The organism is Microbacterium sp. MYb54 (assembly GCF_002979515.1).
Classification (GTDB): domain Bacteria; phylum Actinomycetota; class Actinomycetes; order Actinomycetales; family Microbacteriaceae; genus Microbacterium.
Genome location: NZ_PCPA01000009.1, coordinates 1 through 112,936, shown reverse-complemented (window position 1 = coordinate 112,936; position 112,936 = coordinate 1). Strand labels below are relative to the sequence as shown.

103 protein-coding genes and 2 tRNA genes (1 of these 105 cut by a window edge) are annotated in these 112,936 nt (G+C 68.3%); 65 read left to right on the top strand and 40 right to left on the bottom strand.

The window, feature by feature from the left end:
* Both CQ040_RS11710 and CQ040_RS11705 read right to left on the bottom strand, forming a co-directional pair.
* Positions 1-1,906, bottom strand: partial view of a bifunctional aldolase/short-chain dehydrogenase gene (locus tag CQ040_RS11710; RefSeq protein WP_105526395.1) — the 5' portion only. The gene continues 131 nt to the left of window position 1, outside the view; 1,906 of the gene's 2,037 nt are visible here — the first part of the coding sequence; its start codon is at positions 1,904-1,906; its stop codon lies beyond the left edge, outside the window.
* 105 nt (positions 1,907-2,011) lie between these two features.
* Positions 2,012-2,773: a DeoR/GlpR family DNA-binding transcription regulator gene (locus CQ040_RS11705; protein WP_105526396.1), complete on the bottom strand. Its 762-nt coding sequence runs from the start codon at positions 2,771-2,773 to the stop codon at positions 2,012-2,014.
* A gap of 104 nt (positions 2,774-2,877) precedes the next feature.
* On the opposite strand from CQ040_RS11705, the gene CQ040_RS11700 reads away from it, so the two are divergent.
* From CQ040_RS11700 to CQ040_RS11665, 8 genes are all read left to right on the top strand, one after another.
* A complete protein-coding gene (locus CQ040_RS11700) occupies positions 2,878-3,627 on the top strand; it encodes a DeoR/GlpR family DNA-binding transcription regulator (protein WP_105526397.1) in 750 nt (249 codons plus the stop codon).
* 176 nt (positions 3,628-3,803) lie between these two features.
* A complete protein-coding gene (locus tag CQ040_RS11695; RefSeq protein ID WP_105526398.1) occupies positions 3,804-5,330 on the top strand; it encodes a sugar ABC transporter ATP-binding protein in 1,527 nt (508 codons plus the stop codon).
* Entirely contained in the window at positions 5,327-6,322 is a 996-nt protein-coding gene (locus CQ040_RS11690) for an ABC transporter permease (protein ID WP_219844690.1), read from the top strand. Before CQ040_RS11695 ends, CQ040_RS11690 begins: the two co-directional genes overlap by 4 nt.
* A gap of 46 nt (positions 6,323-6,368) precedes the next feature.
* Positions 6,369-7,358: a sugar ABC transporter substrate-binding protein gene (locus tag CQ040_RS11685; RefSeq protein ID WP_181156881.1), complete on the top strand. Its 990-nt coding sequence runs from the start codon at positions 6,369-6,371 to the stop codon at positions 7,356-7,358.
* Positions 7,359-7,454: 96 nt separating this feature from the next.
* Positions 7,455-8,510: a 2-hydroxyacid dehydrogenase gene (locus tag CQ040_RS11680; protein ID WP_105526400.1), complete on the top strand. Its 1,056-nt coding sequence runs from the start codon at positions 7,455-7,457 to the stop codon at positions 8,508-8,510.
* A gap of 13 nt (positions 8,511-8,523) precedes the next feature.
* Entirely contained in the window at positions 8,524-9,954 is a 1,431-nt protein-coding gene (locus CQ040_RS11675) for an FGGY-family carbohydrate kinase (RefSeq protein ID WP_181156880.1), read from the top strand.
* Positions 9,955-10,025: 71 nt separating this feature from the next.
* Complete coding sequence (locus CQ040_RS11670; protein WP_105526402.1) at positions 10,026-10,811, top strand: SDR family NAD(P)-dependent oxidoreductase; 786 nt, start codon at positions 10,026-10,028, stop codon at positions 10,809-10,811.
* A gap of 28 nt (positions 10,812-10,839) precedes the next feature.
* Positions 10,840-12,288, top strand: coding sequence for a rhamnulokinase family protein (locus CQ040_RS11665; RefSeq protein WP_105526403.1), 1,449 nt, complete (start codon positions 10,840-10,842; stop codon positions 12,286-12,288).
* 22 nt (positions 12,289-12,310) lie between these two features.
* Here CQ040_RS11665 and CQ040_RS11660 read toward each other — a convergent pair whose 3' ends face one another.
* The gene (locus CQ040_RS11660; RefSeq protein ID WP_105526404.1) at positions 12,311-13,243 is read right to left on the bottom strand and encodes a sugar-binding transcriptional regulator; all 933 of its coding nucleotides are present in this window, start codon (positions 13,241-13,243) and stop codon (positions 12,311-12,313) included.
* Between the two features lie 159 nt (positions 13,244-13,402).
* Here CQ040_RS11660 and CQ040_RS11655 point away from each other — a divergent pair, with 159 nt between their 5' ends.
* The 5 genes from CQ040_RS11655 to CQ040_RS11635 all read left to right on the top strand — a co-directional run bounded on the left by CQ040_RS11655 (position 13,403) and on the right by CQ040_RS11635 (position 19,651).
* Positions 13,403-14,449 carry an NAD(P)-dependent alcohol dehydrogenase gene (locus tag CQ040_RS11655; RefSeq protein WP_105526405.1) on the top strand — a complete coding sequence of 349 codons (1,047 nt, stop codon included), beginning with the start codon at positions 13,403-13,405 and terminating at the stop codon, positions 14,447-14,449.
* Positions 14,446-16,050 carry a sugar ABC transporter ATP-binding protein gene (locus CQ040_RS11650; protein ID WP_105526406.1) on the top strand — a complete coding sequence of 535 codons (1,605 nt, stop codon included), beginning with the start codon at positions 14,446-14,448 and terminating at the stop codon, positions 16,048-16,050. The genes CQ040_RS11655 and CQ040_RS11650 overlap by 4 nt, the downstream gene beginning before the upstream one ends.
* Positions 16,047-17,054, top strand: a complete 1,008-nt coding sequence (locus CQ040_RS11645; protein WP_028500967.1) for an ABC transporter permease — start codon at positions 16,047-16,049, stop codon at positions 17,052-17,054. Before CQ040_RS11650 ends, CQ040_RS11645 begins: the two co-directional genes overlap by 4 nt.
* A 109-nt stretch (positions 17,055-17,163) precedes the next feature.
* Positions 17,164-18,177 carry a substrate-binding domain-containing protein gene (locus CQ040_RS11640; protein ID WP_181156894.1) on the top strand — a complete coding sequence of 338 codons (1,014 nt, stop codon included), beginning with the start codon at positions 17,164-17,166 and terminating at the stop codon, positions 18,175-18,177.
* Positions 18,178-18,250: 73 nt separating this feature from the next.
* Positions 18,251-19,651, top strand: a complete 1,401-nt coding sequence (locus CQ040_RS11635) for a xylulokinase (protein WP_105526408.1) — start codon at positions 18,251-18,253, stop codon at positions 19,649-19,651.
* A 36-nt stretch (positions 19,652-19,687) separates the two neighbouring features.
* On the opposite strand, the gene rhaI is transcribed toward CQ040_RS11635, so the two are convergent.
* Entirely contained in the window at positions 19,688-20,854 is a 1,167-nt protein-coding gene (gene rhaI / locus CQ040_RS11630; protein WP_105526409.1) for an L-rhamnose isomerase, read from the bottom strand.
* 202 nt (positions 20,855-21,056) lie between these two features.
* Between rhaI and CQ040_RS11625 the strand changes: the two genes are divergently transcribed.
* Complete coding sequence (locus CQ040_RS11625; RefSeq protein ID WP_219844691.1) at positions 21,057-22,064, top strand: LacI family DNA-binding transcriptional regulator; 1,008 nt, start codon at positions 21,057-21,059, stop codon at positions 22,062-22,064.
* Between the two features lie 54 nt (positions 22,065-22,118).
* Here CQ040_RS11625 and CQ040_RS11620 read toward each other — a convergent pair whose 3' ends face one another.
* Both CQ040_RS11620 and CQ040_RS11615 read right to left on the bottom strand, forming a co-directional pair.
* A complete protein-coding gene (locus tag CQ040_RS11620; RefSeq protein WP_105526410.1) occupies positions 22,119-24,713 on the bottom strand; it encodes a glycoside hydrolase family 78 protein in 2,595 nt (864 codons plus the stop codon).
* Between the two features lie 23 nt (positions 24,714-24,736).
* The gene (locus CQ040_RS11615; RefSeq protein ID WP_105526411.1) at positions 24,737-25,447 is read right to left on the bottom strand and encodes a potassium channel family protein; all 711 of its coding nucleotides are present in this window, start codon (positions 25,445-25,447) and stop codon (positions 24,737-24,739) included.
* Between the two features lie 189 nt (positions 25,448-25,636).
* On the opposite strand from CQ040_RS11615, the gene CQ040_RS11610 reads away from it, so the two are divergent.
* Positions 25,637-25,725 (top strand) — tRNA-Ser (locus CQ040_RS11610).
* A 61-nt stretch (positions 25,726-25,786) separates the two neighbouring features.
* On the opposite strand, the gene CQ040_RS11605 is transcribed toward CQ040_RS11610, so the two are convergent.
* The gene (locus CQ040_RS11605) at positions 25,787-26,845 is read right to left on the bottom strand and encodes an LLM class flavin-dependent oxidoreductase (RefSeq protein WP_028502065.1); all 1,059 of its coding nucleotides are present in this window, start codon (positions 26,843-26,845) and stop codon (positions 25,787-25,789) included.
* A gap of 27 nt (positions 26,846-26,872) precedes the next feature.
* Positions 26,873-27,586 carry an NADPH-dependent F420 reductase gene (locus tag CQ040_RS11600; protein WP_105526412.1) on the bottom strand — a complete coding sequence of 238 codons (714 nt, stop codon included), beginning with the start codon at positions 27,584-27,586 and terminating at the stop codon, positions 26,873-26,875.
* Positions 27,587-27,654: 68 nt separating this feature from the next.
* On the opposite strand from CQ040_RS11600, the gene CQ040_RS11595 reads away from it, so the two are divergent.
* The 4 genes from CQ040_RS11595 to CQ040_RS11580 all read left to right on the top strand — a co-directional run bounded on the left by CQ040_RS11595 (position 27,655) and on the right by CQ040_RS11580 (position 30,786).
* On the top strand, positions 27,655-28,008 hold the full coding sequence (locus tag CQ040_RS11595) for a helix-turn-helix domain-containing protein (RefSeq protein WP_105526413.1): 354 nt from the start codon (positions 27,655-27,657) through the stop codon (positions 28,006-28,008).
* A 65-nt stretch (positions 28,009-28,073) separates the two neighbouring features.
* Complete coding sequence (locus CQ040_RS11590; protein WP_105526414.1) at positions 28,074-29,696, top strand: sodium-dependent transporter; 1,623 nt, start codon at positions 28,074-28,076, stop codon at positions 29,694-29,696.
* The gene (locus CQ040_RS11585) at positions 29,693-29,827 is read left to right on the top strand and encodes a methionine/alanine import family NSS transporter small subunit (protein WP_081663075.1); all 135 of its coding nucleotides are present in this window, start codon (positions 29,693-29,695) and stop codon (positions 29,825-29,827) included. The genes CQ040_RS11590 and CQ040_RS11585 overlap by 4 nt, the downstream gene beginning before the upstream one ends.
* A 92-nt stretch (positions 29,828-29,919) precedes the next feature.
* Positions 29,920-30,786, top strand: coding sequence for a GyrI-like domain-containing protein (locus CQ040_RS11580; protein ID WP_105526415.1), 867 nt, complete (start codon positions 29,920-29,922; stop codon positions 30,784-30,786).
* Between the two features lie 92 nt (positions 30,787-30,878).
* Here CQ040_RS11580 and CQ040_RS11575 read toward each other — a convergent pair whose 3' ends face one another.
* From CQ040_RS11575 to CQ040_RS11565, 3 genes are all read right to left on the bottom strand, one after another.
* Positions 30,879-32,042 carry an epoxide hydrolase family protein gene (locus tag CQ040_RS11575; RefSeq protein WP_105526416.1) on the bottom strand — a complete coding sequence of 388 codons (1,164 nt, stop codon included), beginning with the start codon at positions 32,040-32,042 and terminating at the stop codon, positions 30,879-30,881.
* 99 nt (positions 32,043-32,141) lie between these two features.
* Complete coding sequence (locus CQ040_RS11570) at positions 32,142-33,209, bottom strand: LLM class flavin-dependent oxidoreductase (RefSeq protein WP_105526417.1); 1,068 nt, start codon at positions 33,207-33,209, stop codon at positions 32,142-32,144.
* Position 33,210: 1 nt separating this feature from the next.
* Positions 33,211-34,515: an O-acetylhomoserine aminocarboxypropyltransferase/cysteine synthase family protein gene (locus tag CQ040_RS11565; protein ID WP_105526418.1), complete on the bottom strand. Its 1,305-nt coding sequence runs from the start codon at positions 34,513-34,515 to the stop codon at positions 33,211-33,213.
* A gap of 133 nt (positions 34,516-34,648) precedes the next feature.
* Here CQ040_RS11565 and CQ040_RS11560 point away from each other — a divergent pair, with 133 nt between their 5' ends.
* From CQ040_RS11560 to CQ040_RS11510, 11 genes are all read left to right on the top strand, one after another.
* Entirely contained in the window at positions 34,649-35,392 is a 744-nt protein-coding gene (locus CQ040_RS11560) for an alpha/beta hydrolase (RefSeq protein ID WP_105526419.1), read from the top strand.
* A 99-nt stretch (positions 35,393-35,491) separates the two neighbouring features.
* Entirely contained in the window at positions 35,492-36,850 is a 1,359-nt protein-coding gene (locus CQ040_RS11555; protein WP_105526420.1) for an aminotransferase class I/II-fold pyridoxal phosphate-dependent enzyme, read from the top strand.
* Between the two features lie 136 nt (positions 36,851-36,986).
* Positions 36,987-38,381, top strand: a complete 1,395-nt coding sequence (locus tag CQ040_RS11550; protein ID WP_105526421.1) for an LLM class flavin-dependent oxidoreductase — start codon at positions 36,987-36,989, stop codon at positions 38,379-38,381.
* 47 nt (positions 38,382-38,428) lie between these two features.
* The gene (locus CQ040_RS11545) at positions 38,429-39,988 is read left to right on the top strand and encodes an ABC transporter substrate-binding protein (protein ID WP_105526422.1); all 1,560 of its coding nucleotides are present in this window, start codon (positions 38,429-38,431) and stop codon (positions 39,986-39,988) included.
* A 36-nt stretch (positions 39,989-40,024) separates the two neighbouring features.
* Positions 40,025-41,047: an LLM class flavin-dependent oxidoreductase gene (locus tag CQ040_RS11540; protein WP_105526423.1), complete on the top strand. Its 1,023-nt coding sequence runs from the start codon at positions 40,025-40,027 to the stop codon at positions 41,045-41,047.
* 39 nt (positions 41,048-41,086) lie between these two features.
* Positions 41,087-42,160: an ABC transporter permease gene (locus CQ040_RS11535; protein ID WP_105526424.1), complete on the top strand. Its 1,074-nt coding sequence runs from the start codon at positions 41,087-41,089 to the stop codon at positions 42,158-42,160.
* Positions 42,160-43,059: an ABC transporter permease gene (locus CQ040_RS11530; protein ID WP_105526425.1), complete on the top strand. Its 900-nt coding sequence runs from the start codon at positions 42,160-42,162 to the stop codon at positions 43,057-43,059. The genes CQ040_RS11535 and CQ040_RS11530 overlap by 1 nt, the downstream gene beginning before the upstream one ends.
* On the top strand, positions 43,056-43,907 hold the full coding sequence (locus tag CQ040_RS11525) for an ABC transporter ATP-binding protein (protein WP_105526426.1): 852 nt from the start codon (positions 43,056-43,058) through the stop codon (positions 43,905-43,907). The genes CQ040_RS11530 and CQ040_RS11525 overlap by 4 nt, the downstream gene beginning before the upstream one ends.
* A complete protein-coding gene (locus tag CQ040_RS11520) occupies positions 43,897-44,745 on the top strand; it encodes an ABC transporter ATP-binding protein (RefSeq protein WP_105526427.1) in 849 nt (282 codons plus the stop codon). The genes CQ040_RS11525 and CQ040_RS11520 overlap by 11 nt, the downstream gene beginning before the upstream one ends.
* A 71-nt stretch (positions 44,746-44,816) precedes the next feature.
* Positions 44,817-45,452, top strand: a complete 636-nt coding sequence (locus CQ040_RS11515) for a GyrI-like domain-containing protein (RefSeq protein ID WP_105526428.1) — start codon at positions 44,817-44,819, stop codon at positions 45,450-45,452.
* Positions 45,453-45,518: 66 nt separating this feature from the next.
* Positions 45,519-46,319, top strand: a complete 801-nt coding sequence (locus CQ040_RS11510) for a DUF1206 domain-containing protein (protein ID WP_105526429.1) — start codon at positions 45,519-45,521, stop codon at positions 46,317-46,319.
* 16 nt (positions 46,320-46,335) lie between these two features.
* Here CQ040_RS11510 and CQ040_RS11505 read toward each other — a convergent pair whose 3' ends face one another.
* Entirely contained in the window at positions 46,336-46,983 is a 648-nt protein-coding gene (locus CQ040_RS11505) for a LysE family translocator (protein WP_105526430.1), read from the bottom strand.
* 62 nt (positions 46,984-47,045) lie between these two features.
* Positions 47,046-47,438, bottom strand: coding sequence for a nuclear transport factor 2 family protein (locus CQ040_RS11500; protein WP_105526431.1), 393 nt, complete (start codon positions 47,436-47,438; stop codon positions 47,046-47,048).
* Positions 47,439-47,525: 87 nt separating this feature from the next.
* Between CQ040_RS11500 and CQ040_RS11495 the strand changes: the two genes are divergently transcribed.
* The 8 genes from CQ040_RS11495 (at position 47,526) to CQ040_RS11460 (ending at position 53,363) form a co-directional block, all read left to right on the top strand.
* Positions 47,526-47,906, top strand: a complete 381-nt coding sequence (locus tag CQ040_RS11495; protein ID WP_105526432.1) for a helix-turn-helix domain-containing protein — start codon at positions 47,526-47,528, stop codon at positions 47,904-47,906.
* A gap of 48 nt (positions 47,907-47,954) precedes the next feature.
* Positions 47,955-49,262, top strand: a complete 1,308-nt coding sequence (locus CQ040_RS11490) for an aminotransferase class V-fold PLP-dependent enzyme (RefSeq protein WP_105526433.1) — start codon at positions 47,955-47,957, stop codon at positions 49,260-49,262.
* Positions 49,259-49,693, top strand: a complete 435-nt coding sequence (gene sufU, locus CQ040_RS11485; protein ID WP_105526434.1) for a Fe-S cluster assembly sulfur transfer protein SufU — start codon at positions 49,259-49,261, stop codon at positions 49,691-49,693. The genes CQ040_RS11490 and sufU overlap by 4 nt, the downstream gene beginning before the upstream one ends.
* Before the next feature lie 16 nt (positions 49,694-49,709).
* The gene (locus CQ040_RS11480) at positions 49,710-50,651 is read left to right on the top strand and encodes a GNAT family N-acetyltransferase (RefSeq protein ID WP_105526435.1); all 942 of its coding nucleotides are present in this window, start codon (positions 49,710-49,712) and stop codon (positions 50,649-50,651) included.
* Between the two features lie 59 nt (positions 50,652-50,710).
* Positions 50,711-51,352, top strand: a complete 642-nt coding sequence (locus CQ040_RS11475; protein WP_105526436.1) for an NADPH-dependent F420 reductase — start codon at positions 50,711-50,713, stop codon at positions 51,350-51,352.
* 167 nt (positions 51,353-51,519) lie between these two features.
* A complete protein-coding gene (locus tag CQ040_RS11470; protein WP_258131399.1) occupies positions 51,520-52,146 on the top strand; it encodes a GntR family transcriptional regulator in 627 nt (208 codons plus the stop codon).
* A 111-nt stretch (positions 52,147-52,257) separates the two neighbouring features.
* Positions 52,258-52,503: a hypothetical protein gene (locus CQ040_RS11465; RefSeq protein ID WP_028502085.1), complete on the top strand. Its 246-nt coding sequence runs from the start codon at positions 52,258-52,260 to the stop codon at positions 52,501-52,503.
* Complete coding sequence (locus tag CQ040_RS11460) at positions 52,500-53,363, top strand: hypothetical protein (RefSeq protein ID WP_105526438.1); 864 nt, start codon at positions 52,500-52,502, stop codon at positions 53,361-53,363. Before CQ040_RS11465 ends, CQ040_RS11460 begins: the two co-directional genes overlap by 4 nt.
* A gap of 24 nt (positions 53,364-53,387) precedes the next feature.
* Here CQ040_RS11460 and CQ040_RS11455 read toward each other — a convergent pair whose 3' ends face one another.
* The gene (locus CQ040_RS11455; protein WP_105526439.1) at positions 53,388-54,227 is read right to left on the bottom strand and encodes an SDR family oxidoreductase; all 840 of its coding nucleotides are present in this window, start codon (positions 54,225-54,227) and stop codon (positions 53,388-53,390) included.
* A gap of 130 nt (positions 54,228-54,357) precedes the next feature.
* Between CQ040_RS11455 and CQ040_RS11450 the strand changes: the two genes are divergently transcribed.
* From CQ040_RS11450 to CQ040_RS11415, 8 genes are all read left to right on the top strand, one after another.
* Entirely contained in the window at positions 54,358-54,942 is a 585-nt protein-coding gene (locus CQ040_RS11450; RefSeq protein WP_105526440.1) for an asparagine synthase, read from the top strand.
* Positions 54,943-55,006: 64 nt separating this feature from the next.
* Positions 55,007-55,079 (top strand) — tRNA-Arg (locus CQ040_RS11445).
* Positions 55,080-55,268: 189 nt separating this feature from the next.
* A complete protein-coding gene (locus CQ040_RS11440; RefSeq protein WP_105526441.1) occupies positions 55,269-56,732 on the top strand; it encodes a pyridoxal-dependent decarboxylase in 1,464 nt (487 codons plus the stop codon).
* Positions 56,729-58,054, top strand: a complete 1,326-nt coding sequence (locus CQ040_RS11435; protein ID WP_105526442.1) for a lysine N(6)-hydroxylase/L-ornithine N(5)-oxygenase family protein — start codon at positions 56,729-56,731, stop codon at positions 58,052-58,054. The genes CQ040_RS11440 and CQ040_RS11435 overlap by 4 nt, the downstream gene beginning before the upstream one ends.
* Positions 58,051-58,632 carry a GNAT family N-acetyltransferase gene (locus CQ040_RS11430; protein WP_105526443.1) on the top strand — a complete coding sequence of 194 codons (582 nt, stop codon included), beginning with the start codon at positions 58,051-58,053 and terminating at the stop codon, positions 58,630-58,632. Before CQ040_RS11435 ends, CQ040_RS11430 begins: the two co-directional genes overlap by 4 nt.
* Positions 58,629-60,419 carry an IucA/IucC family siderophore biosynthesis protein gene (locus CQ040_RS11425; protein ID WP_105526444.1) on the top strand — a complete coding sequence of 597 codons (1,791 nt, stop codon included), beginning with the start codon at positions 58,629-58,631 and terminating at the stop codon, positions 60,417-60,419. Before CQ040_RS11430 ends, CQ040_RS11425 begins: the two co-directional genes overlap by 4 nt.
* 4 nt (positions 60,420-60,423) lie before the next feature.
* The gene (locus tag CQ040_RS11420) at positions 60,424-62,511 is read left to right on the top strand and encodes a penicillin acylase family protein (protein WP_105526445.1); all 2,088 of its coding nucleotides are present in this window, start codon (positions 60,424-60,426) and stop codon (positions 62,509-62,511) included.
* On the top strand, positions 62,508-63,119 hold the full coding sequence (locus CQ040_RS11415) for a GNAT family N-acetyltransferase (RefSeq protein ID WP_105526446.1): 612 nt from the start codon (positions 62,508-62,510) through the stop codon (positions 63,117-63,119). The genes CQ040_RS11420 and CQ040_RS11415 overlap by 4 nt, the downstream gene beginning before the upstream one ends.
* A gap of 6 nt (positions 63,120-63,125) precedes the next feature.
* Here the strand turns inward: CQ040_RS11415 and CQ040_RS11410 are convergent, their stop codons facing one another.
* On the bottom strand, positions 63,126-64,061 hold the full coding sequence (locus tag CQ040_RS11410; RefSeq protein ID WP_105526447.1) for a LysR family transcriptional regulator: 936 nt from the start codon (positions 64,059-64,061) through the stop codon (positions 63,126-63,128).
* Positions 64,062-64,132: 71 nt separating this feature from the next.
* On the opposite strand from CQ040_RS11410, the gene CQ040_RS11405 reads away from it, so the two are divergent.
* Entirely contained in the window at positions 64,133-65,863 is a 1,731-nt protein-coding gene (locus CQ040_RS11405; protein ID WP_105526448.1) for an L-aspartate oxidase, read from the top strand.
* A 97-nt stretch (positions 65,864-65,960) separates the two neighbouring features.
* On the opposite strand, the gene CQ040_RS11400 is transcribed toward CQ040_RS11405, so the two are convergent.
* Positions 65,961-66,254 (bottom strand): hypothetical protein, encoded by a 294-nt coding sequence (locus CQ040_RS11400; protein ID WP_181156876.1) that lies wholly within the window; start codon positions 66,252-66,254, stop codon positions 65,961-65,963.
* 125 nt (positions 66,255-66,379) lie between these two features.
* Between CQ040_RS11400 and CQ040_RS11395 the strand changes: the two genes are divergently transcribed.
* The 5 genes from CQ040_RS11395 to CQ040_RS11375 all read left to right on the top strand — a co-directional run bounded on the left by CQ040_RS11395 (position 66,380) and on the right by CQ040_RS11375 (position 71,064).
* Positions 66,380-67,876 carry an L-serine ammonia-lyase, iron-sulfur-dependent, subunit alpha gene (locus CQ040_RS11395; protein WP_105526449.1) on the top strand — a complete coding sequence of 499 codons (1,497 nt, stop codon included), beginning with the start codon at positions 66,380-66,382 and terminating at the stop codon, positions 67,874-67,876.
* Between the two features lie 96 nt (positions 67,877-67,972).
* Complete coding sequence (locus CQ040_RS11390) at positions 67,973-68,722, top strand: AAA family ATPase (protein ID WP_105526450.1); 750 nt, start codon at positions 67,973-67,975, stop codon at positions 68,720-68,722.
* Between the two features lie 42 nt (positions 68,723-68,764).
* Positions 68,765-69,361: a TetR family transcriptional regulator gene (locus CQ040_RS11385; protein WP_105526451.1), complete on the top strand. Its 597-nt coding sequence runs from the start codon at positions 68,765-68,767 to the stop codon at positions 69,359-69,361.
* A 186-nt stretch (positions 69,362-69,547) separates the two neighbouring features.
* Positions 69,548-70,333 carry an ABC transporter ATP-binding protein gene (locus tag CQ040_RS11380; RefSeq protein ID WP_105526452.1) on the top strand — a complete coding sequence of 262 codons (786 nt, stop codon included), beginning with the start codon at positions 69,548-69,550 and terminating at the stop codon, positions 70,331-70,333.
* Positions 70,330-71,064 (top strand): ABC transporter permease, encoded by a 735-nt coding sequence (locus CQ040_RS11375; protein WP_105526453.1) that lies wholly within the window; start codon positions 70,330-70,332, stop codon positions 71,062-71,064. Before CQ040_RS11380 ends, CQ040_RS11375 begins: the two co-directional genes overlap by 4 nt.
* Positions 71,065-71,083: 19 nt before the next feature.
* On the opposite strand, the gene hrpB is transcribed toward CQ040_RS11375, so the two are convergent.
* From hrpB to CQ040_RS11360, 3 genes are all read right to left on the bottom strand, one after another.
* Positions 71,084-73,636, bottom strand: coding sequence for an ATP-dependent helicase HrpB (gene hrpB, locus CQ040_RS11370; RefSeq protein WP_105526454.1), 2,553 nt, complete (start codon positions 73,634-73,636; stop codon positions 71,084-71,086).
* Positions 73,637-73,720: 84 nt separating this feature from the next.
* The gene (locus CQ040_RS11365; RefSeq protein WP_105526455.1) at positions 73,721-75,340 is read right to left on the bottom strand and encodes a flotillin family protein; all 1,620 of its coding nucleotides are present in this window, start codon (positions 75,338-75,340) and stop codon (positions 73,721-73,723) included.
* Positions 75,341-75,509: 169 nt separating this feature from the next.
* Entirely contained in the window at positions 75,510-75,938 is a 429-nt protein-coding gene (locus CQ040_RS11360; RefSeq protein WP_105526456.1) for a MarR family winged helix-turn-helix transcriptional regulator, read from the bottom strand.
* Between the two features lie 354 nt (positions 75,939-76,292).
* Between CQ040_RS11360 and CQ040_RS11355 the strand changes: the two genes are divergently transcribed.
* Entirely contained in the window at positions 76,293-77,741 is a 1,449-nt protein-coding gene (locus CQ040_RS11355; protein WP_105526457.1) for a hypothetical protein, read from the top strand.
* Between the two features lie 40 nt (positions 77,742-77,781).
* Here CQ040_RS11355 and CQ040_RS11350 read toward each other — a convergent pair whose 3' ends face one another.
* From CQ040_RS11350 to CQ040_RS11335, 3 genes are all read right to left on the bottom strand, one after another.
* Complete coding sequence (locus CQ040_RS11350; protein WP_105526458.1) at positions 77,782-80,577, bottom strand: NACHT domain-containing NTPase; 2,796 nt, start codon at positions 80,575-80,577, stop codon at positions 77,782-77,784.
* A 788-nt stretch (positions 80,578-81,365) separates the two neighbouring features.
* Positions 81,366-81,887 (bottom strand): hypothetical protein, encoded by a 522-nt coding sequence (locus tag CQ040_RS11340; RefSeq protein ID WP_105526460.1) that lies wholly within the window; start codon positions 81,885-81,887, stop codon positions 81,366-81,368.
* A 106-nt stretch (positions 81,888-81,993) separates the two neighbouring features.
* The gene (locus CQ040_RS11335) at positions 81,994-82,446 is read right to left on the bottom strand and encodes a hypothetical protein (protein WP_146113871.1); all 453 of its coding nucleotides are present in this window, start codon (positions 82,444-82,446) and stop codon (positions 81,994-81,996) included.
* Positions 82,447-82,576: 130 nt separating this feature from the next.
* Between CQ040_RS11335 and CQ040_RS11330 the strand changes: the two genes are divergently transcribed.
* Together CQ040_RS11330 and CQ040_RS11325 are read left to right on the top strand one after the other, a co-directional pair.
* Complete coding sequence (locus tag CQ040_RS11330) at positions 82,577-83,131, top strand: DUF6611 family protein (protein WP_146113872.1); 555 nt, start codon at positions 82,577-82,579, stop codon at positions 83,129-83,131.
* A gap of 4 nt (positions 83,132-83,135) precedes the next feature.
* On the top strand, positions 83,136-84,164 hold the full coding sequence (locus CQ040_RS11325; RefSeq protein ID WP_105526463.1) for a DUF389 domain-containing protein: 1,029 nt from the start codon (positions 83,136-83,138) through the stop codon (positions 84,162-84,164).
* A 36-nt stretch (positions 84,165-84,200) separates the two neighbouring features.
* Here the strand turns inward: CQ040_RS11325 and CQ040_RS11320 are convergent, their stop codons facing one another.
* From CQ040_RS11320 to CQ040_RS11290, 7 genes are all read right to left on the bottom strand, one after another.
* Complete coding sequence (locus CQ040_RS11320; protein WP_105526464.1) at positions 84,201-84,782, bottom strand: hypothetical protein; 582 nt, start codon at positions 84,780-84,782, stop codon at positions 84,201-84,203.
* Complete coding sequence (locus tag CQ040_RS11315; RefSeq protein WP_105526465.1) at positions 84,779-85,306, bottom strand: hypothetical protein; 528 nt, start codon at positions 85,304-85,306, stop codon at positions 84,779-84,781. Before CQ040_RS11315 ends, CQ040_RS11320 begins: the two co-directional genes overlap by 4 nt.
* Positions 85,307-85,393: 87 nt before the next feature.
* On the bottom strand, positions 85,394-85,999 hold the full coding sequence (locus CQ040_RS11310; RefSeq protein WP_105526466.1) for a hypothetical protein: 606 nt from the start codon (positions 85,997-85,999) through the stop codon (positions 85,394-85,396).
* A complete protein-coding gene (locus tag CQ040_RS11305) occupies positions 85,990-87,021 on the bottom strand; it encodes an alpha/beta hydrolase (protein WP_105526467.1) in 1,032 nt (343 codons plus the stop codon). The genes CQ040_RS11310 and CQ040_RS11305 overlap by 10 nt, the downstream gene beginning before the upstream one ends.
* The gene (locus CQ040_RS11300; protein ID WP_105526468.1) at positions 87,018-88,685 is read right to left on the bottom strand and encodes a GMC family oxidoreductase N-terminal domain-containing protein; all 1,668 of its coding nucleotides are present in this window, start codon (positions 88,683-88,685) and stop codon (positions 87,018-87,020) included. Before CQ040_RS11300 ends, CQ040_RS11305 begins: the two co-directional genes overlap by 4 nt.
* Positions 88,682-90,673 carry a GMC family oxidoreductase gene (locus CQ040_RS11295; protein WP_105526469.1) on the bottom strand — a complete coding sequence of 664 codons (1,992 nt, stop codon included), beginning with the start codon at positions 90,671-90,673 and terminating at the stop codon, positions 88,682-88,684. Before CQ040_RS11295 ends, CQ040_RS11300 begins: the two co-directional genes overlap by 4 nt.
* Positions 90,670-91,911 carry a hypothetical protein gene (locus tag CQ040_RS11290; RefSeq protein WP_105526470.1) on the bottom strand — a complete coding sequence of 414 codons (1,242 nt, stop codon included), beginning with the start codon at positions 91,909-91,911 and terminating at the stop codon, positions 90,670-90,672. The genes CQ040_RS11295 and CQ040_RS11290 overlap by 4 nt, the downstream gene beginning before the upstream one ends.
* Before the next feature lie 184 nt (positions 91,912-92,095).
* Here CQ040_RS11290 and CQ040_RS11285 point away from each other — a divergent pair, with 184 nt between their 5' ends.
* Entirely contained in the window at positions 92,096-93,085 is a 990-nt protein-coding gene (locus CQ040_RS11285; RefSeq protein WP_105526471.1) for an SDR family oxidoreductase, read from the top strand.
* Positions 93,086-93,098: 13 nt separating this feature from the next.
* Here CQ040_RS11285 and CQ040_RS11280 read toward each other — a convergent pair whose 3' ends face one another.
* The 3 genes from CQ040_RS11280 to CQ040_RS11270 form a co-directional block, all read right to left on the bottom strand.
* Positions 93,099-94,205: an acyl-CoA desaturase gene (locus CQ040_RS11280; protein ID WP_105526472.1), complete on the bottom strand. Its 1,107-nt coding sequence runs from the start codon at positions 94,203-94,205 to the stop codon at positions 93,099-93,101.
* 71 nt (positions 94,206-94,276) lie between these two features.
* Positions 94,277-95,593, bottom strand: a complete 1,317-nt coding sequence (locus tag CQ040_RS11275) for an MFS transporter (protein ID WP_219844694.1) — start codon at positions 95,591-95,593, stop codon at positions 94,277-94,279.
* A complete protein-coding gene (locus CQ040_RS11270; RefSeq protein WP_105526473.1) occupies positions 95,586-96,362 on the bottom strand; it encodes a DeoR/GlpR family DNA-binding transcription regulator in 777 nt (258 codons plus the stop codon). Before CQ040_RS11270 ends, CQ040_RS11275 begins: the two co-directional genes overlap by 8 nt.
* A 207-nt stretch (positions 96,363-96,569) precedes the next feature.
* On the opposite strand from CQ040_RS11270, the gene CQ040_RS11265 reads away from it, so the two are divergent.
* Positions 96,570-97,235 (top strand): HAD-IA family hydrolase, encoded by a 666-nt coding sequence (locus CQ040_RS11265; RefSeq protein ID WP_105526474.1) that lies wholly within the window; start codon positions 96,570-96,572, stop codon positions 97,233-97,235.
* A gap of 25 nt (positions 97,236-97,260) precedes the next feature.
* On the opposite strand, the gene CQ040_RS11260 is transcribed toward CQ040_RS11265, so the two are convergent.
* Positions 97,261-98,235 carry a bile acid:sodium symporter gene (locus CQ040_RS11260; protein WP_374954126.1) on the bottom strand — a complete coding sequence of 325 codons (975 nt, stop codon included), beginning with the start codon at positions 98,233-98,235 and terminating at the stop codon, positions 97,261-97,263.
* A gap of 141 nt (positions 98,236-98,376) precedes the next feature.
* On the opposite strand from CQ040_RS11260, the gene CQ040_RS11255 reads away from it, so the two are divergent.
* The 4 genes from CQ040_RS11255 to CQ040_RS11240 all read left to right on the top strand — a co-directional run bounded on the left by CQ040_RS11255 (position 98,377) and on the right by CQ040_RS11240 (position 103,930).
* The gene (locus tag CQ040_RS11255) at positions 98,377-99,030 is read left to right on the top strand and encodes a GntR family transcriptional regulator (RefSeq protein ID WP_105526495.1); all 654 of its coding nucleotides are present in this window, start codon (positions 98,377-98,379) and stop codon (positions 99,028-99,030) included.
* Positions 99,031-99,289: 259 nt separating this feature from the next.
* Positions 99,290-101,281 (top strand): alkaline phosphatase family protein, encoded by a 1,992-nt coding sequence (locus CQ040_RS11250; protein WP_258131592.1) that lies wholly within the window; start codon positions 99,290-99,292, stop codon positions 101,279-101,281.
* A gap of 254 nt (positions 101,282-101,535) precedes the next feature.
* Entirely contained in the window at positions 101,536-102,552 is a 1,017-nt protein-coding gene (locus tag CQ040_RS11245; RefSeq protein WP_105526476.1) for a TerC family protein, read from the top strand.
* A gap of 94 nt (positions 102,553-102,646) precedes the next feature.
* Positions 102,647-103,930 carry a hemolysin family protein gene (locus CQ040_RS11240; protein WP_105526477.1) on the top strand — a complete coding sequence of 428 codons (1,284 nt, stop codon included), beginning with the start codon at positions 102,647-102,649 and terminating at the stop codon, positions 103,928-103,930.
* A gap of 38 nt (positions 103,931-103,968) precedes the next feature.
* Here the strand turns inward: CQ040_RS11240 and CQ040_RS11235 are convergent, their stop codons facing one another.
* The 5 genes from CQ040_RS11235 to CQ040_RS11215 all read right to left on the bottom strand — a co-directional run bounded on the left by CQ040_RS11235 (position 103,969) and on the right by CQ040_RS11215 (position 107,498).
* Complete coding sequence (locus CQ040_RS11235; RefSeq protein WP_105526478.1) at positions 103,969-104,874, bottom strand: arginase family protein; 906 nt, start codon at positions 104,872-104,874, stop codon at positions 103,969-103,971.
* A gap of 40 nt (positions 104,875-104,914) precedes the next feature.
* Entirely contained in the window at positions 104,915-105,823 is a 909-nt protein-coding gene (locus CQ040_RS11230) for an SDR family NAD(P)-dependent oxidoreductase (RefSeq protein ID WP_105526479.1), read from the bottom strand.
* Between the two features lie 34 nt (positions 105,824-105,857).
* The gene (locus tag CQ040_RS11225) at positions 105,858-106,556 is read right to left on the bottom strand and encodes a cation transporter (RefSeq protein WP_105526480.1); all 699 of its coding nucleotides are present in this window, start codon (positions 106,554-106,556) and stop codon (positions 105,858-105,860) included.
* Entirely contained in the window at positions 106,556-106,891 is a 336-nt protein-coding gene (locus CQ040_RS11220; RefSeq protein ID WP_028502111.1) for a helix-turn-helix transcriptional regulator, read from the bottom strand. Before CQ040_RS11220 ends, CQ040_RS11225 begins: the two co-directional genes overlap by 1 nt.
* A gap of 64 nt (positions 106,892-106,955) precedes the next feature.
* Positions 106,956-107,498, bottom strand: coding sequence for a small multidrug efflux protein (locus tag CQ040_RS11215; protein WP_105526481.1), 543 nt, complete (start codon positions 107,496-107,498; stop codon positions 106,956-106,958).
* A 155-nt stretch (positions 107,499-107,653) separates the two neighbouring features.
* Between CQ040_RS11215 and CQ040_RS11210 the strand changes: the two genes are divergently transcribed.
* The 3 genes from CQ040_RS11210 to erm all read left to right on the top strand — a co-directional run bounded on the left by CQ040_RS11210 (position 107,654) and on the right by erm (position 110,443).
* Positions 107,654-108,853, top strand: coding sequence for a sensor histidine kinase (locus tag CQ040_RS11210; protein ID WP_105526482.1), 1,200 nt, complete (start codon positions 107,654-107,656; stop codon positions 108,851-108,853).
* Complete coding sequence (locus CQ040_RS11205; protein WP_105526483.1) at positions 108,850-109,452, top strand: response regulator transcription factor; 603 nt, start codon at positions 108,850-108,852, stop codon at positions 109,450-109,452. The genes CQ040_RS11210 and CQ040_RS11205 overlap by 4 nt, the downstream gene beginning before the upstream one ends.
* 226 nt (positions 109,453-109,678) lie before the next feature.
* On the top strand, positions 109,679-110,443 hold the full coding sequence (gene erm / locus CQ040_RS11200; RefSeq protein WP_105526496.1) for a 23S ribosomal RNA methyltransferase Erm: 765 nt from the start codon (positions 109,679-109,681) through the stop codon (positions 110,441-110,443).
* A 71-nt stretch (positions 110,444-110,514) separates the two neighbouring features.
* Here erm and CQ040_RS11195 read toward each other — a convergent pair whose 3' ends face one another.
* Positions 110,515-111,327 carry an alpha/beta fold hydrolase gene (locus CQ040_RS11195; protein ID WP_105526497.1) on the bottom strand — a complete coding sequence of 271 codons (813 nt, stop codon included), beginning with the start codon at positions 111,325-111,327 and terminating at the stop codon, positions 110,515-110,517.
* 141 nt (positions 111,328-111,468) lie between these two features.
* Here CQ040_RS11195 and CQ040_RS21180 point away from each other — a divergent pair, with 141 nt between their 5' ends.
* Positions 111,469-112,398, top strand: coding sequence for a LysR family transcriptional regulator (locus tag CQ040_RS21180; protein ID WP_105526484.1), 930 nt, complete (start codon positions 111,469-111,471; stop codon positions 112,396-112,398).
* Here the strand turns inward: CQ040_RS21180 and CQ040_RS20705 are convergent.
* Positions 112,395-112,936 (bottom strand): hypothetical protein (locus CQ040_RS20705; protein ID WP_219844763.1); only part of this gene is annotated, 542 nt, incomplete at its 5' end. The two genes, CQ040_RS21180 and CQ040_RS20705, sit on opposite strands and share 4 nt — an antisense overlap.

The window sequence follows — 112,936 nt, the reverse complement described above, 5'->3', positions numbered from 1 at the left end:
TCGTGCGGTTCGCGTAGTACTGGCCGAGGTCTTCTTCGGCCACGCCGTAGGTCGCCGCACGGTTCGCACCCCAGCCCGAGGCGAAGATGCCGGAGCCGCGGACCACGCCGTCGGGGTTGATGCCGTTCACACGGATACCGTACTCGCCGAGCTCGACCGCGAGCAGCCGAACCTGGTGGGCCTGGTCGGCCTTGGTGGCGGAGTAGGCGATGTTGTTGGGGCCGGCGAAGACCGAGTTCTTCGACGAGATGTAGATGATGTCGCCGCCGAGCTTCTGGTCGATGAGCACGCGGGCCGCGGCCTTGGAGACGAGGAACGACCCCTTGGCCATCACATCGTGCTGCAGATCCCAGTCCTTCTCCGTGGTCTCCAGCAGCGGCTTCGAGAGCGAGAGCCCGGCGTTGTTGACGACGAGGTCGACACCGCCGAACGCGAGCACCGCTTCGTTCAGGGCGGCCTGGACGGCGTCGGCATCGGCCACGTTGGCGGCGATCCCGATCGCGACATCGGTGCTGCCGAGCTCAGCGGCTGCGGCCTGGGCCTTCTGGAGGTCGAGGTCGGCGACCACCACGCAGGCGCCCTCGGCCGCGAGACGGGTCGCGATGGCCTTGCCGATGCCGGATGCGGCGCCGGTGACGAAGGCGATGCGGCCCTGGTGCGACTTCGGCTTCGGCATCCGCTGCAGCTTGGCCTCCTCCAGCGCCCAGTACTCGATGTCGAACTTCTCGGCATCCGAGATCGGCGAATAGGTCGACAGAGCCTCGGCGCCGCGCATCACGTTGATCGCGTTCACGTAGAACTCGCCGGCGACGCGGGCGGTCTGCTTGTTCGCACCGTAGGAGAACATGCCGACGCCCGGGATCAGCACGATGAGCGGGTCTGCGCCGCGGATCGCGGGGGACTCGTGCGTCGCGTGTGCGTCGTAGTAGGCCTGGTAGTCGGCGCGGTAGAGCTCGTGCAGCTCGTGCAGGCGCGCGGTCTGCTCCTCGGCGGATGCCGTGGCCGGCAGGTCGAGGATCAGCGGCTTGACCTTGGTGCGGAGGAAGTGGTCGGGGCAGCTGGTGCCGAGGGCGGCGAGGGCCGGTGCCTGCTCAGACGCCAGGAAGTCGAGGACCACGTCGGCGTCGGTGAAGTGTCCGACCATCGGCTTGTCGGTCGATGCGATGCCGCGGATGGTGCCGGCAAGGGCCGCCGCGCGCTCACGGCGCTCGGTCGGGGTGAGCGGCTCGAAGCCCGCGCGTACGCCGCCGAACGGCTGAGCCTTGCCGTACTCGGCGATGTACGCAGCTGCGGTGTCGATGATCCAGAGGGAGTTCGCCTCGACCTCCTCAGACGAGTCGGCCCACGCGGTGATGCCGTGTCCGCCGAGGATGCAGCCGATCGCCTGCGGGTGCTGCTTCTTGATCTCGGCGATGTCGAGTCCGAGCTGGAAGCCCGGGCGACGCCACGGCACCCAGACGACCTTCTCGCCGAAGATCTTCGCGGTCAGCGCTTCGCCGTCGGCCGCGGTGGCGATCGCGATGCCCGAGTCGGGGTGCAGGTGGTCGACGTGTGCGGCGTCGACGAGGCCGTGCATCGCGGTGTCGATCGACGGGGCGGCGCCGCCCTTGCCGTGCAGGCAGTAGTCGAACGCTGCGACCATCTCGTCTTCGCGGTCGAGGCCGGGGTAGACGTCGACGAGTGCGCGCATGCGGTCGAGGCGCAGCACGGCGAGGCCGCTCTCCTCGAGGGTGCCGAGGTCGCCGCCCGAGCCCTTGACCCACATCAGCTCGACGGGCTGGCCGGTCACGGGGTCGGTCTCGGTGCCTTTGGCGGAGGTGTTCCCCCCGGCGTAGTTGGTGTTCTTCGGGTCGGCGCCGAGGCGGTTCGACCGGGCGATGAGGGCGGCGGCGGTGGCGTTGGTCATGACTCTCCAAGACAGGGGCGGCGCACACGACCATGTGCATCGGTGCTGTTACTTCATGTGAAAGATAACATGAACCAACGTCAAGGAGGAAGGGGTGGGCGAGCGTCAGAGGATGTCGGCGGTCTCCCGGAAGGAGTCCAGCCGCTCGTCGCCGGGATCGAGCTCCGTGATCAGCACCGAGATCTCCTCGCGTTCGAGCGCTCTGGCCACGGATCGGCGCCCGAGCTTGCTGGAGTCGACGCACAACACCGTGGTACCGGCGTTCGCGGCCATGGCCTGCTTCAGCTCGGCCTCCTCCACCGAGACCTCGGAGGTGCCATCGGCGCTGTCGAGGGCATCAGCCGAGGAGAAGAAGATGTCGAAGTACACCGATCGCATGCTCCGGCGGGCGATCGGGCCGACGAGGCTGCCCGTCGTCGGTTCGGCGGTGCCACCGGAGATCACGGCCGTCACCCCGTCGAGCGGATGCAGCACCTGGAACGACTCGAACGAGTTCGTGTATGCCGTGAGTCCTGTCCGTGGCCCGATCGTGGAGGCGAGCATGTTGACCGTCGATGAGGCGTCGAGCGCGATGCTGCCCTGATCGGGAACGAGCCGCAGCGCCTTCTCGGCGATCGTCCGCTTCGCGCTCGCCCTGATCGCCCGACGCGCATCGAACGGACGTGCGCGCGGCGCTGCCGTCGCTCCACCGCGCACCCGTCGCACCCGCCCCTCGGCCTCCAGCTCGAGCAGGTCGCGACGGATCGTCATCGACGAGACGGCGAAGAGCTCGGCCGCGGCCTCGATCATGACGCCCTGGGGTCCGTTCGCGAGATCGACGAGTTCGTCTCGACGTCGTTGCGCCTCGAGATTGCCGGAAAGTGCCATGGGAGGAATCTATCCGGTGCCGCGATATCGAGCCGGGACGGGACCGGCGGGCCGGATGTGATCGAATCTGTCAGATCGTGTTCGTTCCTTCCTAGGATGGGGATGTGAACTCTCTCGCCGCAGAAGAGCGCTGGAACTGGCTCATCGCCCGCCTCAAGGAGTCCAAGGCGATCTCGCTGAGCGATGCCGCCCAATCCCTCGGGGTGAGCGAGATGACCGTCCGTCGCGACTTCACTGCGATGGAGGAACGGGGGATCGCCCGACGGGTGCGCGGAGGCGCGGTCTACAGCGGACCGGTGAGCTTCCAGGGTCGAGAGCGATCACACGCCGAAGAGAAGGCGGCGATCGCCGAGAAGCTGCTCCCCTTGGTGCCGTCGAGCGGGGTGATCGCGATGGATTCCTCGACGACCATGAACCGCCTGGCGCAGATGATCCTCACGAGCGACGATCTCACCGTCGTCACCAACGGACTCTCAACGTTCCACGCGCTTCAGGACCGGCCGGGAGTCACCGCCATCCTCACGGGCGGCGCAGCGGATCGTCGATCGGATTCCCTGGTCGGGCCGGTGGCGACGGCGTTCCTGGAGAGCATGCGCTTCTCGAGCTTCTTCGCGTCCGCGGCAGCGGTCGACGAACGCTCCTGCTACGAGGACACCCTCGAAGAGGCCGAGCTCAAGCGGGCATTCGCACGATCCTCGGCACACGTCGTGATCGGCGTTCACGTCGAGAAGCTCGACGCCACGGCCACTGCGGCGTCGGTGCCGCTGGATCGCGTGGCGGTCCTCGCGACCGAGCTCGCCCCCGATGCGAGCGAGCTCGCAACCTACGCGCGCCAGCTGCCGACCGTTCTCTGACGCGACGGATGTCCGACGCTCGGGCCGTCTTTCTTGCGTCCATCATTACGAACAAGAGTTGACAAGATCTAACACGTTCTGACACGCTGATCACACGAACAGCCACGAAGGAGTGTGTTCCCGATGATCAGGCGCCCCACCACAGCGACCACGCTCGCCCTCAGCGCGAGACGCCGATGAGTTCGGCAGCCGAGACGACGTCGGCTCCCGCGATCCGCATCGACGTCACGGTGTCGGACATCACGAAGCAGTACCCTGGCGTGCAGGCGCTCGCGGGGGTCTCGCTCGATCTGCGACCCGGCGAGGTCCACGCGATCGTCGGCGAGAACGGTGCCGGGAAGTCGACGCTCATCAAGGTGCTCTCCGGCGCGGTCGAGGCCACGAGCGGCACGATCACGGTCGACGGGATGGCATACGACAAGCTCACGCCTGCTCTGGCGCAGGATCTCGGAATCGCGGTGATCTACCAGGAGTTCACACTCGTTCCGACTCTCAACGCTGCCGAGAACGTCTTCCTGGGCCACTACATCTGCCGGGGGCCTGTCCTCGATCGCAAGCGGATGAACGCGCAGGCCGCGCAACTGTTCGCCCGACTCGGCGTACGCATCGACCCTCGAGCGCTCGTCGAGACGCTGACCACCGGCTACCAGCAGATCGTCGAGATCGCCAAGGCCCTCTCGCGCAATGCTCGACTGCTCATCATGGACGAGCCCTCCGCGCCCCTCACCGCCAGTGAGGTCGAGGCCATGTACCGCGTGGTCGATGCCCTGCGAGCCGAGGGGATGACGATCGTGTACATCTCCCATCGCATGGAGGAGATCTTCCGCCTCGCCGACCGGGTATCGGTCCTGCGCGACGGCAAGTACATCGCGACCCGCGTCACGAGCGAGACCACCCGCCGCGAACTGATCAGCCTCATGGTCGGTCGCGAGCTGGCGGAGGGCTACCCCGAACGAACCAACGTGCCCGGCGAGGTGTCGCTGAAGGTGTCAGGACTTTCCGGGAACGGCGTCGACGACATCTCCTTCGAAGCGCGTACCGGGGAGATCCTCGGGTTCGCCGGACTGATCGGGGCCGGCAGGACCGAGCTCATGGAGGTCCTCTTCGGGGCCAAGCCGATCGATGCGGGTACGGTGACTCTGCACGGACGCTCCGTGCTCTCGCGCTCGCCGATCCAGGCGATCAGAAACCGCATCGCGCTCGTCCCGGAGGACCGCAAGCGGCACGGCCTGGTCCTCCCGTTCTCGATTCAGCAGAACATCACCCTGCCGCTTCTGAAGAAGTCCCTCTCGAGGGGCACGGTCGTCTCGCCCAAGGCGGAGCGTGATGTCGCGGCCGAATACATGACCGAGCTGCGGATCAAGGCGCCCAGCGGCGCCGAGATCGTCGGGAATCTCAGCGGCGGCAACCAGCAGAAGGTCGTGCTGGCGAAATGGTTGGCGACCGATCCGGAGGTGCTGATCTTCGACGAGCCCACCCGCGGGATCGACGTCGGAGCCCGCGCCGAGATCTACCTGATCATGAACCGCCTCGCGGAGGCGGGGAAGACGATCCTCATGATCTCGTCCGACATGGAGGAGCTGATCGGCATGTCCGATCGCGTGATCGTCCTTCGGGAGGGCATCCAAGCGGGAACCCTCGAATCGTCCGACATCACCCAGGAGGCCGTCCTGGCCCTGGCTGCGCAAGGAGAGAACGAATGAAGTCTGCACTCATGCCCCGGGTGAAGGAGCTCGGGATCGTCGCGGTGCTCATCGTGCTGGTGATCGCCTTCAGCGTGATGTCGCCGAACTTCCTCGATCCGACGAACATCCTGAACATCGCCCGGCAGATCGCCACGCTCGGGATCGTCGCCGTCGGGTTCTCCTTCGTGCTGATCACCGGTGGTATCGACCTGTCGGTCGGCTACCAGATCTCCCTCAACGTCGTCGTGACGGGGATGCTCATGGCGCAGTTCGGGGTTCCGTGGTTCATCGCGGTTCTGCTGGCGCTGGTCCTCGGCACCCTCGTCGGGCTCGTGAACGGGCTCATCATCACCTTCACCGGGGTCGCGCCGCTGATCGTCACGCTCTCGATGATGATGATCCTGAACGGGCTCAGCTATCTGATCTCCAAGGGCCTGCCGATCTTCGGCTTCCCATCGGGCTTCTCAGTGCTGGGGCAGGGGGCGATAGCGGGCATCCCCGTCTCGGTCTACGTCCTCGTCGCGGTCTGGGCCGTCGGCCTGTTCATCCTGAACAAGACCTACATCGGGCGCTACTTCTACGCGATCGGCAACAACGTCGAGGCAGCTCGACTCTCGGGCGTGAACACTCGCCGGACCATCATCCTCGTCTACGCGCTGTGCGGATTCTTCACCTCGATCGGAGCGGTGCTGCTGCTCTCACGCCTCAACTCCGCGCAGTCCGCGACCGGTGCCGGGTTCGAGTTCAGCGTCCTGACCGCCTGCGTCCTCGGTGGGATCAGTGTCATGGGCGGACGCGGCAGCCTCTTCGGGGCCTTCGTCGGCGTGATGATCGTCGGCGTCCTCGACAACGGCCTCGTCCTGATGAACGTCAGCGAGTACGTCCAGCTCGTCATCAAGGGCTGCATCCTGCTCGCCGCCGTGATCTACGACGCGGTGTCGAAGAAGTCCCGTGGTCGGCGCAAGCAGATCGGCGGCGTGCCCCTGGCGCCCGCTGCCATCTCCGCCTGACCGACCCTCTCTGCATCACCACATCAGCACTACGAAAGGACAGATCGTGAAGAAGCTCGTCAAGCTCGCCGCGGCAGCAGCAACGGTGGCGTTGCTGCTCACCGGCTGCACCACCATCCCGGAGTCCGGCGGATCCTCCGACGCTCCGGCGGCCGGCGGGGACTCCGTCGGCATCACCTTCTCGGACCTCAGCAACCCCGTCTGGGCCGAACTCGTGCAGGAAGCGCAGGACTACGGCTCCGAGAAGGGGCTCTCCGTGAACTTCGTCGACGCGCGCAATGACGCCGCGCAGCAGGTCACCCAGATCGAGAACTTCATCCAGCAGGGCGTGAGCACGATAATCATCTGCGCCGTCGACTCGAATGCACTGGTCGACGTGACCAAGCGCGCCCAGGAAGCCGGTATCAAGGTGGTCGGGTACACGCAGGTTCTCGAGAACTACGATGCCCAGTACCTCGTCGACGCGTACAACACCGGATATGCGAACGGTGAGGCCGCTGCGACCTGGATCAACGCGAACTTCGACAAGGGCGAGGCCGTCGAGTGGGGCCTCATGGATCTTCCGCGCTTCCCGGAGATCATCGAACGCGCCGACGGCATCAAGGATGCGATCACCAAGCTCGCCCCCAACGCGAAGCTCGTCGCCACCGCCCCCGCACTCACCGCCGAAGACGGTGTCGCGAACGCGGAGAATTTCCTGCAGGCCAACCCGAAGCTCAAGGTCATCGCCACGATCGGCGGCGGCGGAGCGGTCGGCGGTAACGAGGGCGTCAAGTCGTCCGGCATCTCGGACTACGACTCGTTCGGGCTTTTCGGCATCGATGCGACCGAGAACGAGGTCCAGAACATCATCAACGGCGACCCCGAGAAGTCGACCATCAGTCTCGGCGGCGGCAAGGCCCATGGTCGGACGCTCATTGACATCACCCTCGATCTTCTCGCCGGGAAGGACATCGAGAAGGACCAGTACATGCCGATCACCGTGATCGACGGCTCGAACGCCCAGAAGTACTACGACGAGGTGTTCGGGGGCTGAACCTCCACCGCCGCCCGCGCCTCGTGTCGCGGGCGGCGGTCACCTCTTCGACACCCAGACCGCGGTCAACCGCGGACGGAAGGACCCACACACATCATGATCCGAGTGCTCGCCGCCGGCGACCGATTCATCCGCGCTTCGCTGCTGCGGACCGAGCTCGATCGGGTCTTGCCCGGCGTGCTCGAGGTGCCAGAGATCGAGTTCGCCTGGCCGGACGCGCCGTTCGGGAAGGTTGCCGAGGTCGACGAGGCCGCGGGGTCGGAGGGCGAGCTCATCGAAGCGCTCCATGGCGCTACGGCGATCGTCACGCAGCTCGCGCCGATGACCGCCGGGGTGATGGATGCACTGCCGGAGCTGCGGTTCATCGCCGTGTCGCGTGGCGGGCCGACCAACGTGAACATCGAGGCGGCAAGGGAGCGGGGCATCCAGGTCGCCAACGTCCCGGGGCGCAACGGCGTGGCGACCGCCGAGATGACGATCGGGCTCGCTCTGGCGCTGATGCGTCGGATCCCTTCGGCGCACGAGAGCATGATGTCTCGCACCTGGCGTGGCGACCTCTATCGCTCTGATGCGGTCGGGCGTGAGATCTCCGGATCAGTGATCGGGCTGCTCGGCGCCGGCGCAGTCGGCTCGCATGTCGCACACTCTTTCGCGGCGATGGGAGCGCAGGTGCTCGTATTCGACCCGTACCTGCCGGACAGCGCGCTGGGTCAGGGCGTGGAGCGGGTCGACACCGTCGACGAGGTCTTCACCCGGAGCGATCTCGTGTCGGTGCATGCCCGGCTGACTCCGGAGACCGCGCACATGGTCAATGCGGATACGCTCGGCCGTATGAAGCCGGGAGCGCTGCTCGTGAACGCCGCCCGCGGTGGGCTGGTCGACTACGACGCCGTCGCGGCATCGCTGCAGGGCGGTCACCTCGGTGGAGCGGCCTTCGACGTGTATCCGGAGGAACCCGTCGACTTCGACCACGCTCTGTTCCGGCTCGCGCACGAGGGGAAGGACGTGGTCGTCACCCCGCATATCGCCGGCGCCAGCCAGGAGACAGCGGTGCGTGCAGCGCGTGGCGTGGCCGAAGAGGTGGGACGCTTCCTCCGCGGAGAGCCGGCGAAGAACCCGCTGGTCGAGGGCCCTCGAACGGCAATCCTGTGAAGGATGGCCCGCGGTGACCGAGGCTCTGCTCGGCATCGACGCCGGCACCAGCTCGGTCAAAGTCGTCGCGACCGACCTCGCCGGTCGTCGGATCGCGGACCGCTCGGTGCCGTATCCGACGCGCACCGACGGAGCTGGAGCGGAACAAGACGCCCTCGACTGGTGGCGCGCTCTCGGCGCGGCGCTCCGCCCCGTGCTCCCGGGAATCCGGGTGCGGGCCGTCGCCGTCACCTCCCAGGCTCCGACCTTCGTCCCGGTCGACGAGGGCGGCAACCCCACGGGGGCCGCGCTGACCTGGCTCGACCGTCGCGCGGTCAGCGAGGCCCGCGTGATCGGTGATCTCGTTCCCCGGTCCAGGAATGGTGCGGATCCGTTCTTCGGCACGGCAAAGCTCGCCTGGCTCGCCGCTCATCGTCCGGAAGAGCTGGAGGCGGCCGCGGCGGTGCTGTCCACCAACGGCTTCCTCGTGCGGATGCTGACGGGCATCGCCGTGCTCGACGACACCACGGCGTCGCTCATGCAGGGATTCGACGACGACCTCGGCGATTTCCCCGCTCGGCTGCGCACTGCGATCCCCGCGCTCGCCAAGCTCCCGCCGATCGTCCGGGCGAAGACCGTCGTGGGGGAGGTGAGCGCTGAGGCGGCTGCTCACACCGGGCTCCCCGAGGGCATCCCCGTCATCGCCGGCGGCATCGACGCGATCGGCTCTGCTCTCGAGGCCGGGGCGTTGGTGGCAGGTGACCCGTTCGTCGACATGACCGGCTTCTCCAGCGTGACGATGCTCGCCGTACCCCGCGGGACTGCCGTGCCCGGCTTCATCCATTCACGGCATTGCACGCCCGACACCGATCTCCTGATCACGGCGCAGGTCACCGCCGGCGCGACGATCGACTGGGTGAACAGTCTCGATTCCGGTACCGATCTGCGTTCGGCTGCAGCGATCCTCGCCCGTCAGCGCCCCGGTCGACTCGTGATGGTGCCGAGTCTGGCGGGGGAACGGACGCCCTCATGGAACCCCTCGGCACGCGGCATCATCGAGGGGATCGATCTGGCCACCGACGGCACCGATCTGATGCTCGCCGCGATGGAGGGGAACGCGCTCGCGCTGGCCCGTGACGTCGACGTTCTTCGCGAAGTCGGATTCGGCGTGGACCATGTGATCAGCACCGGCGGGGGTGCCTCGTCGGATGCCTGGCTGCAGATCAAGGCGGATGTCCTCGGCATTCCGGTGCTCCGGCCCGCGAGCGGTCACGGTGCGGCTCAGGGGGCCGCGATGCTCGCAGGTCTCGCCTGCGGACTCATCTCCTCGATCGACGACCTGCGTCACGCTTCCGGTGAGATCGAAGCGGAGTTCGCTCCGGACCTGCGCCGTCATGACGCCTATCGGGCATCCCGTGACCGATTCGAGTCGCTCGACAAGATCAACGAGGCACGTCGCCTCTAGTTTCCATCGACACCGGCCGCTCATATGAGCGGCCAGTGTCGCACGGTGAGCGCCACGGCTAGGCTCTGCTCATGCTCGGAAACACCACTGAACCTCTTCTCGGCCGCGTCGCCGTCGTCACGGGCGGCGCGCGTGGCCTTGGCTATGCCATGGCCGAGGCCCTGGCCGCTGCCGGGGCCGATGTCGCTCTCCTCGACCGCCTCGACACCGTCGCCGATGCTGCCGACACCCTGCAGTCCGCAACAGGGCGTCGTTGCACCGGTGTCAGCGTCGACGTCGCCTCTGAAGCATCCGTCGCCGCTGCCTTCGGCACTGTCGCCGAGCGCCTGGGCGTCGCAGACGTGCTCGTCAACAGCGCGGGCATCACGCTGGGCGCGCCCCTTCTCGATACCACGCCGACGGACTGGCGGCGGGTGCTCGACGTCAACGTCACCGGCACGTTCGTCACGAGCCGGGAGTTCGCGAGGCGACACATCGACGCTGCGCGGGGAAACCTCGCCAGCGTCGTCAACGTGTCGTCGATGTCGGCCTTCGCGGTCAATATCCCGCAGACGCAGGCCGCATACAACACGTCGAAGGCCGCGGTTTCGATGCTCACCAAGAGCGCGGCGATCGAGTGGTGGCCACACGGCATCCGGGTCAACGCGATCGCCCCGGGATACTTCGCCAGTGACATGACGAGGGACTTCGTGGCGGAGAACCCCGAGATGGCGGACGAGTGGGTGCGGCGCATCCCCGCAGGGCGGATGGGCGAGCCCGAAGAGCTCGGTGACCTTCTGGTGTATCTCGCGAGCGAGCGGTCGAGCTACGTCGTCGGACAGAGCATCCTCATCGACGGCGGTTACACCAGCGTGTGAGGGGCCGCCGGACCATAGGCTGAGAGGCATGCCCGAACTGCCCCTCGGCTCGGCGACCTTCCGAGCTGCCGCCGTCGACCTCGGCGGGTCCAGCGGTCGTGTGGTGAGCGCGACGGTCGATGGGGAGAGACTGCGGATCGACGGGGTGCACCGGTTCCGCAACCGTGCGTTCACGGATGAACTCGGACTGCGGTGGGACGCCCAGCGGCTGTATCGCGATGCGGTCGCCGGACTGCGATCACTGCGCGCCGACGGCCCCGCCTTCGCCAGTGTCGGAGTGGACGCCTGGTCGGGCGACTACGGGCTGCTCGCGTACGACGGCCTCCTCGACGCGCCGTTCCATCAGCGCGACTCGCGCACCGACCGCAGCTTCCCCCTCGTCGACGCGATCCTGCCCGCTGCCGAGGCCTTCCGGGAGACCGGCGTCACCGCACTCCCGATCATGACGATCTACCAGCTGATGGCGGATCAGGAGGCAGGGCGGCTCGAGACCGTGCGCCGGATGCTGCTGATGCCCGACCTGCTGGCCCACTGGCTCGGCGCAGAAGAGGTCGCCGAGGCGACGAACGTCTCCAGCACGGGGCTCGCACTGCCCTACGGTCGCGGGTGGGATGCGCACCGGATCGATGCGCTGAAACTTCCGTCGCGGATCTTCCCCGAGACGGTGGAGCCCGGCACGGTGACGGGTCGTGTGCGCGAGGGGATTCTCGCTCCGGACGACGCCACCGACGTCACCACCGTCGCCTCCCACGACACCGCCAGCGCTGTGATCGCCGTGCCCGCTCGGGACGAGAACTTCGCCTTCGTCTCGTGCGGGACGTGGATCCTCACCGGTGTCGAGGTCGATCGCATCATCACGAGCGATCGCGCGCGTGAAGCCGGGTTCACGAATGAGCTCGGTCTCGACGGCACCGTGCGCTTCCTCCGGATCGCCGCAGGGCTCTGGATCGTGAACGAGTGCATCAGGGAATGGGGACTCGACGGCTGGGGAGCGCGCAGCACCGCGGCTCGTCAGGAGCTGTTGGCGCGTGCCGAAGCGGCCCCGACTCCGGGCGTGCTGGTCGACACCGGTGACCCGCGCCTGCTGCGTCCGGGGCAGATGACCGCACGCATCGCCGAGCTCGTCGCCGAATCCGGTGGGCGGATGCCCGAAGACCGTGCGGCGATCGTCCGACTCGTCCTCGAGAGTCTCGGCGCCTTCGTCGCGCGGCAGGTCGAAGAGGCGGCGGCGCTCTCCGGGGTCGACGTGCAGGTGATCCATCTCGTCGGCGGCGGCTCCGAGTCTCCGATCCTCGCCCAGGCCGTCGCCGACTACTCGGGTCGCTCGGTGATGGCCGGGCCGTCGGAGGCCACGTCGATGGGTAACATCCTGGTACAGGCCCGCGCCCACGGTGCGGCAGGCGGCGCTCTCGGCGACCTGCGCCGCATAGTTCGCGCTTCCACCCCGCTGCGACGCTACGAAGCCGCCGTCCGCTGACCGGCCCGGTCGCGCCGACGGCTCAGACCGACATCTCGAGAAGTCGCCGGGCGAGGGCTGCGTCGGTGACCAGGGAGTCGACGATCCCCGAGCGCAGGGCAGCGGCGACTGCGCCCGTCTTCGATGGACCGCCCGCTACCGCGATGACTTCGGGGATGTGCCGCAGCTGTTCGGTGGACACCGCGAGCGACCGCTCGGCCACCGACCCGACGACCGCACCGTTCTCGTCGATGAGCGTCGCACAGATCTCGGCCTTCACGCCGGCTGCCAGCAGCTCGTCGAGCGCGCCCGCGCGACCGGCGTTGTCGTAGAGCTGGGAGTCGGGCGGGCTCCAGGAGCCGATCGCGACGACGGCCTTGGTCACGGAATCGAAGCGGCGGAAGGTCTCCATGATGCCGGGTTCGCGCCGCAGCGCCGAGGCGGTCGCGGCGGTCTCCACGAGCAGCGGCGCGAAGATCGCGCGGGAGCGGCCGCCCGAGATGCGGCTCACCTGGCGAATCACCTCGACACCGTTTTCCGGAGTGGGGGCGGCGACGCCGGCGAGCTGCACCACCTCGCACGTCGCGAGGGTGCGCAGGTGCCCGGCCATCGCGGTCAGGGTGCGACCAGCCGTGAGACCGAGCACATCGCCCTCGGTGACGATCTCGCTGAGGAGGTCGGCAGCCGCGCGCCCCAGTCGGTCCTGGATGAGGTCGGGGGTCGTCCCCGGGGTGATCACCGCGAGAGCGCGGGTCAGGCCGAAGCGGGCCCGCAGCTGCATCGACAGGTCGAGGTCGAGGGAGTCCGGGGCCTCGATCGTGATCTTCACCAGTCCCTGCTCGAGGGCGTCCTCCAGCATCCGGGCGATCTTGAAGCGGGAGACGCCGAGTTCATCGGCGATCTCGATCTTCGTCAACCCGTCCAGATAGTGCCGTCGTGCGACGTGCGAGATCCGCACCAGCTCATCGGGTCCCATATCGCCTCTTCGTCTCGTATCTGTCGGGTCGGTTCAGCATATCCCGGTTTCGCCAGTCGCGCTCATCTGAGCGGCCAGTTGTCTCATCCGTCGCGCATGGCTAATGTCGGTCGAGCAATCACGACTGCACGACTGCACCGCCGCACCACGAGGAGCCCGATGAAGCGCACTGAACTGCCGACGACCATGCGTGCGAGCGTATTGGTGCGAGCCGGCGAGCTCACGGTCGAGACCCGCCCCGTGCCGGCCCCGTCCGCCGATCAGGTGATCGTCCGGGTGAACGCGGTCGGCATCTGCGGCTCGGACGTGCACTACTTCCACGAAGGGCGCATCGGCGACTTCGTCGTGGCGGAGCCCCTCGTGCTCGGCCACGAGGCCGGCGGCGTGATCGTCGCTGTCGGAGCCGACGTCGACGACTCCCGCCTGGGCGAGCGCGTCTCGATCGAGCCGCAGCACCCCTGCCGCGTGTGCGAGTTCTGCCGAAGCGGCCGGTACAACCTCTGCCCGCGCATCGAGTTCTACGCCACCCCGCCGATCGACGGCGCGTTCGCGGAGTACGTCGCGATCCAGGACGACTTCGCCTATGCGGTACCCGACTCCGTCAGCGACGACGCCGCAGCGCTCATGGAGCCGCTTTCCGTCGCCATCGCCGCGGTGCAGAAAGCCGGCGTGCGCCCGGGCAGCCGGGTGCTCATCACCGGCGCCGGTCCCATCGGCATCGTCACCGCACAGACCGCGCGGGCATTCGGCGCCACCGAGATCGTGATCAGCGACCCGATGGCCGAGCGCCGCGAGGTCGCCCTCCGGTTCGGTGCGACCGAAGCCGTCGACCCGGCTGCGGGTCCGCTCGGGTCGGGCTATGACGCCTTCGTGGATGCCTCGGGCTCGCCCGTCGCCGTGAAGCAGGGCATCTCGGCTCTGAAGTCCGGCGGCGTCGCCGTCCTGGTCGGCATGGGCGCCGACGAGATCGCGCTCCCGGTCTCCACGATCCAGAACCGCGAGCTGATCGTCACCGGCATCTTCCGCTACGCGAACACGTGGCCGACCGCGATCGACCTCGTCGCCTCCGGAGCCGTCGACCTGGATGCACTGGTCACCGGCGCCTTCGGGCTGGCCGAGGTGCGCGAGGCGCTCGACTCCGCCTCGCGTCCGTCGACCCTGAAGAGCATCGTGCACCCCGACCGCGAGTACGCGAGGGAATCATGACCGGCCTCGAGCAGACGGGGAACATCGCGCTCCACGAGCAGCCGGACATGCTGGCCTGCGTCGACATCCGCAAGGCGTTCGGCGGGGTGCCCGTGCTCAAAGGCGTGGGACTGCACCTCGTGCCGGGAACGGTGACGGCGCTCGCCGGAGAGAACGGTGCCGGAAAGTCGACCCTCATGAAGATCGCCTCCGGTCAGATGAAGGCGGATGGTGGAAGCGTGCTCGTCCGAGGAGAGGAGCTGGCCGCGGGATCCGCGCGCGATGCCCACCAGCGTGGGATCGCCATCGTGCCGCAGGAACTCGCGTCGATCCTCGACACCACGGTGTACGAGAACATCTTCGTCGGTCGGGAACTCCGTAACCGGTTCGGCTTCGTCGACCGGCGCCGCATGGCGAGGGAGGCCAGGGAGATGCTCGCCGAGTTCGGCGTCGACATCGACTCCAAGGCGCGCATGGGATCGCTGCCGGTGGGACTGCGCCAGATCGTCGAGATCGTCAAGGCCACCAGCACCGGTGCCCGGGTGCTGCTGCTGGACGAGCCCACCAGTGCGATCGCCGAACGGGAAGTCGCCCGTCTGATCGAGAACATGCGGATGCTCCGCGACCGAGGGGTGGCGATCCTCTTCACCACGCACAAGATGGAGGAGATTCGCGCGATCGCCGACCGGGTCGTGGTGCTCCGCGACGGCGGCCTGGTCGCCGATCAGCCGCTCTCGGAGCTCAGCGACGACGACATCGTCACCGCGATGATCGGGCGTGAGCTCGAGGACCTGTTCCCCGACCTCCCGCCGGCTTCCGACGACATCGCCCTCTCAGTGCGCGGGCTCGAGTACACCCCGGCTCCGCAGCCGTTCGACCTGCAGGTGCGTCGCGGTGAGATCGTCGGACTCGCCGGTCTCGTCGGCGCCGGACGCACCGAGCTCATCGAGGCGCTGTTCGGCGTTCGGCCCTCGACGGCGGGCGAGATCACGGTCGGCGGCAGCCGCGTGCGCCGCGGCCGCCCCGCCGACGCGATCACCGCGGGCATGGCCCTGGTTCCCGAAGACCGCAAGGGTGCGGGCGCCGTGCTCAGCATGGACATCCTCGCCAACGCCACGCTGCCGCGCATGAGTCAGTTCTCCGTCGCTGGCTGGCTCAAGGGACGCAGCCGCGTCGACGCCGTCTCCCAGGTCATGAGCTCCGTGCGCCTGCGCAGCCGCGGCCTCGGACAGCTGATGGAGACGCTGTCGGGTGGCAACCAGCAGAAGGTCGTGCTCGCGCGCTGGCTCACCGGCGAGGTCAAGGTGCTGCTTCTCGATGAGCCGACCCGCGGCGTCGACATCGGTGCCCGCAGCGAGATCTACCGGATCATCACCGACCTCGCAGCCTCCGGCATGGCCGTGGTGATGGCCTCGAGCGACATGCCGGAGATCCTCGCCCTGTCGCACCGTGCCCTCGTGCTCAAGGGCGGCGGCGTGGTGGCAGAGCTCGATCGCACCACCCTCCAGCAACCCGACGTGCAGGACCGCATCTTCCGACTCGCGAGCGGACTCGACACCTCCGACGCGCCTTCGAGCGCCACGCCTTCCGGTACCGCCCCTTCCGCAAAGGACGACCAATGACCGACACCCGAACCGCCTCGCAGACCTTCGTCCCCGAGTCGGGCGTGAAGCGCTTCAGCCCGACCTGGTTCGGCGACCTCGCGATCCGCTACGCGATGGTGATCGTGATGGTGCTCATCATCGCGTTCTTCCTCTACCGCAGCGCGCGCTTCGGCACGGTCGACAACCTGCAGACCATCCTCGTCGCCGCAGCCCCGTTCGCCCTGATCGCGCTCGGGCAGACGCTCGTGATCCTCACCGGGGGCATCGACCTGTCCGTCGGCAGCGTGATCGCCGCGGCCGCCGTGTTCGGCAGCCTCACGGCCAAGGCCTTCCCCGATCAGATCTGGCTCGCGATCGTCGCCGGTGTCGTCGTCGGCTTCATCGCCGGTGCGATCAACGGCTTCGTGGTGTCGGTGATCAAGGTGCCGCCCTTCATCGCGACGCTCGGGATGCTGACGCTCGCGTCCGGCATCGCCTATGTCGCGGGCAACGGCGCCCCGATCACGGGACTGCCGGCCGACTTCTCCCGTATCGCCAACGCCCAGTTCGGCGGCCTCACGCTGCCGGTCATCCTGATGATCGTCGGAATCCTGGGTCTTGCCATCGTGATGCGCCGCACCACCTGGGGCATGCGCGTCTACGCGATCGGCGGCAACCCCGTCGCCGCGGGCATCGCCGGCATCAACGTCGGTCGCACCATCTTCAGCGTGTACGCCATCTCCGGCATGCTGGCCGGGATCTCCGGTGTCATGCTCGCCAGCCGCGTCACGCTCGGGGCGCCCAACCTCGGAGTCGGCTACGAGCTCGACGCGATCGCGGCCGTCGTCATCGGTGGAGCGAGCCTGCTCGGTGGACGCGGCTCCATCTGGGGCACGGCCCTGGGTCTACTCCTCATCCAGACCCTCAACAACGGTCTCGACATCCTGACCGTTCCCGCCTACTGGCAGAAGGTCATCAAGGGCGTGCTCATCGTGGCGGCGGTCGCCGTCGACGTGTGGGCGACCCGACGACGAAGCCGCTAGCCATCGAAGAAGACCCTGCTTCATCGCACCACCCAACGAGAGGAATCCCATGTTCACCAAGAAGAGCCGCATCGCCGCGGCTTTCGCCGTCACCTCCGTCGCAGCGCTGATGCTCGCCGGGTGCGGCGCCGGCGACCCGAACGCGAACGCCGGCGGCGACGACAGCGGTCAGGAGCGCATCACCATCGGCGTCAGCGTCTACGACATGTCATCGTTCGTCACCGAGGGCAAAGAAGGCATCGAGCGTTACGCAGACGAGAACAACATCGAGATCCTGTGGAACTCCGCGGGCCTCGACGTCAACACCCAGGCGAGCCAGATCGACCAGTACGTCACAGCAGGCGTCGACGCCATCGTGGTGATCCCTGTGCAGGCCGATTCGCTGCAGCCGCAGATCGCCGCGGCGAAGGCTGCCGACATCCCCTTCTTCGACGTCAATGCCTCGCTGAACAGCGAAGACCTCACCGGATCGGTGCAGCCGGACGACGTCGCCGCCGGCGAGCAGGAGGCGCAGATGATGATGGATGCCATCGGCGGCAAGGGCAACGTCATCATCCTGCAGGGGCCGCTCGGCGGTTCGGGCGAGATCAACCGCGGCAAGGGCATCGACAACGTCCTCGCCGAGAACCCCGACGTGAAGGTCCTCGCCAAGGACACCGCGAACTGGAAGCGCGATGAGGCCGTCAACAAGGTCAGCAACTGGATCTCGGCCTTCGGCGACGACATCGACGGCGTGATCGCCCAGAACGACGACATGGGCCTCGGCGCCCTGCAGGCACTCAAGGAAGCGGGCATGACCGACGTGCCGATCGTCGGCATCGACGGCATCGCCGATGGCCTCGAAGCCGTCAAGAACGGCGACTTCATCGGCACCTCGCTGCAGAACGGCACGGTCGAGCTCTCGGCCGGCGTCGCGTATGCGGCGGCCATCGTGCGCGGGGAGGACGTCAAGGAGAACCCGATCTACCTGATGCCCGCGATCACGAAGGACAACGTCGACGAGGCGATCGGCCACGTCGTCACCGAGCGCGACGCGTTCCTGAAGGGCCTCAGCGACATGACCAACAAGAACCTCAAGAGCGGCAACATCGCCTACGAGGGCCTCACCGGCCAGACTGAGTGACGGCCGAACCCGAGCCGCGAGGATGCTTCGGCGTCTTCGCGGCTCGGGTCGTTCACGGATGAGGGAGAAGCGGATGCCGTCGACATACGTCGCCGGCGTGGATTCGTCCACGCAGAGCTGCAAGGTGACCGTGCACGACCTCGCGACCGGGAAGGTCGTACGTTCGGGGCGGGCGTCGCATCCGTCCGGCACCGAGGTCGACCCGGAGGCCTGGTGGTCGGCCCTGCAGCAGGCGATCGTCGACGCCGGCGGGCTGGACGACGTCGCCGCGATCTCGATCGCTGCCCAGCAGCATGGACTCGTGGCGCTCGACGCCCGGGGGCAGGTCGTCCGCGACGCGCTCCTGTGGAACGACGTGCGCAGCGCGGACTCCGCGGCGGCGCTCGTCGCGGAGATCGGCGCCGAGGAGTACGCGCGTCGGGTCGGGGTCGTGCCGGTCGCCTCGTTCACCGGTGCCAAGCTGCGGTGGCTGCGCGACCGGGAGCCGGCGAACGCAGCCAGGGTCGCAGCCGTCGCTCTGCCGCACGACTGGCTCTCCTGGCGACTGCGCGGCTTCGGGCCCGCGGGTGTGAGCGAGCTCGGCGCCGACCTCACAGCCCTCGCCACCGACCGGTCCGACGCCAGCGGCACCGCATACTGGAGCGCGTCGACGGGGGTGTACGACCGGGGTCTGCTCGAGCGGGCGTTCGGTCGCGTCCCGATCCTCCCTCGCGTGCTCGGGCCTGCCGAGCGGATGGGGGCCACGCCCGGTGGCGCCGTGGTCGGTGCCGGATTGGGCGACAACGCCGGCGGTGCTCTCGGACTCGGAGCCCGACCCGGTGACGCGGTGATCTCGATCGGCACGAGCGGCACGGTCTTCGCCGTTTCCGAACGCCCCATCGCCGACCCCAGCGGGGTGGTCGCGGGCTTCGCCGGCGGGAGCGGGAACCACCTGCCCCTCGTGGCCACGCTCAACGCGGCGAGGGTGCTCGATGCGGTCGCCGGGCTGCTCGGTGTCGATCATGGCGAGCTCGCCAGGTTGGCGTTGGAAGCAGTGCCCGGCGCGGACGGGCTGGTCTTGCAGCCGTACTTCGAGGGGGAGCGCACCCCGAACCGCCCGGATGCCACAGCGACCCTGTTCGGCATGTCGCTCGCCTCGACGCGGCGCGAGACGCTGGCCCGTGCCGCAGTGGAGGGCCTGCTGTGCGGTCTCGCCGACGGTCTCGACGCGATCCGGCGGTGCGGAGTGCCGGCCGCACGCATCCTGCTCATCGGCGGGGCCGCGCGCAATCCGGCGGTCTCGCAGATCGCCGCGCAGGTGTTCGACGTGCCGATCGTGGTGCCGGGCATCGACGAGGCCGTCGCCCGGGGTGCCGCGGTGCAGGCGGCGTGGGCGCTCACGGGCGAGCGTCCGTCGTGGGACGACGGCGACGCGCGGTCCTTCGCGGCCGACCACCACCCGATCATCCGGCAGCAGTACGCCGCCCGCACCTGAGCACGGGCGGCGTACCGATCTCAGACGGCGTCGAGATCAGGCGCCCCAGCCTGCCTGGACACCGCCCACACGCTCGGCGGCGATCTTCTCCTGGTACCCGGAGGCCGCGTACGCTGCCATCGGGTCACCGGCGAGGCCGCGCGACTCTCGCCACTCGGCGAGCGCCGGACGCACATCCGTGTAGAAGGCATCCATGAAGACGGCGTTCGCGGCGAGCACGTCGCCCGACTTCTGGGCGGCCGTGAGGGCGTCGCGGTCGACGAGCAGCGCGCGAGCGGTCATCTCCTGCACGTTGAGCACGGAGCGGATCTGGCCGGGGATCTTGTCTTCGACGTTGTGGCACTGGTCGAGCATGAACGCCACATCGGGGTTGTTCAGGCCGCCGCCGCGGATGACCTCGAACAGGATGCGGAACAGCTGGAACGGGTCGGCCGCGCCCACGATCAGATCGTCGTCGGCGTAGAAGCGCGAGTTGAAGTCGAACGAGCCGAGCTTGCCGAGGCGCAGCAGCTGCATCACGATGAACTCGATGTTCGTGCCGGGAGCATGGTGGCCGGTGTCCAGGCACACCATCGCCTTGTCGCCCAGCGAGCTCACCTGGGCGTAGGAGGTGCCCCAGTCGGGAACATCGGTGTGATAGAACGCGGGCTCGAAGAACTTGTACTCGAGTACGAGCCGCTGGTCGTCGCCGAGCCGTGCGTAGATCTTCTGCAGCGAATCCTGCAGGCGGTCCTGTCGGCCGCGCAGATCGGCCTGGCCAGGGTAGTTGGAGCCCTCGGCCAGCCAGATCTTGAGGTCGCGGCTGCCCGTGGCATCCATCACGTCGATGCAGGCCAGGTGGTGGTCGATGGCCTTCCGACGGATGGCGGCATCTTCATGCGTGAGGGCGCCGAACTTGTAGTCGTCGTCCTGGAAGGTGTTCGAGTTGACGGTGCCGAGCGTGACCCCGAGATCTTCCGCGTGCGATCGGAGGTCGGAGTAGGAGTCGACGACGTCCCAGGGAATGTGCAGCGCGACGCTCGGGGCGAGGGCGGTGTACTTGTGCACCTGCGCGGCATCGGCGATCTTCTCCCACGGGTCGCGCGGCGTGCCGGGCGTGCCGAAGACCTTGAAGCGGGTGCCGGAGTTGCCGAACGCCCAGCTGGGCAGCTCGATGCCCTGGCCCTCGAGGGCGGCGAGGTTGTCGGAGGACAGGATGCTCACGATGAACTGCTTTCGTTGTCGGTAGCGGATAGGGGGATTTCACCGACACGCACAGGGGCTCCTCTGCCCGATGGCGGTCGGTGAAATCTGAATCGTTTCAACGGTCATGCTAGGTCGATCGTCCGACCTGCGTCAAGATGCGAGCGCTGCGAGTGCGTGCCGTACACTCTCGGACAGCATCCGGTAGCGGCGAGGAGCAGCAGTGGCAGTGAGCGTGCGCGATGTCGCAGCGGCGGCAGGCGTGTCGGTCGGCACCGTGTCGAACGTCATGAATCAGCCGGACAAGGTCGCAGCGGCGACCGTGGAGCGTGTGCAGGCGGTGATCGCGGAGCTCGGTTTCGTGCGCAACGACGCCGCCCGCCAGCTGCGGGCCGGGCGCAGCCGGAGCATCGGGCTGATCGTGCCCGACGCCGGCAACCCGTTCTTCGCCGATGTCGCCCGCGGAGCCGAGGCTCGCGCGGATGACGACACGCTCGCGGTGCTGCTGGGCAACAGCGACGAGAGCCCGTCGCGGGAGGACAACTACCTCGACCTGTTCCGCGAGCAGCGGGTGAACGGGGTGCTCATCACCCCGGCGTCCGATGACATCGAGAAGCTGGTGCGCGTGCAGGCGGCCGGCATCCCCGTGGTTCTGGTGGACCGCGAAGTGCCGGGATCCACATTCTGCTCGGTGTCGGTCGACGACGTCGAGGGCGGCTTCCTCGCAGCTCAGCACCTCCTGCAGATCGGTCGACGACGGCTCGCCTTCGTCGGCGGGCCGGGAGCGATCGCGCAGGTCGCGCACCGCCTCGAAGGAGCTCGGCGCGCGGTCGACGAGGTGCCGGGCGCGACACTCGAAGTGATCTCGATGCCCGCGCTCACGGTGCTGCACGGTCGGGCGGCCGGTGAGGAGATCGCCGCGCGTGCGGTGGCGCATCGACCGGATGCCGTCTTCGCCGCGAACGACCTGCTCGCGGTGGGGCTGCTGCAGGCCCTGACGATGTTCCGCACCCTGCGGGTTCCCGAGGACATCGCGCTCGTCGGCTACGACGACATCGACTTCGCGACCGCCACCGTCGTGCCGCTGACCTCGGTGCGGCAGCCGGCGCAGCTGATCGGGCGCACCGCGGTCGAGCTGCTGCTGCGCTCGATCAGCGATCCCGGCGGCGACTACGAGCGCCGGGTGCGGTTCCGCCCCGAACTGGTCGTGCGGGAGTCGACCGCGGGTTGACGGGCAGGGGTCGCCGCCGGCTCCTTCACAAGGGATTCATCGCACACGAGGGACTCATCGCGGCAAGGGCACGGATCGCTTGTGCGTGCCGTGGCCGACTTCCTCCGGGGCGACACCGGGCAGATCGAGCTCGGCGGTCGCGCCGACCGGGACCACGGCATCGACCCTGAGCTCATCCTGCTCGATGTGCCAGGAGATCGATGCCTCGCCGTACGGAGTCCGCTGCGTCGCCGAGGCGTGAGTGAGGCCACCGCCTGGGCGCGGGGCGAAGCGGATGCGGCGGTAGCCGGGTTCTGCGGGGGCGAGCCCGGCGACGGTGCGGTGCAGCCAGTCGGCCACGGCTCCCAGCGCGTAGTGGTTGAACGAGGTCATGGTCCCGGGGTTCACGGTGCCGTCCGGGAGCATCGCGTCCCACCGCTCCCAGATCGTGGTCGCTCCCTGCACCACCTGGTACAGCCAGGACGGGACGCCCTGCTCCAGCAGCAGGGCGTAGGCGGCGTCGGTGTGGCCGGTCCTGGTGAGGGCATCGCACACGAGGGGCGTGCCGACGAAGCCGGTCGCGATGCGGTTGCCTGCGACATGCACGAGCTCGGCGAGACGTGCTCCCGCCACCTCGCGCTGCGTCTGGTCGGCGAGCAGATCGAAGGCGATGGCCAGGGCGTAGGCGGTCTGCGCATCCGAGGTCATCGTGCCGTCGGCCTTCACATACGCGGCACGGAACGCGGCAGCCGCCTCGTCGGCGATGGCACCGTAGCGCTCGGCGTCGGCGGTGCGGTCGAGCACCCCCGCCATGTCGGCGACAGCTCGCGCCGACCGCGCGAAGTACGCCGTCGCCACGAGGTACCGGTCGGTGCGGGCATCACCCGGGTCTTGCGGGGGAGCGGCGGGGTCGAGCCAGTCGCCCAGCTGGAACCCCTCGTTCCACAGGCGGTCGGGGCCGGCCACCGAGGCGACCTTGTCGACCCAGCGTCGCGCGCTCTCGAACTGCGTCGCCAGGACTCCTTCGTCGCCGAAGCGTCGATACAGGGTCCACGGCAGCAGCGTCGCCACATCGCCCCAGGCGGCTCCGGGTCGGATCGGGGACCACACCTTGTGCGAGGGGATCACCGGGACGAACCAGGGCACCGTGCCGTCGGGCAGCTGGTCGGCCTCGACATCGCGGAGCCACCCCGACAGCATCCCTGAGACATCGAAGAGCGTCGATGCCGTCGGCCCGAACACCTGGATGTCACCCGTCCAGCCCACGCGCTCGTCGCGCTGAGGGCAGTCGGTGGGAATGTCGACGAAGTTGCCGCGCATGCCCCACACGACGTTCTGGTGCAGCTGCTCCACCAGTGGGTCGGAGCACGTGAACCATCCGGTGCGCTCGAGGTCGGTGTGCAGCACGCGTGCGATGAGTGCGCCGGCGGCAGCATCCGCATCGAGATCGCCCGGCCATCCGGAGACCTCGGCGTAGCGGAAGCCGTGGAACGTGAAGCGCGGCTCCCATTCCTCGCCGTCCGGGCGACCGGCGAGCGTGTAGGCGGCGCTGGAGCGTGCACTGCGCAGCGGGCGCGTGTAGATCTCGCCGTCCTGCAACACCTCGGCGGTGCGCAGGGTGACCGTCGCGCCGCTCGGTCCGGTGGCTCGGATGCGGACCCGACCGACGAGGTTCTGTCCGAAGTCGAGGATGCGGGCGCCGCTGGGCGAGGTGAGCACGGCGATCGGCGCCACCTCTTCGGTCACCCTGACCGGCGGGCCGGTCGGTGCGACCAGAGTTCGCGGGTCGCGTTCGCGCACGGCGACCGGCAACCAGCGGGAGTCGTCGAACGATCCGGTCGACCAGCCGGGCAGCTCCTCGCGGGCGTCGTGGTCCTCGCCGTCGTAGATGCCCGAGCGGAGGATGGGGGAGAGAGCCGTCTTCCAGGTGCCGTCGGTCCCGACGGTCTCGCGCCGCCCGTCGGTATAGGTGATCTCCAGCTGGCCGAGGAAGGACAGGTCGCTGCCGAAGACATTGCGGTAGCCGCCGCGCCAGCCGAGGCGGCCTCGATACCAGCCGTCGCCGAGCCAGGCGCCGAGTGCGTTCCCGCCCTCGATGAGCAGGTCGGTCACGTCGTAGGTGTAGTAGCGCAGGCGTTCGCGATAGACGGTCCAGCCGGGCGAGAGCGTGTCGGTGCCCACGCGGACGCCGTTGATCTCGGCTTCATACAGACCGTGTGCGGTGGCGTAGAGGCGGGCGCGGGCGACCTCGCCGTCGACGCGGAATCCGGTGCGCACCAGCGTCGCACGTCGGGCATCGCTCTCCGGGTCCTCATCGAGGTCGGCGCCGACCGGGAGCGCCGACCAGTCGGCAGGGTGCAGCAATCCGACCTCGAGCCAGGTCTCCGGGCTCGAGCGAGACCAGGCGCCGTCGACGCCCTGCACGGCGACCTGCACGGCGACGCGCTCGCGGGATTCGAGTGCGCGGCTCGGCCAGGGAACCAGTACCTGGTCGGCCGATGCGACCTCGATCGTCTCTTCGCCATCGGGGCGCATCATGGTGACCGCGTAGCGCTGCTGGCGCCAGCCGGCGGGAGCATCCGTGAGAGTCCAGCTCAGGCGCGGGCGGGATTCGCCGATGCCGGACGGGTCTCGGTGATGTTCGATGCGAGGCGCGGAGACGGTCGTCATGATCCCATCCTGTCCTGCGATCCTCAGTCGATCGGTGTCGGGGTGCGCTTCGCGCTCGCGCCCCGCATGATGCGAGCCACGGCGGTGATCAGGAAGATCTGGCCCGTGATCCCCTCGGCGATGGCAAGCCCCTGCCCTCCAGGGGTGACCGGGACCAGGTTGCCGTAGCCGGTCGTGGTCAGCGCGGTGAAGGAGAAGAACAGCTGGTTGCCGAGGGAGTCGACGCTCTCCTGGCCGAACAGGGGTGTCGTGGAGACCTGCGAGATCAGGTTGTAGACGAAGGCGAAGAACATCCCGACGAGGATGTACGCGGTGATCGCCGCCAGCAGCGCCTCCAGGTCGAGGCCCCGACGATTCACCTGGTGCGCGATGATCGCCCATGGCGCGACGAGCAGAGCGATCATCGACGCGGCCGAGAGGGGGATGGCGAGCAGCGGGCCGTCGGCGCCGAAGAGCGTGGCGATGACGGCGGCCGCACCGGCGGCCGAGAGCACCACCCAGGACACGCGCTGCACGAGGTGTCGGGCACGGGTGACGTAGAACACCATCGCAACAGTCGCCAGCATGGCGAGGAAGGCCCACGGGCTCGGATCGGTGCTGGGCTGGATGGCGCACAGGCCGTACGAGACGATGAGCAGGGCGAGGATGATCGCGTAGCCGAGTGCCTGGCCCTCCCTCCGATGACTCGAGGGGGCGTCGGCGTGCTCCGTGTTCAGGGTGTCTGTGCGGGGCATGGTCGGTCCTCTTCCGCGCGGTGGACGCTGGGTGCCCACGGTGTGCGGCAAGTATCCCAGCGCGAGTGCGCATCCCCTCTCAGCGCGGGTGCGCGTCGGTCAGAAGGGGTGTCCTCGACCCCGGTTCGTCACTGCTCGCCCGACCCGTTATGATGGCTAAGTGCATCCGTGCTTTCGGGTCGGATGCCTGGAGACGTCGCATAGTCCGGCCGAGTGCACCACCCTGCTAAGGTGGAGTCCCCTCACGGGGACCAGGGGTTCAAATCCCCTCGTCTCCGCAGAAAAACCCCCGCTCAGGCGGGGGTTTTCTGCGTTCGGGGCAGCGGGCCAGGTGAAGGACTATACCATCCCGCCCGTCTTGTTCGCGAGCAGCCGCTCCACGCGTGGGGCGACCTCGGTCGCGAGCAGGGTGAGCGACTCGAGGAAGTGCTCCTGCGGGAGGCCGCCGATGTCCATCTGGAGGAAGTGGCGCACGTGTCCCATGTGCTGCTGCAGGTGCACGATGCGGCTCGCGATCTCGTCGGGGTCGCCGACGTAGTACGCGCCGCCGGGCTGTGCCTGTGCTTCGAAGGCCCTCGGCTGCGGCGGTGCCCATCCGCGAAGTCTGCCCATCTCGATGTTCAGGTTGTGCCAGCCGGGGTAGAAGCGGTCCATGGCCTCCTGCTTGGTCGGGGCGATCAACCCGAGGGCGCCGACCGACACCTTGATGTCGTCGCCGGTGTGTCCGGCCTGTGCCGCCGAGCGGCGGTAGAGGTCGGCGAGGGGAGCGAACCGGTGGGGCTCTCCGCCGATGATCCCGTAGGCGATCGGCATTCCCAGGCGCCCGGCGCGCACGGAGGATGCGGCATTCCCTCCGGTCGCGAGCCAGATGGGCAGGCGACCGCGCACCGGCCGTGGCACGACCGCGAGCTCGTCGAGCGCAGGACGGACGGTTCCGGCCCACGTCACATCGGCGGTGGCGCTGTCGTTGATGGTCATCAGCAGGTCGAGCTTCTGCGCGTAGAGGTCGTCGTAGTCGCGGAGGTCGTATCCGAAGAGCGGGAACGTCTCGACCGACGATCCGCGCCCTGCGGTGATCTCTACACGGCCGCCTCCGGAGACGGCATCCGCAATCGCGAACTGCTGGAACACGCGCACCGGATCGTCCGTGCCGATGATGCTCGCGCCGCTGCCCAGGACGATCTGCTTCGTCGCGGCTGCGGCAGCGGCGATGACCGTCCCGGGCGACGATGCCGGCATGCTCACGGTGTGGTGCTCGCCGACAGCGAAGTAGTCGAGTCCGACCTGGTCGGCGTGCACGATCGCCTCGTGCAGATTCCGGATGGCCTCCGCCGTCGAGCGCGGGGTGCCGTCGTCGTTCAAGGGGGTGTCGCCGAAGCTGTAGGCGCCGATTTGCATGAGAACTCCTGGGATCGAGGTGAGTGGTCAGGCGCGAGTCGCGCCGGTGAGGGATGAGGTGCCGAGGTGCCGTGCGGCCTCTGCTGCGAGCTCTTCGGTGCCGTGATGTCCGCCGAAGATCGCGGTACCCGGCTGGAAGGCCGTGCCGGTGTGGAGCGCGCCGGTGATGACCGGGTCGAACCCGAGTCGGTCGATCATCTCGGCGACGGCACTGACCGCGTCGTCATCGTCTCCCGCGATGCCGAGTGCGCGACGCTCAGCGTCACCTCGAGGCCGTGCGTCGATCTCGAGGAAGTGGTAGCCGATGTGGTTCAGCGTCTTCACCACCCGTGCGCCGGTGAAGTGCTCCTGGACGACGGCGCTGCTCCCGTGCGGAGCGGCGTCGAAGTCGTCGAGACGCCCGTCCGTCGGCTCCCAGTGGTTCATCGTGTCGACGACGACCTTGCCGTCGAGCAGCGTCGGCGAGATGGTGTCGTACTTGTGCAACGGCACGGCAACGATGACGATCTCGCCGTGAGCGGCTGCATCAGCAGCCGACATCGCCCGCGCGCCCGGGGCGACCACCTCGACGAGCAGTTCGATGTCTGCTGCCGGTCCCGACGCTGCGATCGCGACGTCGTACCCCGCGGCGATCGCCGAACGTGCGATCGCCGTTCCCACCCTGCCTGCCCCGAGTATGCCGATCCTGTTCACCGTCAGCACTCCGCCTTCCCGTGTTCGCCGACGCTCCTGCGTCTGCATCCAGCTTCGGAGGTTCGCCCTCACGACGCCAGCAAGGGGTAAGCTGCTTACTAATAGTTAGGAGCGTCATGAGGGAAGAGATCACCCACATCGATGAGGAGGAGTGCCGTCGGTTCCAGGCATCGGCAGAACTCGCCGGGCGCAAATGGAACGCGGCGATCCTGTTCGCCGGAGCGCGCGGCGCCCGCCGGTTCTCGGAGTATCACGCCCTCATCGACGGGATCTCCGACCGGCTGCTGTCGGCCAGGCTCAAGGAACTCGAGCGGGAGGGCCTCGTCGTGCGCGACGTGCAGCCGACCACCCCGGTGACGATCAGCTACGCGCTCACCGAGTCGGGACAGCGCCTGATCTCGCTGCTGCATCCGCTGGTGAACTGGAGCCGCGCCCACGACGAGCGGGCGACGACGACAGCCGCCCGATAGTCGGAGTCCGTCGACTCCGACGGGGTGCGCCACGTTCGCCCGGGCCCTCGGGTAGTCTCGCCCGCATGGCCACCGCAACGACGCAGACCCACAAACGCGAGGCCTTCGGCTCGCGGAACGTGTTCATCCTCTCCGCGATCGGCTCGGCCGTCGGGCTCGGGAACATCTGGCGGTTCCCGTACGTCGCCTACGAAGGCGGCGGCGGTGCCTTCCTCATCCCGTACCTGTGCGCCCTGCTCACGGCCGGCATCCCCCTGCTGTTCTTCGACTACGCGATCGGACATCGATTCCGCGGGTCGGCACCGCTGGCGTTCCGCCGCCTGCATCGCGCGGCCGAGCCCCTCGGCTGGTGGCAGGTGCTCATCTGCGTCGTGATCGCGGTCTACTACGCGGTGATCATCGCGTGGGCGGCCATGTACACGTGGTTCTCCGCTCAGCTCACCTGGGGTCCGGGCAACGAGAACGACTTCTTCTTCACCGACTTCCTGCAGTCGGCTGATGTCGCAGACGTCGGCGTCTCCACCCAGTTCGTGCCGCAGGTCGGCATCCCCCTGGTCGTGGTGTGGGTGATCGTGGTGGTCATCATGGCGCTGGGGGTCAAGCGGGGCATCGGCCGGGCGAACATGATCCTCATGCCGCTGCTCACGGTGATGTTCGCGATCCTCGTCGTGCAGTCGCTGTTCCTGCCGGGTGCCATGGACGGACTGAACGCCTTCTTCGCCCCGAACTGGGAGGCGCTGGCAGACCCGGGCGTCTGGGCGTCGGCCTACGGGCACATCTTCTTCTCGCTCTCGGTCGCCTTCGGCATCATGGTGACCTACTCCTCGTACCTCAAGCGCAAGACCGATCTCACCGGTTCCGGACTCGTCGTGGCGTTCGCGAACTCCGGCTTCGAGATCCTCGCCGGCATCGGGGTGTTCGCCGCCCTCGGGTTCATGGCTCAGGCGCAGGGCACAGACGTGGCAGGAGTTGCGACCTCCGGCATCGGCTTGGCGTTCATCGCCTTCCCGACGATCGTCTCGGAGGCGACGGGCGGCTCGATCATCGGTGTGCTGTTCTTCGGCGCACTGGTGTTCGCGGGCATCACCTCGCTGATCTCGATCCTCGAAGTGATCGTCGCTGCGCTGCAGGACAAGCTGGGCTGGGCGCGCGTGCGCACGACCCTCACCGTCTCGATCCCGCTCGCGATCGTCTCGATGGCGTTGTTCTCGACGACGACGGCATTGTCGGTCCTCGATACCGCCGACGCGTTCGTCAATGCCTTCGGCATCATGGCCGTCGCTCTGGTGGCCGTGATCGTCGTCGCCTGGTTCCTGCACAAGCTGCCGGTGCTGGTCGAACACCTCAACCGGCGTTCCAGCTTCCGGGTCGGGCTCCTGTGGAAGCTGCTCGTCGGCGTCCTCGCCCCGGTCGTGCTCGGCTACCTCTTCGTCACCGGGCTCATCACCAAGATCACCGAGCCGTACAGCGGCTACCCCGACTGGTTCCTCGCGATCTTCGGCTGGGGCATGGTGGTCTCGCTCGTCGTGCTCGCCCTGGTGCTGTCGGCGCTGCCGTGGAGCGGACGGTCCCACGCGAAGGATGACCCCGAGTACGACGAGTTCCTCGCCGAGGAGGAGTACGAGCCGGATACCGAGACCTCGACCATTCCGGCGGTAGGCACCTCGACGAAGGGAGCAGGGGCATGACTCCGATCGCGATCGTCATGATGATCATCGCCATGGTCACGGTCTGGGGTGGTCTGATCGCCGGGATCGTGAATCTCGCACGCCACCCGGAGGAAGCGGAGACGGAGCCCGCACCGCCGGTCGAACTCTGATCGGGCGCTGACGTCGACCGATCGCATCCGACCGGAGAAGTCGGGTGCCGGCAGTGGCGGCGCGGCGACGATGGTGGGGAAAGGAGGACCTCATGATCGTCACGCTCAACGCTCTGGTCGACCAGGTGGAAGCCGCAGGCTCCGACCAGGAGATCGATGTCGCAGCCTTCGCACGCGAACACGGCACGACGGAATATCACCTGCGTCGGATGTTCTCGGCACTCGCGGGTATGCCGCTCTCGGAATACGTGCGTCGTCGTCGGATGACGCACGCGGGGGCGGAGCTGGCTGCCGGTGCGTCGAGTCTGCTCGACGTGGCCGTGCGCCACGGGTACGGCTCGGTCGAAGCGTTCGGCCGAGCTTTCCGTGCCGTGCACGGGATCGGCCCGGCCGACGCGCGCCGTGAAGGGGGTCCTCTCCGAACACAACCCACGCTCAGGTTCCGCCTGAGCGTCGAAGGGAGCACCCCGATGGATGTCACCATCACCCACCGCCCCGCGTTCGTCCTCGCCGGCCACGCCGCCGAGGTCCCGCTGATGCGCGAGGGCGTCAATCCGCATATCCAGTCGCACATCGCGGGAATCCCGCCGGAGGAGCACGAGCGCCTCAAGGCACTCGGCGATGCCGAGCCGTCGGGAATCCTCGCCGTGACCGCCGACATCGAACCCGATGCACCGGAGGGCGCACTGCTCACGTATCTGCACGGCGTCGCGCTCCAGGCCGACACCCCGGTGCCGGCCGATCTCGATTCGCTCCGCGTGGAGGACGGGTCATGGGCGGTCTTCGCCGCCAGCGGACCGTTCCCCGAGACGCTGCAGAACCTGTGGGCCGCCACGGCGACCGAGTGGTTCCCGTCGAACCCCTGGAGGATGCGACCCGGCCCGTCGATCGTCCGCTACCTCGAGTTCACCGGCGACTTCGCCTCGTGCGAGCTCTGGTTGCCGATCGAAGAGAGCTGAGGAACGCGCCGGGCCGCTCCTGATCGGGAGCGGCTTCCGGTTCGGCGCGATGGAGCGGCCCCGCCCCAAGTGTCTGCTCAGGGAGCGTGACGTCAGCCGGGTTCAAGACCGTCCTCCTGCTCCGCCAGGCGGAAGGTGATCTCCAGGTCGGCGGCGAGCAGGTCGGGCTCCTCGTGCGGCATGAAGTGCCCGCCTCTCTGCGGCTCGTTCCACTGCACGATCCGCGAGCAGGCGCGTTCGGCGATCGATCGAGGGAAGCCTGCCATCGAGGGCTCGTGGCTGAGAGTGAAGCCCGCAGGCACCTCGATCATCGGTCGATCCGGGTTGTGGTCGTAGTCGTAGTACTGGCGCATCGACGTTCCGATGGATCCAGTGATCCAGTACAGGGTCGCGGCGGTCAGGACGTCGTCTCTGCGGAAGCGGCGTTCGATGTCGCCGTCGCAGTCGCTCCAGTCCCGATACTTGTCGGCGAGCCACGCGACGAGCCCGATCGGCGAGTCGATCAGGGCCGCGGCGATCGTGTCGGGCCGGGTGATCATGATCGCGCTGTAGCCGCCGTCGGTCTCGTCATAGGCCTCCTCTGCGGCAAGGAAGGTCTCCTCCTCGGCCGTGAGCGGGGGTACATCGAACGACGCGGGGAACGGCGGGTGGATCATGTGGATGGCCGCCACGCTCTTCGGATGATCGGCTCCGAGCCAGGCTGTCACCGTGCCTCCGACATCCCCTCCGAATGCGCAGTAGCGGGAGTACCCCAGATCCTCGGTCATCAGCCGGTCGATCGCATGTGCCATTCCCTGGCGCGTGAGCGGTGAGCTCGGCAGTGAGCTGAACAGGAAGCCAGGCAGCGAAGGGATGACGACGTCTCGCGCGGTCGCCGGATCGCGGCCGAACCGTTCCGGGTGCGCGATCCGGTCGGCGAGGGGAAGCATCTCGACGAAAGTGCTCGGCCAGCCGTGCAGCAGTACGACGGGGAGCCGCTTCGATGAGGGCGCCGCGGCGCGGATGTGCACGAAGTGGAGAGTGTCGCCGTCCGTCTCCGCGAGGAACTGAGGGTACTCGTCGATTGCGGCCTCGACGGAGCGCCAGTCGAATTCCGCGGCCCAGTAGGTGGCGAGCTGCTGCAGGTACGGCGGGTCGACGCCGGCCGACCAGGTGGTCGCGTCGGACGGCGCGACGAAACGAGCTCGGCTCACTCGATCCCGCAGTTCCTCAAGAGCGTCGTCGCTCGCTCGAATCCGGAACGGCGTCACTGGCATCGCGTTCTCCCTCTTTTGCGCCGGCGAGCCGGCACAGGTAGACGCCCACGCTATCCGAGAGGGCTCATCGCGCACATCCTCCGATCGGGTCCGACCGCGTCAGGCGTCCGCGCCTCCGACCCTCGCCAGACTCACCAGCGGCAGCACCTGCTCGCCGATGCGGGTGAGCTCCTCGATGGCGGGGGAGGACTGGATGAGCAGCAGCGTCACTCCGGCCTCCTCGAAGGCACGGATGCCGTCGGCGACCTGTTCGGCCGTTCCGACGAGGTTCGGACGCAGACCACGGGTGCCCACGGAGTACTCGCGCCGCGACAGCTCGAAGTCGAGCTGGGAGTGGCGCAGGAACTCCTCGAAAGAGGCGTAGCCGGGCGATGCCGGGTCGACTGTCGTGATGCGCTCGAGCTCGCGCTGTGCCTCGGCCTCGGTGTCGCGGACGATGACGTAGGCCGACATCGCGAACTCGTCGAACGGGCGGCCGACGAGTCTCTCGCGTCGCGCATTCATGTCGTCGACCTTCGTGCGGATCTCCTCGACCGTGCCGCCGTGCAGTGCATAGGAGTCGGCGAAGCCGGCGATCGACTCCCGCCCCTGCTCGCTCTCACCCCCGGCGAAGATCGGCGGCGAAGTGCGGGGTTTCGGGGAGAGGATCGTGTTCTCGACCGAGAAGTACTCGCCCCGGTGGTCGTAGGGGGTCTGCGTCCACAGACCGCGGAGGATCTGCACGAACTCGCTCGCCTGGTCGTAGCGGGCGTCGTGCGTCGTGAAGCGGCCTCCGTACTGCTTGGCCTCCTCCTCCCACCAAGCAGCCACGACGTTGAGGGCGAACCGCTCGTCGCCGCTCCCGCTGGTCCAGCCGATGTCGGCGATCGTGGCCGACTCCTTGGCGGTCACGGCGGGGAGATGGAACCCGGGGCGAACGGCCGTCATCACCCGCAGCCGCTCGGTGACGGCGAGGATCGCGGTCGAGAGCGACCAGGCCTCGAGGCTGGGTGCTTCGATGCCTTTGCGGTCGTTCAGATAGAGCTCCGGCACAAGGGTCGTGTGGAAGCCGAGCCGATCTGCGGCGATCGAGAGCTCGCGGACGTACGACCACGTCGCCGCCATCGATTCGTCGCCGACGTTGCGCAGGAATCCGCCGTACACGGGCGTCCAGTAGCCGAGCTTCATGTCATGCCTCCGAGATGTGCTGAAGCGACCGGTCGAGGTCGCGGATGAGATCGGCGGGGTCTTCCAGGCCCACCGAGAGCCGCACGGTGCCGCGCCCGAATCCCGCATCAGTGAGCTGGGCGTCGTCGAGGTGACTGTGCGTGGTCGTGGCCGGATGCACCACGAGACTGCGCGCATCGCCGATGTTGGCGACGAGCGAGAAGAGTCGCAGCGAGTCGATGAACTCCTCGACATGCTCGTCGCCGGTTGCGAGGTCGAACGAGAAGACCGAGCCCGCCCCTCGTGGCAGATAGCGTTGCGCCGCCGCGTGCCAGCGGTTGCCCGGCAGCCCGGGGTGATTGACGTGTGCAACGGCCGGATGCTGCGCCAGGTGCTCGGCGATCGCGAGGGCGGAGGCGTTCTGGCGGGCGAGGCGCAGATCGAGAGTCTCCAGCCCGATCAGCAGCTGAGAGGCGTTGTAGGGCGACAGTGCCGGGCCGAGATCGTGCACGAGCTTGGTCTTCGCGTACACGAGGAACGCGCTTCCCTCGCGCCCGAACCGCTCCCACAGCACGACGTCGCCCACCCGCGGGTACGGCTGGGTGAACTGCGGCCAGCGCGCGGCATCCGCCCCGAAGTCGAAGGTGCCGAGGTCGACGATGACTCCACCGAGCGAGGTGCCGTGCCCGCCGATGAACTTCGTGGCCGAGTAGACCGTGATGTCGGCGCCGAACTCCTTGGGCCGTTGCAGATAGGGCGTCGCGATGGTGTTGTCGACGATCAGCGGAACGCCGGCAGCGTGCGCGGTCTCGGCGACCTCGGCGACCGGCAGCACCGAGGCCACCGGATTGCCGATGGACTCGGCGAAGAACGCGCGGGTGTTCGGTCGTGCGGCATCACGCCAGGCGTCGAGGTCGTCCTGGTCGACCAGGGTCGTCTCGATCCCGAGATCGGGAAAGAGGTCGGTGAGTAGGTCGACCGTGCCGCCGTAGAGCTGGCGGGCGGCGACGATGTGGTCGCCCGCGCGGGCCAGGGTGAGGAGCGCGACGGCGACGGCCGACTGTCCTGAGGCCGTCGCCAGCGCGGCCACTCCGCCGTCGAGGCGTGCCATGCGCTGCTCCAGCACACTCTGAGTGGGGTTGCCGGTACGGCTGTAGAGGTTGCCGGTGCGTCGAAGCGCGAAGATCTCGCGGGCTGCGGCGAAGCTCTCGAACTCGTAGCCGACGGTCTGATAGATCGGGGGGACCGCGGCATTCTGCGGAGTGCCGGCGGTGTAGCCGGCGCGGATCTGCTCGGTCGCGAAGCCCGCTCGTGTGGTGTCTGTCACTGCTCTTCCTCCTCCGGGAACGAGGCAATGGTTGCACGCGCCTCCACACTGTTGCGATTTGTCTCGTAACATTTCTGAGCATTGTCGATAATGTTCCGATACAAGTTGTCGCGTGACCTGAGGAGTGGTGAGCATGCCGAAATGGGTGGAGCCGGAGACGCCGCCGCGAGGAGCGGTCATCGTCGTCGGGGGGAGGGGCGAGACGGATGCCGTGTACCGGCGGCTCTCACGACGGCTGGCTTTCGACGGCTATCGCACCGCGGTCGTCGGGCGGGGAAACGAGCCCGGGGAACCCGGCGATGAGGGGACGGTGCTTCGCGGGATCGACGACCTGATCACGCAGACCGATCCGGTGCTGCCGGTGGTCCTGATCGGATCGGATGCCGGCGCTGCGGCGGTCGTCCGCGCCGCGGGAAGGGCCTCCGTGTCAGGCGTCGTGCTCGCCGGCGTGCTGACGGAGCGGGCGGGCGATGATCCTTCGTCCTGGGAGGACGAGCTCGACGTCCGCTCGGCGTGCCCGGTGCATCGCGGTGTGCTGGCGGGCGCGGGAGCGATTGAGCCAGGACAGCTGCACGCCGGGAGCGGGGTGCTCGACGCCGCGGATCTGGCGTCGTTGACGGTGCCGGTCCTGGCGGTGCACGGAGACGCCGACCGGGTGGCGCCGGCGATCGAGGCTGCGGCTGTTCTCGCTGCGGCACCGGACGCGGAGGTCGTGTTCGTGGTCGACGGGCGGCACGACATCCTCAACGACGTGAGCCACCGGTCGGTCGCGGCCGCGATCGTGCAGTTTCTCGAGCGCCTGCGCCTGCCGGGTGCTGCACCGATTCTTCGTCGCGGTGACGGCGCGGGCATCCCACTCGTGGAGCAGGTCGGCTGAGGGTCGGAACAAACCCCGGTGGCCGCCGGGGCTTGTATCGTGGCAGGCGAGGCCGTCGATGAGATGTCGGCGCCAGGAGCCCGGAAGAAAGCGGTACGGATGACCCTGTCGACGGAACGTGGCGTGGTCTCCCCGGAATGGGTGCTCGATCATGTCGACGGGCGCAGCGCCGAAGAGCTCAGCTCCGCGATCGCCACCCTGATCCGTTCCGGTGAGCTGCCGGCCGGTGCGCAGCTCCCCACCGTGCGCGACCTCGCGCGGACCGGGCGGGTCAGCGCCGGCAGCGTCGTCTCCGCCTGGAGCACTCTGCGCGATCAGGGGTTGATCCGCACGCAGCGGCGTGGTGGCACCGTGGTGCTCCCGCTGCCCGGCAGCGACTTCGCGGGGTGGGGCGGTATCGACCTCGGTCAGGCGGCCACCGACATCCGGCTGCATCCGCCGCTCGGCGATGCGCTGCTCTCCAGCCTCGACGCCGAGACCCTCAACGTGTTCGGCCGCGAGGTGATGACCGACCGCCTGCGCGACGCCGTCGCAGACGACTGGCCCTTCGCCCCGGAGGCGTGGATGACTGCGGGTGGCGGCACCGAGGCGCTGCTGCTCGCGATCGAGGCGGCTGCCCCGCCGGGGACGATCGTCGCGGTCGACGAACCCCTCGGCCCCGGCGTGCTCGACACCCTGCGCGATCTGGGTCTGCAGGCCGTCGGCGTGGAATCGGATGCCGAGGGCCCGCGACCCGAGGCGCTGCGGGCGGCACTCGATGCGGGTGCTGCGGCGTTCGTCTTCCAGCCGGGCGCTCCGTTCGCGGTCCGGCACGTCGTGACGCCAGAGCGCACCGCAGAACTGGCCGCCGTGCTGGCCGAACGGGAGCACGTTCCGTGGGTGATCGAGGACGACTCGATCGGCCCGCTCGAATCGGCGCCGACCCCGTCGATGGGTGCGTTGCTGGAGGGCAGGGTGCTGCGCATCCGCAGCTTCTGCAAGGCCTACGGAATCGACGTGCGCACCTCGGTGCTCGGGGGTGCCTCCGAGCTGATCGAGCGGGCCATGCGCCTGCGCAGCCACGGGGTCGGGTCGAACAGCCGCATCCTTCAGAACACCCTGGCGTATCTCGTGCGGAGTCCTGAGGCTGCGGCTTCCGTCGCCGTCGCCCGTGAGCGCTACGCCTCGCGCCGCGAGGCGCTGCTGAGCGCCCTACGCGCACAGGGGCTGACGGCCCGTGCGGGCGAGAACAGCCTCGTGGTGTGGGTCGACGTACCGGATGAGACCGCCGCCCTCCTCGCCCTCGCCCGCCGCGGGATCGTCGTCGGTGCCGGCAGCCGGTCGTTCGTCGGAGCGGGAGGGGACCAGATGCTGCGCATCTCGGTCACGCAGCTCCCCGACGATGCGGTCGTGATCGACGACCTCGCCTCCGACGTCGCGAAGGCCACCCGCCTCGGCGCCCGCGAGTTCTTCGACTGACCCGCCTCCGCCTCTTCTGACACCATCTCCTCGGTATGTTCCGACACCGGGCGAAACAAAAAGAAACCTGCTCGCCTCTTTGTTCCGCTCTCGGTCACAATCGCTCCAACGCGAAACGGACCGGAAGGAACACGAGATGGCACGGCAGCTCAAACTGGGCATCGCCCCCACACCCACGGGTGGCCCGGGCAAGCACTTCCAGTGGTTGGACCCGCAGATCCCCGGTGACGCGAGCGTCGACCTCGACCAGTACATCGAGATCGCACGTCTCGCGGAGGACGCGAAGTTCGACTTCGTGTTCATCGTCGACAGCAACTTCATCACCCCCGACTCCCCGCCCCACTACCTCAACCGCCTCGAGCCGCTCACGCTCCTCTCGGCGCTCGCCGCCGTCACCACGAACATCGGCCTCATCGGCACACTGAGCACCTCATACGACGAGCCCTTCCACGTCGCCCGCCGCTTCGGGTCGCTCGACCTGATCAGCAAGGGCCGCGCCGGATGGAACGTCGTCACCAGCGGCGACTCCGGCACGGCAGGGAACTTCGGCCTCGAGCAGCACTACGACTACGACACCCGCTATGGACGCGCGCTCGAGCACATCGAGGTCACCCGCGCCCTCTGGGACTCCTACGAGGACGACGCCTTCCCGCGTGACCGCCAGACCCGCCTGTTCCTCGACCGTTCGCGTCAGCACACCCTCGATCATCGCGGTGAGTTCTTCTCGGTCACCGGTCCGCTGAACCTCGAGCGCTCGCCGCAGGGGCACCCCGTGGTCTTCCAGGCCGGCGACTCCGAGCAGGGGCGCGATCTCGGAGCCCGCACCGCCGACGCCATCTTCACGCACGCGCCGACGGTCGAAGCGGGCGTCGCCTTCGCCGAGGACATCCGTCGTCGTGCTGCCGGGTTCGGCCGCAACCCCGAGGAGATCCTCATCGTCCCCGGCATCACGGTGACCGTGGGCGACACCGACGACGAAGCCCGTGCCGCCGAGCGCGCGCAGGGCCTGGCCGACAACGACTTCGAGCGGGCGCTCGCCGAGTTCGGGCGCGGGTTCGGCTGGCATGACTTCCGGCAGTACGACCTCGACGCTCCGTTCCCCGCCGAGGCGCTCACCCATGCGGAGCGCGGCTTCTACACGCAGTCAGCGCGGATCGTCGCGCTCGCGGGCGAGCGGGGATGGACCCTGCGCGAGACCGTCGAGTCGATTTCCGGACCGCACCCCTCGCCGTTCACCGGTTCGGCGGTCACCGTCGCCGATGAGCTGCAGCGATGGTTCGAGGCCGGAGCCCTCGACGGGATTAACCTCCACGGTGGTCACCCGGCGCAGCTGCGGAGGTTCATCGACGAGGTGCTGCCGATCCTGCGAGAGCGCGGTGTCGTGCGCACGGAGTACGAGGCGACCACGCTCCGCGGCAACCTCGGCCTCCCCGTCCCGGAGAACCGCTGGACCCGTGCGCGCCGCGAGGGGTCAGCTCCGGCACCGCTGCCCGGCTCTTCCACCCCGGCGCGGAGCGCCGTCGGCGCGTGATCCGTCCCGCCGCCTGAACATCACCCGAACCCGAGGAGAGCACCATCATGAATCGCACCGTCGCGCGGCCGGCCCGCGCACTGATCGCCGCCGTCGCCGCAACCGCCCTGCTGCTGACGGGATGCGCGAGCGCGCCGTCGTCGGGCGCCGACGGATCGGGCGCATCAGAGCCCGCCGTCATCAAGTGGGCAGCGTCTGTTCCGCAGGGCAACTGGGACCCGGTGGTCACCGGTGCGACCGGGGCATCCCTCACGCTCGGCGCGATCTACGAGCCCCTGCTCACCGAGAAGGACGGCAAGCCCGCTCCCGGTCTCGTCGAGTCGTGGGAGTACAACGACGACGGCACCGCCGTGACGTTCACCCTCAAAGACGGGCTCACGTTCCAGGACGGGTCGCCGGTGAACGCGGAGGCGGCCGCCTTCTACTTCAACCGTGCGAAGACGCAGGAGAACTCCGCGCTGCTCGGCTCGTACAGCAACATCGACACGGTGACGGCAGACAGCGATCTGGACTTCACGGTGCACCTCAAGAGCGTCGACTACCAGGTGCCGTACCTGCTGAGCATCCGGGCCGGGTTCCTCACGAGCCAGAAGGCCACCGCCACCGCAGACGATGCCGCCGCCCTGAACTCCCGCCTGCCCGTCGGCGCCGGTCCCTTCAAGGTCGTGGAGTACGTGCCGGAGTCGCACATCTATCTGGAGAAGTTCGACGACTACTGGAACGCCGATGAGATCCACATCGACCGCATCGAGATCTCCTTCGGCGTGGACGCGTCGTCCGTCGTCTCCGGCATCCAGACCGGCGTGTACAACTTCTCGCAGGTCAGCGGCGCGCAGATCCAGGAAGCTCGGGATGCCGGTCTCGACCTGGTCTCCGACATCTCCACGAACTGGGGTGTGCAGTTCCTCAACGTCAATCGCAAGGTCGAGCCCTTCACCGACGAGCGAGTGGTCGAGGCGTTCCGCTACGCCATCGACCAGCAGGCGTTCGTCGACAGTGTGCTCCTCGGTGAGGGCGAGGTGACGCACCAGATCGTGCCGTCCGAGCACGCGGCGTTCAACGAAGACCTCGAGACCGCTTTCGAGTACGACCCGAAGAAGGCGAAGGCGCTCCTCGCCGAAGCCGGCTACGGCGATGGACTAGAGGTGACCCTGAGCCCCTCGCCGTTCCAGAACAGCGCCTACCCCGAGCTCGTCCAGGCACAGCTCGCCGACGTGGGCGTCACCGTGAAGATCGACAACGACCCGAACTGGGCGAAGGGCTACTTCGCGAAGGAGACGGCTTTCTCGCTCTACGGCTGGGTGGGCCGCAACTCGCCGACGCAGCTGCTCACCGAGCACTTCGACGTCAACGGCGTGCTGAACCTGAGCTCGCCGTACACGACCGACGCCTTCCAGGCCGCCATCACCGAGTTGCGAGCGACCCCGATCGACGATCCCGAGTTCCTCGACCGGGTGCGTGCGGCGAACGAGATCGGCTTCCTCGACGGATCCGTGATCCCGCTGGCGGCCTCGGCGAGCACCTGGGTGAAGACCTCTGACATCTCGTCGAACTTCCAGAACGGGCAGGGGTGGCTCAACTGGGCAGGGGTGACGGTCGGCGACTGACGCGGCCGGCACCGACACGACGAGAGCGAGGATGACATGACGACCACACCGATCAAGCCGGGACTGTCACTGTTCGAGGTGCCTCCCCGTTCCGTGAACGCCGCGGACACGTTCGCCACCTTGTTCGAGAACGCCCAGCGGATCGAGCAGCTCGGCTTCGAGACGTACTGGTTGGCGGAGGGGCACTTCTCCGACATCGGCTCGCCGTCGGCGCTCACGCTGCTCGCTGCGCTGACTCAGCGCACGACGCGCCTCCGCCTCGGCACGGCGGTCGTGCCGCTCGCGCTCGACAATCCGCTGCGCATCGCCGAGACGGCATCTCTCGTGAACACGATCGGCGACGACCGGGTCGAGCTCGGCATCGGCAAGGGGAATCCGGGGGGCTTCTCCACCGCGGCGTACCATGCCTTCGGGCTCGACGAGCGTGAACGCGAAGAGCTGTACACCGAGACGCTGGCCAGGTTGCGCGCGGCCTTCGCGCACACCGAGACCGGGAGCGACGGAACCGAGTACGGGCTCTACCCGCCGGTCGGCCGGCTCCCGTCGCGGATCTGGCAGGCGACGGGCAACGTCACGACCGCACGGGCCATCGGCACCGCCGGCGATGGGCTGCAGCTGCATCGGTTCGTGGCCGGTGGGAACACCGGGCCGGCGCAGCGTCCGCTCGTCGAGGCCTATCTCGACGGGCTGGACTCCTCGGCGGCGCCGCGGATCGGGGTGTCCCGGTCGATCCTGCCCGCTCGGGACGCGGCCGAGGCCGTCCGGCTCTTCCGAGACCATCTCCAGCGCAATCCCCGTGCCCTGCCCGGAGTCACCAGGGAGGGTTCGGTGGAAGACATCCTGCACGGGTTCTCGATCCTCTTCGGGTCGCCGGAGCAGATCGCGGAGGGACTGCTCGCCGACCCCACGGTGACCTCCTCCACCGACTACCTCTTCAGCGTGCCGCTCGACTACGACGGCGAGCACTATCGCGAATCGTTCGTGCACATCGCGGAGGAGATCTACCCCCTTCTGCCCGTCGCCCGTCATGGCAAGGTCGGCGCTGTCACGGCGGCCTGAACCTCGAACCTCGAACCTCGAACCGCTGGGAGTACCACCATGGTCATCGACATCGCGCCGACCGAGCTCGAGAAGACTCGCGTCGAGAAGCCGTTCCTGATACCGCCGCCGCACCGACCGCCCGTCGATGAGCGTCGTGCCGTGGTGCGTCGCCGTGGGCGTCGGGTCTTCCTGGCGATCGCTCGACCGATCTCGGTCTTCGTCCCCGTGTTCATCCTCGGCACCTTCGTGACGTTCTGGCTGCGGGAGCTGAGCGGACTGAGCCCGGCCTATCTGATCCTGGGTGACAACGCGACACCGGAGGCGGTCGCGAAGATCGAGGCCGAGTGGGGTCTCGATCAGCCCTTCCTCGTGCAGTACTTCCAGTGGTTCGGATCGCTGCTGCGCGGCGACCTCGGCACCAGCTGGTACAACGGCTTCCCGGTCTCGGAGGTGCTGTGGGATCGCGCCGTCATCAGCCTGTCGATCGCCGGGTTCGCGCTGTTGATCGGCGTGGTGGTCGGCGCGGCCCTCGGCGCACTGGCGGCGGCGCGGCAGGGATCGTTGCTGGACCGAGGGATCACGGCGTTCGCCGCGGTGATCTCCACCCTCCCGCCCTTCATCGTCGGCATCCTCCTGGTGTCGGTCTTCGCGGTGACCCTGCACTGGTTCCCCGCGACCGGGTACGCCCCGTTCAGCCAGGGGCTCGGCTCGTGGCTCTGGTTCGCGACGCTGCCGGCGATCGCGCTGAGCGTCGACACGGTCGCAGACGTCGCTCGGCAGCTGCGGGTCGGGCTCGTCGACGTCTACCGGCAGAACTACATCGTCGGGGCGCGCGTGCGCGGGCTCAGTCCGCAGCGCATCTTCTTCGCACACGGGCTGCGAAACGGCGTCGGACCGACGGTCGCGATCCTCGGCCTCAAGTTCCCCGCGCTTCTGGGCGGAGCGGTCGTCACCGAGACGATCTTCGGGATCGCGGGCTACGGGCGGTTCGCCGCCGACTCGGCGCTGCGCGGCGATGTGCCGGCTGTGCAGGGCGTTCTCGTGATCTCGATCGTGGTCGTCGTGGTCTTCAACCTGCTGGTCAACATCGTGCTCAACCGGTTGATCCCATCCGGGGCGAGGGGAATCTGATGATCCGCAAGATCCTGCGGCTTCCGAGCGGACGCTTCGGCGTCGCTCTGCTGCTGATCGTCGTGCTCCTCGCGGCGTTCGGACCGCTCCTCGCGCCGTACGACCCGCTGCTGACGACGAAGGAGATCCTCCAGGAGCCGTCGTGGGCGCACTGGCTCGGCACCGACTACCTCGGCCGCGACACCCTGAGCCGGCTGCTGGCCGGCTCGACCCTGAGTGTGGTGAGCGCGGCGCAGGTGGGGCTCATCGCCCTGTTCGTCGGAGCCGTCCCCGGCATCCTCTCGGTGTACCTCGGGCGCACGTTCGAGTGGGTCACGCTGCGCATCATCGACACCCTCATCGCGCTGCCGTTCCTGGTGTTCGCCGTCGCGATGACCGCGCTGCTCGGAAACGGCATCACGCAGGCGATGTTCGCTGTCGGCATCCTGGTCGCCCCCGTGTTCTATCGGGTGGCGAGAGCGGCCACGCTGTCGGTGGCGACCTCCGCCTACGTCGAGGCTGCGGTGCTCTCGGGCGCGGGGCTCGGGTGGATCGTGCGCACGCACGTCTGGGGCAAAGTGCTTCCGCCGATCGCGATAGCCCTGGCGAACACGCTCGCGATCGGACTGGTCGCGGTGGCGGCGCTCAGTTTCCTCGGCATCGGGGTGCAGCCGCCGACCCCGACCTGGGGCGGGCTGCTCGCCTCCGACCTGGGATATCTGACCCAGCGTCCGTTCGCCCCGATCTTCCCGTCGGCAGTCATCGTGCTGACGGTCTGGGGCTTCAACATCCTCGCCGACGCGATCCGTGATGTCAGCGGCGAGTCAGGGCGGGCGCTCCTGGCGAAGTCCGATTCGCGCCGAGACCGCCGTCGCACGCCGGTGCCAGAGCTGCAGACCACGACGGAGGGCCGCTCATGAGCGCCGAACTGCTTCTCGACACCGAACCGGAGGTGATCCTCGCGGTACGGGATCTCCGGGTCCGCAACCGACTCGACGGCGTCGATGTCGTGAAGGGCGTCGACTTCTCTCTTCGCGAAGGCGAGGTCCTCGGCATCGTCGGGGAATCCGGCAGCGGCAAGACCATCACGCTGCGGGCGATCCTCGGCATCCTGCCCGACTCGTTCGACGTCGACGGCGGGGCCATCGAGCTGCGCGGGCGGGACGCCTCGACGTTCAGCGCGAAGCAATGGCAGGCGCTTCGCGGGGGAGACGTCGCGGCGATCTTCCAGGACCCCGGTTCGTTCCTGAACCCGGCGATCACGGTCGGGCGCCAGCTGAGCGAAGTGCTCAGGGTGCGCCGCGGACTGCGGCGGGGCGCGGCGAAGGTCGAGGCTCATCGGCTGCTGACCCTGGTGCGTCTCGAGAACGCCGACCTGGTCTACCGGCAGTTCCCGCACGAGCTCTCGGGAGGGATGCTGCAGCGCGTGCTGCTCGCGATCGCGATCTCACTCGAACCTCGGATCCTGATCGCCGATGAGGCGACGACGGCCCTCGACGTGACCGTGCAGGCGGAGGTGCTCGACCTGCTCGATGACCTGCGGGAGTCGTTCGGGCTGTCGCTGATCGTGGTCTCGCACGACCTCGCCGTCGTCGCCCAGGTGGCCGACCACGTGATCGTCATGCGCGACGGGATCGTGGTCGAGCGAGGGCGGACCAGCGACGTGCTCTTCGCGCCGCAACACGAATACACCCGCCTGCTGGTGCAGGAGCATCAGCAGTACGGGCTCGACCGTTACCTGGAAGGGGCCGTTCGACATGACTCGTGAAGACGATCCGCTGCTCGACGCGTCAGGGATCGACGTCGTGTACGGCAAGGGCTCCCATGCGCGTCAGGTGCTGTTCGGCGTCGGGTTGCAGCTGCGTGCCGGCGAGGCCGTCGGCATCATCGGCGAGACGGGTTCAGGCAAGACCTCGTTCGCCCGCGCCCTGCTCGGGCTCAAACGTCCGGACGCCGGCTCGGTGCTCGTCGGCGGCGACGACATCACCACGTTCTCGGCCGCCCGCTGGCGGCGCTTCCGTCGGGAAGGCATCATCCAATACGTGTTCCAGGACCCGTTGAAGAGCCTGGATCCGGAGCGCACGCTGGGGGAGTCCCTGGCCGAGCCGCTCGAGTTGCAGGGCAGACTCAGTCGCACCGAGATCGCCACGCGCATCGCCGCGGACCTCGAGACGGTCGCGCTGCCCGAGAGCATCCTGCACCGGTTCCCCGCCGAGATCTCCGGCGGCCAGCGGCAACGGGTCGCCATCGCGCGCGCCCTCATCACCGACCCGAAGGTCATCGTGCTCGACGAGCCGGTCAGCGCCCTCGACTCGGCGAACCGCTCCAAGGTGCTCGGCATCCTCGCGAAGCTGCGGGACTCCGGCGTCGCGCTCGTGTTCATCTCGCACGACCTCGGTTCGGTCGCCGGTCTCACCGACCGCACCGTGGTGCTGTTCCGGGGGCACGTGGTGGAGGAGGGGGAGACGGCGCGGATCGTGAACGCCCCTCGGCATCCCTATACGCGGCTGCTCATCGGGTCGGCACCGACACTCGGCGAGAGCGCCATCGGCCGTGCAGAGCGGGACGAACTGCGGGCCCTGCTGTCGGTCGACGCCGGGCGCTGACGGCCGGGCGCTCAGCCGACACGTGTCCGAGGCCTGTGCGACACTGGCCGCACGACCGAGGGAGGCACGTCATGGCTGCGATCGACCCCAAGAAGACACTCGATTCATACCGGGCGAAGCGGGGCGAGTTCCGCGTCATCGACGTGCCGCCCATGCAGTACCTGATGGTCGACGGTGCGGGCGATCCGAACACCTCTCCCGCTTACGTACAGGCCGTCTCGGCGCTGTTCCCCGTGGCCTACACGCTCAAGTTCGCCAGCCGGGACGAGCTCGGCATCGATACGGTCGTGATGCCGCTCGAAGGTCTCTGGCACGCGCCCGACATGGAGTCCTTCACCTCACGCCGAGACAAGTCGGCCTGGCTGTGGACGATGATGATCATGGTCGGCGACCACGTCACCGCGTCGATGTTCTCCGACGCCGTGGAGGCCGTGGCACAGAAGGCCGTGAAGAAGAAGGAGCCGGTGCCCGCTCTGGAGGCCGTGCGGCTGGAGACGCTCGACGAGGGCACGAGCGTGCAGACGCTGCACATCGGCCCGTTCGACGATGAGGGCCCGGTGCTCGATGACCTGCACCAGCGTTTCATCCCCGAGAGCGGCTTGCAGATGCGGGGGCTGCACCACGAGATCTACCTGAGCGACCTGCGCCGCACCGACCCCGCGAAGCTGCGCACCATCCTCCGCCAACCCGTCGTACCGAGCGCCTGACCGGCGCGATCCCTCGAATTATCAAGCCCCTCTTCGGAGTCGGCCGCCGACGGATACTCTTCATCGATGAGCACGGTCAAGCATGCGGCGCGCGTCGCCAAGGGATCGTCGGCCTTCCGGCGGATCGCCCGCGTCGGATTCGTCGTCCTCGGGCTGATCCACGTCGTGATCGGATCGATCGCCATCTCCATCGCGGCCGGTGCATCGGGGGATGCCGATCAAGACGGTGCGATGGAGCAGATCCGTCAGAATCCCGTCGGAGGACTGCTGCTCGTGCTCGTCGCCGTCGGCCTGATCGCGCTGGCCGTATGGCAGATCGCGAGCGCCTTCCTCGCCGCCGACCCCGCGGAGACGAAGAAGTGGGGTCAGCGCATCAAGCTCTTCGGCATCTCGCTCTCCTACCTCGTCGTCGCCGCCATGGCCCTCATCTACGCCGTGGGCGGCCGCGCCGACTCGGAGACGGCGTCGAAGACCCTCAGCTCGGTTGTGCTCTCGGCTCCCGGAGGCGTGGTGCTGCTCGTCATCATCGGTCTCGCGGTGGCGGGCGTCGGCGTGGGCTTCGTCGTCGGCGGCTTCACGAGGGGCTTCGAGAAGTTGCTCGACCTGCCATCGGGGGCCGCGCGCGGCGGCATCGTGACTCTCGGGGTGATCGGCTACTTCGGCAAGGGCATCGCCGTGGCCGTCACCGGGGTGCTGTTCGTCGTGGCCGCGGTGACGCAGGACCCGGAGAAGGGGGCGGGGCTGGATGCCGCCCTGCACAGCCTGCTCGTGCTGCCGTCGGGGCCTGTCATCCTGGGCGCCGTGGGTGCGGGGTTCGCCGTCTACGGAGTCTTCTGCATCGCCCGTGCCCGGTTCGCGCGTATGTGATCACGGCTCGGGACGTTCACGCGGTCGCGGGCTTCTCACTCCACACCAGGAGGAAGGCGCCGAGCGCGATCATCAGCCCGCCGCCGGTCGCGCCCATCGCCTCGATGCGCCGAGGAGACCGGCCGAACCACTCGCGGGCCGCGCTCGCGAGGAGCACCCACACGGCGTCGCAGGTCACGCCGATCGCCACGACGATGACTCCGAGCAGGAGGAGCTGCGCAGGCACGGAACCGGCCTGCAGGTCGACGAACTGCGGCAGTATCGCGAGGAAGAACGCGATCGACTTCGGGTTGGTGACGCCGACGACGAATCCCTCGGTGAGCAGCCGCCACCCGGAGCGTCTCGCCTGCGTGGCGACCATGGCCCGTGCCGCGTCCTTGCGGTGCCTGATGGCCTGGATCCCGAGGAAGATCAGGTAGCCGGCGCCGAGCACCTTGACGATCGTGAAGAGCACGACCGACTGCGCGATCACCGTGCCGACGCCGAGTGCGACGGCCACGACGAGGACGATCGAACCGATCGCCGTGCCGAGGATGCTGAGGAATCCGCCCATGCGTCCGAGCGACATGGCCCGCCCGATCGTGAAGAGCACGGTGGGTCCGGGGATCACGACCATGACGAACGCCGCGACGATGAAGGCGAGCAGCGTGTCCTGGGCGATCATGGGATGAGCCTAGAGGTACGGGTGTCGGGCGGTCGATCTTCGAAGCGCCCGACACCGGATGGTCAGGCCTTGCCCCAGAAGCGGTCCTCCGCGTCCTGGTCCTCGCTCATCAGCCAGATCTCGACGATGCGGCCGTCGGCGACGCGGAAGACGTCGACGCCGTGCTGGTCGAGATCTTCCTGTCCCGCACGCTGCGCGCGGAAGCGCACGGTGGCCGACACCAGGTCGCCGCTCTCGGTCGCCGATTCGGTCTCGAGCGCGAACGTGCTGCCGCTCAGCTCCATGAATCGGCCGAGGTGCGCGAGGATCGCGTCAGGGCCGACATGATCGCCCGACACCTGGTTCGCTCCGGGCTGGTGCCACACGGCATCCGGGTGGAAGGTCGCAGCGAGCGCCTCCATGTCTCCCGCGGCCATGGCCGCACCGTACTGTCCTACGACGTCGATCGCCGACATGATGCTCCTTCTGATTGGGTCGGTATTCTGAGCATCCAGCGTCTCGCCAGGGGCGCGGTTACTTCAACGTCACCGGGAGGAGGGCGCATGTCGAGCGAGTGGACCGTGTTCTCCGCCAGTTGCCCGTCTCGGGCGTCTCTCGCACGGATCGCGAACAAGTGGACCGCGATGATCGTCGTCCTCCTGCACGAGCAGCCGTTGCGCTTCGGCGAGCTGCACCAGCGGATGGACGGGATCACGAAGAAGGTGCTCGTCGATACGCTTCGTGCGCTCGAGCGCGACGGCATGCTGGATCGCGGCGTCGGTGACGATGGGCATTCCCGGTATCTGCTCACCCCTCTCGGGCGGACCCTGCACGAGCCGCTCCAGGCGCTGCAGGTTTGGGCGGAGTCGCATGTCGAAGACGTCCGTGACGCGCAGGATCGCTACGACGAGGTCGCCGACGAGAAGATGCTCGGCGGGCGCTGACCGACGAGACCGCGCCCACCCGTCTCCCACAGGTGGGAAACTGGAACGATGAGCGTTTCTCCCGGTGTCGACGTGATCGCCCCCCTGAACGAGGCCGAGGTGCGGCGCATCCGCGGGGACTTCCCGATCCTGGCAGCGCGGGTGCACGGGCACCCGCTCGTGTACCTGGATTCCGGGGCGACTTCGCAGCGTCCGACCGCGGTGCTCGATGCCGAGCGCGACTTCGCGACCTCCATGAACTCGGCCGTGCACCGTGGGGCGCACACGCTCGCCGCCGAGGCGACCGAGCTGTTCGAAGACGCCCGTGCCGCCGTCGCGCGCTTCGTCGGCGCCGATGACGACGAGATCGTCTGGACGTCGAACGCGACCGAGGCGATCAACCTCGTCGCCTATTCGCTCTCGAACGCGTCGCTCGGGCGTGGGGGAGCAGCCGCCGAGCGCTTCCGGCTCCGCGAGGGCGACGAGATCGTGACCACCGAGATGGAGCACCACGCGAACCTCATCCCGTGGCAGGAGCTCGCAGCGCGCACCGGAGCGACGCTGAAGGTCATCCCTCTCGACGATGACGGAGCACTGCGGCTCGACGCTGCGGCCGAGCTGATCACCGCGCGGACCAAGCTCGTCGCGTTCACGCACGTCTCGAACGTGCTCGGTGTGATCAACCCCGCAGACCAGCTGGTCGCCCTCGCCCGCGAGGTCGGTGCGTTGACGCTGCTCGACGCCTGCCAATCGGCACCGCATCTGCCGCTCGACGTGCACGCGCTCGATGTCGACTTCGCCGTGCTCTCCGGCCACAAGATGCTCGGTCCCACCGGCATCGGCGCGCTCTACGGACGCCGTGAGGTGCTGGCTGCCATGCCCCCGTTCTTGACCGGCGGCTCGATGATCACCACCGTCACCACCACCTCGGCCGAGTACCTCCCGCCGCCGCAGCGCTTCGAGGCCGGCACGCAGCGTGTCTCGCAGGCGATCGCGCTCGCCGCGGCCGTGGGCTATCTGACCGAGGTGGGGATGCCGCGCATCGCCGCGCACGAGGCAGCCTTCGGTCGCCGACTCGTCGACGGGCTGAGCGCGATCGACGGCGTGCGTGTTCTCGGCGCCGGCATCGACCTGCCTCGCGTGGGCCTCGCTGCCTTCGACGTCGAGGGCATCCACTCGCACGACGTCGGCCAGTTCCTCGACGATCTCGGCATCGCCGTGCGCGTCGGCCATCACTGCGCCCAGCCGCTGCACCGCCGCCTCGGCGTGACCTCGTCTACGAGGGCGAGCACCTACCTGTACACGACCGATGCCGAGGTGGACGCCGTGATCGATGGCGTCGCCGGCGCCATCGACTTCTTCCGGAGGGGCGCATGAGCGACCTGCAGAACCTTTACCAGGAGCTGATCCTCGATCACTCGCGCACCCCGCACGGCTATGGGCTGCGCGATGAGATCGCGGCGCAGTCGCACCAGCTGAACCCGACCTGCGGCGACGAGATCACGCTGCAGGTGCATCGCGATGCCGACGGCAGCGTCGAGGCGATCGCGTGGGAGGGGCACGGGTGCGCGATCTCCCAGGCTTCGGCCTCGCTGCTCGCAGAACTCGCCGAGGGGCTCACGGTCGACGACCTCGAGATCCGCATCGCGGCGTTCCGTGAGGCGATGCGCTCCCGCGGCAAGATCGAGCCGGATGAGGAGCTGCTCGGCGATGCCGCGGCCCTCGGCGGGGTGTCGAAGTACGTGGCGCGCGTCAAGTGCGCCATGCTCGCCTGGGTCGCCGCAGAAGACGCGCTCACCCGCAGCTGAGGTGCAGGATGGACGCATGTCACTGCGCCTGAAGCCTCTGCCGGCCGACCGTTTCGACGAGTGGCGTGCGGTCGCCCGCGAGCACATCATCGACGGCAACCGGGCATCGCGCAGGCGCATCGGCGCCGACGCCGTCACCTTCGCCGACGAGGTCCTCGAGAGCCTGCTGCCCGATGGTCTGGCAACACCATCGGTGCGTGTCCTCCGCGTCGATGACGACGTGCAGGGAGAGCTCGGAACGCTCTGGCTCGTCATCAGCGACCCCAAGCTGTTCATCCTCGACCTCGATCTCGGCGCACCGTTGACCGACGCCCAGAACGACGACCTGCTCGCGGGGATCGTGGCGATCGGGCGCGAGGGGGGTGCGACCAGGATGGGTGCCTCCCTCTTCCCACAGGATGTGGCCGCCCGGGCGTTCGTCGATGGGCGCGGATTCGAGCTCGCGTCGATTCAGATGGTGATCGAGCCGCTGCCCGTGCGCGAGGTCGCACCGCACGTCGAGGTGTCGCCGATGACCGCGCAGCGCTTCACCCGTTTCGCCGCGGCGTCGGAGGAGGGGTTCGCGCAAGACCTCGTCGAGTCGGGGCGCTACACCGCGGAAGACGCGGCCGCGGAGTCGCATCGCCAGATGATCGCTGAGCTTCCGCACGGGCTCGACACCGAGGGGCAGGAGCTGTTCACCGCATCCGTCGACGGGGTCGAGGTGGGCATCCTCTGGTTCGGCATGCGCGAACGGGATGGGCGTCCGCACGCGTTCATCCTCGATATCGAGGTCGCCGCGGATCAGCGGCGGAAGGGGTACGGTCGCGAGCTGATGCACGCTGCCGAGCGCGAGGCCCGTCGACTCGGCGCCGAATCGATCGGACTGCACGTCTTCGGCTTCAACACCGGCGCCGTGGAGCTCTACGAAAGGCTCGGCTACCGTCGCACCGAGGAGAGTCTGCTGCGCGATCTCTGAGTGTCGGTCATCGGACGACTCGGCGGGAATAGTCGTGCGCCCCGTACGTTGGGCCGAACATGACAACTCTCGGAATCATCGGTGCAGGACACATCGGCAGCCAGGTCGCACGAGTCGCCGTGGCGAACGGCTACGACGTGGTGATCGCCAACTCGCGGGGGCCGGAGACGCTCTCCGACCTGGTCGCGGAGCTCGGGCCGCGTGCCAAGGCGGCCACCGCGGAGGATGCGGCTTCGGCAGCTGACGTCGCCGTCGTCACGGTGCCGTTGCGTGCGATCGACAGCCTTCCGGCCGAGCAGCTCGCCGGCAAGATCGTGCTCGACACGAACAACTACTACTTCGAGCGCGACGGGCACATCGATGCCCTCGACAAGGGGGAGACCACGACGTCGGAGCTGGTGCAGCGGGCCCTTCCGGATTCGAAGATCGCGAAGGCGTTCAATCACATCTACGCGTCGGAGATCACCAGCGACGGCAAGCCTGCAGGAACCGCAGGTCGTCGTGCTCTGGCCACTGCGGGGGATGACGCCGAGGCCGTCGCCTTCGTGACGCGGTTCTACGACGAGGCCGGCTTCGACACGGTGAATGTCGGAGCGCTCAGCGAGTCGTGGCGGGTGGAGCGCGACCGTCCGGCCTACGTGGTGCGGCAGAACGCCGAGGAGCTCACCGCGAATCTCGCGATCGCCAACCGCCTGCCCTGATCGGAGCCTGGGCGAGGGCGACGCGGGACCCCGCACGCCCTCGCCGCCGACCCGATGGCGGAGCGGGGACGGCGGCGTTGGGATACCAAAAGTTGATGAAACGCCGCCGACAATGCGAGAATGCCCAGATGGCGGGGGCTATAGCAGCAAACGGTGAACTCGAGTCGGTGAGAGTCACGCGGATTCTTCGCGACGACATCGTCCTGGGTCGGCGCGTGCCGGGGGCCCGACTGGTGGAGCGCGATATCGCGGCAGAGCTCGGCGTGTCCCGGCTGCCGGTGCGCGAAGCCATCCGCACGCTCGTCGCCGAGGGAGTCGTGGTCGCTCGCCCTCGCACCTGGGCTGTGGTCCGGGAGTTCACGCACCGCGACATCCAGGACTTCGCCGAGGTGCGCGAAGCCATCGAGACGCTGATCTTCGTCTTCGCGGCCGAGCGGCACGACGATGCCGGTATCGCCCGCATCCGCGACGCCTACGAGCGCGAACTGGCGGCTGCCCGTGCCGAGGACTCGGAGGCCGCGAGAGTCGCCGCGGCCGAGTTCCACGAGATCGCTGTCGAGCTCGCCGCGAATGAGATGCTCGGCGAACTCATCGCCGTCTTCCTCACCCGCCTGCGGTGGTTGTTCGGCCAGCACGATGATCTGCTCGCGATGGCCGACGAGCATCGCATCATCCTCGAGGCGCTGACCGCGCGCGACACCGATGCGCTGCGCCGGATCGTCCCCGCACACCTCGCCAGCGGGCAGTCCGCAGCGGAACGGCGTCTTGCCGACGACAGCGATCTGATGGTCTGAATGGCCCGGTTCGTTCCCGCGCGGGTCTCGGGGACAACCGCGGCGGCTCCGGTTGTATATTGGGGCGATCGGAGTCGGTCCGGAACTGTTCGCGCTGTCCTGGGGAGCGAGATGCGGAATCTTGCTGTCGCCGTCGGATGCCTGTTGCTTCTCGGTGGGATCACGCTCGTCGCGATCGCCGATCAAGAGCGTCTGACAGCGGTCGCCGCGGTCAAAGCGGAGATCGTGCGCGTCGAGCGCGCCCTCGACGAGTCGCGCGGCGAGAACCTCGAGCTCGCCGAGAAGCTCACGGCCCTGCGTTCGCAACTCGCCGAGCAGGACACCGAGCTCGCCGACACGACAGGGTTCCTGCAGTGATCCGGCGGGTGCTGTCGGTCACGGTGGCGGCGTCGATCCTGTTGGGCGCGGGGATGTTCGCCCGGGCGGACGCACTCGAGCAGGAGCGTGCGGCGGCAGTCGCCGAGCTCGTCGCCGTGAACGACCAGTACCACGATGCCGGGCAGCGCACCGACTACCTCGACGGCGCCGTCGCGCGCGCGGAGCAGGACACCGCCGACCGTGCCGCCGTGCTCGCTCTGCGTCCGGCGTTCCTCACCGAGGTCGAGGCGCTGACCACGGCTCTGAAGGGGGCAGACGGAAGGGTCGACACCGCAGCCCACCGGGCCGCCGCACTCTCGGCGCAGCAGACCGTGCTGGCCGAGAAGGAGAATCCGGACACGGTGGCTGCGGCCACGGCGACCATCCACGCGCTCACCGAGAAGGTCGGCACCGAGGTCGCATCGTGGCAGGCTGCGCAGAGCTCAGGCCCCGGCGGGCCCATCTGGTCATCCAGCGGACCGGACGGGTATGCGCGCGTGCGGGCTGCCCTCGATCTCGTCGGCGGCGGGGGGATCGGGTTGTACGAGTCGTCGTCGTGCGCGGGTGGGAACGCCCCCGCGTGTGCGAACAGCAACGGATACATCAAGTACCGCGCCGACATCGCGAACTGGGGCTCCGGGCGACTGAACTGGGCCATGGCGCACGAGCTCGCGCACATCTACCAGTTCCGGGTGTGGGGTGCCCTCACCTCGTCCGGCGCCTACGGGTCAATGTTCGGCGGCGACCCGGAGTTCCTCGCCAACTGCATGGCCCTCGTCCGGGGGTACCCCGGTTCGGTCGGCTGCGACGGAGACCAGCAGGCCTGGGCGTCGGGCATCTGGGTGGGTGCCGTCCGCTGAGAGGCACCGCTTCTCGAGCCCGGTTCAGGCCGCGGGCGTCGTCGTGTCGATCGCCGCGCGCAGGGGGCGCCGCATCACCCGCCAGTACGAAGACGGGGCGATGCGCGTGAGCACGTCGATCAGGCGGGCCTCCCGGCCGACCATGGTGCGCACCGCTCGCCGCTCGGTCGCGCGGACGATGCGCGCCGCGGCATCCGCCGGCTCCGTGTGGTACATCGCGGCTTGGGCTGCGGCGGCGCGAGAGGCGACGGCCGGTTCGATCGCGGCGGCGTAGCGGCCGTGCAGGATGATCCCGGTGCGGACCCCTGCCGGGTAGACGGCGCCGACGCTGACCGAGGTGCCTTCCAGCTCGTGTCGCAGCGCCTCGGAGAACGCGCGGACGGCGAACTTGCTCACCGCATACGGGATCCGACCGGCGGGAGCTGCGAGCGCATAGACGCTGGCCAGGTGCGTGATGTGGGCGGCCGGTGCGGCACGGAGTGCGGGGAGCAGGGCCTTGGTCACGGAGACCGTGCCCCAGAGGTTCACGTCGGTGAGCCAGCGCATCTCCTCCATCGTGAGCTGGTCGAGGTTGCCGAGCATCGATGAGCCCGCGCACGTGATGAGGGCATTGATCCGCGGGTGGGCGGCGCTGATCTCGGTGGCGGCGGCGAACACGGCCTCGTCGTCGCGGAGGTCGACCACGTGCGTCGTCACCCGCGCGCCGCTCAGCTCTCCGGCCACTGTCGCGAGCGCGGCGGCGTCGTGATCGATCAGGGCGAGGTTCGTCCCGCGGGCGGCCAGCAGGCGCGCGATGTCGGCGCCCATGCCGTGCGCGGCGCCGGTGATCACGGTGGTGCTGCCGGTGAGATCGAGATGCTTCATGAGTCTCCTGCGGGGCCCGATCCGGGGGCGTACCGGCGGATGTCGGATGGGTGGGGCAAGCTGATCCGGAACCATTCTGGCCGACACTGCGCCGCAGTGATACCGCTACGCTCAAGGAGAGGAGGTACCGGTGGGACGAACAGCGGATGCCATCGCCGAAGGCGTCGCGATCGCGACCGCTGCCGCGCGCCTCGCCGTGAAGAATCACATCCTCATCGGCACCATCGCCGAAGACGGCGTCTTCGACATGGAGAAGTACATCGACGACGCCCGCGAGGCGCTTCGGGCGATGGCCGAGGAATCGGAAGAAGCCACCGCCACCGTCACCGCACTGCGCAAACGGGCCAGAGGTCGACACTCCGACCCGGTCGGCACGCACGACTACCGCGACCGCGATGTGCGAAACCTGCGTCGTCGGGCCAAGCAGTCCACCGGGGTCGCCGTGCGACTGCGGGAGATCATGCAAGACCGAGAGCGTCTCGCCCAGATCGTCGAGGAGGCGAGGGATGCGGCGTGGGCCGATGTGCGTCACAACCTCGACCGTCGACTGCGGGTCGAGGGCATGCGTCCTGACCAGGATCCCGATTACAACCGCATGCGCGAAGCACGTATGCAGGCGCTGCGACTCGTCGATCTGCAGGCGCTCTCATCGGAGCAGAGAGCGAAGGCCAAACGTCGCAAGAAGCAGCAGAAAGCGGCCGCAGAAGCCGACTGAGGCCTCGTTTCGCTTTCGAGTCGGGACTGTTGTAGGCTGTTCTACGGCCCGCTGAGCGGGCTGGGCGCCCGTAGCTCAATGGATAGAGCATCTGACTACGGATCAGAAGGTTAGGGGTTCGAGTCCCTTCGGGCGCACACTGTGTTGAGACAGTAAAGGAACGGCTTCCACTTCGGTGGAGGCCGTTTCTGCGTTAACGCCGGCCGTCACAACGCCCACTGTCAGTCCATCCGTCGACGCCGCATGTGGTCGTGCCCGTCAAGGCATTCTTCTACGCTGTCCAAATATTATGTGTAAGGATAGGCACACCTAACTTTAGGAGTTGAATGGTGTCTGACCTGCTCACGTCCTCGACCGTCGATGTCTACCGCTCGCAGATCGCGCGTACCGCGTCTCGGGTGGCTGCGAGATTCGCCGAGACCCGGCAACCCGCCTCTGGTGCCTCCCTCGGCGAACTGCAGGAACTCGTGGACCGGGTCGATCTCGCGGGTGCGGGCGTCGGCACTCCGTCGGCGATCCGCGAGGTCGACGAGCTCTTCCTCGCCCACGCCGTGTGGTTCCATCACCCGCTGTATGCCGCGCACCTGAACTGCCCCGTCGCCATCCCCGCCGTCGCGGCCGAGACGATCCTCGCGGCCGTGAACACCTCGGTCGACACCTACGACCAGTCGACGGTCGGCACCCTGATGGAGCGCCGGCTGATCGAGACCGTGACGGAGTGGGTGGGCTTCGCCGCGGGCGACGGCATCTTCACCTCCGGAGGCACGCAGTCGAACTTCCATGCGCTGTTCCTGGCCAGAGAGGCGGCGCTGGCAGAGATCGAGGGCTCGCGTACGGCGACGATCGCCCGCCTGGTCGTCTTCACCGCGGCTTCCAGCCACTTCAGCGTGGGCAAGTCGTCCCTGCTCCTCGGCCTCGCCGATGACGCGGTCGTCGAAGTGGCCGATGACGGGGAAGGGCGGATGCTCCCGGCCGAACTCGACGCGGCGGTCTCCGCGGCCGTGGCCGACGGCCGGGTGCCGATGGCCGTCGTCGCCACCGCAGGCACCACCGACCGCGGGGTGATCGACGATCTCGCGGGCATCGCCGCGGTGTGCGACGCCCGCGGTCTGTGGCTGCATGTGGATGCCGCCTACGGAGGAGGGCTCCTGCTCTCGTCCCGGCGCCGGCACCTTCTGGACGGCATCGAGCGTGCGCGTTCGGTGACGGTCGACTTCCACAAGAGCTTCTTCCAGCCGGTCTCCTCCAGCTCCCTGCTCGTGCGCGATCCTCGCGATCTGGCTGCCGGCGCCTGGCATGCCGACTACCTCAACCCGCTGGAGAATCACGAGCCCAACCAGGTGGACAAGTCGCTGCAGACCACGCGCCGCTTCGATGCGCTGAAGCTGTGGGTGACGCTCCGATCGATGGGGGCGGCGCAGATCGGGGCGCTGTTCGACGCGGTCATCGACCTGGCTGCCGATGCCGGCGACCTGGTCGAGGCGGATCCCGAGCTCGAGCTGATCGCCCGCACCCAGCTCAGCACCGTGCTCTTCCGTGTGTGCCCGGAAGGCGCATCGCCCCTGATGCAGGACGAGCTCGTGGCGGGGGTGCGCCGCGTGCTGTTCGAGTCCGGCCGGGCGCTCGTCGCGAAGACGGTGATCGACGGGAGGCCGTGCCTGAAGCTGACGCTCCTCAACCCCGACACCACCCTCGACGACGTGCGGGAGATCCTGGAGATGGTGAAGGACACGGCGACCGCTCTCGCGGGGATCTCGCCGGATCTCGTCGCCGCGGAGGCCTCGGCATGACCGCGGACGTGCACGACCTGATCGGCATCGGCATCGGCCCCTTCAACCTGGGGCTCGCCTGCCTCGCGGAACCGCTCGGGCTGGACGCGGTGTTCCTCGACCGTGCCGACGGGTTCCGCTGGCATCCGGGGATGATGATCGAGGGATCGACCATCCAAGTGCCGTTCCTGGCGGATCTCGTGACCATGGCCGACCCCACCTCGCCGTACTCGTTCCTCAACTGGCTGAAGCAGTCGGGGCGGCTCTACCCGTTCTACATCCGTGAGAGCTTCTACGCCCTGCGGGCCGAATACGACGCCTATTGCCGTTGGGCGGCCGGACAGCTGCGGCAGCTGCACTGGAACCATGAGGTCGTCCGGGTCGAGCACGATCCCGTCGACGACGTCTACGTGGTGCAGGCGATGCGGACCGACACCGGAGAGGAGCGCACGCTGCGCGCCAGGCACGTCGTGGTCGGCGTCGGTACGACCCCGACGATCCCGCCGGCTCTCCGCGACGTCGCCGGCCACGCCGTGCACAGCTCGGCCTACCTGGAGAATCGCGATGCGCTGCGGGCGACGGACTCGATCACCGTGGTCGGCAGCGGCCAGTCGGCTGCCGAGATCTACCGCGACCTCCTCGAGGGTGCACGCGACGGCTCCTACCGTCTCGACTGGATCACGCGGTCGCCGCGCTTCTTCCCGATGGAGTACACGAAGCTCACTCTGGAGATGACCTCGCCGGAGTACACCGACCACTTCCACGCCCTGCCCGTCGCGCTGAGACAGCACCTGGGCCGCGAGCAGCGGAGCCTGTACAAGGGCATCTCGGCCGATCTCATCGACGACATCTACGACACCCTCTACCGGCTCAGCGCCGAGGGGTCGGTGCCGACGACGCTCCTCACCGACACCGAGGTCACCGCTGCGGAGTGGGACGGTGATCGCTACCGGCTGGTGCTGCAGCACGGCCAACTCGGGGAGCAGCACGAGTGGGACACCGCCTCGCTGATCCTCGCCACCGGATACTCCGCTCAGACGCCGCCCTTCCTCCAGGGCATCGCCGACCGCCTGGACTGGGACGGCTTCGGGAGGTTGGACGTCGCGCGCGACTACAGCGTCGACGGGGGTCGCGGACGCGTGTTCGTGCAGAACGGCGAAGAGCACACGCATGGGCTGACCGCTCCGGATCTCGGTTTCGGAGCGTGGCGCAATTCCTCGATCCTCGCGTCGATCGTGGGCCGCGAGGTCTATCCGATCGAGCGTCGGATCGCGTTCCAGGACTTCGGCGTCCCGACCGCAGCCAGGCGCACGTCCGCGGTCGGCGGGGAGGTCGTGCGATGACGACGACGACCGGGCTCGACACGTCGATCACCGCCGCCAGCCCGAAGCGGGACGCGGCCCTGCTGCACCGCTGGCTGGCAGACCCCCACTCGGCGTACTGGGGCATGACAGACCTGGATGTCGCCGCCGTCGAGAACTACCTCGCCGCTCTCGATGCGGATCCTGCGCAACAGCCCTGGCTCGGGCTGGTCGACGGTACCCCGACGTTCTATGCCGAGACCTATGACCCGGCACGGGTGCTGCTGACGGGGATCCACGACGCGGCGCCGGGGGACATCGGCATGCATGTGCTCGTGTCGCCCCCGGGTGCGGCCCACAGGCACGGGCTGACCGATGCCGTCTTCGCCGCCGTGATGCGGTGGTGCTTCGACGAGCTCGGTGCGACGCGGGTGGTCGTCGAGCCGGATGCGGGCAACGCGCGCATCCGCGCGAAGAACGTGCGCGCCGGCTTCGAGGAGCTGCGCGAGGTCGTCATCGACGAGGGCGACCACCTCAAGACCGCGATGCTGTCGGTGTGCACCCGCGCCGGTTTCGCGAATTCCGAACTCCTCCGCCTCGACCGAGAGGGACGCGCATGATCGCCCCCGCCGCCCACCTGACCCCCGATGCGCTGGAGCGCGCGCAGCGCCACCTCGTCGCCAAGGCGCTCGCGGAGTTCAGTCACGAACGGCTGATCGTCCCGGAAGCCTGCGGCGATGACGGGTGGCGCCTCGGCGTGCCCTCCACCGGCGTCGAGTACCGGTTCCAGGCTCTGCGCACCGAGCTGGAGCACTGGATCATCCAGGAGAGCAGCATCCGCCGCCTCGTCGACGGGACGGAGACCGTGCTGGACGCGCAGCAGCTGATCCTCGAGCTGCAGCCGACGCTCGGCCTGTCGGACGAGCTCCTCCCGCTGTACCTCGAGGAGATCGCCTCCACGCTCGCCGGCTCGATGTTCAAGATCGCTCAGCGCGGACCGTCGGCGCCGGAGCTGGTCGACGCCGACTTCCAGACGATCGAGGCCGCGATGACCGAGGGCCATCCGGGGTTCGTCGCGAACAACGGACGCATCGGCTTCGGCGTCGCCGATCACGCAGCGTTCGCTCCGGAGGCCGCACGGGCGTTCCGCATGGTGTGGGTCGCCGCTCGACGATCGGCCGCTCACCTCTCGCTCGGTGCCGGTCTCACCGAAGAGGCGCTGCTTTCGGGAGAGCTGAGTGCCGCCGAACGTGACCGCTTCGCCTCCCGGCTTCGCGAGCTGGGCGAGGATCCGACCGATTTCCTCCTGCTCCCGGTGCATCCGTGGCAGTGGGAGAACCGCGTGACGATCACCTTCGCCCCCGACCTCGCCAGGCGCGACCTCGTCCTCATCGGCGAGAGCGAGGACGAGTACCGCGCCCAGCAGTCGGTGCGGACCATGTTCAACGTCTCGCACCCGCAGCGGCACTACGTGAAGACCGCTCTCGCGGTGCAGAACATGGGGTTCCTCCGGGGCCTCTCGCCGGCGTACATGCGCGTCACTCCTGCGATCAACGATTGGGTCGCCGCGGTCGTGGCCGCGGATCCGACGTTCGCGGGGGCCGGCTTCCAGGTGCTCCGAGAGCGCGCGGCGATCGGCTACACGGGCGATGTGTATCACCGCACCGCGGAGCCGTCCGCCCACCGGAAGATGCTCGCCGCGCTCTGGCGTGAGAGTCCCGTCCCACTGCTGACCGGGTCTCAGCGGCTGGTGACTCTGGCGTCGCTCCTGCACCGGGACGGCGAAGGCGCATCTGTGGTCACCGCGCTGATCCGTGCCTCCGGCATTCCTTCGCCCGTGTGGGTCCGACGCTTCCTGCGTGCCTATCTCCGACCGATCGTGCACAGCCTGTTGGCCCATGACCTCGCCTTCATGCCGCACGGCGAGAACCTCATCCTCATTCTCGAGGGGCATGTGCCGACCGGGGTGTTCATGAAGGACATCGGCGAGGAGGTGGCAGTGCTGGCGGATCGCGCGCTGCCGGAAGACGTGCGACGCATCGTCGCCCCCGTCGACGATCAGGAGAAGGCGCTCGCGGTGTTCACCGACGTCTTCGACGGGGTGCTGCGGCATCTGGCCGGCATCCTCCACGTCGACGGCACGCTGAGTGAGACGGAGTTCTGGCGCCTGGTCGCGGAGACGGTCGACGAGCACGCCGACGAGCATCCCGATCTGGAGTCTCTCGTCGATCTGCGGGCCGATGCTTTCGCCCACTCGTGCCTGAACCGTCTGCAGCTGCGCAACACGCTGCGCATGGTCGACCTCGCGGACCAGTCCTCGTCGCTGATGTACGCCGGCACGCTCGACAACCCCATCGCCCGGTCGCGCATCCTCCCTCCCGCGTCTCTGTCGGTCGTGGGAGGCTGAGCGGATGGCAGAGCTGTTCCGCGACGCCCTCGGCGTCCCGCACATCCGGGCGACGGATGCGCGGGACCTCGCCGACGCGCAGGGAGAGGTCACCGCGCGGGACCGCGGGTGGCAGATCGAGGTCGACCGGTTGCGTTCGGCCGGGCGTCTGTCCGAGCTCATCGGAGAGGCGGGCCTCGACTGGGACGTCTTCGCGCGCCGGGCGAGGATCGACGACACCGCCCGTCAGGCGTTCGCGGCGCTCGACGAGGAGACCAGCACGTTCGTGCGGGCGTACACGGCCGGCGTCCGCCGGGGGATGGATGCCGCCGGTAAGCATGCCTCCGAGTTCCGCGTCCTCGACGAGGTCTTCGGCGACGCCCGCCCGCTCACACCGTGGGCGGACCACGATCCACTCGGCGTCCTGCATGTCGCGCACGTGCTGTTCTCGACGTTCCCGCACGTGCTGTGGCGCGAGAGGGTGGCCACCGTCCTGGGCGACGACTGGGTCGACGTGTTCGTCGGGGATGACACGTCTCCGACCGCCGGGAGCAATGCGTGGGCGCTGCACGGCTCGCGCACCGAGAGCGGATCGCCGATCGTCGCGGGGGATCCGCATCGGATGTTCGAGCTCCCCGGCCCGTATCAGCAGGTGCGTCTCGCCTGCGAGGAGTTCGATGTCGTCGGCCTCGCGTTTCCCGGAGTTCCCGGCGTCCCGCATTTCGGGCACACCGGTGACGCGGCATGGGGAATCACGAACGCGATCGCGCACAGCGTCGATGTCTTCGAGGAGCGTCTCCGGGCGCGGGACGGCGGCTACGACGCGTGGGGGCCCAGCGGGTGGGCGCCCGTCGACGTCGTACGCCATCGCATCGCGGTGCGCGGGGGCGCCACCGTCGAGGTCGAGGCGCTGGAGACGGCCCACGGCTGCATCGTCACCGACCTGCAGGAGGCGGATGGCGCTCTGCGTGCGTGGAGCATGCGGCATCCGGCGCGGACCGGGGCGGATCTCGGTTTCGGTGCGATCCTGCCGCTGCTGCGCGCGCGCACTGCGCAAGACGTGATCACGGCGTTCTCCCGGTGGGTGGATCCCGTCAACAGGGTGCTCGCCGCCGACCGCGCCGGCGATGTGCTCTCGGCGACCGTCGGCACCGTTCCGCGACGGGACCGTGCCGAAAGACGACGCATCCTCCCTGCAGCATCCACCGCGCCTGCCCCTGACCGCGAACGCATCAGTGCGGTCGCCGTGCACGACGTCGCCGTCGATGCGAACGAGCGGCCGTCCGCCGCGTCGATCGACTTCGGATGGGCCTATCCGTCCGCTCATCGAGCCGCCCGGATCTCACAGCTGCTCGGCGCGCTCGATCCGCGCACGGTGGATGAGTTCGGGCCGATCTGGGGCGACACCGAATCGGGAGCAGCCGTCACCATCCTCGCCCTGCTCCCCGCGGGCGAGCTCTCACCGAGCGCCGCGGGGGTGCGGGATCTGCTGGCCGCCTGGGACGGGAGGGCGGATGCCGACTCGGCAGCTGCCGGAGTCTTCGGTGCGTGGCGCAATGCCCTGGTCCGAGCCGTGACGGCGCATCCGGCGCTGTCGCCGCTGCAGGAGCCGCATCCGTTCGGCGCGGTCTTCGACCCCTGGATGCGGGTGGAGGGGCAGGTCGCCTCCGTCCTCGCTCGGATCCTGCAGCACCCCGCGCTCCGTGACGATGCTGCCGCGCTCGTGCGCGCCTCGTTGGAGGAGGCCGCGGATGCGCAGCGCTGGGGTGCGACGCATCGGATGCTCCCGCTGCACGTCCTCGCCGAGGTCCGGGGTGCAGCCGTCCCCGGCGAGAACCTGGACATCCCGCTGTCCGGTGACGGCGACGCGGTCCGCTGCACGGGATCGACGCCCGGGCTCACCGACCGCGCGTGGCGGGGCTCCGTCGCGCGATGGGCGTGGGATCTCGCCGACCGGCAGCAGAGCGTCTGGAGCGTGCCGTTCGGGGCGTCCGGCGACCCCGACTCCGCACACTTCGCCGACCAGCTGGACGACTGGGCGGCCATCGACCCGACACGCATCGTCACAGACTGGAGCGCTCTGCGCGCTGACCACCCGACCGGAGCCGCATGACCGTCACCCGCAACCCGTCGCGCCTCGTGAGCGGGCCGGCCGGAGCCGTCGTCCGCACGATCGACTCCGCAGAGCTCGGACGCCTGGAGTTCACGGTGCTCGATCCGGTCGCCGACCTGGCGATCCTCCATGAGTGGGTGTCCCGTCCCAGCTCCCGCTTCTGGGGGCTCTCGGCACTGTCACCCGACGAGGTCCGTGACCTCTACCTCTACGTCGACGGGTTGACCAGCCATCACGCGTTCCTCATCCGCCGAGACGGACTGCCCGTCGTGCTGCTGCAGACCTACGAACCGGAGAACGATCCGCTCGGCGAGGCCTATGCGCCACTCCGAGGTGATGCCGGCATCCACTTCCTGCTGGGCGATCGCGGCATCGTCGTGCCGGGATTCATGAGCAGGCTCGTCGACGCGGTGGCGGAGTTCCTGTTCTCGAGCCCTGAGGTCGACCGGGTGGTCATCGAACCGGATGTGGACAACGGGCGCGCTGTCGCGAGGGCGCAGAAGTCCGGTTTCGAGCTCGGCCCGCGCGTGGTCCTGTCGCAGAAGACCGGGCAGCTCGCCTTCCTCACGCGGGAACGTTGGCTGAAGCTGCGTGCTGAGCGCGCGTGATCGAGGTCAGAGCAGGCTGGTGATCGCCGGGTCGCGGCCGGCGACCTCTGCGGCCGTGGCGACGATCACGCGGCGGATCGCGGCGACGGCGACGGCCGGAGTGACATCGGCGCGATGGGCGAGGCTCACGGTGCGGGTCATCATGGGGTGCGTCAGCCGGACGGAACGCAGTGCAGGGCGATCGAGCAGCACCATCGCCGGAACCACCGCGACGCCGACACCGCGCTCGACGAAGCGCAGCACGGCATCCATCTCCGCACCCTCGAGCACGTGGTTGGGTCGAAGCCCCTCGGCGCGGAAGGCCGCGTCGGTCGTCGCTCGAAGCTCGTAGGTCTCGTCGAGGGCGATCAGCGGGAGGGTGGCGAGGTGGTGGAGCGTCATCGATGCCGAGCTCGACACCGGCGGCTCGGTCGCAGCTGACACGACGACGAGTTCTTCGGTGAGCAGGGGCATCCGCGTGAGGCTGAACCCTGAGGGCGGTGGGCCGTCGGATTCGGTGATGAGCGCGATGTCGACCGCGCCGACGGCGAGCTCTTCGACGAGTCGACGGGAGCCGCTCTCGGTCAGGTGCAGGTCGATGCCGGGATGCGCCGAATGGAACGAGCTGATCGCTTCGGCGACGAGGCTGATGCAGAGGGTGGGCGGTGCGCCCAGGCGCACGCGTCCGCGGCGCAGGCCTGCCAGTTCCCCCATCTCGTCGCGGATGGCATCGGCCTCGGCGAGCATGCGCTGTGCGCGGGGGAGGAGCGTCTCGCCGGCAGCCGTGAGAGCGATGTGGCCGCGTGCGCGGTGGAACAGTTCGGCGCCGAGTTCGCGCTCGAGAGTCGAGATCTGTCGGCTCAGCGACGGCTGTGCCAGGTGCAGGTGCTCGGAGGCGCGGGTGAAGTGTCCGAGACGCGCGACCTCGACGAACCCGCGGAGCTGCTCGAGGTTCATGGCCATAGCCTACCCGTATCGTTTCAAGTCGGACTATGCATTGGAGTTATTAGGATCCCCTAACTACCGTGGATCGCATGGCTACGCGCGAACGTCAGATATCCACCACCGTCCTCGTCATCGGCACCGGAGGCTCGGGCCTGCGGGCAGCGATCGAGATCGCCGAACACGGTGTCGACGTGCTCGCCGTGGGTAAACGACCGCGGCAGGATGCGCACACCTCGCTTGCCGCCGGCGGCATCAACGCGGCACTGGGCACGATGGACTCCGACGACAGCTGGCAGCAGCACGCGGCCGACACCATCAAGGAGAGCTACCTGCTCGCCAACCCGCACACGGTCGAGATCGTCACGCAGGGCGCCGAGCGCGGCATCCGCGATTTGGAGCGCTGGGGGATGGACTTCGCCCGCGAAGACGACGGCCGCATCTCGCAGCGCTTCTTCGGTGCCCACACCTTCCGCCGCACCGCGTTCGCCGGTGACTACACGGGCCTCGAGATCCAGCGCACCCTCGTGCGCAAGGCCGAGCAGCTCGAAGTTCCGATCCTCGACCACGTCTACATCACGCGCCTGCTCGTGCGCGACAACGTGGTGTTCGGCGCGTACGGCTTCGACCAGGCCGACGGCACCCGCTACCTCATCCACGCGGATGCCGTGATCCTCGCCGCGGGCGGTCACAACCGCATCTGGCGGCGCACCTCGTCCCGCCGCGACGAGAACACGGGCGACTCGTTCCGCCTCGCGGTCGATGCCGGTGCCCGCCTGCGCGACCCCGAGCTCGTGCAGTTCCACCCCTCAGGCATCATCGAGCCCGAGAGCGCGGCCGGCACGCTGATCTCCGAGGCTGCTCGCGGGGAGGGCGGCATCCTCCGCAACGCCCTCGGCGAGCGGTTCATGGAGAAGTACGACCCGGAGCGCATGGAGCTTTCGACCCGCGACCGCGTCGCCCTCGCCGCCTACACCGAGATCCAGGAAGGACGCGGCACCGAGAACGGCGGCGTCTGGCTCGATGTCTCGCACCTGCCGCGCGAGACGATCATGACCCGTCTGCCCCGCGTCTACCAGACGATGATGGAGCTGCAGATGCTCGACATCACGACCGATCCGATCGAGATCGCGCCGACCGCGCACTACTCGATGGGTGGGGTCTGGGTGCGTCCGGAAGACCACCAGACCGACGTCGACGGGCTCCACGCGATCGGCGAGGCGTCGAGCGGACTGCACGGCGCCAACCGTCTCGGCGGCAACTCGCTCATCGAGCTGCTCGTCTACGGACGCATCGTCGGGCAGGCGGCCATGGAGCATGCGGCCGGGCTCGACGCGCAGCGCCGGTCGGCGACGGCGGTGGCTGAAGCGCGGGCCGAGATCGACGATCTGCTGGCAGCGGAGGGCCGCGAGAACGTCCGTGCCCTCCAGCGCGCGATCCGCAACCTCATGACCGAGTACGCGGGCGTCGTGCGCTCGGAGGAAGGGCTGCTCGCCGGCCTCGCCGACCTCGACATGATCGAGGGGCGCATGGAGGACATCGGCATCCACCCCGACATCGCCGGGTTCCAAGACCTTGCGCATGCGTTCGACCTCAAGGCGTCGGCGCTCGCCGCCAGGGCCACTCTCGAGGCTGCGCTGGAGCGCCGGGAGACGCGCGGATGCCACAACCGCAGCGACTTCCCCGACAGCGACCCCACGCTGCAGGTGAACCTGGTGTGGTCGCCGACCGATGGTGTGACCCGCGAGCCGATCCCCGCCATCTCGCCGGAGATCGCCGAGCTCATGCGCGAGGTCGACACCGCGGGCAAACTCGTCGAATAGCTGCATCCACGTCTGTTCCGGTCGCACTTCCTGCCGCTCGATCGCCGATCTCGCGGCAGGAAGTGCGACCGGAGCTGTGAGGGTACCGGCCGCGGGCTCAGTCGGCCTGCGGATCCTCCGCGTCGATCACGCCGATGCCGACGGCTTCGTGGTCGGGCTCGGGGTCGGTGCGCTTCGGTGCTTTCGGCTCCTCGCCCGGAGCCTTCTCGGTGCTCGGCTCTTCGAGGTCTTCGGTGCTGGGAAGTTCGCTCGGGTCGGCGTCTTCGGGGGAGTCGGCCTCCGCCGGCGTCGTCACCTCGCCCTCGCTCGTGTCCGACGAGGCGGGCGTGGGGGTCTGTGCCTCGGGCGAGAGCTCGTCGGTCGGCTCCGGCTCGGGATTGCTGTTCGTCATGATGGGCCCTTTCGGCGATGTGTCCGATCAGCATGTCGCGACCGAGAGCCCGGTTGAAGGGGGTTGACGTGGCGGCGGGTTAATCCCGGTGAACCGAAGCGGCGAATCCGGCGTAGCCTGGAGGAGTGACAGCGTACGTCTCGGCCTTCGACCTCTTCTCCATCGGAGTGGGGCCTTCGAGCTCCCATACGGTCGGCCCGATGCGGGCGGCCCTCGACTTCGCGCGACGCCTCACCGCAACCGGCATCCTCCCTACGGTGGCCCGCGTCGGCAGCACGCTCTACGGGTCTCTCGGAGCGACCGGAATCGGGCACGGGACGCCGGATGCGGTGGTCGCCGGCCTCTGCGGACTCACGCCCGAGGCGTGCGACCCCGCCGAAGTCCGCGCCGCCTGGACCGACCTGCCCGAGCACGCCGTGATCCGCATCGACGGCACGCACGAGGTCCCGTTCGTGAAGGACGACATCGTCTTCGCCCCGCGCACGCGGCTTCCCGGGCACCCGAACGCCATGACGATCACCGCGTGGGATGCCACGGGGCAGACGGTCGCCGAGGACACGTACTACTCGGTGGGCGGCGGGTTCATCCGTCGCGACGGCGAGGAAGCGAAGATCACGACCGCGGGTTTCCCGTACTCGTATGCGGATGCCGCATCGTTGCTCGCCCTCTGCGACGAGAACGGGCTCTCGATCGCCGAGGTCGCCCGGCTCAATGAGTCCTCATTGCGCAGCGAGGAAGAGGTCGCTGCCGGCCTCGACGCGATCTGGGACGCGATGTCGGGGTGCGTCGATGCTGGTCTCCACGCCGAGGGGACGCTGCCCGGCTTCCTGAAGGTCAAGCGACGGGCCGGGGTGATCCGCGGCCAGCTCGAAGAGGTCGAGGCCGACGGTCATCGCGAGCTGCCGGGTGAGTGGCTGGGCGCCTTCGCTCTGGCCGTCAACGAGGAGAACGCGGCGGGCGGACGAGTGGTCACCGCGCCCACGAACGGTGCTGCCGGAATCCTCCCCGCCGTCGCCATGTACTGGTGGCGGTTCCTCGCCGACTCGGGACTCGGGGCGGGCAATGCGGTGACGCCCTACGGTGAGCTGGTCGGCAGTGCGCTGCTGGGCTTCGAGCCGGAGGTCAGGGCCGTGACCGACGGGGGCGACCTCGATGAGGAGCAGACGGCAGAGGCGAACCGTCGCCGAGGCATCCGTCGCTTCCTGCTGACGGCCACCGCACTCGGGTCGCTGTTCAAAGCCAACGCGTCGATCTCCGGGGCCGAGGGCGGATGCCAGGCCGAGGTCGGATCCGCCTGCGCCATGGCAGCCGGAGGCCTGACCGCGGTGATGGGCGGCACGAACCGCCAGATCGAGAACGCCGCCGAGATCGCGATGGAGCACCACCTCGGTCTCACCTGCGACCCGATCGGCGGCCTCGTGCAGATCCCGTGCATCGAGCGCAACGCGATCGCCGCGTCGACGGCCGTGACCGCCGCTCGTCTCGCCCTGCGCGGTGACGGCAGTCACTACGTCTCGCTGGATGCGGTCGTGGAGACGATGCGGCAGACGGGCGCCGACATGTCGACGAAGTACAAGGAGACCAGCGAGGGCGGTCTCGCGGTCAACGTCATCGAGTGCTGACGGCCCCAGCGCTGCCGACCCCTCGCTGCCGTGTCGGACTCCGCCGGTAGTCTCCTCGGAGCGCGCACGAGCGGGCACGTGACGGGGAGGAATCGGATGGACGCGTTCTGGGAGCCGAGCTCTCGGCGTCGGCGGCAGCAGCCGGTCGTGGCGGTGCGTCCGAACGACGACGCCCCGACGCCCGGCGCGGGCTGGCCGACCGACATCCCCGCTGTCGCCCAGGTGCTGCGCGAGGGGATCGACCTCGACCCGGGTGTCACGTTCCTCGTGGGCGAGAACGGCAGCGGCAAGTCCACCCTGGTCGAGGGCATCGCGATCGCGTACGGCCTCTCCCCGGAGGGCGGGTCGCGGCAGGCCATGCACACGACCCGTGCGACTGAGTCGCCGCTGTCGGACTGGCTCCAGCTGCAGCGGGGTGTGGGCGCGAACCGGTGGGGGTTCTTCCTCCGGGCCGAGACGATGCACTCGTTCTACACCTATCTCGAGGAGAATCCCGGGGGTGCCGATGCGGCTTTCCACGAGATGAGCCACGGCGAATCGTTCCTCGCGATCCTGGAGAGCCGGTTCGATGAGCCCGGCTTCTACTGCCTCGATGAGCCGGAGGCGGCGCTTTCCTTCAACTCGACCCTCGCTCTCATCGCGGTGCTGCGCCGCATCGCCGACGAGGGCGGCCAGGTGCTGTGCGCGACGCACTCGCCGGTGCTGGCGGCTCTCCCCGGGGCGAAGATCCTCGAGGTGGGGGAGTGGGGCGTGCGCCCGGCCGAATGGAACGACCTCGAGATCGTGAACCACTGGCGCTCGTTCCTCGAGCATCCGACCCGCTACCTGCGTCACCTGCTCGACTGAACCCGGGTCCGGGGCGCGGAGCGAAGTCGTAGGCTGACGGGCATGACCGAGCAGAAGCCTCCGCGGCGTCGCGGCCGCCCGCGGGGCGTCTCCGACTCGCGGGCGCGCATCATCGCGGCCGCGGTCGACGACTTCGGCGAGAAGGGGTACGACGGCGCGACGATCCGCTCGATCGCCGCTCGCGCCGGGGTGGACTCGGCGCTCGTGCACCACTACTTCGGCACCAAGGCCGATCTTTTCGCCGAAGCTGTGGGCATCCCGCTGCGGCCGGACATCGACGTGCCGGGGATCCTCGCGGGGCCTCGCGGCGAGATCGGCGAACGTCTGATCCGCTACGTCCTCGAGGCCTTCGAACAGCCGGAGGTGCGAAGACGCGGGGTCATGCTGTTGCGCACCGCGATCGGGAGTCGGCTCACGACCCCGTTGCTGGCAGGGTTCCTGTCGCGTGAGCTCCTCTCCCGCGTCGCTCGAAGCCTCGATGCCGACGACGCAGATCTCCGGGCCTCACTCGTCGCATCGCAGATCGCCGGCATGCTCATCGCCCGCTACGTGCTGCGGCTTCCGGCGCTCGCGGCCGCATCGGTCGATGAGCTCGTCGCCCGGGTCGGCCCGACCCTGCAGCGCTACCTCTTCGACTGACCCCGACGCCCCCTGCAGCCGCCCCGACGCCCCCGCGCCGCCGTTCCGCACAGCTTCGGAGTTCCGTGCTGACACGCGGGCACCTCGCAGCGGGTGGTGGCGCGTCGGCTCCGCTCTCCGAAGTTGTGCGGGGGCAGCACGCGAACCCCGTTGACGCGATCGACCCGCAGGCGGATAATTCATCGCATGATGAATAAATCGGCTGTCGAGATCTCGCAGCTGCGCGTGCGACGCGGCGCGGTGCATGTGTTCGAGGGCATCGATCTCGCGATCCCCCGGGGTCAGATCACCGGTCTGTTGGGGCCGTCGGGCTGCGGCAAGACCACGCTCATGCGCTCGATCGTCGGGGTGCAGAAGATCGCTTCGGGCGATGTGACGGTACTGGGTGAGCCGGGAGGGTCGCGACAGCTGCGGCACCGCGTCGCCTACGGCACGCAAGGAGCATCGGTGTACGGCGACCTCAGCGTGCGCCAGAACCTCTCCTACTTCGCCTCGCTGCTGAAAGCCCCCAAGGGCGACGTCGACCGGGTCATCGAAGAGGTCGGTCTCGGCCCGCAGGCGGGGCAGCTCGTCGACTCCCTGAGCGGAGGACAGGCCACGCGGGTGTCACTCGCCGTGGCGCTGATCGGCTCGCCCGAACTCGTCGTGCTGGACGAGCCGACGGTCGGACTCGACCCCGTGCTGCGTGCCGAGCTGTGGACGCTCTTCCGCGGCCTGGCTGATCGGGGAGTGACGCTCATCGTGTCGAGCCACGTGATGGATGAGGCCGTGCGCTGCGACCGACTGCTGCTGATGCGCGAAGGACGGATCATCGCGGACACGACTCCGAAGGCCCTTCTCTCCGACACCGGAACCGCCGATGCCGAAGCCGCATTCCTCGCTCTGATCGAGCGTGATCGCGCGGCCGGCATCGAGGACACGCGGCGATCACGCCGTGAAGCGCGTGACCGGCATGAGGAGGTAGGAGAATGAACGGCCGCCGGATGTTCGCGACCGCCGGCCGCGTGCTCACACAGCTGCGGCACGATCCCCGGTCGATCGTCCTGATGCTCGTCGCGCCGAGCCTGCTCGTGGGCCTCTTCGCCTGGTTGTTCAGCGATCAGGAGGGCGTGTTCGATCAGTTCGGCGGCGCGATCCTGGCGCTGTTCCCGTTCATCGTGATGTTCCTCATCACATCGATCACCACCTTGCGCGAGCGCCGCTCCGGCACCCTCGAGCGTCTGATGACCACGCCCCTCGACAAGGCCGACTTCATCCTCGGCTATGCCCTCGCCTTCGGGGTGATGGCGCTGCTGCAAGCGGTCATCACGGTGTCGTTCGCGGTGGGGGTGTGCGGGCTCGATGTCGACGGGCCGCTGTGGCAGCTGGGCTTGGTCGCGATCGTCGACGCACTTCTCGGCACGGCGCTCGGGCTGCTGGCGAGTGCGTTCGCCCAGACCGAGTTCCAGGCGGTGCAGTTCATGCCGCTGCTGGTGTTCCCACAGATCATCCTCGGCGGACTGTTCATGCCCCGCGACCAGATGCCCGACGTGCTGCACGCCATCTCGGACTGGCTGCCGTTGAGCTATGCGATCGATACGATCAACGCCGTCGCGGCCGGCGATGAGGGATGGGACGTGTTCGGTCCGCTGCTCGTGGTCGTCGCGTTCGCGGTGGCGGCGTTGGTGCTGGCGTCGCTCACGCTGCGTAGACGGACGCGCTGAGGCGCCGTCCGGTCGGCGCTCAGCGTGCCGCGCGGCCCTTGGTGTGCCTGGTCGGCACCGCGGCCCAGGGGTCTTCGGGCCACGGATGCTTCGGGTAGCGCCCGCGCATCTCGGCGCGCACGTGAGCGTAGGGGCCCGACCAGAACGAGGTGAGGTCGTCGGTGACGGCGAGTGGCCGCCCGGCGGGCGAGAGCAGGTGGAAGAGCACGGGCACGCGGCCGTCGACCAGCCGCGGAGTCTCGGCCCAGCCGAAGCACTCCTGCAGCTTCACGGCGACGACGGGCCGGGCGTCCGGGTCGTCGGGGGCCGGATACGTGATGCGGATGCGGGATCCGCTGGGTACTTCGAGTCGTTCGGGGACGAGTTCATCCAGGCGCACCGCTTCTGGCCACGGCAGCAGCCGGCGCAGCGCCGACGCGAGCTCCAGCCGTGCGGCAGGGGTGCCACCGGCCAGGGAGTCGAGCTCCGGCGCGAGCCAGGCGTCGAGGTCGATGAGGAGTCCGGCATCCGACACATCAGGCCAGGGTGCTCCCAGCTCGCGGTGCAGCAGCGCCAAGCGGCATCGCAGGTCGACAGCGGCCGGGGCCCAGGTGAACATGCTCAGGCCGTCGCGCCGAAGCGTGCGGCGAACGGCGTCCCGCCCCTCTTCGGCCGATGCGCGCACCGGAGCCGAGGAACGCAGGATCGCGCCGACGCGGCTCTCGCGACGAGCCTGGACGCGACCTCCGACGAACTCCGCCTCGACACGGTCGGTGATCAGATGGCTCGCTGCCCGTTCCATCTGCTCCTCGGTGAGCGTCGCCGCGGACCGGATGATCGCGCCGGTGCCGGCAGACGCGCGCCCGGACGCCCGAGCGACGTCTGCGATGGCCAGCCACTCGACCGCCGCGAGCGGACCGGTCACTCCTGCGCGGGTTCCGGATGCCAGCAGGAAAGTCGCCCCGCCGGCGCTGCGATCCACGCGGCGGGCGACCCGCTCGGGGAACGCCAGCGCGATCACGAGGCCGACGCTGTCGAGGTCGGCGCGCACACCCGGAGTCGACGCGATCATGCGCTCGAGGCGATCGGCATCGCTGTGCCAACGACGTGCATCCGGTGTGCGCCCGCCCCGGAGGGTGATCAAAGCCTGCGCGACGTCGGAGTCCGCGGTGCGCAGGTCTCCGCCCAGAAGCGCGACGATCTCGGCGGCGAGTCGAGCACCCACCACCGGGCCGCCGTCACGGAGTGCTCTGGCGAGCCGCGGATCGGTCGGGATACGAGCCAGGGAGCGGCCCTCGTCGGTGACGCGGCCCTCGTCGTCGATCGCTCCGAGGCCGTGCAGCACCGTGATGGCGTCGGCCAGGTTTGCGGCGGGCAGCGGGTCGATCAGTCGCAGACCAGCCCCGCCCGGCGCACCCCAGCACGCGAGCAGGAGGGCCGCATCCGCAAGGTCGCTCGAGGCGATCTCGGGAGTCGGGCGTGCGGGGGCGGTGGCGTAGGTGCGTTCGTCGATGCAGCGGACGACGGTGCCTGGCCCCTGACGGGTGGCCCGACCGGCGCGCTGCACGCACGACGAGCGGGACGCTGCGGAGGTCACGAGACCGGTCATGCCGCGCCCGACGTCGCGTTGCGGGGCGCGGGCCAGGCAGGTGTCGACGACCAGCCGCACGCCCGGCACCGTGAGCGAAGACTCAGCGAGCGAGGTCGTGACGATGATGCGGGCCGACTCGTCGGGGCGTCGACCGCGGATCACGGCGTCCTGCTCGGCAGCGGGCATCTGACCGTGCAGCTCCCGCACGTCGAACGCGTCGGTGTTGTCGCGGACCCGGCGTGCGATCTCCGACACCTCGCGTGCACCCGGGGCGAAGACCAGCACGTCGGCCGCCGGGTCTTCGCGGACCAGCTCCCGGGCGGCAGATGCCGTGGTCTGCGCGACGTGATCGAGGAACCCCCAGGTGACGCCGCGCTCATCGAGGCGCGGGACGGGACTCGGGGCCCAGCGTTCGGTGAGCGGGAAGGCGGGAACGTCGTGGTCGACGATCGGAGCGGGCTCGTCGTCGGTACCGATGACGGCGGCGATACGCGCGGCGTCGAGGGTCGCCGACATGGCGATGAGCACCAGGTCGTCTCGCAGCTCGCGCACCTCAGAGAGCAGACCGATCAGGAGGTCGGTCTCGAGCGCGCGCTCGTGCACCTCGTCGATGATCACGGCATCCACGCCCGTGAGACCGGGGTCGCTCAGCAGACGTCGGAGCAGCACGCCCGCCGTGACGAACTCGACCTGCGTCTCTCGTGCGACCGCGCGCTCGCCACGGACGGTGAACCCCACGCGAGTGCCGAGCGGTGTGCCATCGAGCTGCGCGAGCCGGCGCGCGGCTGCCCTGGCGGCGACGCGCCGCGGCTGGGTGACGATCACGCGGCCGGAGGAGCGCGATGCGAGCAGTGGCGGCACCAGCGTGGTCTTGCCCGTGCCTGGAGGGGCACTCACCACCGCTGACGTGCTCGTATCGAGCGTCGTGGAGAGCTCATCGAGGGCGGCCGCGAACGAGAGTCCTGCGCCGATGGCGGCGAGGTCGAAGGCGGCGGACGTCATCCTCACAGTCTGCCCGGTCGGGAAGACAGCGGATGCCGCGACCGAATCGATCGCGGCATCCGCTGTGCTGTGGTGATGGTGCGGCTACTCCGCGTCTGCGACAGGTGAGGCGGGCGGCGGCGGAGTGCTCGATGTCGGAGTGCTCGGCGTCGAGACCCGGGTCTTCGCCGGGGCGGGAGCGCTGGCTGCAGCCACGCCCTCGCCGAAACCGCGGCCGACGGCCTGGCCCTGGATGATCCCGGCGAGGTCGAGTCCGGTTGCCGAGTGCACGCTGTCGAACACCGACCGCATCGCGATCGCGCTGTCGGCGCCGACGACCTGGGACGCACCGTCTTCGCCCGAGCTGCCGATGATGGAGACGTTGCCGATCGCCGCGTAGCCCTTGGAGAACTCCGCCATGATCGACGGCAGCACCTCGAGAACACGCTGCGAGAGGAACGCATCCTGGTTCGATGCGATGGCTTTGGCCTCGGCCTCGAGGGCGGCGGCGCGGGCATCACCCTCGGCACGGATGGCGTCTGCCTCGGCGTTGGCGCGCAGACGGCGGGCCTCGGCTTCTGCTTCGGCCTGTGCGCGAAGGGCGTTGGCCTCACCGGTCGCCTTGGCGATCGCGGCCGTGGCCTCACCATCGGCGCGGGCCTTGTCGGCCTGTGCCTGCTGCTCGGCGATGCGCGTGCGAGCCTCGGCCTGCTTGACCTGCTCGATCGCGGCGGCCTCTGCCGCCTTCTCGCGCGTGTAGAGCTCGGCCTGGGCGCGGGTCTCGGCCTCGTACCGCTGCGCGTCGGCGACGCGCTTGACGTCGGCGTCGAGCTGGGCTTGCTTGTTCTCGGCCTGCTGCTGCAGAACGGCCTGCTCTGCCTGAGCACGGGCGAGAGCCTCGGCCTGCTCCGCCTCGGCCCTGGCGCGACCGATGCCGGAGTCGGAGTTGGCCGTGTTCGTGTCGAGCGCAGTCTGCTCGATCAGGTTGGCTTCCTTGTTGGCGATGTTCTTCTGGTTGATCGCACGGTCGGCGTTGGTCTGCGAGATCTCCGCCGACTGACGCTTCGCCTGGATCTCGGGGGCACCGAGCGACTGGATGTAGCCGACCTTGTCGGTGATGCCCTTGATCTGGAACGAGTCGAGGATCAGGCCCTGCTCGGCGAGCTCCTGCGAGACGTCGGCGGCGATCTGGTCGGAGAACTTCTTGCGCTCGCGCATGAGCTCGACGACCGAGAGGGTGGCGACGATGCCACGGAGGGCACCTTCGAGCTGCTCGGTCGTGAACTGCTCGATGGCCTTGTCCTGCGAGGCGAATCGCTCGGCTGCGCGGCGGACCAGGATCGGGTCGGAGCCGATCTTCACGATCGCGACACCGTCGACGTTCAGCGTGACGCTGTCGAGCGACTGCGCCTCGGCGTTGAGGGAGACCTGGCGGGAGCGCAGCGAGATGATCTCGTGGCGCTGCGTGATCGGGTTGACGAGCGACTTGCCGTTCACGATGACCGTGACGGGCGACTCCGACATCTCTGACCTGCTCGACCCGTCGGTCGCGATGACGGCCGTCTGCACCTTCTGCTTGCGGCCCGAGATGACGAGGGCCTCGTCGGCTCGAGCGACCTTGATCCAGCTGCGTGCGAACAACAGCAGGATGAGCAGAATGACGACGGCGACGACGACGGCGATGCCGATGATGACGAAGACTCCGACGATTCCGGCGATCTCCATGAATGACCTCCCTGGTTCCCCCCGAGGGGGTGGTCTGACGTGCCGGCGACGAGCGCGGGCGTATGCACCCCACCCTGCCAGACGCAGCGCGTCCGCGACGCGACAGCCGTCATCTCAAGCCGAATGAAGTGGGAACTGCGGCACAACTGAGTGTTGTGCAGAAGCGGGCTCAGCCCTTGCGGAGCTTCTCCGCGAGGTCGCGCAGGGTACGCAGCTCGTCGTCGTCGAGGCGCGCCATGCGGTCGGCGATCGAGCGTCCGTGCACGGTGGCGAGCGAGCGGAATGCCCGTGCGCCCTCGTCGGTAGCGCGGATCAGCGCGCCGCGGCCGTCGTCGGGGTCGGCGCACTTCGCCACGAGGCCGCGGGTGACCATGCGGTCGACCAGGCGCGAGACGCTGGGCTGACTGATCAACATGTTCGAGGTGATGTCGCGCAGCCGCGCGGTCATGCCGGGGGAGCGGGTGACGGTGAGCAGCACGTCGTACTCGGCCTGTGCGATGTCGCTGTGCTCGAAGTCGCTCATCATCTCGGTGAACAGTTCGTGCTGCGCGCGGAACAGGCTCTCCCAGGCCTCCAGGGCGAGCTTGCGATCGGTCATCCTCACAGAATAGTGCGAACAGTAAAGGGCCGGTCGGAGAGGCTCCCGACCGGCCCTTGTCCCTTGCACCAAGAGTGTCCTGCAATCACATGCGGTGAGTGCCACAGCAAACATTCACCGTGTGATCACTGTATAACGGCGAGATAACGAATGCAACGGTTTGGTCACGGAAACTTCTCCGAGGCCTGCGTCAGCAGTCCCGTTCTCCTCTCCGCTCGGATGTGTGTCTGAGTTCTCCAGGTTCGGTGGTGGGCGGGGAGCACGCGATCGTGGTGCGATGATTCTGTCCCCTGGACGCGAGGTATCGGTGCGGGACCGTGCTCGGGCAGGCGGGTCGTTCGGTAGCCTGCGGGAATGGTCCTGAACCTGCGCACTGGCGATGCGACGCCCGGTCTCCTTGACAACGAGAGCGACGAGGTCGCCCCGACGTTGGGGGCGACCCTCGAGCTCACGGAACGCGGTGTGCAGTTGCGGGTGCCGTTTTTCCCGGACGTCCGACCGGGCTCCCACTTCGCGGGAATCACCGAGTGGGGTGATTTCTCCGACGACACATCGACCCGGAACTTCCTGCTGCAGACCCAGGACGGGCCCGCGCATCTATTCCAGAACCGTGTGTTCCGGCACACGAGCCATTCGGCCCGACCGAGCACCACACTGTTCGAACCCCGTGACACGGTCTTCCCAGCCGAGGCTGTCGACATGCCGGATACCCTCGCCGTGACGCGGCTGCGTTCCGACGTGGACGGGCTGCTCGCTTTCACGCGCTGGAAAAGCTGGGAGACGAAAGGCACGCATCACGAGAACGGGGTGCTGGTGCGTGCCCTCGACATTCATGTGGAGGGCACACAGCGTGTCTCCTGGAGTCAGGGCGACGCGACGATGACGTTGAGGACTCAGTGGGACACAGAGGTGCGCGACCGGCCTGACGGTCGAGGCGGGATCGACATCATCGACCGTGTCGTCCTCATGTCAGAGTTCGTTGATTCGCGTCCGGTCGCCGACCACATTCGCGAACAACGCGCGTTCCTTGACCTCGTCTCCATTGCCGTGTTCGGCAGAAGCCTGTACTTCCGTCACCACGAGATCAGTGACCCGTCGTATGGGAGCACGGTTCCCGCGGTGGCACGAGACGGGGAAGACACCTTCACCTACGAACCGTTTCACCACCTGATCACCATGGACACCCGCAACGAGGCCACCCAACCCCACCCAGACGCGCAGCGCCTCCGCGACGACATCTACCTGCCCTTGGGTGCCTTCCCGCAGCATGTCCTCGACGGATGGGGTGCCGCGTCGGACAGGTGGCAGCAATTCCTGCGTCCCCTCCGCGCTTTGCTGCGCCGTGTTCCAACAGCCCCAGACGACTTCGTCGTCACCGGATCTATCGCATTCGAGCGGGCATCCGATCTCCTCGGCCGCCAACCCGGGGAAGAGGCTACCTATCAAACCACCAAGGACGGAAAAACCCGCCCCACGGTAGCCACGGACATCTACCGGTGTCTGCACCAGCTCGGCGTCGACTGGTCGGACCTCGGAACCGATACAGTCGGCGTCGCCCGCACGATCGCGTGGCACTACAACGGGGTCAAGCACCCTCGAGGGGAAACCGCAGAATCGGAGCACCTCCTCCTGACCGCGTTCATCGTCCGCGCTGCTGTCCGATTGTTCACGCTCTGGATCGCGGACCCGACCGGGGGCCTGCTCGGGTCCGCTCGGGCGCAACACCGCGTACAGCACGTGGCCGAGTACTTCCACCTGTACGGGTTCACGCTCACGGATAACGGACGTTTCGTGGCCCTGTGACCTCGCCCCTCGCCTGTGACGGACGACGAGCATGGCGACGTCAGTCGAGGTGTGCGGACACGGGTCGGCGGCTCGCGCCGCGTTCGTAGACGATGGACACCCCGTGGGCGACACGCCACTGCTCGTGAGGGAGAGCGGCGATGAGAACTTCGAGGAGAGCGGCGGTGCGCGGGTCATCGATCAACGTCGCGGTCGACGTGTCGGTGACAGTGGTGTTGTGCAGCAGGGTCACGCCGACTTCGCCGCTGCCGAACGGCGGCACATGGTAAAACTCGAGGGCGTCGAGGAGAGGCCGCAGAGTGCCCAGTGCGGTGTCGGGGTGTGGAAGCGATGAGACATGCTCTTCGAGGACGGTGCCGACGCAGTCGAACACTTCGGTGGTTCGAGGGAGGATGGGTTCGGTGGCGTCTCGGAGCGCGGTCTGGCTGATTCCCGCATCAAGTTTCGTCATGGAGAGCAGGAATCGGGCCGTGTTGCTTGCCCGTGGCGTGCCAGCCAACGACTGGATGAGGGTGTTGCGGATGAGGCTCCGGGTGGTGGGGTCGGCGCCCGCGGCGGCGGTGAGACCGTCCGCGAACGGCTGCATGTTGCGGGGAGCGGGCCCTGTCAGGGCACGGAGGGCGACCTGCACGAGCCGGCGGAGCCATTTGGGGGTTTGGGTGGCGAGGCCGTCGTCGAGGAGAGCCGCGGCGAGTTCGGGGCCGATCGGGGTCAGCCAGCCCGGCCACGAGTCATCGGTGTCGATGTTCTCGACGATGTGGACGATCGTTTCTCGTTGCTCGTCGGTGCCGGTGGAGAACACGTAACCGGCCATGAACACCCAGGTTGCCCGCCAGTGCGGACTGGGGGCGAGGGCAATGAGTCTCTTCCGGAGGGTGGCATCGTTGGTTTTCACAAGCGAACGGGCGGCCATGAGTTCTTGCAAGCTCCGCACTTCGAAAGCGAACCCGTCGTCCTCGGCGGGCACGAGAAGGACGAGTCGTTCCGTAGTGGCTTGCATGATCCGGTCACCGATCTGGGTGCGGAGGTGGTCCGTGTCATGTTCGAGTTCGATGAGTCGCGCGTCGAGGATCTCCCGCATCTGTGTGCGGGGCATCACCGATTTCTCCCCGCCGGAGGTTTCCGCTGTGACGTGAAGGACCCGTCCGACGGTTTCGTGCAGATAGACGATGGCGTGGTTCTGGGACGCGAGGAGCTGGGCCAGCGTGGTGTGCTTTCCCGCTTCACGGGTATACATCGTGTCGAAGTACTGCGAGTACAGCTGGTATCGGTCCGCGGGGAGAGTGCCGACACGCTCGAGGATGATTGTCATGATCAGCACCTGCAGTGGTGTTTTCATCAGGCGCTGCATCGTGCTCAGGGTGAACTGGCGTTCCAACGAGGCCAGGAGTGCGTCTCGGCGGTCGGGATCGTCGGCGAGACGCCGTTCGGTGACCATGCGCCCGTAGCGTTCTGCGGTGTCCCGATCGAGCGAAGTCAGGTTCAGTTGTTGGAACCGTTCGGGCATGAATCGTTCCGCGTCGCTGGTCGGACGGGTTGTCACGACGCAGAGAAGATCGGCGTTGCTGGCCTCGAGGTCCTCCACGAAATAGGTGATCGCATCAAGCACCCGCGGGCGCACCTCGAGGGCGGTGACTTCATCAAGCCCGTCCAGGATGACAATCGACGGCCACGATGTGAGCCACCGTTTGAGGACGTTGGGTTTGATGTCGATGTCCGCACGGCGTGAGATCGTGTCGGCGAGGAACCGCAACAGTGTGAGGTCACCGCTGGGACCGATCGCGGACGCGAAGTCGGTCAGCCTGATGAGGACCGGCCATCGCCGCCCGGTCGGGGCGTCCGTCCCCAGGGTCTGAAACGCGGTCGTGGTGGCTTCGCGGACGTGTTGAGCGGTCGAGGTCAGTGATTCCTCTGCTGCGAACTGGGAACGAAGCGCCTGAGTCAGAAACTTCGTGATCGTGCTCTTGCCGCTTCCCGCACGTCCTGTGATGACGACGTGAGGCCGCTGCACCCGGTCGGGCATCGATGGTTTCAGTACGGCGCTGGAGCGGGCGAAGATTTCAGAGAGGACGGTGGATTCGGTCGTGTTCTCGTCCGTGATCTTCAGGTCGATGACGATCTGCTCGACCGATTCCCGGTCGCTGCCGCCCGCTTCTTGGAACTGCACCCAACGTTCGGCGGACAGTGCCGCTTCCGCGTGCGCGTGAAGAAAAGGGTGCAGATCCTCCGGCTTCAGCGTGTCGGAGAGCTGAGTGAGACGCTCCAGGAGATCCCCCACAGTGAGCAGAGCTTTGAAACCGTTGCGGACGGACCCGTGAGCGGTGAGGAGAGCATTGACTTTGTCACGGTGCCACACTCTAATCTGTCGCAGGCCACGCTTGCGCAAAGTGACCCTCGGGTCGCCTGGCACGGGGTGATCCAACCATTCCTGCAGATGCGCATTGAGTCTGTCGATGCCGGCGCCGGGGGAGCTGGAGATGCGGGCGTTCGTGACGAACAAGAGATAGTCCGGGAACGGCCTCCGGCTACTGAAGGTGTCCATCCATGCGCCGAGCTCCGCATCAATCTGTGTGAGAAGCCACTTGAGGTTGTTCGCCGGGTCGGGAGAGTGATGCTCGCGCTGCTTCGCTTGGATCACCGTGTACCCGTCCCAGACGTTCGAGGCGTCGGGCTCTGACCCCCACCGGATGCGCCCGCGGAAGGTGGCCTCGCGTCCCCCGTCAGGGCCTGATCCGAATGCCTCGAGACCGGCGCCGAACACCTCTTCGCACACAGCGACCGTCATCTGTTCGAACGCGCGCGGGCTCAGTTCCTCGAGTGGGTAGTCCTGGGCCATGTGTGGTTCCGTTCGTGATCTTCGAAGCGAGAGGGATCGATATGTTGCAGATCCTCTGTGTTGCATCAACCTATCGAACGGATCAGTGCCGGCTACGGGGCACACTGCGCATGGAACTCGAGAGCGCGAATTCGTGGGCCGTGTCAGCCGTCGGAACGGGCACTGAGAGCGCTGAGGATCGCAGCGAGTCCTGTCAACAGGATGCTTCGGCCTCGGCCATCGACGACGTGAAGCGAGGGCATGGCGACGGACTCTATGGGATGCCCGTCACGACCAGCGAACACGACGACACCCGTGAGAGCGGGGTACGAGAGCAGAAATGTTGTCGGGTCGCCGTGCGCGACGATGCGGATTGAAGCCAGTGGAGCGAGAGGCGTGCCCACCGAGGCTTGATAGCAGCCTCCTGATCAACCGAGTCCCAAGCGTTTGCAGGGAGTGGGACTCATCTTCACGGCTATCCGGGTGCCTCGCTCATCGACGGTGCAGCGTTACCAGAACAGCGAACGACCACCCGTCACCAACTTGATCGAATCTCGCGCCTGCACGCCGTTACCGACAAATGGATTCAAGACGGATTCACGGTGAGTGAACATAGGAAGGCATCGCCGACAGAGTAGCCATACGCGGGACGCTGTGGCACTCAGGGGGATGCGGTGGCCAACTGGGACGGTCGTGGCGACTACCGACAAGTCTCGTGAGAGAAGCACCGGGCCCGGCACCACGTCACTCACCCGTTTTTCCGGGGTGGGCGCGTCTCACGGACTGACAATCTTCATGAGAACGGACATCTACCCAAGTCCTTCTTCGCAGTTGCTGTCGTAGCGTGCTTGCGTTCTGAGCGCGTATTCCGATCCGCTGCCTGTGTGGACCAGCCAAGGGGGAAAGACGATGTACCTGTCCATGGCGGCCGACCATGTTGCGGGTGCGTCGGCTGGACGAGGGTCATCGGCTGCGAGCTCGCGCAGCCCGGAATCAGTGGGATGGTTCTTGGCCCAGTCGTACATGAGCTGGCCGGTCTCCGACCAGTCCTTCTCGTTCATCTGCCGGGCGATAGATGCGGGCATGGGCGCGTCATCCGGCGTGCCGTAGTCGTATGTGCACGAGTACGTGCGACCGTCGTCCGCGACGTATCGCAGGGCGATCGTCACGTTGGTGGAATACCCGATCGGCATCGGCGGGCCGAGCACTTTGCTGACCATCGCCAAGGCGACGGCCAAGAACACCACAGCGACAACCGACACACCGATGAACCAACGGCGGCCACGGCGCTTCACCGATGCGGGCGGGATCGGATTCGTCGGTTCAGCCACAGTGATCTCAATCGGTTCGTCTGGGCAGCCCGCGGAATCCGCGTTGCATGCTCCGGGTACGCCGCGTCAACGCTATCAGCGGCTCTTCTCCTGACGCTGGCTGCGATCAGCGATCGACGATGGTGAACAGCTGATCTGAGGGGTCGACCAGCACCTCGACCGTCTCGCTGACCTTCATGCTGCCCCATCCGGACCGGGCACGCACGTTGAAGGGCTCAAGCCCGTCGACGAAGATCCGCAGGACCAGGGAGTGTCCGTCCTCCAGCGGCTCCACGGAGAGCACGGTGGCTGTTCCGGGAACGCCGTTGGCTCGGAGCTGCCGTGTGTCACGGGCCGATGAGCGCAGCCCGGCGAGGAGGAGCAGGGCGATCAGGACGCAGAAGATCGAACCCGGCATCCATTCGCCCGCCGCTTGCGCATTCCCGCTCGCGAGGTGGAACACGCAGATCGCCGGCGCGACGAGCACCGCGGCGATGAGCAGCCACAGGAAGACGAGCACGCCGGGGCCGAGCTCGTCGGAGGCCTGGTTTCCCCGCAGGATCGGATTCGTCCGCGACATGCTCGCATCGTAGCCAGACTCCGCCCCGGGGGACAGGCCGGCGTCGCCATCGCGCATGGAAACGACTCGGCGCCGTATGGGTTCCGTCGGTATCGTCGTCGCGCGCGCGGTCCGGGAGGAGGGTGGATCCATGTCCACGGGTCATCGTCCTCAGATCAGCGACACGCTGTCATCAGCGGTGTCGGCGCGTGCGCCCCGCTGGGGCTATCTCTCGCGGACCGTGAGCCACTACGGCACGGTCGCCAGCGTGCTCGCCATCTATCCGCCGGATTCGACGGATGCGGAACGACGCCTCGCCGAAGCCCACCGGTGGTACATGCCTCTGTCGATCGGGGGCGGGGTCGTCTTCTGGGTGATCCTGACTGCGTCCGCAGCACCCCCGCTGCTTGCCGCGGTCCTCCTGGCCACCGCGCTGCTCCCGATCGGCGTCGTGCTCTCTCGGCGCTCGCGCGACATCCGCCGCCGCACGGTCACTCTGTCGTCGAGTCGCTCGGGGCTCGGTAGCGACACAGTCGAAGAGCACATGCAGCAGTGCCGTCTCGATTCCCTGCTGGAGGTGCTGGAAGATGCGGCACTCGCCTGCCGTCGGGGAGCGATCGACCGCGCCGGGTTCGACAGCGTCTGGCGCGCGTCGTACGCGCACGCCACCGCTATAGTGACCGCGTCCTCACGGCGAGCAAAATAGGGGCATGCTCTCCGTTCGCGTCAGCGTCTCTCAGCCTCTCTCGCCCCAGGCGCAAGAGAGCCTCGCGCAGGATCCGACCGTCTGCGACCTCACCGTCCTCCCCGGCGCCGCTATGGAGGGTCATGGCGATGTGCTCCTGTTCGAGATGACCAGGGAGAATGCGAACAACATCATGCGGTCGCTGCGGCACCTCGGCATCCCCGTGGAGGGGAGCATCGTCGTCTCCGAACCGCTGGTCGTGGTGTCGAACGCCGCCGATCGCGCCGAGAGCCTCGCCCCAGGGCATCCGGCCGATGGCGTGCTCTGGGCGCAGGTCGCGGGCAAGGCCGAGGAAGACGCGCGCCCGTCCGTCTCATTCTTCGTGTTTCTGCTCCTCGCCACACTGATCGCCGGTGTCGGTCGGCTGCTCGACCAGCCGATCCTCATCATCGGAGCGATGGTCGTCGGGCCGGAGTTCGCCCCGATCGCGGCGATCTCGTATGCGATCGTCCGCCGTCGCCGTGGCATCATCATGCCAGCCTTGGGCACGCTTCTCGGAGGCTTCGCGGTCTGCGCTGTGCTCGCCTGGGGGATCTGGGCGTTCCTGTACTCATTGGGCGTCATCACCTATGCGCAAGCGACCACCGGGCCGGCGACAGAGTTCATCGTCGCCCCGGATGCCTGGTCTTTCGTCATCGCGCTCCTCGCGGGTATCGCGGGCGTCCTCTCGCTTACGACGGCGAAGTCGTCGGCGCTCGTCGGTGTATTCATCTCCATCACCACGGTGCCGGCGGTCGGAACCATCGGACTAACCCTTGCCGTGGGGGCCTGGGATGAGGCGCGTGGGTCCGGGATCCAATTGCTCGTGAATCTCGCAGGTCTGCTCATCGCCGGTGTCGTGACGCTCTACGTACAACTTGTCGCAGGGCGTTGGCAGGGCTTGCGTGCGGCCCGGCTCCGCAAGCCACGCCGTCAGAGAAGCAGCACCCGTCTGCGGATGCTCAGCATCGAAGACGATGGGCGTCCTTCGAGGCCTGATCAAGAGAAGCTCTAGATCGAAGACTGTGGCGCGGAGCCCGGCTGGTGCCGACTACTCGGCGGCCGGGCCGCCCAGATACTTGCGGCAGGGTCCGCCTGCGTCCTTGTCGTCGTCCGACGATTCGGCGACATGTGCGCGCGGCACGACCTGGCTCAGTGAGAGCGTGCCGGTGCAGGCGAACACCACGAGGTCTCCCGGCGATGACGTCTTCGGCAGCCGGGCGCGCAGCCGGGCATCTCCCTCGGAGGAGCGGAGGATCGTCGGCACCAGGTCTCGGGCGCGCGGAGACTTCAGGAGCTCGATGTGGGTGACCAGGGGGATGATCGCGCGCAGATCGCAGTCGACGGTCACCGCGAGGTCGTGCCATCCGTGACGTGCTTCGCGGGCGGTGATCCGTCCGACCACCAACGTCACGTGTGCATCCGCTTCGGGGTGAACGGCTGATGCATCCACCGGCGCGATCAGCACGTAGGGCGTGTGTCGGTCTCGTGCGAGATCGGTCAGCGACCGTCCGGCGACGAGGATGTCGTGCGTGCCGATCACCGTGTCCGTCGGCCACAGCTTCCGAACGTCACGTCGGGGGTCGTTCCAGACGAAGGCGGTCGCGTGCAGCACCGTGTGCAGCACGGTCATCGCGTCACCGCCGCGGGCAGGCCGACGGAGATCGTCGGGTGTGGACGCACTCTGCGCAACGTGACCGCACCGGCGCACGGGACGACCACGACATCGCCCTCCCGAAGATCGGCAGGCAGCATCGCGACCGGATGCGGCCATGCTGCGCCGCCATCCTCGGCTGGGATCAGCTCGATCGGCGTCGTCCGTGCCGTGGAGGCGCGGCCGATGAGGCGGCACTCCTCCCACCTGGCATCGATTCCCTCGAAAGAGCAGTCGGTCAGGGCGATGCGCTTGTTCTCCTGGGTGTCGACGCGCAGGGTGATGCGGAACAGCAGCACGGTCACGTCGGTTCCCGTGGTGGGCAACGGCAGGTCTCCCGTGAGCACGGCGGGCGAACCGCTGATCTCGAACAGGCGCATCAGTGAGATGCCCCCGACCACGACATCCCTGGTCGTCGGCTCCGAGTGCACCGGCCACTTCCAGCGGTCCAGGGGCGAGGCGATGCTCTGTCGTAGCGTGGGGAGGATCTCGGTGAGGGTCATGACTCCGTCCTACGCCTCGTCGATCGTGCCGGTGAAGTGACCTCATGGAAGCCATACGCCTATGCGCGTATCGCTCACGTCATCCATTCACCTGCGGACGCGGTGGGGGAGAACCCTCCGCACGAAGTCGCACCCGAAGCCGAGGGGTCGTCCGCGCAGCGAGAGCATCTGCCCGACGAGGTCTCGGGGCAGCACGTGCACGATGCCGACCATGATCGGTTCCACCTGCTCGAGCTCGCCACCGTCATCCATGTCGACATCCCCGTCGAAGACGTCGACATAGAGAGTCGTGGTGTCTCCCCAGGCGCCCGTCAGACCGCGACGCAGGTACTTCGTTCCGACGACCACCAGCTCGCGGCCCTCTGCCGACCGTGCGCGCAGGCGATAGCGCATGATGCGTCGTTCCCCGTCGTGGATCAGGATGTCGGCCTTCCCCGCTGTCACTGCACCTTCGAAGCCGGGTGCCACGATCCGGCCGCCGCGGACATCACCGCGGAAGCCGTCCTCCGCGTCCTGCGGTTCGGGCAGACGCATCCGCAGATCCAGGAGCAGCAGCGGACCAGCATCCCCACTCCGGGTCGCCCTCTCGTGGTCGGCGACGAGTGCGGTGAGTGACTCCTGCCCGGAGCGGCCGGTCGGCGAAGCCGGTGCCACGGTGCCGCGCATCGTCTCCGTGAAGGTGGTCACTCGCATGCCGTGCTCACCTCCGGCGCCTGTGCCGGAGCCGGGCGCGACCCCACGGCATCCGCGACGAAGTCGACCATGGCGTCGCGGGCGGCCGCGCCGATCGGCCATGCTTCGAGGTCGGCGCCGTGGCGTGATCCGGCGCACTGCACCACCGTGACCGCAGCGCTGTCCTGCGGAGCGATCTCCTCCGCCCACGTCCGGATCCCCGTCGGGTCCACGTAGAGATCCTCGGCAGGGTCCGAGAGCACGACCAGGGTGTCGAGGCCATTCGGCAAAGGCGTCGAACGGCCGATCGCCGCCTGGCTGAGCAGCCGTCCCGCGAACACCGGATTCAGGAACGGAGACGCCGGAGTAGGTGGTCCAGCGACCGGGGCGCTGAGATCGTGCGTGAGCGCGCGCAGCTTTGACACACCGTCTCCGCCGCTGAAGGGCAGCGGCACGAGCGCCGGATTCTCGACAGCGAGCGCGGCGAGCGGACGGGACAGCGCCGCAGAGTATTCGGGAGTCTGTGCGATCCTCGTCGCCAGCAGACCGCCGAACGACCACCCGGAGAGCACGAGCGGGCGCTCGTCGGAATCGCGCGTGGTCTTCTCGACGAGGCCGGTGAGCGCGGCGAGATCGGCGAAGCTCCACACATCGATCGGTCCGGCATCGGTCAGCCCGTGCGAAGGGAGATCGTAGGAGATCACCCGCACCCCCGACGCGGCGAATGCGAGGAACAGCTCTCGGTGGTTGTCGAGCCGGTCGGCATGTCCGTGCAGGAAGATCAGATCCGCGACCGGCTCACCCTCCGGCTCGAGCACACCGATGCGCACCGTGCCCTCGCGTCCGCTGATGCCGGAGACGTCGATCCTCGAGGTGACGAGCCCCGGAACCACCGTGGACTGCTCCGTCGACTGTTCCGTCGGGTCCGTGGCGGTGTCGGCCGGTGCAGAACTCGTCGACGGTGTGCGTGCCGTGCCGGGGTCGAGAACGGCGACCACGGCGAGCGCAGCAGCAAGGAGGACGACGAAGAGTGCGCGGATCATGAGAGTGCTCCTTCGATGGGCGAGGCCCCGACCGCCTGATGCAGGATGCCCGATTCGCGTATCTTCGCTGCACCTCTCTCGGCGAGCGCGGCGATCGTCAGCGCGGGGTTCGCGCCGACGGATCGGGGGCAGATCGCGCCATCGAGCACGTAGAGCCCCTCGTGGATCCCGCCCGACGGAGCGAACACCCGGCCGCCGTCGTCGACGACACCCTGCTCGACGGACTCCGCCATGGGCGCCCCTCCCAACGGATGCACCGTGATAGGAGAGCGTGCGGCGATGCCACGGTTCAGCACGGCATGGCGCGGGTTCGTGACGAACGTCGATTCCGCGTACTCGCTCAGGGCCGCGAAGTCCGCGTGCTGCGCCTTGTACACCTCCTGTTGACCGGCATTCGTCCAGCGGATGACCGGCTCCCCTCGCGCGTCGAGGCGCACCACCCCCGCGGCGGAGTCGTTTCCCATCGCGAGCCAGGTCTGGGAGTGCTCCAACGCACTGCATCCCACGGGGCATCCGCCCGGCCGCAGATCGCAGTACACCCGGCTGTCGCGGGCCAGGGCGAAGCGCGCCCCGAGCAGTCGTCGCAGCAGCTGCGCGATGGGCCAGGGAACCGCTGCGTCCTGCACGACATAGCCGGGTGATTCTGTTCGCATGTCGAGCATCCGCGTGATCGTGGGACCGACGTCCAGGTCGGGATTCTGCTGGTCGGCCGCACCGATTCCTGACTGCCGGACGGTCGCGGAGTTGTAGGAGATCGCGATCGCATCGCCGTTTCCGGAGAATCGGGTACCCAGCGCCGTGGACAGGGGCAGGCCCGCCCGCGCGCTGCGCAACAGGATGCCCGTGGAGCCGAGCGCTCCGGCGGCGAGTACCACCACGTCGGCATCCAGAGTGAATTCGACTCGTCGGTAGTGGGTGAGCTCGTACTCATAGCGCCAGCCGGTGAGACGCCAACGGTGCGTCGGATCGGGGGAGGGCACGATCGTCCGCACCTCGGTCCTCGTGACGATGGCCGCCCCTCGTCGGGCAGCGAGAGGCAGGTAGCTCGCATGCACCGTCGTCTTCGCGCCGATGTTGCATCCGGTCATGCAGTTGCCGCACCCGGTGCACGATGTCTGGTGGAAGCCGAATCCGTTCTCCCCCGGTGGGCGATGCGAGATGGCCACGGGGACGGCGGTGACAGCGACCCCGTGTCGCCGGGCGAGCTTCTCGAGCGGTCGAGTCCGGTCGGGCGGAGTGGTGACGGTCGTCGGTTTCAGCACCTCGAGCACGCGCTCCACATGAGGGGCGAGCTCGTCGGCATCGATCGGCGCCGGCCACACGTCGTCGAACACGTCGGGCAGTGGTTGCAGCATCACACCTGCGTTGATGAGCGATCCGCCGCCGAGGCCGCATCCGACCAGGCGATCGACGTCCGTTCCCAGGGCGAGGTCGAACAGGCCCATCGGGTTGCGGGGCGTTCGCACGTTCCGCTGCACCGTGCTCCAGGAATCGGGGAACTCGCCGGGGAGCCACTCCCGCCCGCGTTCGAGTATCAGCGTCTCACCGGGAGGGAGGTCTGCGGCGATCCGAGCCGCGACCACGCCTCCGCCGTATCCGCTGCCGATGACGACGGCGCGCGCCGTTCTCGGCAGGGTGTCCGTTTCCAACCTCTGCCAGGTCATGCTGCGGGCTCCGTCGTGTCGGCGCCGGCGGATGCTCCGGCAGTCGATGCGTCCTCGAGGATGAGGTCAGCTGCGCGCTCACTCAACGCGAACAGAGCCATCAGAGGGAACAGCCCGGGGATCTTCGGGAACACCGAGGCGTCGACGACGCGGAGTGCTTCGGTCCCCTGCACACGGAAGTGCGAGTCGAGGGCAGCCGCGGGGTCGCCCACCTTCCCCATCGGCACCGTGCAGCTGGCATGGTGCCCCCAGGCATCGCGGCGGATGAGTCCGTCGAGCTCTGACCCCTCGACGCCCTCGCCGGGATAGACCTCGCGGTCTGTGGCTGCATCTGCGAATCGCAGCGACCGTGCCCGCTCGTTGATCTCCCTCGCTTTGGCGATCCCCTCGCGAAGTGCCTCCAGATCGCGCGACGTCGACTCGGTGTCGCGGCCGTCCGCGAAGTAGGCGAAGTTGATGTCGGGCACATCGGTCGGGTCCGCAGAGCGCAACCTGACTCGACCGGTCATGCTCTCCTGGAAGCCGCGCACGACGGCCCAGTTGAAGTGACGCTTGCTGGCCACGCCGTCTTCCGCGAACCCCGGTCGGTAACCCGTGAACTGCGAGGGCGCGCCGAACAGGAAGAGCTCCGGATGCTCGCTCCCCTGTGAGTACCGCTCTTTGAGCCCGATGAGAAGACCGTTGGAGCGGTAGAGCGCGTTCGGGTCGCCCGCACGCCACTTCGACAGCTCGAGGTCGCCCGCACGCCCGTAGGTCGCGTCTTTCAGGACGGCGAAACGGCGGTCGAACTCGGTGACGACCGTCATCTCGTAGCGGTCCTGCAGATTGCTGCCGACGGCGGGGAGATCGACGACGACCGGAATGTTCTGTTCGGCGAGCTGTTCGGTGTCGCCGACTCCCGACAGCATGAGCAGCTGGGGCGTGTTGTAGGCGCCGGCCGCGAGGATCACCTCTCGACGTGCGGTCACGCGTCGTCGGACGCTGTCTCGCTCCGCACTCGTCAGAGCAACCTGACGGGGGCTCGCCGCATACGCGTAGGGGGCGAGCAGCAGCTCGACGCCGATCGCTCGCGGGGCATCCGCGCCCGGTTCGAACAGCACCCGTTCGACGAGCGCATCGGTCTGGAAGAACAGCCTGTCCTTCAGCTTGGGTGCGGCCTCCAGGAGTCGCTCCCGCACCCCGTAGCGCTTTCCGCCGCGAGAGGACTGGGGGATGAGAGCCGCCCCCTCGCGGTAGGCCTGCACCGAGGCGGGGTTGTTCGGATCGAGCAGCGTGCCGCCGATCTCGCCGCGGTTCAGATCGACATCCGTCGGGGGCAGGGCCTGATCGGCGGTGTCGGCGACCGCTGCCGTCACCAGTCGCGCGAGGGTCTGGTCCTGGCTGAGGATGCTCGCCGGACTCGTCTCGATCGGAAGCCACTCCCGCACTCGGTCCTGGTATCGCGCCATGAACCCGGCATTCCAGGACGGGTCGCCGGTGATGCGCCCGATGCGATTCCAGTCGTCGTCTTCGGGGGCGAGCATCAGCAGGGCGTGGTGCGCGGTGCATCCGCCCAGAGTCGAGGCGCGCGGGTAGAGCACTCCTCCGCGTTCGCGGACGAACGCCGAGCCGTGTGCGGCCGGGTCGGTGTAGTGGCTGACGTAGTAGTCCCAGCTCATCTCGGGATCGGAGGACGCGAACAGGTGGAACGCCGGCACTTCGTAGACATCGGCGGTGGTCGTCGCCGGTCCCGCCTCTATGACGAGTACCGTGTAGCCGGCTTCGGCGAGCCGGACCGCGAGTGGCCCTCCGCCAGCGCCGGCCCCGACCACGATGTAGTCGTAGTCTCGTTCGGTCTCGAGCGCATCGGTCGGTGTGACGTCGCGACGAGGGCCTGCCGTGTCTGGTGTCGCCGGAGAGTTGCGTATCGAGGTCGCTGCCGCGAGCGCACCGGCCCCCAGCGCGACGAGCCCGCCGCCGAGGAACTGCCGTCGGTTCAGACGCGTCATCTCGCCACCGCCTCATCGACGGTGATCGGCGTTCCGTCTCGCGGCGGCCGGTCGTCTTCCGGCAGGTCAGCGACCGCTTCCGTGCGACCGCGAGGAGGAACGGGCTGCATGCGCAGCACCAGCACGATGATCGTCAGCCCGCACACGGCCAGCATCACCGCGGCGCCTCCCGGGGCCGGAGCTGCGAGCAGTACCAGCGCGACGCCGTCGAGCGCCATCGCGAGTGCGAGGTGCACGGTCTTGCGAGAGAACGGCGCCGTGCGCCACATCATGCGCGACAGCAGGACGAACAGGACCGCCGGCGTCAGCAACGCCGGGATCGGGGCGGGCAGCAGCACCTGTGCCGCAACCGATGCCCAGAGCAGGCCGCCGTATCCGATGACGGCCCAGGCGCCCGCTCGATGCCGGCGGAACACCAGCACCGCTGCGGCGATGCTGAGCGCGCAGAGGCCGGTGAGCAGCCCCGGCCACGGGTCTTCCGGTCGGAAGATCTCGGCGACCACGGGGATGCTCCCCAGCGCCGCCTGCGCGATGAGGACGATGACGATCGTCGGGCGCATCACGCCCCAGATACGAGGATCGGGCACCCGGCGCGTGATGATGCTCCCGAGGAGCGACGCGAGTGCGACCATTCCGGCCAACGTGGCGATGTCGCCCCCATCGACGGCGAGAGCGTCGTGTGTGAGCGGGTGCACGAGCAGCGTCGCACCGACCGGAAGGATGAGGGCGGTCGCGATGACGACCGACGCGGAGTAGCCGACCGCCCCGAGCCACCAGAGGCCGATCGCCGCGAGAACGATCAGCGGCAGGGGCGGGATGCCGTACAGGAAGGCGATCGCCGCCCAGATCAGCGAGCCGAGCTGCACCACGGCCAGGTGGACGCCGCTTCGGAAGGCGCCGGCGACGACCGTGTTGAGCACGATCGCGACGAGCAGCGTGGTGCTGAGCGCACCGCCCCATCCGAAGAGGTTGCTCCACGCCAGCACGAGCAGCACGATGAGGAACCCCGCCCACCCCGCCCAGATGCGGGACGCGGCCAGTGCCCCGCGGCGGCTCGCCGCGACGGCGAGTGCCAGGAGCACAGCGGTGACGATCGTGAACACGAGCGGATACACCAGCGCCGGGATCACCGGAAGCAGGTCGGAGACGATCACGACGATCGCGGCGCCGCACACCAGCACCCCGATGTTGACGGCGATGATCCGACTGGGCGAAGGGTGTGAGCGGCTGTGTGGCATGGCAGGGTCCCCGGTGTTGATGGTGCCGGGGAGGATCCCCGAGCGATCGAACGCTCGAAACGCTATCCGCGGACTGTGCGTCAGAACCCCCGTACCACCGAGTTGTTTCAACCCTGTAAGGACTCGGCGCGCGCGGGCGGGACATGGTCCAGGATGCGCGTTCTCGGCATGACAGGATCAGGACATGAGTGCACAGGACATCCTCTTCGTCGGTGGCAGCGGCGTCATCAGCACGGCTTCGGTGCAGCGGGCGGTGGAGCTCGGGCATCGGGTCACCGTGCTCAACCGCGGCCGCTCCGGCGAACGTCGGCTGCCGGGCGAGGTCGAGCTGCTGCAGGCCGACATCCGTGACGACGACGCGGTGCGGGCTGCCCTGGGCGCTCGGGAGTTCGACGTCGTGGCGCAGTTCACGTCGTTCACGCCCGCGCATGTGCAGGCCGACATCGAGCGCTTCGCCGGCCGCATCGGCCAGTACGTGTTCATCAGTTCGGCCTCGGCGTATCAGAAGCCGCCACTGCGCTTCCCGATCACCGAGTCGACCCCGCTCCGAAACCCGTTCTCGGCGTATGCGAGGGACAAGATCGCGTGCGAAGACACCCTCACCGTCGCCTACCGCGATCAGGGATTCCCGGTCACCATCGTTCGCCCTTCCCACACCTACGACCGCACCAGCATGCCCACTCTCGCGGGGTGGAATGACGTGGTGAGGATGCGCGAGGGTCGGCCCGTCCTCGTCCACGGAGACGGCACCTCGCCGTGGACCATCACGCACACGACCGACTTCGCGGTGGGGTTCGTCGGTCTGTTCGGACGACGCGACGCATTGGGCGACACGTTCCACATCACGGGCGACCAGGCACCGACGTGGGACCAGATCTACACGTGGCTGGGCGACGCTGCAGGGGCTCGGCCCGAGCTGGTGCACGTGTCCTCGGACGCGATCTCCGCCATCAGGCCAGCCCTCGCGGCCGACCTGCACGGCGACAGAGCTCATCCGATGGTCTTCGACAACACGAAGATCCGTCGCATCGTGCCCGAGTTCCAGCCCCGAGTGCCGTTCTGGGCCGGCGCCGAGGAGATCATCGCGTACCACGACGCCACCCCGGCCCGGCAGGTGGTCGACGCCGAACTCGACGCCGATCTGGACCGGATGATCGCGACCGTCCGCGGCTAGAGGCAACGACCGTTCAGGACCGGACCGGTGCCCCGATCGCAAGCCGCTGATCGGCGAGGGGGCAGCTGAAGACATCGCGCTCCCCGAGCCCGACGCGGTTGATGTAGCGCACGACGATCGCGTACGACGCGAACAGACCCGTCTGCGTGTACGGCACCCCGTGGGCCTCGCAGTACTCGGCGATGATCGGTGCCGCGCGACGCAGGTGCGGCCGCGGCATCGACGGGAACAGGTGATGCTCGATCTGGTAGTTCAGCCCGCCCATGGCGACATCCAGTGCGCGGGTGCCGCGGACGTTCCGGCTCATCAGCACCTGACGGCGGAGGAAGTCCAGCGTCAGGTCGCGCGGAACCACCGGCATCCCCTTGTGGTTCGGGGCGAACGCGATGCCCATGTAGAACCCGAAGAGACCGAGCTGCACGGCGAGGAACACGAAGGCGATCCCGGGGGAGAGCACGAGGAACACGATCGCCAGGTATCCGATCATGCGGATGCTCAGGAACGCGATCTCCACCCGTCGACGCTCGAGTCGACCCCGCGTGACGACCCGACGCACACTCGAGGCGTGCAGGGAGATCCCCTCGAAGAAGAGGATGGGGAAGAACAGGAGTCCCTGGTGTCCGCGCATCCACTGCACGGCAGGACTGTGATGTCGGGCGGCGGTCTCGGCGGTCACCGCGATGACCGGGAGCTCGATGTCAGGATCGGAGCCGAGCTTGTTGGGGTTGGCGTGGTGCCGCGTGTGCTTGTGCTGCCACCATCCGTAGCTCATCCCGACGAAGAGATCGCCGAGGACGAGGCTGGTCCAGTCGTTCCAGCGGCCGGACACGAAGATCTGTCGGTGCGCTGCGTCATGCCCGAGGAAGGCGATCTGCGTGAAGACGATCGCGAGAGCCGCAGCCGTGAACAGCTGCCACCAGCTGTCGCCGATCCAGAAGAAGCCGATGAGGCACGCGGCGAGAACCAGCGGTGCGCCCACGAGCTTCGACCAGTAGTAGCCGTATCGTCGGCGCAGCAGTCCACGATTGCGGATCTGCTGAGCCAGTTCGGTGAATGTGCTCGATGTCCGGTTCACGCTGTCGCGTGGACAGGTGCGGACGGTCGGGCGGATGTCGCCCATGATGACCTCTTCTCCGGCGTCGCCCTGAGGCGGCGGAGGGTCGTCCTGATTGATGCTTCGCGAACCGCCGGTCAGGGCGTCGCGTTCTGATCTTCTGTCGTGCCTTCTGAGACCGACGGTACGCGCCCAACCTGGGTGTGCGTCCAGGATCGAGACGACTCCCGACGGCTCATGATCAGCAGTCCGATCACGGCGACAGCCGCGAATCCGGCGGGGATCACGAACACGAGTGGCAGGCCGATGACGGCCGCGCCGAGACCGCCGGCGAGACCGCCGATGGCCGAGCTGATCGCGGTCGAGCTGAGGAAGATCGCCGACGCCGTCGCCACCGCCGTCGGGAGCAGACGCTGGGCGACGATGATCCCGAGGGCAGCGAAGACACCCCAGACGGCGCCCATCAGGATCTGCCCGGCGAAGAGTCCGGCTGCCGTCCCGGAGAAGGCGAAGAAGAGGTTCGCGCCGACACCGCACGCGGCGGCGAACGCCATCAGTCGGGTCATGCCGACCCTTCGTCCGACGATCACGGCGAGAGGCATCAGGGCGAGCTCGACCAGAGGCTGGATGCCGATGATCGCACCACTGATCTCGGGGGCCAGGCGCAACTGCTCGTTCATGTAGAGCGGGAGGAAGGCGTACTTCACGGACTCGCCGGCGTAGACGCAGATGTAGAGCGCCGTGAACGCCAGGAGCGGCAGCATCGCGCGAAGGCCGGGCGCGGTCTTCGCGCTGGAGGCTGAACCGGGGACCGACGACTCTCCGGTGAGCGGTGGCGGAGTGGTGCGGAGGGTCCCGAGAGGGAGGATCTGGGCGAGGGTGGCGATCGCGACGAAGATCAGCATCGTGCGGTACCCGGCATAGGCGGCGAGGAACGACCCCAGCACCGGCCCGATCACCCATCCCGCGGTGAGCGCCATCCGCACCACGGCGACGACACCGTCGTCGGCGGCCGTGGGCTCCGCGGTGAGCTCGTCATGGATCGCGGCGAACAGCTGCGACGTCGCGGCACCCGCGAAGCCGAGCACGATGGCGCTGATGACGAACGGCATCCACAGCTCAGTGGAATACGCGATGCCCAGCCAGCCGAGGAAACCGGCGACGGCGCAGATCCGGAACAGTCCGAGTCGTCGGCCCGTGCGGTCGGAGCGGGCTCCGACGAGGTAGCCGGCGACGGGCGCGGTGAGACTCGTCAGATAGTAGAGACCGGCGACGGTGAACGAGGCGCCGAGCTCGGTGACCAGGAACGAGGCGATGAGTGGTGCCGCGGCCGACATGCCGAGGCCCGAGAGGAAGAGCGCGAGCGTCGACGCCCGATACAGCGGATGCGAGAGGACGACGCGGAGGGTCGACGGCTTCGCCGGGGGAGCGGTCGTCGCGCCGCCCTCACTCACCGGAGGCTCCCGAGGCGACGACCACCTCTACCCCGGCGGCCCGGAGTTCGTCGAGCACTTCGGTCGGGGCCGTCTCGTCGGTGACCACGACATCGACGTCGGTGAGGGCGCACACCACGCTCATCGCCGACCGCGCGAACTTCGCCCCCTCGGCGATGAGCACCACGCGGCGTCCGGCGGCGATCATCGCGCGCTTGGCTGCGGCGTCGTCGAGGTCATACGCCGTGATGCCCGCGTCGAGCGCAGCGCCGCAGCAACTGAGGAAGACGGTGTCGAAGCGGAGGTCACGCAACGACTGCTCGACCAGAGGTCCGACGATCGAACCCTCTTCCGGGTGGACAGACCCGCTCGGCAGGATCACCCTGGCCACCGCGCCACGGGTCAGGGCCTCCAGCGACTGCACGCTGAACGGCATGACGGTGAGACGCCGCGAGGCCAGCTGCTGAGCGACGGCCGCGCCCGTCGTCCCGCTGTCGACGCACACCGCCTCGCCGTCGATGACCAGTTTCGCCGCGGCCTCGGCGATGCGCTCCTTCGCGTCGGATGCTTCCAGGCGCCGCATCGAGAAGGGGAGGCCTTCGCCGCGCAGCCGCACGCTGACGGCTCCGCCCCGAACGCGTCGGAGGACGCCTGCCTGCGCGAGGTGATCGAGGTCGCGCCGCACGGTGACCTCGGAAACCGCGAACTCGGATGCCACGTCGGCGACGCTGACGCGACCGCTCGTGTAGAGGGCCTCGAGGATGGCATCTTGCCGTGACAGTCCGGTCATGTTTCAAACATACATGAAGTGTGTTTCATTCGGAACGTGGATTGATCGATTTTGCCATGTCCGGCGCTCGCTCTCACCGGATGGCCGACTGTAGCTTCGCGTGCAGCCTGCAAATTCGCGGCAATGAGTGCGAATGCAAAGCGAACATTCAGATGTCTGTTTGATCATGTAGCCTGTGCGTTCTAGCGATCCGACCAAGGAGACATCATGACGAAGCATCTGCTCGTGGACTTCGGCGAGGTGATCAGCGAGCCGCAGCCCACTGCCGCGATCCAGGGAATGGCTGCGGTGGTCGGGATCCCGACGACGACATTCCGGGCCCGGTACTGGGCGTCACGCGAACCCTACGACCGCGGTCTCCCCGCCGCGGACTACTGGGAAGACGTCGTGGGGCGCCGGATCCGCGGCGAAGAGCTGCTGACCCTTCGAAGACTCGACATCGAGAGCTGGACCCACCTGAACTTCGCGACGATCGCGGCTCTGCGTGCCGCGCATAGTCGTGGTGCTCAGCTGACGCTGCTGTCGAACGCGCCGAGCGATCTCGCAGCCGAGATCCGGCACGCAGCCGTCCTACGCGAGCTCTTCTCGCTGATGGTGTTCAGTGCCGAACTGCGCTTGGCCAAGCCGGATGCCGAGATCTTCGACACCGCCCTGGCGCTCGCCGAGGCCGCACCCGAAGACACCCTCTTCATCGACGATCGGGTGGAGAACCTGGAAGCGGCGCGTGAGCGAGGCATCCGCACCCACCGGTTCCGTACGGCCGCTGACCTGGATGCGGAGCTGACCGGGATCGACTTCGACAGCCCTCGTCGACGAAGCCCGTGGTGGGCGCGCGTCCGGTCTGCGACAACCGCACTTCGGCCGGCAGGGTGAACGGACGGCGAAGGCGCGGTCCGGATCAGCTGGCGCGCGTCCTGATCAGGCGCGGTACCACCGAGACCGAAACCACCATCACGAGCAGCTCCACCATCGTCTGGGTGACGACCACGAGCGGGGTGAGGGCGAACGCCTCGGGCAGAGCGAGTGCCAGCGGAAGCACCACGAGCGAGTTCCGGGTGACGCCGCTGAAGACGGCAGCGCGGCGTCCGGGCACATCCAAGCCTGTCGCTCGCGCGAGGAGCGCACCGAGAGGGGCGATGATCACGGCGAAGGCGAGGAAGAGTGGCACCGTGATCAGCAGCTGGCCCAGCACGTCGCTGACGCCGAACACCTGAGAGGCGACGACCGTCGCGAGAGTGAGCATCATCAGCGGCACCATCGCCGTCGCCGCCAGGCGCTCGATCGCGCGCGCGACGGCGAACCTCTTCGCGAGCAGCTGCGTCAGCGCGGCGAGCCCGAGCGGCAGCAGGATCAGCAGCAGGAACGCTTCGAGGAACGGGCGCGGGTCGAATGTGCTCGTCGCCTCGGTGCCGACGATCGCGGTGAGGAAGAGGGGGAGCAGGAGTATCTGCAGCAGCATGAGCAGCGGGGTGGCGGCGAGAAGCCGGGAGCGGTCGCCACCGGCCAGGCCAGTGAAGACGATCACATAGTCGACGCAGGGAGTGAGCAGCACGAGCAGCACACCCAAGAGGATCGCCTGATCGGCGGCGACCACCCGGCTCAGGCCGAACACCACTGCCGGAACCACGACGAAGTTGAGCACGAGCACTGTGACGAGGAAGCGCCAGTCCGTGAACGCCTGCCCGATGGCGGTGAAAGGCACGCCGAGGAACGTCGCGAACAGCAGGGTACCGAGGAGAGGGTTGATCGCCGACTCCAGCGGCTGTCCTACCGAAGGCAGCAGCATCCCGACGACGACGGCGACGAGGATCGACGACAGGTAGAGGATCACCTGATGCCGCTCCCACCACGCCGCGAACGTACGCACAGCCACTTCCACGACTCCGGATCCTCCCGACCGTTACGCCGAATGCGATACATTGCAGTGTAGGTAGAACTTCAGGCTCTACTTCGCTTTCGTGCTCGAGTGGAGGACAATGTGGCACTCTCAGGCGGACCCCTCGAGCGCAGATCGATGAGCGACGAGGCGTACAACCGGTTGCAGGACGCGATCATCAGCGGTGAGCTGCGTCCGGGCGAGCGGCTGCGCGATTACGAGCTCGCCGAACGTCTCGGGACGTCGAAGACGCCGATCCGTCATGCCCTCGACCGCCTGGCCGACCACGGTCTCGTCGAGATGCAGCGCAACCGTTACACCAGGGTCGCGCCGATCGACCTCGATCAGGTCCGCAACGCGGTCGACCTGTTCGGAGACATCTGGATCGGCTCCGTGCGCCACGTCATGCCCCTGATCCAGGACGACGACATCGCCTATCTCACCGAGCTCGCCGACGAGATGGCCTCTTCGGTCAAGTCGCGTGACGTCGCGGCCTTCGGCATCGCGTTGCGCGCGACCGCCACCGGGTTCGCGCGCATCGAGGGCAATGCCTCGCGAGCGGTGATCATCGAGCGCCTCGGGCCGCAGATCCGTCGGTTCAGCCAGCACTCCAGAGATGCGTTCGACTGGGATGTCGTCGGCGCGTTCGTCGTCTCACTGCGCGACGCGATGCTCGAGCGCGACGCCGTGAAGACCCGCGCCGTCCTCGTGCAGTTCTTCGACGAGGTGCTTCCGGCCATCATCGACCGGGCAGAAGAGCAGGAGCTCACCCGGTCCGACTTCCAGGACTAGCAGGGCGCATCGCGTTCCGCGGTCTGCAGCGTCGGTCGTTCACGAAGGTGGATACCTAAATCGACGCCATCGAGTGAACGCCGAGCCAACTTGTATTGACACCTTCGCGCGGAACGGTCGAAGAGGCGGGCGCGGGTTCGAGACTGGGCTCCGGGCATGGACATCACCATGCTCGCGACCCCCCCCCACAGTCATCGGAGATGAAATGTCCTCGTTCCGCAAGCGAGCAGTAGTCGTGGCCACAGCGGCTGCGTGCCTCGTGTCCACCCTCTCTGTCATACCGGCAGCGGCCGTCGGCGACGCGAAGCCCGTCAAGACGCTCGTCGTCGGCATCGACGGTGCCTCGTTCGACTTCCTCGACGACGCCGACATGCCCAACCTCGACGCCCTGATGGCGCGCGGCATGGTCTCCTCGAGCAACCTGTACGGCACGCCGCTCGCCGGCACCATCTCCGGGCCGGGATGGTCGACCATCGCGACCGGCGTCTGGCCTGACAAGCACAACGTGGTCGACAACAACTTCACCTCGCCGCGATACGACCTGTACCCGGACTACCTGTCGCGCATCGAGGCGGCGCAGCCGGCACGTTCCACCGCCGTGGTGGCGACGTGGGCACCGATCGCGACGACGATCTTCGGCTCGACCGTGGACTCCCGTGTGCAGGGCGGCAACGACGCGGGCACGACGGCGAAGGCGGTCGAGACCATCGCCGGCGGAGCCGATGATGTGTTCGTGCACCTCGACGAGGTCGACGGCGCCGGTCACAGCACCGGAACGAACGGCGCCGCCTACGCTCGCGCGCTGGCCAAGGCGGACGGCGAGATCGGCCAGATCCTCGCAGCTGTCGATGCCCGCCCGGATGACGAGGAGTGGCTGATCGTCGTGACCGCCGATCACGGGCACACCCCGACCGGCGGACACGGCGGCAGCAGCCCCGCAGAGCGGAAGGTGTTCGTCGTCGCGGCGGGCCCGGGCATCGAACCCGGCGTGCGCAACGACGTGAAGATCTCCGACGTCGCCCCGACCGTGCTCTCGGCCGTGGGTATCGCGGCCGACCCCGCGTGGAACCTCGATGGCACGGCGCTGTCCGCTCTTGCTCCGGATGCCTTCGACTCGCTGCGCCCGGTGCTGCAGACCCGTGCGGACGAGACCCGTCCTGGCGCCGATGTGCTGGGGTGGACGCGATCTGCCCCCGAAGGCTGGTCGATCGACAACTCCCGCATGCCCTCCGGGGGTGTGAAGGAGTGGTCCGGCTGGTCGTTCGCCACCGACGAGTTCTGGACCAACGTCGAGCTCGGGCAGCGTCGGGAGACGTCGGTTCGAGCACGTGACGTCTTCGCCGTGGCGGACTCGGACGAGTGGGACGACAAGTCGCATTCGGCCGGCGCGTTCGACTCGACGCTGGTCAGCCCTGCCTATCCGCTCACAGGGGCGAGCACGGCGATGCTGTCCTATGCGACCAACTACTTCATCGACGGCCCGCAGTCGGCCGAGGTGCTCGTCAGCTTCGACGGCGGCGAACCGCGGTCGCTGAAGGCCTACTCGGCCAACACCAACACGAACGAGGCTCTCTCCTTCGACGTGCCGGCCGGGGCGCGCACAGCGCAGTTCCGCTTCCACTACACCGGCACCAACAGCGCTTTCTGGGTGGTCGACCGCGTCGCCCTCGGCCAGGCGCCGGCGCCGGTCGACACGCAGAAGCCGGTCGCGACCCTCGTCGCTCCGACCACGGCAGGACCGACACCGCAGGTGCAGTTGCAGGTGAACGCCACCGATGACGTCGGGCTGAAGCGCATCGTCGCCAACGTCTACAAGGACGGCAAGCTCGTCAAGAGCACGCAGTCGGCGATGAACGGCGCGACCAGCGGCATCCATCAGGCGACACTCGCGCTCGCCGACGGCTCGTACACCGTGAAGTACAACGCCGAGGACCTCGCCGGGAACATCGCGCAGACCGGCGCGTTCGCCTTCGCCATCGACACGACACCGCCGACCGCGACGATCAAGGACGGGGCATCGTTCACGGTGGGCTCCGGTGGCACCCACGACCTCGTGAGCTACAAGCTGTTCGACGCCGGCAAGGTCTCACTCGTCACGATCAACGGCATCACGAAGGACCTCACGGACAACACCTGGTCCGACGTGAACTTCTTGAAGCCCGGCACGTTCGGTGCCGTGAGCGGACAGAACACGATGGTCGTCCAGGACGTGGCGGGAAACACCACGACAGTCTCCTTCACCCTCAACTGACCGCGACCTCCGCGGGTGCGCTGCCGTCCGACGCACCCGCGGAGGCCTGTCGCCTTTCAGCGACGGTGCGCTTACGGCAGATCCACAGGAACCGCAAAGGGTCGTCTCCTAATCTGGAGAAACCAAGGGGAGTACTCCGACACGGTGGGGTCGTCATTACGGATGCACGTCGCATCCCGGGCCACCGGTTCCATGGTCAATGGAATGGAGAAGACTTTGGCGGTACGGTCGTACCCCGAGTCTGGAGTCCTCATTTGGATATCACCCCGCTGATCTGGATCATCACGATCGCGATCACGATCGCCTTCTTCGTCTACGAGTTCTTCGCGCACGTGCGCACGCCGCACGAGCCGACGATCGCAGAATCGGCACGGTGGTCGATCTTCTACATCAGCCTCGCGCTGCTGTTCGGCGTCGGCATCGGCGTCTTCTCCGGGTGGACCTTCGGCGGAGAGTACTTCGCCGGGTATCTCACCGAGAAGGCCCTGTCTATCGACAACCTCTTCGTCTTCCTCATCGTGATGACGGGCTTCGCGGTGCCGAAGATCTATCAGCAGAAGGTGCTGATGATCGGCATCGTGATCGCGCTGATCCTGCGAGGAATCTTCATCGCCGTCGGCGCGACGCTCATCGAGAACTTCTCGGCGATCTTCTACGTGTTCGGCGCGCTGCTCCTCGTGCTCGCCTACCGTCAGGCGTTCAGCAACCACGAGAGCAACCCCGCGAACGGGCGGTTCATGACGTTCGTGCGTCGGCACCTGCCCGTCAGCGACGAGTACAACGGCGACCGCCTGACGGTCGTCAAGAACGGCAAACGCTTCGTCACCCCGATGCTCCTCACGATCATCGCGATCGGGTTCATCGACCTCGTCTTCGCCGTCGACTCGATCCCGGCGATCTACGGCCTGACCGACCAGGCCTACATCGTCTTCACGGCGAACGCCTTCGCGCTGATGGGTCTGCGCCAGCTGTACTTCCTCATCGGCGGCCTGCTCGAGCGCCTCGTCTACCTCGCGCAGGGACTCGCGGTCATCCTCGCCTTCATCGGCGTCAAGCTCGTCCTGCACGCGCTGCATGTGAACGAGGTGCCGTTCATCAACGGCGGCCAGGGCGTCGAATGGGCCCCCGAGATCCCGATCTGGTTCTCACTGCTGTTCATCGGCCTCACCATCGCGGTGGCCACGGTGGCGAGCCTCATCAAGACCCGCCGCACACCGGCAGCCGTCACTTCTTCCACCGACACCACCCCGACACACAAGGAGCACTCTTGAGCGCGCAGCGCTGTTCTGACTCTTCGGACTCTGACAGTACGAGCGCCCGGTTCATCCCGGGCGCTCACCCCACCACAGACGAGGTGGCCCGCTGATGGGCGACCTGCTCTGGAACATCGCTCTCGTCTTCGCGTTCGTGCTGATCGGCGGTGTCTTCGCTGCCACGGAGATGGCGCTGGTCACGCTGCGTGAGAGTCAGATCAACGCGATCGGTCAACGCGGGCGGCGCGGCGCGAAGGTCGCCGCCCTCGCCCGCAACCCCAACACCTTCCTCTCGGCCGTGCAGATCGGCGTGACCGTCGCCGGGTTCGCCTCGGCGGCCTACGGTGCGACATCGATCGCGCCTTCGCTGGCACCGGTGCTCGAGTCGTGGGGCCTCGCCCCCGCTCTGGCACTGACGGTCGCGACGCTCGTGCTGACGCTCATCATCGCGTACCTCTCGCTGGTGCTCGGCGAGCTCGTGCCCAAGCGGCTGGCGATCCAGCGCAACGCGCAGTTCGCCTACGCGATCGCGCCCGCCCTCAACGGGTTCGCCACGGTCATGCGCCCCGTGATCTGGCTGCTCTCGGTCTCGACGAACGCCCTCGTCCGGCTGCTCGGCGGCGATCCGCACAAGACGAGCGACGAGATGACCGACGAAGAGGTGCGCGACATCGTGGCGAGCCATCAGGGGCTGCCCGATGACGAACGGCGCATCCTCGACGATGTGCTGTCCCTCCGCGGGCGCCAGGTCAGCGAGGTCATGCGGCCGCGACCCGAGGTGGTCGCACTCGACGAGGCCGCGAGCGTAGGCGAGGTGATGGCGCAGGTGCGCGACCTTCCGTTCTCGCGCTACCCCGTGGCCGACACATCGATCGACGACATCACCGGCTTCGTGCACGTGCGCGATCTGTTCGAGGCCGCATCCGACGATCCGACGCGCCCTCTGAGCGCGCTCATGCGCGACATCCCCTACATCCCCTCGACCGCGCGGGTGCTGCCGACCCTGACCCGGATGCGGGCGGAGGGGCATCACATCGCGGTGGTCGTCGATGAGTACGGCGGCACCGACGGACTGGTCACCCTGGAAGACCTCGTGGAGGAAGTCGTCGGCGAGATCTTCGACGAGTACGACGCCGAAGTGTTCATCTCATCCGACGAGGGACTCGACGGGCGACTCAACCTGCAGGACTTCGAGGAGGCGACCGGCTTGGCGATGCCTCGCGGTTCGTCCGACACCATCGCCGGGTTCGTGACCGAGCAGCTGGGGCGCCTCGCGGTCGTCGGCGACACGGTCGAGGTGCCTGGTGCGACGATCCAGGTCGCGGAGTTGGACCGTCGACGGATCTCTCGCGTGCGGGTCACCACAGACGCGGTCGTGGCGGAGCCAGGGGCCTGAGGAGGCCGGGGGCTGAAGTCTGAGGCCCGGCTGAGCGGTCAGGGCCGGTGCGCGCGGCTGCCGAGCGCACCGAGCCCTTCGCTCAGCACCTCGACCAGCAGACGCGCATGGCGTCCGTCGGGATCGAGATCGGGGTCGAACACCGTGACGCTCGCGCCGACCGCGCGCGGCGCGAGCTCTCGCAGGAGTGCGGTGAGCTCAGCCGCGTTGATGCCGCCCGGATCGGGGCTGTCGACCGCAGGCATGACCGTGGGGTCGAGCACATCGACATCGACCTGCAGCCAGTAGGCCGGCCCTGCCACGGCAGCTGACTCGGCGCCGACTCTGGCTGCACCGAGGGATACGACGTCGGCCGCCGGTGTGACCCTGCCCAAGATGCCACGCACTTCTTCTTGCTCCTCGTCGTCGGAGCGGTGGCCGATGTGTGCGGTGTGCTCGGCAGAGAAGTACGGGCCGAGCCCGTCGATGTCGGCGATCGCCGGCCAGTGCTTCCCGACCGCGCCGGCGAGGGCCTCTCCGGCCACACTCGCGCATTCGTCGCTGTTGCCGGGATGGCGGAAGTCGGTGTGGCCGTCGATGTGCACGAGGCCGACACCGCCGCGGCGTGCGGTCGCGAAGCCGGCACCGAGGAGGATCGCACAGTCGCCGCCGATCACCAGGGGAGCCTCGCCGCGGTCGATGGCCACGCCGATGCGCGTGGCGAGGCGCTGCGAGTGGTCGATCATCGCGCTCTCGTTCCGCACACGCCCCGGAGGTCGCGTGGCGTCGTCGTCGACGTAGCGCCCGGCGAGCACGATGCCGGAGTCGGTGGCGCCGAGCTCGGCGAACCGCGCGAAGAGGCCGGCCTCGCGCAGAGCCTCAGGAGCCTTCGCCGCACCGGGCACGCTGCCCGGCTCCGGCGGACGGAGACCGAGATTGGACGGTGCGGAGAGCAGCGTGATCATGCCCTCATCCTGCCGTGGGGGTCGGACATCCGGACCCGGGTCAGGTCGGAAGAGACACCCCGGTGATGCGCTCCGCCGCCGCCCATAGCGCGGTTCCCGTAGCGGGGGAGCGGACGTCGTCGGATGCGGCCACGCGCTTCGGCGCCCCGCGGAACTCGAGCAGACCTCCCGGACCCCAGTAGTCCCCGGTGGAGACGTCCGCTGCGGTGGCTGCATGCACGATCGGCAGTGCGCCGCCGTCCTTGCCCTGCACGAGAGCGCGAGTCGGTGCGGCGAGGGCCCGGATGACGCCGGACACCTCGGCGAGGCCGGGGCGCTGCGGCGTGAGCGGATCGACCGCATAGCCCGGATGTGCGCACACCGCTGCGCGTGATGTGTCGGACCAGCGCCGCGCCAGCTCGAAGGCGAAGGCCATGAGCGCAGCTTTCGATCGCCCGTACTGCCGGAGCGACGAGCCGTTCCACGAAGCATCGATGTGTGCCGGATCGAGGTGTGCGAAGCGGTGGGCGATCGAGCCGACGGCGACCACGCGGGCATCCGGGGCGAGGAGCGGCTCGAGGTGAGCCACGAGTGCGAAGTGGCCGAGGAAGTTCGTCCCCACCATGAGGTCGAGGCCGTCACTCGTTCGCGCCGTGGGGTCGGCGGCCTTCACACCGGCGTTGCAGATGACCGCATCGACGCGCTCGCCGACCTCGGCACCAGCTCGGGTGACGCTGTCGAGGGAGCCGAGGTCGAGGGCCAAGACCCGCAGGTCGGCGTCCGGAGCCTGGCCGCGGATCGCCGAGATCGCGGTCTCGGCGCGCTCGGGGGAGCGGCACCCGAGGATCACCCGTGCGCCACGCATCGCGAGCTGTTCAGCGCACCAGTACCCGATGCCCGCGTTCGCGCCGGTGACGAGCACCGTGCGACCCTGCAGCTCGGTCGACGGCGAAGCGGGGGCGGTATCCATCACTCCAACCTAGGCGGAACGGATACCGCTCGCGTCAGTGGCCGCGTCGGTGGTCGTGGTCGTGGTCGTGCCCTTCGTGTTCGTCGTGCTCGTCGTCGTCTTCGAGGAGCATCCCGACCGAGGTCGCGCAGGCATCGCCCTTCCACGCCTCGATCCCCTCGCGCACCGCGAAGGCCGCGATGACGAGCCCGGCGACGGCATCGGCCCACCACCAGCCGAGCAGGGAGTTGGCGACCAGGCCGATCAGGACGGCGGCGGAGAGATAGGTGCAGATCAGCGTCTGCTTCGAGTCGGCGACAGCTGTGGCCGACCCCAACTCCTTGCCCGCACGACGTTCTGCGAGCGACAGGAACGGCATGACGGCGACGCTGACCGCGGTCAGGATTATGCCGATCGTGCTGTGCTCGGGCCGCTCGGCCGTGACGAGCGCGGTCACGGACGTCGCCGTGACGTAGATCGCGAGGGCGAAGAACGCGACGGCGATCACGCGCAGGGTCGGCTTCTCCCAGCGCTCGGGATCGCGGCGGGTGAATTGCCAGGCGACGGCTGCGGCGGACAGCACCTCGATCGTGGAGTCCAGGCCGAAGCCGATGAGTGCGGCGGACGACGCGACCGAGCCGGCGGCGATCGCGATGACCGCCTCGATCAGGTTATAGCCGATCGTGATGCCGACGATGAGGCGGATGCGGCGGTGGAGGATCTCGCGGCGCTGCGCCGGTGCCGTGGTGGTCATCAGCAGGTGCAGCCTTCGCCGGAGCAGCAGTCGGGTTCGACGATGAGCGTGACCCGCATGAGCATGTCGAGTGCCGGCGCGAGGTGGCGGTCCGCGAGTCGATAGCTGCTGCGGCGCCCGTCGGGGACGCTCTCGACGAGTCCGCATCCGCGGAGACAGGCGAGGTGGTTCGACATCGTCTGGCGTGAGACGCCGAGTGCGTCGGCCAGGTCGGCGGGGTAGCGGGGCGCTTCCCGCAGCGCGAGCAGAACGCCGGCGCGAGTGGGATCGGACAGTGCGTGCCCGAGACGGGCGACGGCAGCCGTATGGGTGAGGGAGGCGAGAGCGGTGGTCACGCCCCCCACTGTACAGAAAAGGCTGAATTCAAGAAACCTTGAATCCAGCCACATCTGTGAGGGATCAGCGGATCGCGTACACCGCGCTGCCGACGATGACGGCGATGATCGTGGTCCACCCGATGATCGCCAGCGCCTGCCAGAACAGGATGCGGGCCTTCCCGATGCCGGCAGCGGCGAGCATGGTCGCGGTGAACTGGGTCGGCAGCAGGAGCGGGCCGAGCAGGCTGACCCCGGGGACGCCGTAGCGCTCGAAAGCGCGCTGGAACTTCTCTCGACGTGCGGTGCTGCGGTCCGTTTCTGGCGCATCCGCAGCAGTCATCTCGGCCGAGCCGCCACCCGCGAGCGCAGCAGTCTTGGCGCGGGAGCGAGTGACGACGGCCTGTCGCGCTCTCGAGCTCACCAGCACGACCACGAGGACGCAGAGGAAGTTGCCGACGATCGCGGCGATCGCGGCCACCACCGGCGTGATGCCGCCGATGATGCCGATGCTCACGGCGCCTTCGCCCTCGATGAAGGGGATCGCGCCGGCGAGGGCGACGATGAGCGGCTGCACGAGCTCTGGAACCTGGGCGACCAGGTTCTGGAATGTCTCGATGAGGTTCATGGGATGCTCCCGGATGTCGGTGCGAACGGTGTCTCCGCTGCGATGTCCTCAGTCCACCCCAGCCTCGCCCGCGGCGGCAGTGTCGGGCCGTCACCGCTTTCCGGGTGGATCGCATGACGCAGCAGTGACAACTGTCACGGCCGTATCGTGGGAGCGTGAGCAGCCGAGTCGAGCCCCTCGCCCCCGTCGAGCTGAGCCCGGGGGCGCGACAGCTGTCCCGCGGGGTCACCGCCACGTGGTGGTACACCGTGACGGGTGTCCTGGCACTGGAGATCGCACTGGTCGCCTCGTGGACGCTGTTCACGCTCGCACGTGACCTGAGTGACGTGGGGGGCCTCATCGTCGGAGTCGGCGGTCTGCTCTGGTGCGCCAGCACGGTTCCGCTGCTGCTGGACTACCGGCATCGGCTCGATGCCGAACCGGGTGTCCGATGGCTGCGTCTGGTCGTGCCGCTCCTCGTGGCCGTGGCCTATGGGGTCGCGGCCGGAGCCGTGGTCGGCAGTTGGCAGCTCGCCCTGATGCCACTCGCGCAGACTCTGGTGCTGCTGAACTGGCCGCGCGGGGTGCGGTACAAGGTCGTCATCGCCGCGGTGCTCCTCCTCGTCTTCCTCGCCGTCGCCGATTCCGCCTTCGACGTCCCGGATGATGTCCCGTTCCTCGTGTCGGTCATCTACACCGTGATGCTCCCGGTGATGACCGTGAGCTCGCTGTGGTGGTGGGACGTGCTCATCACGCTCGATCGTGCCCGTGCGTCCGAGGCGAAGCTCGCAGCGACGCAGGAGCGCCTGCGCGTGGCGACAGACGTGCACGATCTGCAGGGACATCATCTCCAGGTCATCGCGCTGCAGCTGGAGCTCGCCGAACGGCTCATGCCGCAGGATGCGGGGGCGGGTATGGACCAGCTCCGTGCCGCGAGGGCGAGCGTCGACGACGCACGACAGGGAACCCGCGACCTCGCGTTGCGGTTCCGCTCCGTGCCTCTCGGCGACGAGATCGCGAACGCCCGCGATCTGCTCCGCGCCGCCGGGCTCGAGGTGGAGGCGGTGATCCCCGCGGATTCGGACGCGGCCCCCGCGTCCGCCCTCGGACCGGTCATCCGCGAGACGACGACCAACGTGCTCCGTCACGGCGGAGGGCGCCGCGCGCGACTCGAGCTCTCGCGCATCGACACGGGCTGGCAGTACATGATCGCCAATGACATTGCCGGGGATGAGCCGGAGGATGCCGCCGGCTCGGGTCTCGACGGCATCCGACGACGCATCGACGAAGTCCACGGCACGCTCGAGATCGGCCGTGAGGCCGAGGAGTTCAAGGTCACCGTGACGGTGCCGGCTCAGACGGGAGACGCGCGATGATCCGCGTGCTGATCGCCGACGACGAGGCGATGATCCGATCCGCCCTCGCAGCCCTCCTCCGGCTGGAAGACGACATCGAGGTGATCGCCGAGTGCGAGGACGGCGAACAGGCCGTCGCCGAGGCTGTGCGTCTGCAACCGGATGTCTGCCTGCTCGACCTCGAGATGCCGGGCCTCGATGGCGTACAGGTGGCTGAGAAGCTGAACAGGCTGATCGCGACGCGATGCGTGGTCGTCACCCGTCACGCGCGCCCCGGCGTACTGCGCCGCGCTCTGGCATCCGGTGTCTCCGGCTTCCTGCCCAAGTCCCGCGGTGCCGACGAGGTCGCCGCAGTCATCCGCCGTGTCGCGGCGGGTGCCCGCTATGTCGATCCCGAGATCGCGGCCGACGCCCTGAGTGACGAGCGCTCACCGCTCACCGATCGTGAGCTCGATGTGCTGCGCGCCGGGCGTCGAGGCGAGACGACAGGGCAGATCGCTCGGGCGCTCTCCCTCGCCCCGGGAACCGTGCGCAACCACATCTCCGTCATTCTCGGGAAGCTCTCGGTCGGCACGCGTCAGCAGGCGGTGCTCATCGCCGAGGAGCGCGGCTGGATCTGACTGCCGATATGCTGGCAGGCATGGGAACGATATGCGCAGCGCCCATGATGGGGCGCAACCTCGTGTTCCGCGACCGCCGCTCCTGACGGCGCGCTCGCTCACCGCACGCATCTGCGCGCCGTCCACCGAGATGTCATCGCACCTCGGGACGGGCAGTCCTCACTGACGCCTCTTCGCGTCCTCCCCCTCCTTCGAGGTGCTCCGAATCTTCTTCTGGAGCGCACTCATGCCTCGTTCAACCCATGGCGGCCGACACGAACTCGGCCAGAACTTCCTCACCCACCGTCCCACCCTCACCCGCATCACCGCGCTCGTGCGACGAACCTCGGGCTCGATCCTCGAACTCGGGTGCGGTGACGGTGCCCTCACCCGCTCGCTCGCGGAGCTGGGCAGGCCGCTCGCGGCGATCGACATCGACGAGCACCGGGTGCATCGACTGCGAAAGGTGCTGCCCGGCGTTCGCATCGAGATCGCGGATGCGACGCACCACCCGCTCGCGGCCGAAGTGGTCGTCGGCAACATCCCGTTCCACCTGACCACGCCGATCCTCCGGCGGCTGCTCTCGACCGAGCGGTGGAGCGAGGCCGTGCTGCTGATGCAGTGGGAAGTGGCGCGCAAACGCGCCGGCGTCGGCGGCGGCACCATGATGACCGCGCAGTCGGCGCCGTGGTTCGAGTTCTCCCTCGAAGGCCGGGTTCCGGCGTGGGGGTTCTCACCGCAGCCGAGCGTGGACGGCGGGCTGCTCACGATCACCCGCCGGGGCTCACCGCTCGTTCCGGGATCCGAACGGCGAGCGTATGAGGCGTTCGTCCGCGCGATGTTCACGGGGAGAGGAGCGAACCTCCCCGCTGTCGTGGCGGCGGCGGCGAGCGTCCCGATGTCCCGAGCTCGACGCGTGGTGGCAGCTGCCGGCGCGACGGATCAGAGGCTTCCGCGCGATCTGCGTCCGGAGCACTGGGCCGCGCTCTGGCGTCAGATCTCGCGGCGATGACGGTGCGAGGCCGCCGAGCAGCGGATTTCGCTCGGCGGCCTCGGTGCGGACGTGTCGTCTCCCGGCGCTTCTCAGGGTGCGAGCACCTCGCGCAGACGTGCTGCGAATTCGGTGGGGTGATCGACGAATCCGGTGTGGTCGCCGGGGAAGCGGGTCGGCTCGATGCCGAGTCGCGCCCCGAGTTCGGTCGTCGTACGCTCGCAGAGCTGGTCGACCGACTCCTCGCCGATCCCGAGCACGAGGTCGCCGGCGCGCGCACGCAGAGCCTCGATGTCGGGCTCCCACCGCACGCTCGCCGGGAGTTCGTGGCGGAACCAGAACTGCTCGTCGGCATGGTTCCGGGGATCGACCTCGCCGCCGAACCACTGGACGAGCATCTCCTCCGGCATCGCGATGTTGGCCTGCGCGAAGAACAGCCGCCACGCCCCGACCCGATCGCCTGAGAGAGCGGCCGTCGTGAGCTCGTCGGTGAGCCGTCGCTGCTCGTCGCGGTCGGGAAGCAGTTCGAGGAGCGGCGGTTCGTGGGCGATGACCGTCGGTGCCAGGTCGGGGCGGGACTGTGCGAGGGCCAAGGAAGTCACCGCGCCGCCGCTCGACCCGAAGACGATCGCAGGACCGGCATCGACGTGCGCGATGAGTGCTGCGAGGTCGGCTGCGCGGCGCTCGGGGGTGGATCCCTGGGACGGGTCGTGGAGGATGCTCCGCTTGATGCCGCGCGGGTCGGTCGTGAGCACGGTGTGGTCGGTGGCGAGCTCGTCGGCGAACGGTGCGAAGGCGTCGGCATCCATGGGGGCGCCGATCAGGGCGATCAGCGGTCCGTCGCCGCGGAGCTCGTAGTGGAGGCGGGCGTCGGGCAGATCGAGTGCGGCGGTCATCGTGTTCATGGCGTGCTCCCTTGTCATCGAGGCGGTCGTGCCGTGCGCCGCCGTGTCCTGCACCCAGGTTCGCTCCGAAAGGGCCACGATGCCAACACCCGTTCGGTGCGGATTGACGCATTCCTGTTGTGAATCGGGTATAACCGTTGCATGGCTGATGAGCTGGAGCTGCGTCTGCTGCGGCACTTCGTCACGGTGGCGGAGGAGTTGCACTTCAGCCGTGCCGCGCAGCGGCTCTACATCGCCCAACAGGCGCTCAGCCGCGACATCCGCCGCCTGGAAGATCGCCTCGGCGTGCCGCTGCTGACTCGTTCGACCCGCAGCGTCGAGTTGACCGAAGCAGGGCGTCGGCTGCTTCCGCGGGCGAAGGAGATGCTCGCACTGCACGACCTCGCTCTGCGGGAGATCCTCGAGGAGGAGCCGCTGATCGTCGACGTCGTCGACCCTGCATTGACGCCGGCGCTGGTGCTGGACGCTGCACGGCGTCGGGCGCCGGACCGTGAGTTCTTCGCGCGCTTCGGTGGCCCCGGCGGTGCGGTGTCGTCAGGATCGACGACGGATGTGGTCTTCGACCGACTGACGCGGGCCTCTGCCGAAGTCGCCTCTCAGCTCGTGCGCTACGAACCGCTGGCCGTGCTGATCCGCGAGGGGCACCCGTTGGCGGAGCGAGACGTGGTCCCGTTCGAGGCGCTGCGTGAGACCCGGGTGTGCTCCCGTGCCGGAGCCCAGGTCACGCCGGGGTGGCTGGATGCCACCGCGCAGCTGCTCGCTCCGTTCGGCATCGACCCTGCGATCGGACACCCGTTGGTGCCGGGAGGGGAGGAGCTGGCGCAGCACCTGCGGCTGCGCAGCGCCCCGATCCTCACACTCGTGTCGCAACCTCCGGTCGACGGTGCCGTGCTCCTCCCGGTCGTCGACCCGGTCCCGTTGTTTCCCTGGGCGATGGTGTGGCGCGCAGGTCTATTGCACCCTGCGCTGCACGAACTGCGGGCGACGGCTGCCGCGCTGGCGAAGGAGCGGGGCTGGCTGGAAGTGCCCGACGACGCATGGCTGCCGTCGCCCGAGAGTCGAGCGGTCTAGTCGACCGAGAGCGTGGTCCGGGCGCCGAGAGCGCCGAGCCCTCCCTCGCCGTCGAGGTAGTGCACCGACAGGGTGTGCGCCCCTCGGGGAAGCGTCAGTTCGAAACCGCTCGACGAGCTTTCGTCATCCGTCATCGTCGCGACGGTCTGTTCGTCGACGACGAAGGCCAAATCGGTGCCAGACGCCCTGCGGACGTCGACCCGCACGGTGCCGCTGTCGGCATCGGTGCTCACCAGGACGACGGTCGATGACCACGATGTCGCGGTCGGCCGCAGCATCAGGGTCTCGGTGTCGTCGTAGCGTTCCGGCACTTCGCCGGGCGTGGGGATCGTCCGCTCCTCGCTGTAGCCGTAGTCGTAGCTGCGCAGCCCACCCTTCTTCGGCGCCGTGTCGACCGAGTCAGCGACTGTCTCGTCCGTGTCGGTCCCGTCAGCGATGATCTCGTCGGTGGAGCTCTGCGTCGGGGTCGGAGAAGGTTCGGTCGGCGGCGTGATGGGGGCGGGTGCCGGGGGTGCTGGAGGCGATGCGATGTAGGTGC

What these genes read in the sequence shown, in the direction of transcription:
- CQ040_RS11215 (WP_105526481.1), bottom strand. Translation starts at nt 107,498, where the DNA reads ATGAACCTCATCGAGACATTCCAGAACCTGGTCGCCCAGGTTCCAGAG.
- CQ040_RS11360 (WP_105526456.1), bottom strand. Translation starts at nt 75,938, where the DNA reads ATGACCGATCGCAAGCTCGCCCTGGAGGCCTGGGAGAGCCTGTTCCGC.
- CQ040_RS11235 (WP_105526478.1), bottom strand. Translation starts at nt 104,874, where the DNA reads ATGATCACGCTGCTCTCCGCACCGTCCAATCTCGGTCTCCGTCCGCCG.
- CQ040_RS11405 (WP_105526448.1), top strand. Translation starts at nt 64,133, where the DNA reads ATGGCTACGCGCGAACGTCAGATATCCACCACCGTCCTCGTCATCGGC.
- CQ040_RS11350 (WP_105526458.1), bottom strand. Translation starts at nt 80,577, where the DNA reads ATGGCCCAGGACTACCCACTCGAGGAACTGAGCCCGCGCGCGTTCGAA.
- CQ040_RS11560 (WP_105526419.1), top strand. Translation starts at nt 34,649, where the DNA reads ATGCCGAAATGGGTGGAGCCGGAGACGCCGCCGCGAGGAGCGGTCATC.
- CQ040_RS11355 (WP_105526457.1), top strand. Translation starts at nt 76,293, where the DNA reads ATGGTCCTGAACCTGCGCACTGGCGATGCGACGCCCGGTCTCCTTGAC.
- CQ040_RS11510 (WP_105526429.1), top strand. Translation starts at nt 45,519, where the DNA reads ATGAGCACGGTCAAGCATGCGGCGCGCGTCGCCAAGGGATCGTCGGCC.
- CQ040_RS11655 (WP_105526405.1), top strand. Translation starts at nt 13,403, where the DNA reads ATGAAGCGCACTGAACTGCCGACGACCATGCGTGCGAGCGTATTGGTG.
- CQ040_RS11420 (WP_105526445.1), top strand. Translation starts at nt 60,424, where the DNA reads ATGGCAGAGCTGTTCCGCGACGCCCTCGGCGTCCCGCACATCCGGGCG.
- sufU (WP_105526434.1), top strand. Translation starts at nt 49,259, where the DNA reads ATGAGCGACCTGCAGAACCTTTACCAGGAGCTGATCCTCGATCACTCG.
- CQ040_RS11500 (WP_105526431.1), bottom strand. Translation starts at nt 47,438, where the DNA reads ATGTCGGCGATCGACGTCGTAGGACAGTACGGTGCGGCCATGGCCGCG.
- CQ040_RS11400 (WP_181156876.1), bottom strand. Translation starts at nt 66,254, where the DNA reads ATGACGAACAGCAATCCCGAGCCGGAGCCGACCGACGAGCTCTCGCCC.
- CQ040_RS11390 (WP_105526450.1), top strand. Translation starts at nt 67,973, where the DNA reads ATGGACGCGTTCTGGGAGCCGAGCTCTCGGCGTCGGCGGCAGCAGCCG.
- CQ040_RS11650 (WP_105526406.1), top strand. Translation starts at nt 14,446, where the DNA reads ATGACCGGCCTCGAGCAGACGGGGAACATCGCGCTCCACGAGCAGCCG.
- CQ040_RS11480 (WP_105526435.1), top strand. Translation starts at nt 49,710, where the DNA reads ATGTCACTGCGCCTGAAGCCTCTGCCGGCCGACCGTTTCGACGAGTGG.
- CQ040_RS11195 (WP_105526497.1), bottom strand. Translation starts at nt 111,327, where the DNA reads ATGAACACGATGACCGCCGCACTCGATCTGCCCGACGCCCGCCTCCAC.
- CQ040_RS11435 (WP_105526442.1), top strand. Translation starts at nt 56,729, where the DNA reads ATGACCGCGGACGTGCACGACCTGATCGGCATCGGCATCGGCCCCTTC.
- CQ040_RS11680 (WP_105526400.1), top strand. Translation starts at nt 7,455, where the DNA reads ATGATCCGAGTGCTCGCCGCCGGCGACCGATTCATCCGCGCTTCGCTG.
- CQ040_RS11665 (WP_105526403.1), top strand. Translation starts at nt 10,840, where the DNA reads ATGCCCGAACTGCCCCTCGGCTCGGCGACCTTCCGAGCTGCCGCCGTC.
- CQ040_RS11205 (WP_105526483.1), top strand. Translation starts at nt 108,850, where the DNA reads ATGATCCGCGTGCTGATCGCCGACGACGAGGCGATGATCCGATCCGCC.
- CQ040_RS11290 (WP_105526470.1), bottom strand. Translation starts at nt 91,911, where the DNA reads ATGCCACACAGCCGCTCACACCCTTCGCCCAGTCGGATCATCGCCGTC.
- CQ040_RS11585 (WP_081663075.1), top strand. Translation starts at nt 29,693, where the DNA reads ATGACTCCGATCGCGATCGTCATGATGATCATCGCCATGGTCACGGTC.
- CQ040_RS11455 (WP_105526439.1), bottom strand. Translation starts at nt 54,227, where the DNA reads ATGAAGCATCTCGATCTCACCGGCAGCACCACCGTGATCACCGGCGCC.
- erm (WP_105526496.1), top strand. Translation starts at nt 109,679, where the DNA reads ATGCCTCGTTCAACCCATGGCGGCCGACACGAACTCGGCCAGAACTTC.
- CQ040_RS11615 (WP_105526411.1), bottom strand. Translation starts at nt 25,447, where the DNA reads ATGCCCCGCACAGACACCCTGAACACGGAGCACGCCGACGCCCCCTCG.
- CQ040_RS11230 (WP_105526479.1), bottom strand. Translation starts at nt 105,823, where the DNA reads ATGGATACCGCCCCCGCTTCGCCGTCGACCGAGCTGCAGGGTCGCACG.
- CQ040_RS11580 (WP_105526415.1), top strand. Translation starts at nt 29,920, where the DNA reads ATGATCGTCACGCTCAACGCTCTGGTCGACCAGGTGGAAGCCGCAGGC.
- CQ040_RS11525 (WP_105526426.1), top strand. Translation starts at nt 43,056, where the DNA reads ATGAGCGCCGAACTGCTTCTCGACACCGAACCGGAGGTGATCCTCGCG.
- CQ040_RS11330 (WP_146113872.1), top strand. Translation starts at nt 82,577, where the DNA reads ATGTCCACGGGTCATCGTCCTCAGATCAGCGACACGCTGTCATCAGCG.
- CQ040_RS11705 (WP_105526396.1), bottom strand. Translation starts at nt 2,773, where the DNA reads ATGGCACTTTCCGGCAATCTCGAGGCGCAACGACGTCGAGACGAACTC.
- CQ040_RS11225 (WP_105526480.1), bottom strand. Translation starts at nt 106,556, where the DNA reads ATGACCACCACGGCACCGGCGCAGCGCCGCGAGATCCTCCACCGCCGC.
- CQ040_RS11465 (WP_028502085.1), top strand. Translation starts at nt 52,258, where the DNA reads ATGCGGAATCTTGCTGTCGCCGTCGGATGCCTGTTGCTTCTCGGTGGG.
- CQ040_RS11325 (WP_105526463.1), top strand. Translation starts at nt 83,136, where the DNA reads ATGCTCTCCGTTCGCGTCAGCGTCTCTCAGCCTCTCTCGCCCCAGGCG.
- CQ040_RS11545 (WP_105526422.1), top strand. Translation starts at nt 38,429, where the DNA reads ATGAATCGCACCGTCGCGCGGCCGGCCCGCGCACTGATCGCCGCCGTC.
- CQ040_RS11280 (WP_105526472.1), bottom strand. Translation starts at nt 94,205, where the DNA reads ATGGGCGACATCCGCCCGACCGTCCGCACCTGTCCACGCGACAGCGTG.
- CQ040_RS11690 (WP_219844690.1), top strand. Translation starts at nt 5,327, where the DNA reads ATGAAGTCTGCACTCATGCCCCGGGTGAAGGAGCTCGGGATCGTCGCG.
- CQ040_RS11270 (WP_105526473.1), bottom strand. Translation starts at nt 96,362, where the DNA reads ATGACCGGACTGTCACGGCAAGATGCCATCCTCGAGGCCCTCTACACG.
- CQ040_RS11380 (WP_105526452.1), top strand. Translation starts at nt 69,548, where the DNA reads ATGATGAATAAATCGGCTGTCGAGATCTCGCAGCTGCGCGTGCGACGC.
- CQ040_RS11295 (WP_105526469.1), bottom strand. Translation starts at nt 90,673, where the DNA reads ATGACGCGTCTGAACCGACGGCAGTTCCTCGGCGGCGGGCTCGTCGCG.
- CQ040_RS11515 (WP_105526428.1), top strand. Translation starts at nt 44,817, where the DNA reads ATGGCTGCGATCGACCCCAAGAAGACACTCGATTCATACCGGGCGAAG.
- CQ040_RS11305 (WP_105526467.1), bottom strand. Translation starts at nt 87,021, where the DNA reads ATGATCCGCGCACTCTTCGTCGTCCTCCTTGCTGCTGCGCTCGCCGTG.
- CQ040_RS11595 (WP_105526413.1), top strand. Translation starts at nt 27,655, where the DNA reads ATGAGGGAAGAGATCACCCACATCGATGAGGAGGAGTGCCGTCGGTTC.
- CQ040_RS11255 (WP_105526495.1), top strand. Translation starts at nt 98,377, where the DNA reads ATGAGCGACGAGGCGTACAACCGGTTGCAGGACGCGATCATCAGCGGT.
- CQ040_RS11620 (WP_105526410.1), bottom strand. Translation starts at nt 24,713, where the DNA reads ATGACGACCGTCTCCGCGCCTCGCATCGAACATCACCGAGACCCGTCC.
- CQ040_RS11600 (WP_105526412.1), bottom strand. Translation starts at nt 27,586, where the DNA reads ATGCAGACGCAGGAGCGTCGGCGAACACGGGAAGGCGGAGTGCTGACG.
- CQ040_RS11535 (WP_105526424.1), top strand. Translation starts at nt 41,087, where the DNA reads ATGGTCATCGACATCGCGCCGACCGAGCTCGAGAAGACTCGCGTCGAG.
- CQ040_RS11335 (WP_146113871.1), bottom strand. Translation starts at nt 82,446, where the DNA reads ATGTCGCGGACGAATCCGATCCTGCGGGGAAACCAGGCCTCCGACGAG.
- CQ040_RS11575 (WP_105526416.1), bottom strand. Translation starts at nt 32,042, where the DNA reads ATGCCAGTGACGCCGTTCCGGATTCGAGCGAGCGACGACGCTCTTGAG.
- CQ040_RS11640 (WP_181156894.1), top strand. Translation starts at nt 17,164, where the DNA reads ATGCTCGCCGGGTGCGGCGCCGGCGACCCGAACGCGAACGCCGGCGGC.
- CQ040_RS11265 (WP_105526474.1), top strand. Translation starts at nt 96,570, where the DNA reads ATGACGAAGCATCTGCTCGTGGACTTCGGCGAGGTGATCAGCGAGCCG.
- CQ040_RS11425 (WP_105526444.1), top strand. Translation starts at nt 58,629, where the DNA reads ATGATCGCCCCCGCCGCCCACCTGACCCCCGATGCGCTGGAGCGCGCG.
- CQ040_RS11490 (WP_105526433.1), top strand. Translation starts at nt 47,955, where the DNA reads ATGAGCGTTTCTCCCGGTGTCGACGTGATCGCCCCCCTGAACGAGGCC.
- CQ040_RS11240 (WP_105526477.1), top strand. Translation starts at nt 102,647, where the DNA reads ATGGGCGACCTGCTCTGGAACATCGCTCTCGTCTTCGCGTTCGTGCTG.
- CQ040_RS11530 (WP_105526425.1), top strand. Translation starts at nt 42,160, where the DNA reads ATGATCCGCAAGATCCTGCGGCTTCCGAGCGGACGCTTCGGCGTCGCT.
- CQ040_RS11385 (WP_105526451.1), top strand. Translation starts at nt 68,765, where the DNA reads ATGACCGAGCAGAAGCCTCCGCGGCGTCGCGGCCGCCCGCGGGGCGTC.
- CQ040_RS11315 (WP_105526465.1), bottom strand. Translation starts at nt 85,306, where the DNA reads ATGACCCTCACCGAGATCCTCCCCACGCTACGACAGAGCATCGCCTCG.
- CQ040_RS11365 (WP_105526455.1), bottom strand. Translation starts at nt 75,340, where the DNA reads ATGGAGATCGCCGGAATCGTCGGAGTCTTCGTCATCATCGGCATCGCC.
- CQ040_RS11375 (WP_105526453.1), top strand. Translation starts at nt 70,330, where the DNA reads ATGAACGGCCGCCGGATGTTCGCGACCGCCGGCCGCGTGCTCACACAG.
- CQ040_RS11540 (WP_105526423.1), top strand. Translation starts at nt 40,025, where the DNA reads ATGACGACCACACCGATCAAGCCGGGACTGTCACTGTTCGAGGTGCCT.
- CQ040_RS11320 (WP_105526464.1), bottom strand. Translation starts at nt 84,782, where the DNA reads ATGACCGTGCTGCACACGGTGCTGCACGCGACCGCCTTCGTCTGGAAC.
- CQ040_RS11645 (WP_028500967.1), top strand. Translation starts at nt 16,047, where the DNA reads ATGACCGACACCCGAACCGCCTCGCAGACCTTCGTCCCCGAGTCGGGC.
- CQ040_RS11495 (WP_105526432.1), top strand. Translation starts at nt 47,526, where the DNA reads ATGTCGAGCGAGTGGACCGTGTTCTCCGCCAGTTGCCCGTCTCGGGCG.
- CQ040_RS11570 (WP_105526417.1), bottom strand. Translation starts at nt 33,209, where the DNA reads ATGAAGCTCGGCTACTGGACGCCCGTGTACGGCGGATTCCTGCGCAAC.
- CQ040_RS11635 (WP_105526408.1), top strand. Translation starts at nt 18,251, where the DNA reads ATGCCGTCGACATACGTCGCCGGCGTGGATTCGTCCACGCAGAGCTGC.
- CQ040_RS11550 (WP_105526421.1), top strand. Translation starts at nt 36,987, where the DNA reads ATGGCACGGCAGCTCAAACTGGGCATCGCCCCCACACCCACGGGTGGC.
- CQ040_RS11475 (WP_105526436.1), top strand. Translation starts at nt 50,711, where the DNA reads ATGACAACTCTCGGAATCATCGGTGCAGGACACATCGGCAGCCAGGTC.
- CQ040_RS21180 (WP_105526484.1), top strand. Translation starts at nt 111,469, where the DNA reads ATGGCTGATGAGCTGGAGCTGCGTCTGCTGCGGCACTTCGTCACGGTG.
- CQ040_RS11695 (WP_105526398.1), top strand. Translation starts at nt 3,804, where the DNA reads ATGAGTTCGGCAGCCGAGACGACGTCGGCTCCCGCGATCCGCATCGAC.
- hrpB (WP_105526454.1), bottom strand. Translation starts at nt 73,636, where the DNA reads ATGACGTCCGCCGCCTTCGACCTCGCCGCCATCGGCGCAGGACTCTCG.
- CQ040_RS11300 (WP_105526468.1), bottom strand. Translation starts at nt 88,685, where the DNA reads ATGACCTGGCAGAGGTTGGAAACGGACACCCTGCCGAGAACGGCGCGC.
- CQ040_RS11310 (WP_105526466.1), bottom strand. Translation starts at nt 85,999, where the DNA reads ATGCGAGTGACCACCTTCACGGAGACGATGCGCGGCACCGTGGCACCG.
- CQ040_RS11440 (WP_105526441.1), top strand. Translation starts at nt 55,269, where the DNA reads ATGGTGTCTGACCTGCTCACGTCCTCGACCGTCGATGTCTACCGCTCG.
- CQ040_RS11605 (WP_028502065.1), bottom strand. Translation starts at nt 26,845, where the DNA reads ATGCAAATCGGCGCCTACAGCTTCGGCGACACCCCCTTGAACGACGAC.
- CQ040_RS11660 (WP_105526404.1), bottom strand. Translation starts at nt 13,243, where the DNA reads ATGGGACCCGATGAGCTGGTGCGGATCTCGCACGTCGCACGACGGCAC.
- CQ040_RS11505 (WP_105526430.1), bottom strand. Translation starts at nt 46,983, where the DNA reads ATGATCGCCCAGGACACGCTGCTCGCCTTCATCGTCGCGGCGTTCGTC.
- CQ040_RS11285 (WP_105526471.1), top strand. Translation starts at nt 92,096, where the DNA reads ATGAGTGCACAGGACATCCTCTTCGTCGGTGGCAGCGGCGTCATCAGC.
- CQ040_RS11430 (WP_105526443.1), top strand. Translation starts at nt 58,051, where the DNA reads ATGACGACGACGACCGGGCTCGACACGTCGATCACCGCCGCCAGCCCG.
- CQ040_RS11520 (WP_105526427.1), top strand. Translation starts at nt 43,897, where the DNA reads ATGACTCGTGAAGACGATCCGCTGCTCGACGCGTCAGGGATCGACGTC.
- CQ040_RS11410 (WP_105526447.1), bottom strand. Translation starts at nt 64,061, where the DNA reads ATGGCCATGAACCTCGAGCAGCTCCGCGGGTTCGTCGAGGTCGCGCGT.
- CQ040_RS11590 (WP_105526414.1), top strand. Translation starts at nt 28,074, where the DNA reads ATGGCCACCGCAACGACGCAGACCCACAAACGCGAGGCCTTCGGCTCG.
- CQ040_RS11555 (WP_105526420.1), top strand. Translation starts at nt 35,492, where the DNA reads ATGACCCTGTCGACGGAACGTGGCGTGGTCTCCCCGGAATGGGTGCTC.
- CQ040_RS11670 (WP_105526402.1), top strand. Translation starts at nt 10,026, where the DNA reads ATGCTCGGAAACACCACTGAACCTCTTCTCGGCCGCGTCGCCGTCGTC.
- CQ040_RS11415 (WP_105526446.1), top strand. Translation starts at nt 62,508, where the DNA reads ATGACCGTCACCCGCAACCCGTCGCGCCTCGTGAGCGGGCCGGCCGGA.